The 102,949-nt window shown below is 74.3% G+C and carries 77 protein-coding genes and 1 pseudogene; 32 read left to right on the top strand and 46 right to left on the bottom strand.

From position 1 onward, the window contains the following. From M0638_RS04300 to M0638_RS04255, 10 genes are all read right to left on the bottom strand, one after another. Nucleotides 1-906: CoA-binding protein (locus M0638_RS04300; protein ID WP_248665725.1), on the bottom strand; the 906-nt coding region annotated here is incomplete at its 3' end. A 155-nt stretch (nucleotides 907-1,061) separates the two neighbouring features. Continuing rightward, entirely contained in the window at nucleotides 1,062-2,612 is a 1,551-nt protein-coding gene (locus M0638_RS04295) for a SpoVR family protein (protein ID WP_248665724.1), read from the bottom strand. Further along, complete coding sequence (locus tag M0638_RS04290) at nucleotides 2,609-3,919, bottom strand: YeaH/YhbH family protein (protein ID WP_248665723.1); 1,311 nt, start codon at nucleotides 3,917-3,919, stop codon at nucleotides 2,609-2,611. The genes M0638_RS04295 and M0638_RS04290 overlap by 4 nt, the downstream gene beginning before the upstream one ends. A 34-nt stretch (nucleotides 3,920-3,953) precedes the next feature. Continuing rightward, on the bottom strand, nucleotides 3,954-5,894 hold the full coding sequence (locus tag M0638_RS04285; RefSeq protein ID WP_248665722.1) for a PrkA family serine protein kinase: 1,941 nt from the start codon (nucleotides 5,892-5,894) through the stop codon (nucleotides 3,954-3,956). A gap of 680 nt (nucleotides 5,895-6,574) precedes the next feature. Continuing rightward, nucleotides 6,575-6,748 carry a hypothetical protein gene (locus tag M0638_RS04280; protein ID WP_248665721.1) on the bottom strand — a complete coding sequence of 58 codons (174 nt, stop codon included), beginning with the start codon at nucleotides 6,746-6,748 and terminating at the stop codon, nucleotides 6,575-6,577. 365 nt (nucleotides 6,749-7,113) lie between these two features. Beyond that, nucleotides 7,114-7,629: a gluconokinase gene (locus M0638_RS04275; protein ID WP_248665720.1), complete on the bottom strand. Its 516-nt coding sequence runs from the start codon at nucleotides 7,627-7,629 to the stop codon at nucleotides 7,114-7,116. Between the two features lie 320 nt (nucleotides 7,630-7,949). Continuing rightward, nucleotides 7,950-8,636, bottom strand: coding sequence for a ribose-5-phosphate isomerase RpiA (gene rpiA, locus M0638_RS04270; RefSeq protein WP_248665719.1), 687 nt, complete (start codon nucleotides 8,634-8,636; stop codon nucleotides 7,950-7,952). 58 nt (nucleotides 8,637-8,694) lie between these two features. Further along, a complete protein-coding gene (gene pgl / locus M0638_RS04265; protein WP_248665718.1) occupies nucleotides 8,695-9,405 on the bottom strand; it encodes a 6-phosphogluconolactonase in 711 nt (236 codons plus the stop codon). A 62-nt stretch (nucleotides 9,406-9,467) separates the two neighbouring features. Beyond that, nucleotides 9,468-10,448, bottom strand: coding sequence for a phosphogluconate dehydrogenase (NAD(+)-dependent, decarboxylating) (gnd, locus tag M0638_RS04260; protein WP_248665717.1), 981 nt, complete (start codon nucleotides 10,446-10,448; stop codon nucleotides 9,468-9,470). A 100-nt stretch (nucleotides 10,449-10,548) separates the two neighbouring features. Continuing rightward, nucleotides 10,549-13,029 carry a glucan 1,4-alpha-glucosidase gene (locus tag M0638_RS04255; protein ID WP_248665716.1) on the bottom strand — a complete coding sequence of 827 codons (2,481 nt, stop codon included), beginning with the start codon at nucleotides 13,027-13,029 and terminating at the stop codon, nucleotides 10,549-10,551. A gap of 628 nt (nucleotides 13,030-13,657) precedes the next feature. Between M0638_RS04255 and M0638_RS04250 the strand changes: the two genes are divergently transcribed. The 9 genes from M0638_RS04250 (at nucleotide 13,658) to M0638_RS04210 (ending at nucleotide 27,460) form a co-directional block, all read left to right on the top strand. Further along, complete coding sequence (locus M0638_RS04250) at nucleotides 13,658-15,076, top strand: efflux transporter outer membrane subunit (protein WP_248665715.1); 1,419 nt, start codon at nucleotides 13,658-13,660, stop codon at nucleotides 15,074-15,076. A 5-nt stretch (nucleotides 15,077-15,081) separates the two neighbouring features. After that, a complete protein-coding gene (locus tag M0638_RS04245; RefSeq protein ID WP_248665714.1) occupies nucleotides 15,082-17,088 on the top strand; it encodes an efflux RND transporter periplasmic adaptor subunit in 2,007 nt (668 codons plus the stop codon). Further along, a complete protein-coding gene (locus tag M0638_RS04240; protein ID WP_248665713.1) occupies nucleotides 17,085-20,231 on the top strand; it encodes an efflux RND transporter permease subunit in 3,147 nt (1,048 codons plus the stop codon). Before M0638_RS04245 ends, M0638_RS04240 begins: the two co-directional genes overlap by 4 nt. Nucleotides 20,232-20,237: 6 nt before the next feature. Continuing rightward, complete coding sequence (locus M0638_RS04235) at nucleotides 20,238-23,339, top strand: efflux RND transporter permease subunit (RefSeq protein WP_248665712.1); 3,102 nt, start codon at nucleotides 20,238-20,240, stop codon at nucleotides 23,337-23,339. Between the two features lie 357 nt (nucleotides 23,340-23,696). Then, on the top strand, nucleotides 23,697-24,416 hold the full coding sequence (locus M0638_RS04230) for a MotA/TolQ/ExbB proton channel family protein (protein WP_248665711.1): 720 nt from the start codon (nucleotides 23,697-23,699) through the stop codon (nucleotides 24,414-24,416). Nucleotides 24,417-24,422: 6 nt separating this feature from the next. After that, the gene (tolR, locus tag M0638_RS04225) at nucleotides 24,423-24,884 is read left to right on the top strand and encodes a protein TolR (RefSeq protein ID WP_248665710.1); all 462 of its coding nucleotides are present in this window, start codon (nucleotides 24,423-24,425) and stop codon (nucleotides 24,882-24,884) included. Between the two features lie 7 nt (nucleotides 24,885-24,891). Beyond that, a complete protein-coding gene (locus M0638_RS04220; protein WP_248665709.1) occupies nucleotides 24,892-25,773 on the top strand; it encodes a TonB family protein in 882 nt (293 codons plus the stop codon). Nucleotides 25,774-25,992: 219 nt separating this feature from the next. Continuing rightward, complete coding sequence (locus tag M0638_RS04215; RefSeq protein WP_248665708.1) at nucleotides 25,993-26,550, top strand: NUDIX domain-containing protein; 558 nt, start codon at nucleotides 25,993-25,995, stop codon at nucleotides 26,548-26,550. 106 nt (nucleotides 26,551-26,656) lie between these two features. Next, nucleotides 26,657-27,460, top strand: a complete 804-nt coding sequence (locus M0638_RS04210) for an RluA family pseudouridine synthase (protein ID WP_248665707.1) — start codon at nucleotides 26,657-26,659, stop codon at nucleotides 27,458-27,460. Nucleotides 27,461-27,546: 86 nt separating this feature from the next. Here M0638_RS04210 and pbpC read toward each other — a convergent pair whose 3' ends face one another. Beyond that, nucleotides 27,547-29,679 carry a penicillin-binding protein 1C gene (gene pbpC, locus M0638_RS04205; RefSeq protein WP_248665706.1) on the bottom strand — a complete coding sequence of 711 codons (2,133 nt, stop codon included), beginning with the start codon at nucleotides 29,677-29,679 and terminating at the stop codon, nucleotides 27,547-27,549. A gap of 528 nt (nucleotides 29,680-30,207) precedes the next feature. Next, nucleotides 30,208-35,409 carry an alpha-2-macroglobulin gene (locus M0638_RS04200; RefSeq protein WP_248665705.1) on the bottom strand — a complete coding sequence of 1,734 codons (5,202 nt, stop codon included), beginning with the start codon at nucleotides 35,407-35,409 and terminating at the stop codon, nucleotides 30,208-30,210. A 433-nt stretch (nucleotides 35,410-35,842) separates the two neighbouring features. On the opposite strand from M0638_RS04200, the gene M0638_RS04195 reads away from it, so the two are divergent. Next, on the top strand, nucleotides 35,843-37,105 hold the full coding sequence (locus M0638_RS04195; RefSeq protein WP_248665704.1) for an efflux RND transporter periplasmic adaptor subunit: 1,263 nt from the start codon (nucleotides 35,843-35,845) through the stop codon (nucleotides 37,103-37,105). A gap of 205 nt (nucleotides 37,106-37,310) precedes the next feature. Further along, a complete protein-coding gene (locus M0638_RS04190; RefSeq protein WP_248665703.1) occupies nucleotides 37,311-40,397 on the top strand; it encodes an efflux RND transporter permease subunit in 3,087 nt (1,028 codons plus the stop codon). Between the two features lie 230 nt (nucleotides 40,398-40,627). Here M0638_RS04190 and M0638_RS04185 read toward each other — a convergent pair whose 3' ends face one another. Beyond that, nucleotides 40,628-41,680 (bottom strand): NAD(P)H-dependent flavin oxidoreductase, encoded by a 1,053-nt coding sequence (locus M0638_RS04185; protein WP_282571825.1) that lies wholly within the window; start codon nucleotides 41,678-41,680, stop codon nucleotides 40,628-40,630. Between the two features lie 714 nt (nucleotides 41,681-42,394). Between M0638_RS04185 and M0638_RS04180 the strand changes: the two genes are divergently transcribed. From M0638_RS04180 to ssuD, 4 genes are read left to right on the top strand one after another with little or no spacing between them, the layout of a single operon-like run. Further along, on the top strand, nucleotides 42,395-43,345 hold the full coding sequence (locus M0638_RS04180) for an aliphatic sulfonate ABC transporter substrate-binding protein (RefSeq protein ID WP_248665702.1): 951 nt from the start codon (nucleotides 42,395-42,397) through the stop codon (nucleotides 43,343-43,345). A 14-nt stretch (nucleotides 43,346-43,359) separates the two neighbouring features. Continuing rightward, the gene (locus M0638_RS04175; protein WP_248665701.1) at nucleotides 43,360-44,127 is read left to right on the top strand and encodes an ABC transporter permease subunit; all 768 of its coding nucleotides are present in this window, start codon (nucleotides 43,360-43,362) and stop codon (nucleotides 44,125-44,127) included. Next, on the top strand, nucleotides 44,127-44,957 hold the full coding sequence (locus M0638_RS04170) for an ATP-binding cassette domain-containing protein (protein WP_248665700.1): 831 nt from the start codon (nucleotides 44,127-44,129) through the stop codon (nucleotides 44,955-44,957). Before M0638_RS04175 ends, M0638_RS04170 begins: the two co-directional genes overlap by 1 nt. Nucleotides 44,958-44,986: 29 nt before the next feature. Next, entirely contained in the window at nucleotides 44,987-46,183 is a 1,197-nt protein-coding gene (gene ssuD / locus M0638_RS04165; RefSeq protein ID WP_248665699.1) for an FMNH2-dependent alkanesulfonate monooxygenase, read from the top strand. Between the two features lie 224 nt (nucleotides 46,184-46,407). On the opposite strand, the gene M0638_RS04160 is transcribed toward ssuD, so the two are convergent. The 9 genes from M0638_RS04160 to folK all read right to left on the bottom strand — a co-directional run bounded on the left by M0638_RS04160 (nucleotide 46,408) and on the right by folK (nucleotide 54,641). Then, on the bottom strand, nucleotides 46,408-47,310 hold the full coding sequence (locus M0638_RS04160) for a helix-turn-helix domain-containing protein (RefSeq protein ID WP_248665698.1): 903 nt from the start codon (nucleotides 47,308-47,310) through the stop codon (nucleotides 46,408-46,410). Nucleotides 47,311-47,440: 130 nt separating this feature from the next. Further along, on the bottom strand, nucleotides 47,441-47,563 hold the full coding sequence (locus tag M0638_RS28740; protein WP_282571824.1) for a hypothetical protein: 123 nt from the start codon (nucleotides 47,561-47,563) through the stop codon (nucleotides 47,441-47,443). A 183-nt stretch (nucleotides 47,564-47,746) separates the two neighbouring features. Beyond that, the gene (era, locus tag M0638_RS04155) at nucleotides 47,747-48,715 is read right to left on the bottom strand and encodes a GTPase Era (protein ID WP_248665697.1); all 969 of its coding nucleotides are present in this window, start codon (nucleotides 48,713-48,715) and stop codon (nucleotides 47,747-47,749) included. Next, a complete protein-coding gene (gene rnc / locus M0638_RS04150) occupies nucleotides 48,712-49,419 on the bottom strand; it encodes a ribonuclease III (protein ID WP_248665727.1) in 708 nt (235 codons plus the stop codon). The genes era and rnc overlap by 4 nt, the downstream gene beginning before the upstream one ends. A gap of 232 nt (nucleotides 49,420-49,651) precedes the next feature. Beyond that, complete coding sequence (lepB, locus tag M0638_RS04145) at nucleotides 49,652-50,407, bottom strand: signal peptidase I (RefSeq protein WP_248665696.1); 756 nt, start codon at nucleotides 50,405-50,407, stop codon at nucleotides 49,652-49,654. 179 nt (nucleotides 50,408-50,586) lie between these two features. After that, entirely contained in the window at nucleotides 50,587-50,994 is a 408-nt protein-coding gene (acpS, locus tag M0638_RS04140; RefSeq protein ID WP_248665695.1) for a holo-ACP synthase, read from the bottom strand. Nucleotides 50,995-51,036: 42 nt separating this feature from the next. Next, nucleotides 51,037-53,520: a RelA/SpoT family protein gene (locus M0638_RS04135; RefSeq protein WP_248665694.1), complete on the bottom strand. Its 2,484-nt coding sequence runs from the start codon at nucleotides 53,518-53,520 to the stop codon at nucleotides 51,037-51,039. A gap of 23 nt (nucleotides 53,521-53,543) precedes the next feature. Further along, nucleotides 53,544-53,945: a DNA-directed RNA polymerase subunit omega gene (gene rpoZ / locus M0638_RS04130; protein WP_248665693.1), complete on the bottom strand. Its 402-nt coding sequence runs from the start codon at nucleotides 53,943-53,945 to the stop codon at nucleotides 53,544-53,546. A gap of 201 nt (nucleotides 53,946-54,146) precedes the next feature. Next, nucleotides 54,147-54,641, bottom strand: a complete 495-nt coding sequence (gene folK / locus M0638_RS04125; RefSeq protein WP_248665692.1) for a 2-amino-4-hydroxy-6-hydroxymethyldihydropteridine diphosphokinase — start codon at nucleotides 54,639-54,641, stop codon at nucleotides 54,147-54,149. 106 nt (nucleotides 54,642-54,747) lie between these two features. Between folK and M0638_RS04120 the strand changes: the two genes are divergently transcribed. Then, complete coding sequence (locus M0638_RS04120; RefSeq protein WP_248665691.1) at nucleotides 54,748-55,371, top strand: LabA-like NYN domain-containing protein; 624 nt, start codon at nucleotides 54,748-54,750, stop codon at nucleotides 55,369-55,371. Nucleotides 55,372-55,642: 271 nt separating this feature from the next. On the opposite strand, the gene M0638_RS04115 is transcribed toward M0638_RS04120, so the two are convergent. The 5 genes from M0638_RS04115 to dapA form a co-directional block, all read right to left on the bottom strand. Further along, nucleotides 55,643-56,326: a sulfite oxidase-like oxidoreductase gene (locus tag M0638_RS04115; protein ID WP_248665690.1), complete on the bottom strand. Its 684-nt coding sequence runs from the start codon at nucleotides 56,324-56,326 to the stop codon at nucleotides 55,643-55,645. 371 nt (nucleotides 56,327-56,697) lie between these two features. Continuing rightward, nucleotides 56,698-57,402, bottom strand: coding sequence for an SGNH/GDSL hydrolase family protein (locus tag M0638_RS04110; RefSeq protein ID WP_248665689.1), 705 nt, complete (start codon nucleotides 57,400-57,402; stop codon nucleotides 56,698-56,700). Between the two features lie 135 nt (nucleotides 57,403-57,537). Continuing rightward, nucleotides 57,538-58,674 carry an OpgC family protein gene (locus M0638_RS04105; RefSeq protein WP_248665688.1) on the bottom strand — a complete coding sequence of 379 codons (1,137 nt, stop codon included), beginning with the start codon at nucleotides 58,672-58,674 and terminating at the stop codon, nucleotides 57,538-57,540. A 146-nt stretch (nucleotides 58,675-58,820) separates the two neighbouring features. After that, nucleotides 58,821-59,306 (bottom strand): SsrA-binding protein SmpB, encoded by a 486-nt coding sequence (smpB, locus tag M0638_RS04100; RefSeq protein WP_248665687.1) that lies wholly within the window; start codon nucleotides 59,304-59,306, stop codon nucleotides 58,821-58,823. 120 nt (nucleotides 59,307-59,426) lie between these two features. Further along, a complete protein-coding gene (gene dapA, locus M0638_RS04095) occupies nucleotides 59,427-60,305 on the bottom strand; it encodes a 4-hydroxy-tetrahydrodipicolinate synthase (RefSeq protein ID WP_248665686.1) in 879 nt (292 codons plus the stop codon). Between the two features lie 424 nt (nucleotides 60,306-60,729). Here dapA and M0638_RS04090 point away from each other — a divergent pair, with 424 nt between their 5' ends. From M0638_RS04090 to M0638_RS04075, 4 genes are read left to right on the top strand one after another with little or no spacing between them, the layout of a single operon-like run. Then, complete coding sequence (locus M0638_RS04090) at nucleotides 60,730-63,021, top strand: lytic transglycosylase domain-containing protein (RefSeq protein ID WP_248665685.1); 2,292 nt, start codon at nucleotides 60,730-60,732, stop codon at nucleotides 63,019-63,021. Beyond that, on the top strand, nucleotides 63,021-64,010 hold the full coding sequence (locus M0638_RS04085; RefSeq protein WP_248665684.1) for an alpha/beta fold hydrolase: 990 nt from the start codon (nucleotides 63,021-63,023) through the stop codon (nucleotides 64,008-64,010). Before M0638_RS04090 ends, M0638_RS04085 begins: the two co-directional genes overlap by 1 nt. Beyond that, nucleotides 64,007-64,495, top strand: coding sequence for a phosphatidylglycerophosphatase A family protein (locus tag M0638_RS04080; protein WP_248665683.1), 489 nt, complete (start codon nucleotides 64,007-64,009; stop codon nucleotides 64,493-64,495). Before M0638_RS04085 ends, M0638_RS04080 begins: the two co-directional genes overlap by 4 nt. After that, on the top strand, nucleotides 64,495-64,989 hold the full coding sequence (locus M0638_RS04075) for a CinA family protein (RefSeq protein WP_248665682.1): 495 nt from the start codon (nucleotides 64,495-64,497) through the stop codon (nucleotides 64,987-64,989). The genes M0638_RS04080 and M0638_RS04075 overlap by 1 nt, the downstream gene beginning before the upstream one ends. Before the next feature lie 28 nt (nucleotides 64,990-65,017). Here M0638_RS04075 and M0638_RS04070 read toward each other — a convergent pair whose 3' ends face one another. The 17 genes and pseudogenes from M0638_RS04070 to tpiA all read right to left on the bottom strand — a co-directional run bounded on the left by M0638_RS04070 (nucleotide 65,018) and on the right by tpiA (nucleotide 84,546). Then, nucleotides 65,018-66,217 carry a hypothetical protein gene (locus M0638_RS04070; RefSeq protein ID WP_248665681.1) on the bottom strand — a complete coding sequence of 400 codons (1,200 nt, stop codon included), beginning with the start codon at nucleotides 66,215-66,217 and terminating at the stop codon, nucleotides 65,018-65,020. 151 nt (nucleotides 66,218-66,368) lie between these two features. Further along, nucleotides 66,369-67,436 carry a threonine aldolase family protein gene (locus M0638_RS04065; RefSeq protein WP_248665680.1) on the bottom strand — a complete coding sequence of 356 codons (1,068 nt, stop codon included), beginning with the start codon at nucleotides 67,434-67,436 and terminating at the stop codon, nucleotides 66,369-66,371. 150 nt (nucleotides 67,437-67,586) lie between these two features. Then, nucleotides 67,587-68,243, bottom strand: coding sequence for a glutathione S-transferase family protein (locus M0638_RS04060; RefSeq protein WP_248665679.1), 657 nt, complete (start codon nucleotides 68,241-68,243; stop codon nucleotides 67,587-67,589). 82 nt (nucleotides 68,244-68,325) lie between these two features. After that, nucleotides 68,326-68,808, bottom strand: coding sequence for a type II toxin-antitoxin system RatA family toxin (locus tag M0638_RS04055; protein WP_248665678.1), 483 nt, complete (start codon nucleotides 68,806-68,808; stop codon nucleotides 68,326-68,328). Between the two features lie 174 nt (nucleotides 68,809-68,982). Next, nucleotides 68,983-70,044: pseudogene (lipA, locus tag M0638_RS04050) on the bottom strand (lipoyl synthase); the annotation flags it as partial. 210 nt (nucleotides 70,045-70,254) lie between these two features. Beyond that, a complete protein-coding gene (gene lpdA / locus M0638_RS04045; RefSeq protein WP_248665677.1) occupies nucleotides 70,255-71,652 on the bottom strand; it encodes a dihydrolipoyl dehydrogenase in 1,398 nt (465 codons plus the stop codon). A gap of 162 nt (nucleotides 71,653-71,814) precedes the next feature. After that, the gene (locus M0638_RS04040; RefSeq protein WP_248665676.1) at nucleotides 71,815-72,315 is read right to left on the bottom strand and encodes a GNAT family N-acetyltransferase; all 501 of its coding nucleotides are present in this window, start codon (nucleotides 72,313-72,315) and stop codon (nucleotides 71,815-71,817) included. Between the two features lie 25 nt (nucleotides 72,316-72,340). Further along, nucleotides 72,341-73,753 (bottom strand): pyruvate dehydrogenase complex dihydrolipoamide acetyltransferase, encoded by a 1,413-nt coding sequence (locus tag M0638_RS04035; RefSeq protein ID WP_248665675.1) that lies wholly within the window; start codon nucleotides 73,751-73,753, stop codon nucleotides 72,341-72,343. Nucleotides 73,754-73,779: 26 nt separating this feature from the next. Beyond that, a complete protein-coding gene (locus M0638_RS04030; protein ID WP_248665674.1) occupies nucleotides 73,780-75,213 on the bottom strand; it encodes a pyruvate dehydrogenase complex E1 component subunit beta in 1,434 nt (477 codons plus the stop codon). 1 nt (nucleotide 75,214) lies between these two features. Continuing rightward, nucleotides 75,215-76,177 carry a pyruvate dehydrogenase (acetyl-transferring) E1 component subunit alpha gene (gene pdhA / locus M0638_RS04025; protein ID WP_248665673.1) on the bottom strand — a complete coding sequence of 321 codons (963 nt, stop codon included), beginning with the start codon at nucleotides 76,175-76,177 and terminating at the stop codon, nucleotides 75,215-75,217. A 570-nt stretch (nucleotides 76,178-76,747) separates the two neighbouring features. Next, a complete protein-coding gene (locus tag M0638_RS04020; protein ID WP_248665672.1) occupies nucleotides 76,748-77,077 on the bottom strand; it encodes an FtsB family cell division protein in 330 nt (109 codons plus the stop codon). A 412-nt stretch (nucleotides 77,078-77,489) separates the two neighbouring features. Then, nucleotides 77,490-78,767 (bottom strand): phosphopyruvate hydratase, encoded by a 1,278-nt coding sequence (eno, locus tag M0638_RS04015; protein WP_248665671.1) that lies wholly within the window; start codon nucleotides 78,765-78,767, stop codon nucleotides 77,490-77,492. Between the two features lie 261 nt (nucleotides 78,768-79,028). Then, nucleotides 79,029-79,958: a hypothetical protein gene (locus M0638_RS04010; RefSeq protein ID WP_248665670.1), complete on the bottom strand. Its 930-nt coding sequence runs from the start codon at nucleotides 79,956-79,958 to the stop codon at nucleotides 79,029-79,031. Between the two features lie 216 nt (nucleotides 79,959-80,174). Next, a complete protein-coding gene (gene kdsA, locus M0638_RS04005) occupies nucleotides 80,175-81,062 on the bottom strand; it encodes a 3-deoxy-8-phosphooctulonate synthase (protein WP_248665669.1) in 888 nt (295 codons plus the stop codon). After that, entirely contained in the window at nucleotides 81,059-82,690 is a 1,632-nt protein-coding gene (locus tag M0638_RS04000; protein WP_248665668.1) for a CTP synthase, read from the bottom strand. The genes kdsA and M0638_RS04000 overlap by 4 nt, the downstream gene beginning before the upstream one ends. A gap of 397 nt (nucleotides 82,691-83,087) precedes the next feature. Beyond that, complete coding sequence (secG, locus tag M0638_RS03995; RefSeq protein WP_248665667.1) at nucleotides 83,088-83,543, bottom strand: preprotein translocase subunit SecG; 456 nt, start codon at nucleotides 83,541-83,543, stop codon at nucleotides 83,088-83,090. Between the two features lie 238 nt (nucleotides 83,544-83,781). Continuing rightward, the gene (tpiA, locus tag M0638_RS03990; RefSeq protein ID WP_248665666.1) at nucleotides 83,782-84,546 is read right to left on the bottom strand and encodes a triose-phosphate isomerase; all 765 of its coding nucleotides are present in this window, start codon (nucleotides 84,544-84,546) and stop codon (nucleotides 83,782-83,784) included. A gap of 331 nt (nucleotides 84,547-84,877) precedes the next feature. On the opposite strand from tpiA, the gene M0638_RS03985 reads away from it, so the two are divergent. Continuing rightward, the gene (locus M0638_RS03985; protein WP_248665665.1) at nucleotides 84,878-86,797 is read left to right on the top strand and encodes a peptidylprolyl isomerase; all 1,920 of its coding nucleotides are present in this window, start codon (nucleotides 84,878-84,880) and stop codon (nucleotides 86,795-86,797) included. Between the two features lie 20 nt (nucleotides 86,798-86,817). Further along, complete coding sequence (gene trpE, locus M0638_RS03980) at nucleotides 86,818-88,317, top strand: anthranilate synthase component I (RefSeq protein ID WP_248665664.1); 1,500 nt, start codon at nucleotides 86,818-86,820, stop codon at nucleotides 88,315-88,317. A gap of 256 nt (nucleotides 88,318-88,573) precedes the next feature. On the opposite strand, the gene M0638_RS03975 is transcribed toward trpE, so the two are convergent. Further along, complete coding sequence (locus tag M0638_RS03975; protein ID WP_248665663.1) at nucleotides 88,574-90,538, bottom strand: potassium transporter Kup; 1,965 nt, start codon at nucleotides 90,536-90,538, stop codon at nucleotides 88,574-88,576. Between the two features lie 289 nt (nucleotides 90,539-90,827). On the opposite strand from M0638_RS03975, the gene M0638_RS03970 reads away from it, so the two are divergent. The 9 genes from M0638_RS03970 (at nucleotide 90,828) to lexA (ending at nucleotide 98,738) form a co-directional block, all read left to right on the top strand. After that, nucleotides 90,828-92,225: a YeiH family protein gene (locus tag M0638_RS03970; RefSeq protein ID WP_248665662.1), complete on the top strand. Its 1,398-nt coding sequence runs from the start codon at nucleotides 90,828-90,830 to the stop codon at nucleotides 92,223-92,225. Beyond that, the gene (locus tag M0638_RS03965) at nucleotides 92,222-92,572 is read left to right on the top strand and encodes a hypothetical protein (protein ID WP_248665661.1); all 351 of its coding nucleotides are present in this window, start codon (nucleotides 92,222-92,224) and stop codon (nucleotides 92,570-92,572) included. The genes M0638_RS03970 and M0638_RS03965 overlap by 4 nt, the downstream gene beginning before the upstream one ends. 47 nt (nucleotides 92,573-92,619) lie before the next feature. Beyond that, nucleotides 92,620-93,069 carry a hypothetical protein gene (locus M0638_RS03960; RefSeq protein WP_248665660.1) on the top strand — a complete coding sequence of 150 codons (450 nt, stop codon included), beginning with the start codon at nucleotides 92,620-92,622 and terminating at the stop codon, nucleotides 93,067-93,069. Between the two features lie 312 nt (nucleotides 93,070-93,381). Beyond that, nucleotides 93,382-94,056 (top strand): anthranilate synthase component II, encoded by a 675-nt coding sequence (locus M0638_RS03955; protein WP_248665659.1) that lies wholly within the window; start codon nucleotides 93,382-93,384, stop codon nucleotides 94,054-94,056. Next, nucleotides 94,053-95,060, top strand: coding sequence for an anthranilate phosphoribosyltransferase (gene trpD, locus M0638_RS03950; RefSeq protein WP_248665658.1), 1,008 nt, complete (start codon nucleotides 94,053-94,055; stop codon nucleotides 95,058-95,060). The genes M0638_RS03955 and trpD overlap by 4 nt, the downstream gene beginning before the upstream one ends. After that, nucleotides 95,057-95,998, top strand: a complete 942-nt coding sequence (trpC, locus tag M0638_RS03945) for an indole-3-glycerol phosphate synthase TrpC (RefSeq protein WP_248665657.1) — start codon at nucleotides 95,057-95,059, stop codon at nucleotides 95,996-95,998. The genes trpD and trpC overlap by 4 nt, the downstream gene beginning before the upstream one ends. A 4-nt stretch (nucleotides 95,999-96,002) precedes the next feature. Continuing rightward, nucleotides 96,003-96,521 carry a cyclic pyranopterin monophosphate synthase MoaC gene (gene moaC, locus M0638_RS03940; protein WP_345892986.1) on the top strand — a complete coding sequence of 173 codons (519 nt, stop codon included), beginning with the start codon at nucleotides 96,003-96,005 and terminating at the stop codon, nucleotides 96,519-96,521. Continuing rightward, complete coding sequence (locus M0638_RS03935; RefSeq protein WP_248665656.1) at nucleotides 96,521-97,729, top strand: molybdopterin molybdotransferase MoeA; 1,209 nt, start codon at nucleotides 96,521-96,523, stop codon at nucleotides 97,727-97,729. The genes moaC and M0638_RS03935 overlap by 1 nt, the downstream gene beginning before the upstream one ends. Nucleotides 97,730-97,946: 217 nt before the next feature. Next, complete coding sequence (lexA, locus tag M0638_RS03930; RefSeq protein ID WP_248665655.1) at nucleotides 97,947-98,738, top strand: transcriptional repressor LexA; 792 nt, start codon at nucleotides 97,947-97,949, stop codon at nucleotides 98,736-98,738. A 170-nt stretch (nucleotides 98,739-98,908) separates the two neighbouring features. Here the strand turns inward: lexA and M0638_RS03925 are convergent, their stop codons facing one another. Then, entirely contained in the window at nucleotides 98,909-101,101 is a 2,193-nt protein-coding gene (locus tag M0638_RS03925) for a ComEC/Rec2 family competence protein (RefSeq protein ID WP_248665654.1), read from the bottom strand. A gap of 249 nt (nucleotides 101,102-101,350) precedes the next feature. Between M0638_RS03925 and gltX the strand changes: the two genes are divergently transcribed. Continuing rightward, entirely contained in the window at nucleotides 101,351-102,757 is a 1,407-nt protein-coding gene (gene gltX, locus M0638_RS03920) for a glutamate--tRNA ligase (protein WP_248665653.1), read from the top strand. Nucleotides 102,758-102,949: the final 192 nt, after the last annotated feature.

Here is a 102,949-nt window from a genome sequence, read left to right as displayed (position 1 = left end):
GCGCCCCCCCCCCACGCCGAATTCGCGCAGCACCGCATCCGTCACCGCGTCGTCGCCGGCGATCGAGGCGGTGTGCGACTTCGCCGCCTCCCCGCCCACGGCCGACTGCCCGACCTTCATCATCACGATCGGCTTGCGGTTGCGCCGCGCGAGGTCGAGCGCCGCGACGAAGCGCTCGCTCTCGCGGATGCCCTCGGCATAGGCGCAGATCACCTCGACCTCCGGCGCCTGGGCCATCCAGCCGATCACCTCGCCCACCGAGACGTCGGCCTCGTTGCCCGTGGTGGCCAGCACCGGCGTGCCGAGGCCGCGGTCGCGCGCCAGCGCGAAGAGATGCGTGCCGTAGGCGCCGGACTGGCTGGCGATGCCGATGTTGCCCGGCGTCGGGAAGCCGCCCTCCAGCGAGGAGGAGAAGATCGGGTAGTAGCCGATCGCCGCGTTGAAGGCGCCGAGGCTGTTCGGCCCCAGGATGCGCATGCCGTGGCGGCGCGCCACCGCCAGCAGCCGGTCCTGCGCGGCGGCGCCGGCCTCGTCCATCTCGGCGAAGCCGGCGCTGAACACGATGGCGGCGCGGCAGCCGCGCGCGCCGAGCGAGTCGATCGACGGTTCCACCAGCTCGCTCGGCACGGCGATGATGGCGACGTCCGGCGCCTCGGGCAGCTCGGCCGGGCTCGGATAGGCGGTCAGGCCCTGGACGGTCGGGCGCTTCGGGTTGACCGGGAAGATGGTGCCCCGGAAGCCCTGGCCGAGCATGTAGGCGATGGGCCGGCCGCCGATGCGGGTCGGGTCGTCGGAGGCGCCCACCACCGCGACGGAACGGGGCCGCATCAGCGCGTCGAGCGCGGCGAAGCCCTGAGGCTGATCGGAACGGGCGCGCGGTGCGCCGGAGCCGCCTGCGGCGGTCATCGGACTCCTCCCTGTCGGACGGGCCGCCCTTGACGGGTCGGCATGGGCGACAAACTGCGGGAGGCGGCGCCGCCGGGCAAGATGCGCCGGCCGGCCGTTGCGGGATCCGGTGGGGAGGCCGGGCCGGGCCTCCCCCCTCGCTCAACCGGCGGGCGTCAGCCGAAGACGTGCCGCGAGGACGCCACGTGCTCCTTCAGCACCGTCTCGGTCGTGGCGTCCACCTCGCGCAGCACCACGTCGTAGCCCCAGAGATCGGCCAGGTGCTGCACCACCTGCCGCGTGTCGCCCTCGTCCAGCAGCACCTTGTTCAGCACGCGATGGTGCAGGATCAGCCGCCGGTCGCCGCCGAGATCGACATCCACCACCTGGATGTCGGGATCGAGATGCGCCACGTCGTACTGCCGCGACAGCGCCTGGCGGATGCGGCGGTAGCCGCGCTCGTCATGGATGGCGGCGACGCGCAGCTTCGGGTCGTCCGCGTCGTCGGCGACGTGGAACAGGCCGAATTTGCGGATCAGGTGCGGGCTGAGGAATTGCGAGACGAAGCTCTCGTCGCGGTAGTTCGCCCAGACCTCGCGCAGCACGGCGATGCCGCTGCCGGAGCCCGCGATGTCGGGGAACCACTCACGGTCCTCGTCCGTCGGCTGCTCGCAGATGCGCACGATGTCCTGCATCATCGCGAAGCCGAGCGCGTAGGGGTTGAGCCCACCGTAGTACGGGTCGTCGAAGTCGGGCTGACGCACCACGCTGGTGTGCGAGTGCAGGAACTCCATCATCGCGCCGTCGCCGAGCATGCCCTTCTCGTGCAGGCGGTTCATGATGTAGTAGTGCACCCAGGTCGCGCAGCCCTCGTTCATCAGCTTGGTCTGCGACTGCGGGTAGAAGTACTGCGCCACCTGCCGGCCGATCCGCAGGATCTCGCGCTGCCAGGGCGCGAGGCGCGGCGCCACCTTCTCCAGGAAGTAGAGGATGTTCTCCTGCGGCAGCTCCAGCAGCGCGCGGCGCCGCTGCACGTCCGTCAGGTCGGGCGCCTGCTTCTCCTTGCCCGGCACGGTGCGCCACAGGTCGTTGTACATGCGCTCGCCGTGCTCGCGGCGCTCCAGCTCGCGCTTCTGCTCCGAGCGCAGGTCGGGGATCTTGCGGCGCGGGTAGCGGTGCACGCCGTGGCTCATCAGCGCGTGGGTCGCGTCCAGCACCCGCTCCACCGCCACCTGGCCGTAGCGGTCCTCGCACTGCGCCACGTAGCCCTTGGCGAATTCGAGGTAGTCGAGGATGCCCTCGGCGTCCGTCCACTGCTTGAACAGGTAGTTGTTCCTGAAGAAGTGGTTGTGGCCGAACGCCGCGTGCGCGATCACCAGCGCCTGCATGGTCGCCGTGTTCTCCTCCATGATGTAGGAGATGCAGGGCGAGGAGTTGATGACGATCTCGTAGGCGAGGCCGCGCATGCCCTTGCGGTACAGCGTCTCGTGCTGCGCGAAGTGCTTGCCGAAGGACCAGTGCTTGTAGAAGAGCGGCATGCCGGTCGAGGAATAGGCGTCGAGCATCTGCTCGGCGCTGATCACCTCGATCCGGTTCGGATAGACGTTGAGGCCCAGCTCGCCGATGGCGATCTCCTCGATCGCCTCGTAGGCGCGCCGGATCGTGCCGAAATCCCACTCGACGCCCTTGAACAGCAGGGCGTCGCCGTCGAGCGCCGCGATGCTCATGGCGTGGCCTCCTTGGCGGTTCCCTGCGGGCTGCGCTGGAACAGCTCGCGGAACACGGGATAGATCTCGCGCCGGTGGCGCACCTTGCGCATCGCGATGGTGATGCCGTCGGCGCGCACGCGGCTGTAGGTGCGCCACAGATCGGTCTCGCGGTTGATGAAGCCGATCGGCAGGCTGTCGCCGTCGCGCCCCACCTCCAGATAGGCGTAGTACTGGCACACCGGCAGGATGCGGTCGGTCAGCAGCGCCGCGGTGCGGGCGTTGTCGCTCGAGGTGTTGTCGCCGTCGGAGGCCTGGGCGCCATAGATGTTCCACTCGTCCGGGCTGTAGCGGTCCTCGATCACCTTCGCCATCTCCTCCAGCGCGGTGGAGACCACGGTGCCGCCCGTCTCCGGGCTGTGGAAGAAGGTGTCCTCGTCCACCTCCTGCGCCTGGTGCGTATGGCGGATGAAGACGATGTCGACGTGCTTGTAGCGGCGCTTGAGGAACACGAAGAGGAGCACGAAGAAGCGCTTCGCGAGATCCTTCATGTCCTCCGTCATCGAGCCCGAGACGTCCATCAGGCAGAACATCACGGCCTTGGCGACGGGCTTGGGCACCTCGTTGAAGCGGCGGTAGCGCACGTCGAGCGGGTCGATGTAGGGGATCCGCTGGGCGCGCCGGAGCTGCCGCTCCAGCTCGCCGCGCAGCGCCTGGAGCTTCTCCGGATCCTCGCGCGAGCGCTCCAGCGCGGCGATGTCCGCCTCCAGCGCCGTGATCTCCTCCGGGCGCGGCCGGCGCAGCGCCAGCCGACGCGAGAGGCTGTTGCGCATGGTGCGCGCGATGGCGAGGTTGGAGGGCGAGCCGCTGGTGGAGTAGCCGGCGCGCTGCAACGCGTGGCTCTCGCCGTCGGTCAGCTTGCGCTTCTCGAGGTCCGGGAGTTCGAGGTCCTCCAGGAACAGGTCGAGGAATTCCTCCTGGCTCAGCGCGAAGCGGAAGGCGTCCTCGCCGCCGCCATCCTCGGCCCCCTCGTTGCCGCCGCCGCCCCCGGAGGGCGGCCGGTTGATCCGGTCGCCCTCGGAGAACTTCTTGTTGCCGGGCAGGAGGTGGTCCCGCACCCCGCCGGAGCCGCTGCGGCGGAAGGAGGGCTCGCCCACCCCCCCGAGGGGGATGGAGACCTCCCCACCCTGGTCCACCTCGCGGATCCTGCGCTGCGCGGAGGCGTCGCGGACCGCCTGTCGCACAAGGGCCTTGGCTCGTCGCAGGAAGCGCTGACGGTTGCCGAGGCTCTTGCCTCCGGGATTCAGGCGGCGGTCTAGGATGTGCATCGAAGCCTTTCTTGCGGCGCTCCCACGTTGCCCGTCAGCCCGCCTGCTTGACGCGCATGTACCATTCGACGAGGCGGCGCACCTGCCGTTCGGTGTAGCCGCGGTCGATCATCCGCTGCACGAACTCGCCGTGCTTCTTCTCCGACTCGCTGTCCTTCTTCGAGCCGAAGCTGATCACCGGCAGCAGCTCCTGCACCTGGGAGAACATCCGCCGCTCGATCACCTCGCGGATCTTCTCGTAGCTGGTCCAGGACGGGCTGCGGCCGCCCTGGCGGGCGCGGGCGCGCAGCGTGAACTTCACCACCTCGTTGCGGAAGTCCTTCGGGTTGGCGATCCCGGCGGGCTTCTCGATCTTGGTCAGCTCCTGGTTCAGCGCCTCGCGGTCCAGCAACTGACCGGTGTCGGGGTCCTTGAAGTCCTGGTCCTCGATCCAGGCGTCGGCGTAGGCGACGTAGCGGTCGAACAGGTTCTGGCCGTAGTCGTGGTAGGATTCCAGGTAGGCCTTCTGGATCTCGTGGCCGATGAATTCGGCGTAGCGCGGCGCGAGATCGGCCTTGATGAATTCGAGGAAGCGCTTCTCGGTCTCGTCGGGCAACTGCTCGCGCCGGATCGCCTGCTCCAGCACGTACATCAGGTGGACGGGGTCGGCCGCGACCTCGTTGGTGTCGTGGTTGAAGCAGGCGGCCAGCACCTTGAAGGCGAAGCGGGTGGAGGCGCCGTCCATTCCCTCGTCGGCCGGCGCCGCGTCCTTGTATTCCTGCAGCGAGCGCGCCTTCGGATCGGTCTCCTTCAGGCTCTCGCCGTCATAGACGCGCATCTTGGCGAACAGGTTGCTGTTCTCGTGCCGGCGCAGGCGCGAGAGCACGGTGAAGCGCGCCAGCATCTCCAGCGTTCCGGGCGCCAGCGGCGCCTCGGCCAGCTCGGAGGAGCGGACCAGCTTCTCGTAGATCTTCTGCTCCTCCGTCACGCGGAGGCAGTAGGGCACCTTGATGACGTAGATGCGGTCGATGAAGGCTTCGTTGTTCTTGTTGTTGCGGAAGCTCTGCCACTCCGCCTCGTTGGAGTGCGCCATGACGATGCCGTTGTAGGGGATGGCGCCGATGTTCTCGGTGCCGATGTAGTTCCCCTCCTGCGTCGCCGTCAGCAGCGGGTGCAGCATCTTGATCGGCGCCTTGAACATCTCGACGAATTCGAGCATGCCCTGGTTGGCGCGGTTGAGGCCGCCCGAGTAGCTGTACGCGTCCGGGTCGTTCTGCGGGAACATCTCCAGCTTGCGGATGTCGACCTTGCCGACCAGCGAGGAGATGTCCTGGTTGTTCTCGTCGCCCGGCTCGGTCTTGGCGACGCCGATCTGGCGCAGCCGCGACGGGTTCACCTTGATGACGCGGAACTTCGAGATGTCGCCGTTGAACTCGTCGAGCCGCTTGATGCACCACGGGCTCATCAGCCCGGTCAGGCGCCGGCGTGGGATGCCGTACTCCTGCTCCAGCACCGGGCCCATCGTGGCCGGGTCGAACAGGCCGAGCGGGCTCTCGAAGACCGGCGAGACCTCGTCGCCGGCCTTGAGCACGTAGATCGGGTGCACCTCCATCAGCGCCTTCAGCCGCTCGGCGAGCGAGGACTTGCCGCCGCCGACCGGGCCGAGCAGGTAGACGATCTGCTTGCGCTCCTCGAGCCCCTGCGCCGCGTGGCGGAAGAAGCCGACGATGCGCTCGATCGTCTCCTCCATGCCGAAGAACTCGGAGAAGGCCGGATAGACGCGGATCGTCCGGTTGCCGAAGATGCGCCCCATACGCGCATCCTTGGAGGTGTCGATCATCTGCGGCTCGCCGATCGCGGCGAGGATCCGCTCCGGCGCGGAGGCGTACATCATCGGGTCGCGGCGGCACCCCTCGAGGTACTCGCTGAGCGACATCTCGGTCTCGCGGCGCGACTCGTAGGTCCGCGCGAACCGGGAGAAGATATCGTCCGGCATGGCCTCTAGCTCCTCCTCACGCGACCGGAAACCGCCGGGTCGCGGGCGGCGCGCAGGATTGCATGGGCAGTCTGGATCAAATCCGTATCCCCAAGGTTGACGCGCTGGCCGGCGGCGTTGCGGTACGCCCTGCCGGCGACGACTTGGCATGAGGGCGCCGGGCTATGCGGCGCGCGCATGCATGCCTGAAACGGTACGTTCACGGCGCCCTGCTGGCGGGATGCACCCCGCCGCGGCGTCCTCGGCCACGACGCAGCGATACGGCCGGCGCCCCGAAGGTCTTTCTGGTTACGCGCCGTCTTCTTGGACGCTGACGGTCGATCTGCGTTCCGGACCGCCGTGGCGTCGCGTTCAATTGCCGTGTGCGACGTGACCACGAGATGGACCACTGAAGCACTCCAACCGACTGTTGGCTATATTTAGGTTGCCACTTTCCCCTTACGAGAGGAAGGACAATGAAGGTCCGGTTCGGCACAGCGTGGCAGGTCCGCAACACCGGCTGAAACCACCACCGCGCGACGCGATCCGCGCCGCATGGCCGAGGCGCCAGGCCGGACTGCCGCCACGCCGCGCGCGAAGCCCGGATCGGGGCGACGGCGCGCCCGACCCCGCCGCCGCACCGATCCAACACCCCGCGCCCGGCCGGCGGCATGCCGGCGATTCGGCGGCAGGGGCGCCGCCTATTCCGGCATGCAGCGCACCACGCCGGCGTTGAAGCGCGCGGCGGCCGGGGCTGTGCCGGGGGGACAGGGCATCTGCGTGTGGCGGGCCCCCGGCAGCGCCGCGTCCCAGCCCGGCACCTCGCCGGACGCGGCGCCGGCGGCAGGGCCGGCCGCGTACAGCCCGGCGGGCACCCCGATGCCCCCTCCGGCGGGCGCGCAGCGGCCTCGCCCCCGCGCGCCGCGGACGGGCACCGGTCGGCCGCCGAACGGGCACAGGAAGCGCTGTGCCGCCGCCAGCGCCGCCGCCGAGAGGCCGAGCGGCGGCCGCGCCCGGACCCCGCCCGGGGAACCCTGGGCCAGGGCGGCACCGGCCGTGCAGGAAAGCGCGGCGCAGGAAAGCACGGCGCAGCAGAGCGCGGCGCGGAGGAGGCCAGGGCGACGCGGGAGAGCCGGGGCGATCCCGGCCGGCGCCGTCGGCCGCCGCGGCCCGCAGAGGGAGGGCATCAGAGGGAGGGCATCAGGAGAACCGCATCAAGGGGCCGGGGCGCCGCTCCGGCTCAGCGCGCGCGCAGCCCGGTCTCCGCCAGTACCGCCGCCACCTCCGCCTCGACCGGCTGGGCGACGTCGACCACCACCGGATTCTCGTCCTCCCCCGGCTCCTCCAGCGTGTCGAGCTGGCTCTCCAGCAGGGCGGCCGGCATGAAATGGCCCTGCCGGCCACCGATGCGCTCGGCCAGCACGGACATGTCCCCGCGCAGGTAGACGAGCTGCACGAAGTCCCGCGCGCCGACCACCACGTCGCGGTAGCGCCGCTTCAGGGCCGAGCAGGTCACCACCGCCGGCTCCCCCATGGCGTGGCTCGAATCGATCCATTGCGCGATCGCCGCGAGCCAGGGGGCACGGTCCGAATCGTCGAGCGGGATGCCGTGCGCCATCTTGTCCTTGTTGGACTGGGGGTGGAATTCGTCGGCGTCCCGGAACTGCCAGCCCAGCGCCTCGGCCAGCGCCTTGCCCACCGAGGTCTTGCCCGCCCCGGACACGCCCATCACCAGCAACACGCTCGGCCGCTTCATCTCGGTGCCTCCGCCTGCCGCGGATCGCCGCCCGGCGGTCCGGCGATCCGTCACGGCACATTGTCATCCCCGTGGCGCCGCGCGCGCCGGCGGAGACGCCTCTCGGCGTTCCCCCCTCGGCGCTTCACGGGCGGGCGCCCGCCTGCCTTCGCCCGGGCTGCCCGATCTCTCGCATGTCCGGCACGTCCAGGCGACCCCATCCGGGCGCCTCCATCCAGGCGCCCCCATCCGGGCGATCACCTGGGCGATCCACCTGGTCGCCCCCGCTTGGGCCACCCGCCGGGCCGATCCCGCCCGCGCGCCGGCCGGGCGGCATCCGCTCACCCCTGCCGGCGCAGCCAGCGCACGCCCCCGGCGCCGCCGACCGCCACCGCCGCGGCCCGCCCGACGAACAGGCCGTTCTCGATCACGCCGGGGATGCGGTTCAACGCCGTCTCCAGCGCCCCGGCATCGCCGATCGGCCCGAAGCGACAGTCCAGGATCGGGTTGCCGCCGTCGCTGCGGAACGCCACCCCGTCCTCGCCGCGCCGCAGCGCCGGCTCCGCCCCCAGCGCCGCCAGATGCGCCGCCGTCGCCTCGCGACCGAAATCCACCACCTCCACCGGCACCGGCGCCCGGCTGCCCAGCCGCGCCACCAGCTTGCCCTCGTCCACGGCGATCACCAGCCGCGCGCTGGCCGCCGCCACGATCTTCTCCCGCAGCAGCGCGCCGCCCAGCCCCTTCACCAGGTCCAGCGTGCCCGGCTCCACCTCGTCGGCGCCGTCGATGGCCAGGTCCAGCCGCGCATGCCGGTCGAAGCCGGTCAGCGGAATGCCGAGCGTCCGCGCCTGCGCCGCGCTGCGCTCGGAGGTCGGGATGCCGAGGATTCGCAGCCCCCGGCGCACCCGCTCGCCCAGCGCGGCGATGGCCCAGGCGGCGGTGGAGCCGGTCCCCAGCCCCACCACCATGCCGTCCTCGGCCAGCGCCGCCGCCGCCTCGGCCGCCGCGCGCTTCCAGTCCTCCTGCATGGCGCCGCCCGACCTCCGTTCCCGCCGCCCCGTCGCCCCGTCGCCCCTCCGGCGCGCCCTACCCCGCCGCCGCCTCGTCGGCCAGGATCACCAGCCGCCCGCGCGCCCGCACCCGTGCCGCCGGCAGCGCCGGATCGGCGTTGCGGATGCCCGACAGCGCCGCGCGCTTGGCCGCGCCGCTGACCAGGAAGGCCACACCGCGCGCGCTGCCCAGCACCGGCAGGGTCAGCGACACCCGGTCCTGCGGCTTGGCGCCCTGCACCGGCACCGCCCAGGCCATCGCCTCGTCCACCTCCGGCCGGCCGGGAAACAGCGAGGCGGTGTGCCCGTCCTCGCCCAGCCCCAGCAGCACCGCGTCGAACAGCGGCCGGTCCGGCGAGAGGCGCTCCGCGCCGTAGAAGCCGCGCAGGGTCGCCTCGTAGGCCGCGGCCGCCGCCGGCGCGTCCGGCGCCACCGGGATCGGATGCACCTGCGTCGCCGGCACCGGCACCGCGTCGATCAGCGCCCGCTTCGCCATCCCGAAATTGCTGTCCGGATGGTCGTAGGGCACGCAGCGCTCGTCGCCCCAGAAGAGGTGCGCCCGCTCCCAGGGGATCCGGCCGCGCCAGACCGGGCCGGCCAGCAGCCGGAACAGCCGCTCCGGCGTGGAGCCGCCGGAGAGCGCCACGGCGAAGCGCGGCCCGGCCTCCGCCGCGAGGTTGGCGAGCCAGCCCGCCGCCCGCTCCGCCAGCGTATCGGCGTCGTCCAGCACCTCCAGCGCCGCGTGCATCCCCATCTCCTCCGGAATTCGCCTCCCGCGCCGGGCGGCCCCGCCGGCCCCGCGCGCCGCCGTCAGCCCGGCTTCGTCTCCACGTGCCCGCCGAACTGGAACCGCATCGCCGAGAGCAGCTTCTCCCCGAACGGGTGCTCCTGGCGCGAGCGGAAGCGCGCGTAGAGCGCGGCCGAGAGCACGTTGGCCGGCACCGCCTGCTCGATCGCCGCCTGGATCGTCCAGCGCCCCTCGCCCGAATCCGCGACGTTGCCGCCATAGGCGTCCAGCTTCGGGTCCCCCGCCAGCGCGATCGCCGTCAGGTCCAGCAGCCAGGAGGAGACCACGCTGCCGCGCCGCCACACCTCGGCGATGTCGGCCAGGTCGAGGTCGAAGCGTTCCCCCTCCGGCAGCGCCCCGTCACCGCGCGTCCGCATGATCTCGAAGCCCTCGGCGAAGGCCTGCATCATCCCGTACTCGATGCCGTTGTGCACCATCTTCACGAAGTGCCCGGCGCCGACCGGCCCGGCGTGGATGTAGCCCTGCTCGGCACGCGGATCGCGGCCCTCCCGGCCCGGCGTCCTCGTCACCTCGCCCGCACCCGGCGCCAGGGCGGCGAGGATCGGGTCGAGCATCCGCACCGTCTCCTCGTCGCCGCCGATCATCATGCAGTAGCCCCGCTCCAGCCCCCAGACGCCGCCCGAGGTGCCGACATCGACGTAGTGCAGCCCCTTCGCGCGCAGCTCCCGCCCGCGCCGCACGTCGTCCTTCCAGAAGCTGTTGCCGCCGTCGATCACCACCCCGCCCGGCCGCATCGCGCCGGCCAGCTCGGCCACCATCGCCTCGGTGATCTCCCCCGACGGCAGCATCACCCAGACCACCTGCGGCTGCGGCAGCTTCGCGAGCAGCGCCGCCACGTCCGCCGCCGGCTCGGCGCCGTCCGCCGCCAGCGCCTTCACCGCCTCCGCGCTGCGGTCCAGCGCCACGCATTCATGGCCCGCCCGCATCAGCCGGCGCGCGATGTTGCCGCCCATGCGCCCGAGCCCGATGATGCCTATCCGCATGCTTCTCTCCATCCGCCGGCCGTAACGCGGCAGCCGGGCCTGCGTATGCCGATTCGGACGCCGCGGCCAGACGCCGGGCCCCGGGGGAGGCGCCGCGGCGTCACACCACCCGCACCCCGTGATCCACCCCGATCCACCCCTGCCCGTTCAGCAGCAGGAAGGTGAACAGCACCCGCCCGCCCGCCGCCAACGCCTCGGTCGGCAATTCCAGCACGTGCACCCCGAGCACCGGCGGCCCGGTCCGGCTGTCGGTCGCGCTGGCCCAGCCATCCAGGCTCCAGTGCACCAGCGCCGGCTCGGTCAGCTCCAGCCGCAGCCGCCGCCCGGCGGGCATGGTCACGGCGCGGCTGTCGCGCCGCCAGGTCACGGAGCCGGGCCGCACGCCGCGGCGCAGGTAGCGCTCCACCGTCTGCGGCGGCATGTCGAACACCCGCTCCTCCGCCAGCGAGCGCAGCAGCTTCACGTGCTCCGCATGCGCCCAGACCAGCGGCATGGCGGAGCCGGCGGGGCGGCCGGGAAACAATTCGCGCTCCGGCAGCGCCGGGCCGTCCCAGACCTGCTCCGGCAGCAGCCCGCCATCGCTGACGAGCCCCTCCAGCGTGGCCAGCAGCGCCTCCGCCTCCTCCCGCCGCCCGGCCGCCAGCGCGTGATGGGCCCGCTCGCCGGTCAGCAGCGGCCAGAGGCGCCCGACGCCGCTGCCGTCGAAGGGCCGCCCATCCGCGTGCTCGCCGTAGCCGTCGCCGTTGTAGCGGCGCCAGCAGGGGCCGGCCGGCGTCTCGGCGCGCAATTCCCTGTCGATCACCGCCACCGTGTCGCGGATGCGCGGGTCGTCGGCGGCGCGCAGGCCGAAGCGGACCAGCGCCAGCGCATCCGGGCTGACCACGTCGGCGGCCAGCCGGCGGCCATCCCCGCCCTCCTGGTTGCGCAGCACGATCTCGCCCGCCACCGGCGAAAGCGCGTCCAGCTCGTCCGCCGCCCCGATGCGCACGTAGTGGCCCCGCACCCCGGCGCGCCGCGCCGGGGCGGAGCCCTCGACCCAGCACCATTCCTCGATGCGGTCGTTCCAGCCATCGGCGCTGTCGCGCAGCAGCGCGGCCGCGTCCGCCTCGCCCACCGCCTCGGCGAGGTCGGCCGCCGCCAGCAGCGCCGCCACCGCGACCGCCAGGGTGTAGGGCGAATACCCCGCATCCTCCTCCCAGCGGTCCTGCGCGGTCACCGGCCCGTTGCGCAGCATGAATTCGGCCGCCCGGCGCACCATCGGCCAGAAGTGCCGCGCCCCCGCCGCGTCCAGCGCCCCCTCGCGCCGGGCGAGATCGACCAGCAGCACCGGGAAGGCGCTCTCGTCGAGCTGGATGCCGTGCCAGTAGGGCGTGCCGTCCAGCCAGGAATTCTGCGGCCAGTGCCCGTCCGACTCCTGCGCCGCCGCCAGCCAGTCGAGCACCCGCCGCGCATCCGCCGGCGCCCCCGCCGCCAGCAGCGCGCCGGCCGTCTGCACCAGGTCGCGCGGCCAGACGAGGTGGTAGCCGCCCAGGTCGTCGTCGCCCTTGCTCGCCCCCCAGGGGATCGACAGCGAGGCGATGAAGCCGCCCGGGAAGGCCGGCGAGTCGTGCGCCCGCAGCACCGAGGTGCTGATGCGGTAGGTGTTGTGCCGTTCGCTGCCCGGTGCCCGGTCGAGCGAGGCGCGCCAGCGGTCCAGCGGCCGCAGCCCCGCCTGCCAGCCGTGCCAGCCCGCCGCGTAGCCCGCCAGCGCCGCGTCGAACCCGCCCTGCAGGCTGGCCCGGGCGCGGAACGCCGCCTCCGACCAGGTGCGGCCGAAGCCGATGGCGATCACCAGCGGCTCGTCCGTCGCCCCCTCGCCGGCGAGGTCGAGCTGGGCGGTCAGCGCGACGTTGCCGTCCTCGGCGCGGTCGTGGCACCATGCCATGCGGTGGTGGCGCGACACGTCCTGCCAGCCGTCGCTCGCCCCCACGAAGCCGACCGAGCGCGCCCGCCAGGGGCGCGAGGCGGCGAGCGCCAGCGCGGTGCCGGCCCCCTCGGCGAACAGCATCGGCTCGCCCTTGAAGTGGGTCAGCCACGCCGTGTTGCGGGAACCCGCGTTGACGAGGTGCGGCGCCAGCAGCACGTAGACGCCGTAATCCGACCGCTCGCCCGCCAGCGGCGTGAAGCGCACCCGCTGCAGCACCACGTCGCGGCGCGGGTCGGAGACGATCTCCTTGACGATCTCGTAGCGCCCCTCGTGGCAGCGGTTGGTCAGGCGGAAGGCCGGCACGCCGTCGGCCAGCCGCGCCAGCGCGTGCGTCGCGTCTCGCTTCTCCTCGGAGAAGAAGCCGGGGGCGGCCACCAGCAGGCCGCAGTCGCGCGTGCAGGCCTGGTCGACGCGCGGGTGGTAGATCTCGTTCAGGATGCCGTGGCTGAGCGTGAACCAGACCCGGCTCAGCGGCGACAGGGCGACGCCGACCCCGTCCTTGTCGCTGGAGGTCCAGCGCGGCGCGATGCCGGGCGCGCCCGGGGCGACGGTGCTGGATGCCACGGCGTTCGGCGCTGTGGTGTTCGGCGCGGCGGCGCCGGGCGCGTAGGGCAAGCTCGCCTCCCTGGACCCGTTCGGGGGCGCCCCCGCATGGCGCGCCCCCCTTGGCCGGCCCGGAGGGCGGCCATGTCCGGCATGGTCTCCGGCCGGTCCGGAGGATGCGTCAGGGCGACGGCCCGGCGGAAGCCTGCCGCGGCGACGCCCCGATGCCGGACCGCCCGCGGCCGAAGGCCCGGCCACCGCCGCGTCGGATCGACCCCCGCCGGACCGTCCCGCCCCGCCGGCCAGGATGCGGGAGGCGGCGCCCGCCGCGCCGCCACAACGACGCTCGCCCGGCTTTGTTGCGCTTCCTGCCAGACCCGTGCGCACCAGCAACATCACGGAAACATTGCTGTTGCACGAAACCGGCAAAGCGGTTCCCAGGGGATGCAGGCACCACACCCGCCGACCGGTCCCGCCGGGCGGCGACGCGCCCGGGCGCCCACCCCTCGCAGGAAGCATGACGATCCCCGTACCCATCACCCCTCCCGGACCGGCCGCGCCCCACGCCCTGGGCGAATCGGCAGCGGCCGGACCGTCGGCCCGACCACGGGCCCGGCCCTCGGCACGCCGGCCGGCCCGGCCCTCCCGGCCCGCGCCGCTGCTGGCGATCGCCTTCGCGGCCCTCGCCGGCGGTTGCAGCATGCTCGCCGATGCCCCCTCCGCCGGCATTCCCCTGCCCGACCGGCTCACCTACGCCGATGTCGGCCCGGCGCGCTGGCCGACGCGCGACTGGTGGCGCGGCTTCGGCTCGCCCGAGCTGGACGGGCTGATGGAGGCCGCCGCCGGCAACAATTTCGACATCGCCGTCGCCATCGCCCAGGTGCGCCAGGCGGATGCCCAGGCCCGGATCACCGGCGCCGCGCTGCTGCCCACGGTCAACCTCACCGGCAGCGCCACCCGCTCGCAGAGCGCCTCCAGCGGCGGCTCCTCCACCAGCACCACCGGCGCCGGCACCACCACCGGCGTCGGCGGCGTCGGCACCACCACCGGCACGACGACCAGCACGGTCATCAGCGGCGGCGGCGGTGGCAACCGGCAGAGCTCCATCTTCCGCGCCAGCCTCGCCGCCAGCTACGAGATCGACTTCTGGGGCAAGAACACCGCCGCCCTGGCCGCCGCCGAGCGCACCCGCGCCGCCAACCAGTTCAACGTCGGCGCGGTGATGCTGACCACCCAGGCCACGGTGGCCAACACCTACTTCGAGCTGATCGCGGCCCAGGCCCGCCTCGCCATCGCGGAGAGCAACCTGCGCGACGCGACCCGCATCCTGGAGGTGATCCGCCTGCGCGTCTCGGTCGGCACCGCCACGGGGCTCGACCTCGCGCAGCAGGAGACCACCGTGGCGCAGCTGCGCGCCAACGTGCCGCCGCTGCGCCAGACCGTGGAGCAGGACGGCAACACGCTGGCCACGCTGATCGGCCGCACGCCCGAATCGCTCACCGTCCGGGGCGGCGGCTTCGAGCGCATCGTGGTGCCGCCGGTCAATGCCGGCCTGCCCGCCGAGCTGATCGTGCGCCGCCCGGATGTCTGGCAGGCCGAGGCGCAGCTCGCCTCCGCCCAGGCCAGCGTGGCCAACGCCCGGGCGCAGATGCTGCCCTCGGTGCAGCTCACCGCCACGGGCGGCGTGCAGAGCCTGCTGCTGGGCACGCTGCTGCGGCCGGAATCGCAGCTCTTCACCCTGGCCGCCGCCCTGACCCAGCCGCTGATCGACGGCGGCAAGCTGCGCGCCCAGGTGGACCTCGCCCGCGCCCAGGTCGAGCAGTACCTGGCCAGCTACCGCTACGCGATCGTCAACGCCCTCACCGACAGCGAGAACGCGCTGGTCGCGCTGCGCCGGACCACGGAGCAGGAGGAGCTGCAGGCCCAGGCGGTGCGGCAGGCCGAGCGCGCCTTCGCCATCGCCGAGGCGCAGCTGCGCGCCGGCACCATCGACCTCGTGAGCCTGCTGACGGCGCAGCAGTCCTTATATACGGCACGCAACACCCTGGCGCAGGTCCGCCTGCTGCGGCTCCAGGCCGCGGTCGGCCTGTTCCGCGCCCTGGGCGGGGGATGGAGCTGAACCCGATGGACACCAACCCTCCGGTCTCCCCCTCCTCCAGCGGGCGGCCGAACCCGACGCCGGCGGACAGGATCGAGCCCGCATCCCGCGGCACGCCCCCCGCGCACGACCAGGCGGAAGCGCCGGGCGACTCCCGGCCGCGCCGCGGCTTCGGCTGGCTGCTGCTGCTCCTGCTGCTCGCCGGCGCCGCCGGCGGCGGCTGGTGGTGGTGGACGCATCACGCCGCCACGGAGACGGCCGCCTCCGGCCGCCAGCGTGGCCCCGGCGGTGGCCCGGGCGGCGGTCCGGGCGGCCGCTTCGGCGGCCCCCCGCCGCCCGTCACCGTGGCCGAGGCGGTGCGCCGCGACGTGCCGATCACCCTCGACGCGCTGGGCACGGTGCAGGCCTTCAACAGCGTCACCGTGCGCAGCCAGGTAGACGGGCAGCTCCTCGAGATCGCCTTCCGCGAGGGCCAGGACGTGCGCCGCGGCGACGTGCTGGCCCGCATCGACCCGCGCACCTACCAAGCGGCGCTGGACCAGGCGGTGGCGAAGAAGGCCTATGACGAGGCGCAGCTCGCCAATGCCCGGCTCGACCTCGCGCGCTACACCCAGCTCGTGCGCGCCCAGGGCGCCACGCAGCAGCAGGTGGACACGCAGCGCGCCCAGGTCGCGATGTACGAGGCGCAGGTGCGCCAGGACCAGGCGGCGATCGAGTCGGCGCAGACCCAGCTCGACTACACCACCATCCGCGCCCCCTTCGACGGCCGCACCGGCCTGCGCCTCGTCGACATCGGCAACATCGTCCGCTCCGGCGACACCACCGGCATCGTGGTGCTGACGCAGCTCCGCCCGATCAGCGTCACCTTCACCCTGCCGCAGCAGGACCTGCCGCGCGTCGCCGCCGCCATGGCACGGGCCCAGGGCGGCACGCCCGGGGGAACCGCCGGCGGCGCGCCGGGAGTGGCGGCCCCGGTTCCGGCAGCAGGCCAGGGGGCTGGGGGCCAGGGCGCGGCAGGCCAGGGCACGCCGGTCCAGGCCGCGGCCACGCCGGCCGGCGCGGGCAGCGGCCGGGCCGGCGGCCCGCCGGGCGGCGGCCAGGGTGGCGCCGCGCCGGGCAACGGCGCCGTGCCGGTGCACGCCATGGCGCAGGACGGCAGCGGCCCGGTGGCCAGCGGCACGCTGGTGACGGTGGACAACCAGGTCGATGCCACCACCGGCACGATCAAGCTCAAGGCCACCTTCGCCAACGAGGACCTGCGTCTCTGGCCGGGCGCCTTCGTGACCGTGACCATGCAGGTCGCCACGATCCGCAACGCGCTGGTGATCCCGCTCGTCGCGGTGCAGCGCGGCCCCAACGGCCCCTACGCCTTCGTGGTGGGCGCCGACAGCAAGGTGGAGCAGCGGCCGCTGACCCTCGGCGAGCTGACGGCCAGCGACGCGGTGGTGCGCCAGGGCCTGCAGGCCGGCGAGCGCGTCGTCACCTCCGGCGCGCTGCGCCTCGTGCCCGGCGCCACGGTGCGGGTCGGCCAGCCGCAGGGGCCGGGCGGGCAGCAGGGCACGGATGGCGGCGCCGGCTCCCAGGGAGCCGGCCAGGGAGCCGGTCAGGGCGCCGGGCCGCGCCAAGGGGGTGGCCCGGGGAGTGGCGGTCAGGGGAGCACCGGCCAGGGGCGCGGCGACCAGGGCAACTGGCAGGGCCGTGCCCCGCGCGCCGGCCGCGAGGGCGGCGCCCCGGGCGATGCCGCGGGCGATCCGCAGCGACCCCGACGCGAGGGCCGCCCGTCGCGCGACGACGCGCCCGGCGCCGCCGGCCCTGCCGGCGACCCCGCCGCCGGCCCGGCTGCCGACGACGCGGCCGGCGGGCGCCCGCGCGGCAACGGCCCGCGTCCGGAAGGGCAGCCGGGCGGCGGCCGCCCCGTCGGCGGCAGCGTGCCCGCCGCCCCCACGCCGACCACCTCCTCCGCACCCCCTTCCGGCCCGGCGGCGACCGCCACGGCGCCCGGCACCGTCTCCGGCTCCGGAGCGGCGCGTTGAGCATCTCCTCGCCCTTCATCGCCCGGCCGGTCGCGACCTCGCTGCTGGCGGTCGCGATGCTGCTGACCGGGCTGTTCGGCTACCTGCGGCTGCCCGTCTCGGCGCTGCCCGAGGTGGACTTCCCCACCATCCAGGTCACCACCCAGCTCCCCGGCGCCTCCCCCGAGACGGTGGCCGTGCTGGTCACCGCCTCGCTGGAGCGGCAATTCGCGCAGATCCAGGGCCTGACCGAGATGACCTCGACCAGCGGCCCCGGGATCAGCCAGATCACCCTGCAATTCGCCCTCAGCCGCCCGATCGACGTCGCCGCGCAGGACGTGCAGCAGGGCATCAACGCCGCGCGCGGCACGCTGCCCTCCAACCTCCCCTACCCGCCCACCTACGCCAAGGTGAACCCGGCCGACCCGCCGATCATCACCCTGGCGCTGACCTCCGACACGCTGCCGCTCTGGCGCCTCTCGGACGCGGCCGACACGCTGCTGGCGCAGCGCCTGTCGCAGGTGAGCGGCGTCGGCCGCGTCACCGTGCAGGGCCGCATGAAGCCGGCCATCCGCCTGCAGGCGGACCCGCAGCGCCTCGCCGCCTACGGGCTGAGCCTGGAGGACGTGCGCACCGCCGTCGCGGCGGCCAACGTGAACGGGCCGAAGGGCTCGCTGCAGGGGCCGCGCCAGGCCTCCTCGGTGATGGCCAACGACCAGATCTCGACGCCCGCCGCCTTCCTCGACGTGGTGCTCGCCTGGCGCAACAACGCCCCCGTCCGCCTGCGCGACGTCGGCACGGCGGTGGAGGAGCTGGAGAACACCCTCTCCGCCGCCTGGTACAACGGCAGCCCCGCCGTGCTGCTCGACGTGCAGCGCCAGCCGGCCGCCAACATCGTGGACACGGTGGAGGCGGTGCGCGCCCAGCTCGCCACGCTGGAGCGCGCCCTGCCCGCCGGCGCCCGGCTCGCCGTGGTCTCCGACCGCACCGAGACCATCCGCGCCTCGGTGCACGACGTGCAGTTCACCCTGGTGCTGTCGATCCTGCTCGTGGTGCTGGTGATCTACGTCTTCCTGCGCACCGGCCGCGCCACCATCATCCCCGGCGTCGCGCTGCCGCTCTCCATCGTCGGCACCTTCGGCATCATGGCGCTGTTCGGCTTCTCCCTCGACAACCTGTCGCTGATGGCGCTGACCATCGCGACCGGCTTCGTCGTGGACGACGCCATCGTCATGATCGAGAACATCGTGCGCCTGATCGAGGAGGGCGAGCACCCGCTCGCCGCCGCCTTCGAGGGCGCGCGGCAGATCGGCTTCACCATCGTCTCGCTCACCGTCTCCCTGGTCGCGGTGTTCATCCCGCTGCTCTTCATGGAAGGGGTGGTCGGCCGGCTGTTCCGCGAATTCGCGCTGACGCTCACCATCGCCGTGGTCGTCTCGATGGTCGTGTCGCTGACGCTGACGCCGATGATGTGCGCCCTGCTGCTGCGCCCGGAGGCCGAGATGCGCCCCGGCGCCGTCTCCCGCGCCGCCGAGCGCCTGTTCGACCGGATGCGCGACGCCTACGCAGGCTCGCTGCGCGTCGTGCTGCGCTGGCAGGGGCTGACGCTGCTGCTGGCGCTGCTGACCCTCGTCGCCACGGTCTGGCTCTACGCCGCCATGCCGAAGGGCTTCCTGCCCTCCCAGGACACCGGCCTGATCCGCGTCACCACCGAGGCGCCGCCGGACGTCTCCTTCGCCCGCATGTCGGCCCTGCAGCGGGAGGTGGCGGAGATCATCCGCGCCGATCCGGCGGTCGAGGCCGTCACCTCGGTCGTCGGCGCCGGCACCGTCAACAACGCCCAGAACAGCGGCAGCCTGACCGTGGTGCTGCGCCCGCGCGCTTCCCGCGCCGAGACGGTGCAGCAGGTGATCGACCGCCTCCAGCCGAGGCTGGAGACGCTGCCCGGCATCGTCTCCTACCTCCAGGCGGTGCAGGACATCCAGATCGGCACCCGCGCCAGCCGCGCGCAGTACCAGTACACGCTGATCGATTCCGCCGCCGCCGAGCTCTCCGAGTGGGCGCCCCGCCTGCTCGCCCGCTTCGCCGCCCTGCCGGAGCTGCGCAACGTCTCCAGCGACCAGCGCGACGGCGGGCTGCGCGTCACGGTGGACGTCGACCGCGACCAGGCGGCGCGGCTCGGCGTCACCATGCAGTCCGTGGACGACGTGCTGTACGACGCCTTCGGCCAGCGGCAGATCTCCACCATCTACGCGCAGAACAACCAGTACCGCGTGGTGCTGGAGGCGACGCCGGCGCTGCGCGACGACCCGTCCATGGTCGGCCTGCTGCGCGTCCCCGGCGCCGACGGCACCCAGGTGCCGCTCGCCGGCATCGCGCGCATCGGGCGCGGCACCGGCCCGCTGACGGTGACGCGGCAGGACCAGTTCGCCGCCGTCACCTTCGGCTTCGACCTTGCCCCCGGCGTCTCGCTGAGCGAGGCGGTCGCCGCCGTCACGGCGGCCGAGCGCGAGATGGGCCTGCCGGAGACGATGCAGGGCAGCTTCTCGGGCGACGCCGCCGAGTTCTCCCGCTCGCTGGCCGGCGAGCCCTGGCTGATCCTCGCCGCCGTGGTGGTGATCTACATCGTGCTCGGCGTCCTCTACGAGAGCCTGGTCCATCCGGTGACCATCCTCTCCACCCTGCCCTCGGCCGGCATCGGCGCGCTGCTCGCGCTCGGCGCCTTCGGGCTCGACCTCTCGGTGGTCGGGCTGATCGGCATCGTGCTGCTGATGGGCATCGTGAAGAAGAACGCGATCATGATGATCGACTTCGCGCTGGAGGCGCAGCGCGACCGCGACCTGCCGCCCGAGGCCGCGATCTACGAGGCGAGCCTGCTGCGCTTCCGCCCGATCATGATGACCACCCTCGCCGCGCTGCTCGGCGCGCTGCCGCTGGTGCTGGAGACCGGCACCGGCTCGGAGCTGCGCCTGCCGCTCGGCGTCTCGGTGATCGGCGGCCTGCTGCTGAGCCAGGTGATCACCCTCTACACCACCCCGGTCGTCTACCTCTTCATGGAGAAGGTGCGCCTCGGCATCCTGCGCCTGCTGCGCCCGCGCCGCGCGTCGCCGCCCGCCGCCCCGTCCGCCGCTCCCCGGGCCACGCCCGGCGCCCCGGCGGAGTAGGCGCCGATGCGCTCGATCTCCGATCCCTTCATCCGCCGCCCGATCGGCACCGCGCTGCTGGCCCTGGGCCTCGCCCTGGCCGGGCTGGTGGCGCTGATCGACCTGCCGGTGGCGCCGCTGCCGCGCGTGGACTTCCCCACCATCATGGTGCGCGCCTCGCAGCCCGGCGCGGACCCGGCCACCATGGCCTCCTCCGTGGCGGCGCCGCTGGAGCGGCGGCTCGGCGAGATCGCCGGGGTGACGGAGATGACCTCCACCTCCTCCCTCGGCAGCACCAACATCGTCGTGCAGTTCGACCTGTCGCGCAACATCGACAGCGCCGCGCGCGATGTGCAGGCGGCGATCAACGCGGCGCAGGCGGACCTGCCCTCCGGCCTGCCCTCGCCGCCCACCTTCTTCAAGGCCAACCCGGCCGACGCGCCGGTGCTGATCCTGGCCGTCACCTCCGCCACCCTCACCCCGGGCGCGGTCTACGACGCGGTGGACAGCCTCGTCATCCCGCGCATCGCGCAGGTGGAGGGCGTCGCCCAGGTCTCGGCGAGCGGCGCCGAGCAGCCGGCGATCCGCATCGCCGTCGATCCCGCCGCGGCGACCGCCGCCAACGTCTCGCTGGAGGCCATCCGGCAGGCGATCGCCGGCGCCAACGTCACCCAGGCCGTCGGCGCCGTCGAGGGCCGCGACCAGACCGCGCACGTCGTCGTCAACGACCGCATCGACCAGCCCGAGCAGTTCGCCCGCATCGTCATCCGCGCCGACAACGGCTCGATCATCCGGATCTCCAACGTCGCGCACGTCACCCTCGGCACGCGCGACCGCAACCAGGCCGGCTGGTACAACGACCGCCCGGCCGTCAACCTGATGATCTTCAAGCAGCCCGACGCCAACGTGATCGAGGTGGTGAACGGCATCCAGGCGCTGCTGCCGCAGCTCGCCCGCTGGCTGCCGGCCGGGATCGAGGTGTTCACCATCCGCGACCGCTCGGAGACCATCCGCGCCAGCGTCGCGGAGGTGGAGCACACGCTGATGATCACGGTCGCGCTGGTGGTGATGGTGGTGGCGGTGTTCCTGCGCCGCTTCGCCGCCATCGCCGCCGCGGGCATCGCGGTGCCGCTCTCGCTGCTCGGCACGCTGGCCGTGATGTGGCTCGCCGGCTTCTCGCTCAACAACCTCTCGCTGATGGCGCTCACCATCTCGGTCGGCTTCGTGGTGGACGACGCCATCGTGGTGATCGAGAACATGGCGCGCCTGAACGAGCGCGGCATGGGCCCGCTGGAGGCGGCGCTGGTGGGCGCGCGGCAGATCGGCTTCACCGTCCTGTCGATGACGGTCTCGCTGATCGCGGTGTTCATCCCGCTGCTCTTCATGGGCGGCATCGTCGGCCGGCTGTTCCACGAATTCTCGGTCACGCTGGCCTTCGCCGTCGGCCTCTCGGGCGTCGTCTCCCTCACCGTGACGCCGATGATGGCCGCCCACCTCGCCCGGCCGCCCCGCCCGCCCGGCCGCCTCGCGCGCGGCTTCGAGCGGCTGATGGACGGCATGACGGAAGGCTACATGCGCAGCCTCGCCCTGGTCCTGCGCTTCCGCCGCTCGATGCTGTTGTTCACGCTCGGCCTCGTCGGGCTCACGGTCTGGCTCTACGTGATCGTGCCGAAGGGCTTCTTCCCCGAGCAGGACACGGGGCTGATCGCCGGCACCACCGTGGCCGCCAACGACACCTCCTTCCAGACCATGCTGGCGATCCAGCAGCGCGTCTCGGAGATCATCCTGGCCGATCCGGCGGTCGCCAGCGTCGGCGCCTCGGTCGGCAGCGGCGGCGGCTTCAACGCGGGCAGCCAGGGGCGCATCTTCGTCTCGCTCAAGCCCCCGGCCGAGCGCGGCGGCGTCACCTCGGCCCAGGTGATCGACCGGCTGCGCCGGCCGCTCGGCAACCTGCCCGGCGCGCAGACCTTCCTGCGCGCCATGCAGGACCTCAACATCGGCGGCCGGGCCGGCAACGCGCAGTACCAGCTCGTCCTGCTCGATCCCGACCTCGAGGAGCTGCAGGACTGGACCGAGAGGCTGGTGCAGAAGCTGCGCACCGTGCCTGCCCTGGCCGACGTCAACAGCGACCAGCAGCGCGCCGGCCTGGTGGCGAAGGTGGTGATCGACCGCGAGCTGGCCGGCCGCCTCGGCGTCAGCGTCACCGGCCTGGACGCGGCGCTGAACAACGCCTTCGCGCAGCGCCAGGTCTCGACCATCTACCGCACCCGCAACCAGTACCGCGTGATCCTGGAGGTCGATCCCCGCCTGCAGCAGGACCCGGCGCAGCTCGACCGCATCTACGTCCCCGCCAGCACCGGCGGGCAGGTGCCGCTCTCGGCGCTGGTGCGGATCGAGCGCACCTTCGCCCCCCTCACCGTCACCCACCAGGGCCAGTACCCGGCCGCCACCATCACCTTCAACCTGCCCGCCGGCGGCTCGCTCGGCACCGTCGAGCCGCTGATCCGCCAGGCGGCGGCCGAGATCCACGTGCCGCCCTCCGTGCGCATCGAGTTCGCCGGCTCCGCGCGCGCCTTCCAGAACTTCCAGGGCAACATGCCGCTGCTGATCCTGGCGGCCTTCCTCGCCATCTACATCGTGCTCGGCGTGCTCTACGAGAGCCTGATCCACCCGCTGACCATCATCTCCACCCTGCCCACGGCCGGCATCGGCGCGCTGCTGGCGCTGCTCGCCACCGGCACGGAGCTGAGCGTCATCGCGCTGATCGGCGTCATCCTGCTGATGGGCATCGTCAAGAAGAACGCCATCATGCTGGTGGACTTCGCGCTGGAGCACGAGCGCAGCGAGGGCGTCGGCGGCACGGTCGCGATCCTGGAGGCGTGCCGCGAGCGCTTCCGCCCGATCCTGATGACCACCCTCGCCGCCCTGCTCGGCGCCGTGCCGCTGGCCCTGGCCTACGGCGCGGGCGGCGAGCTGCGCCGGCCGCTCGGCATCACCATCATCGGCGGCCTCGCCCTGTCGCAGCTGCTCACGCTCTACACGACGCCGGTCGTCTACCTCGCCTTCGACCGGCTGAGCACGCGGACGCGCCGCCGCCGCGCGGCGCGCGGCGCGCTGCCGGCGGAATAGGGCGGATCGCCGGAGGGCGGACAGGCCCGAAGGCGCGAAGCCGCTCCGGGCAAGGCCCCGCGACGAGCGGCGGCCCCGGGTCGCCCGGATGGCGTTTCGCCACGGCGTTTCGCCACGGGGCCGCCCGCCGCCGGGACGGCGCGGCGCCCGGCGGCGGGCCGGCCCGCGTCACCCGGGCGCGGCGGCACGCCCTGCCCGGGCAGAAGCATGCCGTCGCATCCGCCTCGGCCATCCGGGCCGCGGCTCACGCGGCCGTGCCGCATGAATGCGACGCATTCCAGCCTTCTGCGAAGGATTTGCAGTTGCGGTTGCTGCGCCGCAGCGTTAGGTGCGGACAGGACCGAGTGACATAGAGCGATGAACCCCACCCCTGCCCCCGCCGCGCCCGACCTGTCCCTGGTCAGCCTCTTTCTGCACGCCGACATGGTGGTCAAGGGCGTGATGGTCCTGCTGGTGCTGGCCTCGGTCGCCTGCTGGGCCATCATCATCGAGAAGACGGTGGCGGCCATCCGCCTGCGCCGCCAGGCGCGCATCCTGGCCAGCGTCGCCGCCTCGGGGGACGTCTCGGAACGCAAGGAGCCGGGTCTCGCCGCCGACGTGCTGCGCGCCGGCCTGCGCGACTGGCGCGAGGGGCGCGACCCGGGCGAGGGCCGCAACGAGTTCCGCACCCGCATCGAGCGCGCCATGCGCTCCGTCCTCGCCGCCGAGTACCGCCGCGTCGAGCCCGGCCTGCCGCTGCTCGCCACCACCGGCGCCGTCGCCCCCTTCGTCGGCCTGTTCGGCACGGTCTGGGGCATCATGAACAGCTTCTTCGGCATCGCCGCCAGCGGCGACACCAGCCTCGCCGTGGTCGCCCCCGGCATCGCCGAGGCGCTGTTCGCCACCGCGATCGGCCTGGTCGCCGCCATCCCCTCGGTGATCGCCTACAACCGCCTGTCCATCTCGCTCGGCCGCATCCGCACCGAGAGCATCGCCATGATCGGCGAGATCTCCGGCCGGATGGCCCGCCGCGCCCCGCGCGACGCCGCCCGCTCCGAGGACCGCCGCGACGTCGCCACCGCCGCGGCCGCGGAGTAGCCGGCCATGGCCTTCGGCTCGATGAACATCTCCACCGGCCACGGCGAGGAGGACGAGGGCCTGTCCGCCGGCCCGATCGCCGACATGAACGTGACGCCGCTCGTCGACGTCATGCTCGTGCTGCTGATCGTGTTCATGGTGGCGGCGCCGATGATGACGGTGGGCGTGCCGGTGCAGCTTCCCCGCACCGCCGCCCAGCGCACCACCCAGCCCGAGCCGCCGATCGTCCTCAGCATCAACAGGGACGGCAAGCTGTTCCTGGGCGAGGACGAGGTGGCGGAGGACGCGCTGGTCCAGCGCCTCACCGACCTGCACAAGGAGAAGCCGGACGCGCCGGTGCATGTCCGCGGCGACCGCACCGTGCCCTATGGCGACATCATGAAGCTGATGGGCCGCGTCACCCAGGCCGGCATCTCCCGCGTCTCGCTGGTGGCCGAGGCCGAGGCCCGCGCCGCCCCCACCCCCTGAGATCGCCATGAACCGCTTTGGCAAGGCCGCGGCCTGGGCCGGCTCGGCCGTCCTGCATGTCGGCCTGCTCACCCCCTTCCTGCTGGCCGCCCCGCCCGAGCCCGAGCCGGTGCCGATCGTGGTCGAGCTGCCGGCCGGCCAGGAGGCGGAGCCGCGGGAGGAGCCGCCGCCCGAGAACGCCCAGCCCATGCCCGAGCAGCAGGCCCAGGCCGCGCCGGCCGAGCCGCCGCCGCCGGAACCCCCGCCGCCCGAGCCGCCCCCGCCGGAACCGCCGCCACCGCCCCCCGAGCCGCCGCCGCCGGAGCCTCCCCCGCCCGAGCCGCCGCCGCCCGAGCCCGTGGTGATGCCGCCCGAGCCGACGCCGCCGACGCCACCCGAGGAAGTGGCGGAGATGCCGCTGCCGCCCCCCCCGCCGCCACCGCCGCCGCGTCCGGTCCCGCCGCAGCCCGTGCGCCGGCCGCCGCCGCCGCGCCCGGCGCCGCGCCCGGCCCAGCCGGCCGGACCGGTCGAGGCGCCGGCGATCCCCGCCATGCCGGCGGCCGCCGCGACGCCCGGCCCCACGGCCCCGGCGCCGGGACCGCCGCGCGCGACCGCGGCCTCGCCCAACTACAACGGGCTGATCGTGGCGGCGCTGCACCGGGCGCAGCGCTACCCGCACGTGGCGCGTTCGCGCTACTCGCCGGGGCAGAGCCACACGGCGCTGGTGCAGTTCACCATGCGGCGCGACGGCTCGGTGGTCGCCGTCCGGCTGCTGCGCAGCTCGGGCGACGAGGACATCGACGCCGCCGCCGAGGCGATGGTGCGCAACGCCTCGCTGCCGCCGCTGCCGCCCGAGCTGCCGGACACCTTCACCTTCACGGTGCCCGCGCGCTTCAACCTGACGCGCTGATCCCCGGCCTGGCCGCACCGCTCGGCCGCGCCGGCACGCTCCCCCCGGCCGGACCGCGCGGCGCCCGACCTGCCCGTGCCGGCGGGCGCCCGCCGCCCGGATGGCGCTCCGCCGTCCATGGCAGGCGCCACCGGCCGGCATCCCCTGGCATGGCGTGTCCCTTGGCATGGCGCGGTTGTGCGGCGCACTCTCGGCGCCGCAACCGGCTGGCAGGCAGGCATGACGGACACGGACCAGGGCGCCGACATCACGACCACGGGCTCGCGCATCGTCTACGAGAACCGCTGGATGCGGGTGCGCGAGGATTCGGTCCGCCGTCGCGACGGCAGCGCCGGCATCTACGGCGTGATCGAGAAGACGGATTTCGTGATCGTCGCCGCCATCCAGGATGGCCGCCTGCACCTCGTCGAGCAGTACCGCTACCCGGTGCGCCGGCGCTGCTGGGAGCTGCCGCAGGGCATGTGGGAAACCCGCCCCGGCACCGACCACGTCACCCTGGCCCGCGCCGAGCTGCGCGAGGAGACGGGGCTGGAGGCGGCCGAGCTGGCCTATGCCGGCAGGCTGTTCCTGGCCGCCGGCATGTGCACCCAGTGCAGCCACATCTACCGCGCCACCGGCCTGACGCGCGGCGCCAACGCGCTCGACCCGGAGGAGCAGGACCTCGTCACCCGCGACTTCGCGCTGGAGGAGGTCGAGGCGATGATCCGGGACGGCGTGATCGCCGACACCTCGACCATCGCCGCCCTGGGCCTGCTGCGCATCAAGGGGCTGCTCTGAGCCTCGCGGCGCGGCGGCGGATCCTTGCCCGACCGCCCGCGCCACCTTCGTTCCCGTATCAGAATCACCAAACAGCAAACTGATAGAAAAGGATTTTCGGAACAGGATGCCGGCACGCCAGCCCCGTTCCCCGCCCGGCCGGCTCCGGACCCGCCACCCTTCGCCGGCCTCGCCGCCACGCCCCGCGCGCCTGCCCGCGCAGCCGCCGCCGGGCCTCGCCGCGCGCATCCTGCTGCTCGACGACACGGTGCTGATCCTGGACAAGCCCGCCGGCCTGCCCGTGCACCGGGGCCCCTCCGGCGGGCCGAGCCTGGAGGACTGGCTGCCCGCGCTCGCCCTCGGCAAGCGCCGCCCGCCGCAGCCCGCCCACCGGCTGGACACCGACACCGCCGGCTGCCTCGTCCTCGGCCGCACCAGGCCCGCCCTGGCCGAGCTGGGCGCCCTGTTCGCCGCCGGCCGCGCCCGCAAGACCTACTGGGCCATCGTCTCCGGCGAGCCTCGTGCCGACCGCGGCGAGATCGACCTGCCGCTGCGCAAGGTTTCCACCCGCGCCACCGGCTGGCGCATGGAGGCCCATCCGGACGGCCAGCCCGCCCGCACGACATGGCGGGTGCTCGGGCGGGGCGAGGGCCTCGCCTGGCTCGAACTGCGTCCCCACACCGGCCGGACGCACCAGCTCCGCGTCCACTGCGCCGCCCTGGGCTGTCCCATCCTGGGCGATGCGCGCTACGGCGGCGTCTCGGCAACGCAGCCCATGCACCTGATGTCGCAGGCCATTGCCCTGCCGCTGAACCCGCCCCGCCATGCCGTCGCGCCGGTGCCGGAGGCCTTCCGCCCCGCCTTCCTCGCCTGCGGCTGGAAGCCCGGGGGCAGCCATGGCCCCGGCATCGGAGCCGTTTCGCCGCCCTGATCCATTCTCTCGACAACAAGCCACAACCAACTGGAATCGCCCGGCCGAAAGCATAACCCCCGCACCGGAGCCGCCGATCCGCCGTCTCACGGCCTCCCCGATGGCGTCGTGACCAGCCGCGCCGTCGGCAACCCGTCGGACGCCGCCGGCGCGTCGCGCGGCCGCACCCGCACCTCCGCATGCGCCGAGACCCCGTCCGCATCCAGCACCGTCACGCGGTACCGCCCCGGCCCCGACGGCAGCCAGCCAGCCTCCCGCTTCGCCCGCTCCGCCGGCAACGCGATCCCGTCCACCAGGAAATTCAGCGGCCGGCGCCCGCCCGAGGCACGCAGCGTCACCGTCCCGCCCTCCGCCAGCACCGCGCCCGGCGGTGGGAACAGCAGACGCAGCCGGTCCGGCGCCTCGGCCCCCGGCACGGCGGAGGCGACCCGCGGCGCGGCCGCCTCCAGCGGTGCCGCCGGCAGCAGCGCGAACAGCCGCGCCAGCAGCGGCAGCGCCAGGTCGCGCCCCGTCGCGCCCGGGATCGGCGTCCCGTCCGGCCGCCCGATCCACACCCCGGCCACGTGCCGTCCGTCGAAACCGAGCGCCCAGGCATCGCGCCCACCCCAGCTCGTCCCGGTCTTCCAGGCGATGCCCGCCGGCCCGCCGCCCGGGAAGCGCTGCACCAGCACCCCCGCCAGCATCGCCGCCGCCCCCGGCTCCAGCACCGCCCGCGCCGTCCCGGCGGCATCGCCCCGCGCCGTTCCGGTATCGTCGCCCCGCGCCGTTCCGGTATCGTCGCCCCGCGCCGTTCCGGCGACGCTGCCCCGTGCCGCGTCGCCATCCCCCGCCACCGCCCGCAGCGGCAGGCCGCGCCCGCCATCGCCCAGCGCCGCGTACACGCCCGCCAACTCCCGCAGCGTCGTCCCCGCCCCGCCCAGCGCCAGCGGCAGCGACGGATCGGCCCCGGCCGGCAGGCGCGGCGGCGCCCCGGCGCGCTTCAGCGCCTCGGCGAAGCGGATCGGTCCCAGCCGGTCCAGCAGCGCCACCGCCGGCAGGTTCAGCGACAGGCGCAGCGCCTCGGCCGCCGTCACCCGCCCGACGAAGCCGTGGTCGAAATTCTCCGGCGCGTAGGTGCCGAAGCGCAGCGGCAGGTCGCTGACCACGGTGTTCGGCGCGACGATCCCCGCCTCGAAGGCCAGCCCGTACAGCAGCGGCTTCAGCGCCGAGCCCGGCGAGCGCACCGCCCGGCTCAGGTCGAGCGACCCGGCACGCGACTCGTCGCCCCAGCTTCCGCCCACCAGCGCGCGGACCTCGCGCGAGCGCAGCTCGGCCACGATCAGCGCCACGGTGACCCGCTCGGGCAGCTCCCGCAGCGCCCCGGCCGCCACCGCCTCCGCCGCGCGCTGCAACGGGGCGTCCAGCGTGGTGACGGCCCGCCCCGCCGCGCCGCCGGCCACCTGCCGCGCGAGATGCGGCGCGAGGCGCGGCATGGGCTGCCGGACGGACGGCACCGCCGAGGCGAAGGCGGCTTCGTTGTCCCACTCGGTCACGTCCCCGGCCAGGAAGGCGCGCCGGCGCAGCGTGTCGTCCCGCGCCGCGCGCGCCGCCTCGGGGTGCCGGTCGGGCCGCAGCCGGTTCGGGTGGCGCGGGATCGCCACCAGCAGCGCCGACTCCCCCGGATCGAGCCGCGCCGCCGGTCGCCCGAACCAGGCCAGCGCCCCGGCCCGCACGCCCTCGACGTTGCCGCCCTGGCTCGCCAGGGTCAGCCAGATGCCCAGGATCTCGCGCTTGTCGAACCGCGCCTCCAGTTGCAGCGCGCGCAGCGCCTCGATCGCCTTGGCGCGCAGGTTGCGCGGCCGCGGCTCCAGCAGGCGCACCGCCTGCATGGTCAGGGTCGAGCCGCCCGACACCACCCGCCCGGCGCGCACCCATTGCGCGGCCGCCCGCGCCAGCGCCAGCGGATCGACGCCGGGATGCGCGTAGAAGCGCCGGTCCTCCGCCGCCACCAGCATGGCGACGAGATGCGGCGGCACGTCCTCGACACCCGTCCGCAGCCGCCAGACGCCGCCGGGCGCGGGCAGCACGGAAAGCACCCGGCCCTCGCGGTCCAGCACCTCGGTGCCCGTGGCCCGCAGGCGCGAGAGATCGGGCGGGAAGAGCCGGTCGAGCGCCAGCAGCCCGGCGGCCAGCAGGACGGCCACGGCGACGCAGCGGGCAAGGACGAGGCGGCGGAACACGCGCGTTGGGCCTTTCCTGATGCCGGGGCCTTTTCGGGGCTCCGCCCCGGACCCCGGCAGGGAAGGCGCCGCCTTCCCTGCACCCATCCGCCAAAGGGCGAAGCCCCTTTGGAAACCCCGTTTGCTTTCGGCCCCGTACGGTTCAACCGGCGAGGTCGAAAGACGAGGAGAGGTGCAGGAGGGCCTCGCCCTCTTGCCGGATGGGGTCTGGGGAAGGCGGCGCCTTCCCCAGGCGGATGGGGGCCGGGGACGGCGGCGCCGTCCCCAGGCGGATGGGGGCCGGGGACGGCGGCGCCGTCCCCAGGCGGATGGGGGCCGGGGACGGCGGCGCCGTCCCCAGGCGGATGGGGGCCGGGGACGGCGGCGCCGTCCCCACGGGCCCGATGGGGTCCGGGGGCGGCGGCGCCTTCCCCAGGGGCCGGATGGGGTCCGGGGAAGGCGGCGCCTTCCCCAGAGGCCGGATGGGGTCCGGGGAAGGCGGCGCCTTCCCCAGGCGGATGGGGTCCGGGGAAGGCGCAGCCTGCCCCGCTACTCCGCCGGCCGCACCGTGATCTGCCCCGAATTCTGCCTTGCGAACACCACCGGCCGGTACATGTCGGCCAGATCCGCCCCCGGCAACTCGAACCGCCCCGGCGTCACCGCCCGCAGCCTGACCGCCACGCGGAAGGCCGGCTCCTCCGGCGTCAGGTCGATCGCCGCCGCGTAGCGGTCGTCCAGCGCCGGCTGCGCCGCGGGCTCGGAGAGCGTGCCGAGCCAGGGCATCCCCGTCACCTCGCCCGGGCCGAGGCGCGAGACGATCTCCCACCCCGCCGGCAGCCCCTGCTGCACCAGCGCCTGGTGCGTCTCGCCCGTCTCGGCGCGGCCTTCCAGCAACAGGATGAAGGAGGTGTTCTGCCGCAGCTCCTCCAGCTTCAGCGGCTGGCCGTTGAGGTCGAGGAAGCGCCGCGTCAGCCGCATCCCCGCCCGCGCCGCCGGCGCCGGCTGCACCGGCACCCCGGTCACCGAGGTGCTGTGCCAGAGCGGCGTGTCGCCCAGGTTGCGCAGCGTCGCCGGGCCGCTCAGCGAGACGCTGATCACCGGCCGCTCCGGCAGGGTGGCGCCGTCGATCGCGGCGCGCGCCGGCAGCCCGTCGCGGCCGAGCATGGCGGCCGTCGCGACCGCCCAGGCCTGCTCCTGTGTGCTGGTGTTGTTGGCCGTCATCTCCTGGCCCGGCAGCCGGCCCAGCAGCGCGGAACGCCGGTCGGGCAGCACGCCCGACTCCTGCAGCAGCAGCGCCACGGCGAGGCTGTCGCGCGTCGCGCTGCCGTAGTCGAAGGCCCAGGGGCGGCGCGCCGGCGCGTCGATCGCGGCGGCGAAGACCTGCTCGGCGCGCCGCGTGTCGCCGGCGCGGGCGAAGGCGGCGCCGAGCTGGGCACGGGCCAGCGGCGTCGGGATGTGCTCCAGATCCTCCAGCAGCCGACGCGCGGCGCCGAGCCGCGGCCGGCCGGCGAGCGACATGACGTGCAGCCGGTAGGCCTGCACGGCGCGGTCCTCCGGCTTGTCGGTCTCCGCCTCCTCCACCGCCTCCTCGATCGCGCGCAGCGCCTGATTCAGCGGCATCTCCGGCACGATGGCGCCGCCCGCCTTCGCGCGCAGCAGCGCCTCGACGGCATAGACCGTCACCCAGGGCGACTCCTCGCCCTGCGCCGACCACAGGCCGAAGGTGCCGTCGTAGCGCTGCCGGTCGAGCACGAAGTTCACCGCGCGGTTCAGCCGGTCCAGCCGGTCCTGCCCGCCGATCCCCTCCTCCGGCAGCAGGGCGAGCGCCAGCACCCGGCTCGCCGCCTGCTCGACGCAGAAGAACGGGTACTGCTCGATCGCCCGCAGCAGCGCCGCCGCGTCGTAGCGCACCGCGCCGCCGAGCACGGCCGAGGCGCGCCAGGTGTTGGGCAGGAAGCGCTCGGTCGGCGGCACCAGCCGCGTCTCGCGCCCGCCCTGAAGCTCGGCCGAGGCCACCTCCGTCACCGCCGGGCGCGAGGAGCGGATGGTGATCCGCCACTCCCGCTCCGCCTGGAAGCCGCCCGGCCCGGTCACGGCGAGCCGCACCGTGCCCTCGCCGGCCGCGACGGCGCGCAGCCGCGTGTTCGGCAGGGCGCGGGCGTTGGGCGCGAGGTTGGCCGAGAGCCGCCCCGCCCCCGCCAGCTCCAGGCCGCCGCCCACCGAGACCAGCGCCACCACCTCGCCCTGCGGTAGGTCGATGTTGTGCAGCAGCACGTTGAGCCGTGCCTCGTCGCCGGGCACCAGGAAGCGCGGCAGCAGCGCCTCGGCCACCACCGGGTCGCGCACGGTGAGCGGCCGCGATCCGGCGCCGACGCGGTCGCCGGCCCAGGCCACCGCCATCAGCCGCAGCTCGCCGTTGAAATCCGGGATGTCGAGCGTGACCGTGGCGCGCCCGTCCGGCCCCACCGCGACCGGCCCGGAGAACAGCGCCACGGTGCGCTGCGGGATCTCGATGCCGAGGTCGCCGCCCATGTCGTCGCCGCCCTGGCGCAGCCGCGTCGCCTCGCCCTCGGCGGGCGGGATCATGCGGCCGTAGTCGTCGCGCAGGTCGAGGCCGAGCCGGCGGCGGCCGAGATAGTGGTCCACCGGATCGGGCGTGGCGAAATTGGTCAGGCGCAATATGCCCTCGTCCACCGCGGCGAGGGTCAGCATCGCCCCGGCCGGCAATGTTCCTCCCCCTGGACCGCCGCCCGGGACGGCGAGCCGCACGGGGATGGTAATACGCTGGCGCGGCGCCACGCGCTGCTCGCCCTCGATGGCGACGTCGAGCCGGCGCGAGGCCGGGTCGAGCCCCACCCAGACGAGACCCAGCGCCCGTCCCGGCCGTCCCGCCGACTTGTCGGCGGCCCCGCCGCCGGGCCGGAACACCGTGACCGCGACATAGGCGCCCGGCCCCCAGGCGCCGTCCACCGGCACCTCGATCTCCGAGCCGCCCTCGGCCACGTCGATCTCGCGCAGCGAGACCAGCCGGTCGGTCAGCACCGCCACCGAGGCGCGGCCGGCGAAGGGCGCCTGGATGTGGACCCGCGCGCGGTCGCCCGGCGCGTAGCCCTGCCGGTCGGTGCTGACCTCGACGCGGTCCGGCGCGTCGGAGGCTTCCGCCGCGGCACCCCAGCCGCTGTAGAAGCGCAGCGAGGTCAGGGCGAGCCCGTTCGGGTCCGTCACCTCCAGCCGGTAGCGGCCGAAGGGCAGGCGCCGCGCGAAGCGGGCCGGCCGGCCGGGCGCGGGGCGCAGATCGGCCGCGTCCACCGGCTCGTCGCGGTACACCGTCTCGTAGCGGGCCAGCGAGTCGCGCACCACGATGCGCCAGGAGGAACGCTCGCGCACCAGACGCAGCTTCAGCGGCGCCGCCACCGCGCGGCCCTCGTTGCTGACGGCGGCGATCTCGAAGGCGGCCTCGTTCCCCTGGTCCACCGCATCGCCCTGGAAGCCGGGCCGCACCGCGATCAGGTTGCCCGGCGCGCGCACCGGAAGCTGGATCGAGGCCCGGCTCGGCCGCCCGTCCGGCTGGTCCACGTCCAGGCGCAGATCGGCGCGCAGCGGGTGCGTCGTGTCCGGCGCCCGGTCCAGCCGCACCGGCACGGTGCCGTTGCCCTGCGCGTCGGTCGCCGGCATCGGGATGGTGACGAGGTCGGGCGCGAAGCGCTCATCGACCTGCCCGAAGGACCAGCCGCGCCAGTCCGCGAAGGGCTCCGGGTCGATCGAGAGCCGCAGCTCCGCCGTCCCGGTCAGCCCCGCCCCCGGCGCGCCGTAGAGGAAGCGCGCATTCGCCGGCAGGTTCAGCGTGGTCCCCGGCACGATCGGCCCCGGCGCCGGGCCGAGCGTCACGGCGAGCCGCTCCGGCACGAAGGCATCGACGCGGAAGGTGGTGCTGGCGACGGCCGGCAGGTTCGGGTCGATCAGCGCCTCGACCGTCCACTGCCCGGCCGGCGCGGTGGCGGAAAGCGTCACCGGCCACACCACCGCCGCGCCCGGCACGCGCGGCGGCACCGTCTCGGCGAAGACCTGCCCGTTCGGCCGCCTCACCCGCAGCCGCACCGGCAGGTCGCCCGAGGAGCCGGCCAGCGGCGCGCCGCCGCCGTCGCGCAGCAGCCCGGCCACGTTCACCGTCTCGCCGGGCCGGTAGATGCCGCGGTCGAGCCACAGGAACACGTCGGCCGGCCCCGGATGCGGCAGGCCGGTGGCGCCGCGGTCGGAGAGGTCGAAGGCCGCCTCGTCGAGGTCGAGCTGCGCGAGATCGGCCCGCGCCCCCTCGCCGTACTCGGCATGGACGGAGACCGGCGCCCCCGGCCCGGTGCCGCGCAGCAGCGGCGCGCCGAAGCGCGCGAGGCCGTTCGCGTCGGTCGTCGCCTCGCCCAGGATCTCGTTGTTGCGGGCGAGCAGAGTCACCCGCACGCCCTGCCGCGCCCGCGCGTCGCCGAGGCCGCGCGCCTGCACGGCGAGCCCGTCCGCGCCGCGCCACGCCACCAGCCCGAGATCGGTCGAGATCAGCGGCAGCACCGCGACCAGCGGGTCGTCGTTGCCCCGCGTGCCGTCGCCGGGCCGGGCGACCAGGATGGTGAGGCCGGGCCCGGCGTCGCGCACCGCATCGGGCAGCGGCAGGGCGGTGCGCCGGGTGGCGTTGGCCTCGAAGCCGGGGATGTCGGCGCGGCCCTCCCAGATCACCCGCCCGGAATCCGAGGCGACGTCGTCCGCCTGGTAGCTCTCCAGCGTCTGGCCGAGCCGCCACTGGTTGCGCAGCGGCACCAGGCTGCGCTCGGTGACGCGGACCAGTTGCAGCCTCAGCGTCGAGACGTTCACCGTGGCGACGGAGACGCGCGGCTCCTGCCCGCGCGGCAGGATGAAGGTCCGGTTGTCGAAGGCGATGCGCGGCGTGCGGTTGCCGATGCTGACGGAGAGCGGGATGTCGCGCGCGATGCGCAGGCCGTCCTCGCCCGGCATGCCGGCGCGCAGCGTCACCTGCGTGGTGCGCCCGTAGGGCAGGCCGACGAGGCAGAGCGCGTCGCCCTCGCGGTTCACCGCGAGCCCCGGCACGGGCGGCTCGGTGCGCACCCAGTCGGCCGGCTGCCAGTCCTGGCGCCGGGCCGGCGGGGTGAGGAAGCCGATGCAGGCGCGCGCCGGCTCGGCGTCGGAATCGGTGCGGACGTTGCGCACCAGCATGCCGGCGTTGCGCCGCGCCTCGGCGAGCGCGGCCTGGAAGCGGGCATTGTCGGGGTCGCGCTCCACCAGCGCGCTCCAGGTCTCGACGAGCTGCACCGGCCGGTCGAGCAATTGCAGCGCCTGCGCCATCAGTTGCAGCGAGGGAATTTCCGGCGGCCCGGCGGCGGCCGCCTCGAACGCCTTCCAGGCCGCCTGCAGGGCGCGGTTCGCCTCCGGCGGCTGGCGCCGGAGCTGCGCGCGGGCCAGCGCGAGCCACAGCTCCGGCGTCACCGGCCCGGCGGCCAGCCGGTCCTCCAGCGCCCCGGCCAGGGCGGTCCAGTTGCCGGCACGCTCGGCCGTCGCGGCGCGCTGCTCCATCTGCGCGCGCTGCTGCGACGTGGCGCCGCCCGCCGGGTTGCGGCGGCGGATCTCGGACCAGTAGGCGTTGGAATCCGCGGAGAGGCCCGGCAGGTCGAAGGCGGCGGCCGGCCCCGGCGGCAGCGTCGCCGCGAACAGGGCGAGCAGCAGCAGGACCCAGAGCGGTCGCTTCATCCTCTTCATCTCCCCCGGGCGGCCGCACATGACCGCGCCACAGCGTGCTGGCGCGCCATGTTGCCACGATGTCGGAGCGTTGCGCAGCGCCCGTGCCCCGTTTCCCGGTCCGCAACCGGACTCACGCCCGCGTGACACGGTTCGCCCGGGTCGGCCTGCCGGCGGGCCGGGCCGGGCCGCACCGGGACGCCAAAATTCATGCTTCGTTGTTGCAAAACGACACATGATGGCGTGTTGTCCCGGCCTGGGAGGCAAGGCAGCATGAGGCGCCACCCGCCGCCCACCCACCGCCACGACCTTCGCCAGCCGCCGACCGCCCCGCCCTCCCCGGCCGACGGGCAGCGGCGGCGGAACGGCGATGCCGGCGTCCGGGAATGCGAGGGACTGCCCACGGGTTTACCCAAGGGTCTGCCATGGGAGTGCCAAGGAGGCCATGACGACACGCCGACTGGCGGTTCTGCTCGGCGGCATGGGTGTCGCGGCACTCGCCGTCACCCTGCCGGCCTTCCTGACCGGCCGCGCCGGCATCGGCCCCGCCATGGCCCAGTCGGGCGCTCCTCCGGCCGGGGCGTCTCCGGCGACGTCCTCGGCGGCGTCCTCGGGGGCTGCCTCGGGAGCGCAGCCCGGCCAGCCGCCGCGCCCGGCGCCCATCGGCGTGCCCGTCACCACCGCGCCGGTTGAGGTCGGCCGCGTGCCGGTCGAGATCATCGCCAACGGCAACGTCGTCTCCGAGGCGATCGTCACCATCCGCACCCGCGTCGACGGCCAGATCGAGCGCATGCACGTGGTCGAGGGGCAGACGGTCAAGCGCGGCCAGCCGCTCTTCACCATCGACTCCCGGCTGAACCAGGCGCTGCTGGCGCAGCAGGAGGCGCAGCTCCAGCGCGACCGCGCCCTGCTCACCCGCGCCCAGGCCGACGCGGTGCGCTACCAGTCCCTGCGCGGCGAGGGCTACGCGGCGCAGCAGCGGCTGGAGCAGGCCGTGGCCGACGCCGCCTCCGCCGCCGCCATCATCAAGGCCGACGAGGCGCTGATCCAGCAGACGCGCCTCAGCATCGAGTTCGCCACCATCGTCGCCGAGGCCGATGGCCGCCTCGGCAGCCTGCCGGTGCGGCCCGGCAACTACGTCCGCGCCGCCGACAACACCTCGCTCGGCACCATCACCCAGATGGACCCGATCCTGGTGCAGTTCGCCGTGCCCGAGCGCTGGCTGCCCGAGGTGCAGGCGGCGATGCGCGCCGGCACCCCCACCGTCCGCGCCCAGGCCGACGGCGACACCGACCCGCCGGCGGAAGGCCGGCTGATCTTCGTGGACAGCGCCGTGGATGCCGGCACCGGCACGGTTGTCATGAAGGCGCGCTTCGGCAACGCCGATGGCCGCCTCTGGCCGGGCCGCTACGTGCAGGTCTCGATGGTGCCGCGCTACGAGGAGAACGCCATCACCGTTCCCTCCGCCGCGCTGCAGGTCGGGCAGGCCGGGCGCTTCGTCTACGTGCTGGGGCCGGACGGCATCGCCCGCCGGCGTGGCGTGGAGCTGGGCCGCACCGTGGGCGACCACGCCGTGGTGCGCGGCCAGCTCGCCGCCGGCGAGAAGGTCATCGTGGAGGGCGCGCAGCGTCTCTCGGACGGCATGGCCGCCAGCGAGCGGCGGCCGCAGCGCCTTTCCAGCGCCGCCGGCGCGGTCGGGGCCAACTGAGCCGCAGCCCCGCCGAGCCGAACCGGAAGCCGACGGTGCCGGCCGATGGGGACACGCCCGACGATACGGCGGCCGGGACGCCTTTTCCGACCGGCCCGCGATCACCACGCTTCAGTGCAGCCGCCCCCCGGAAATCCGCCTCCGGGGGTCCGCGCCGCCGGGCAGGCCCGGGCCGGCACGAGGGACCGGCGCGAGGGATGAGACGATGAACCTCTCCGAGCTCTGCATCCGCCGCCCGGTGATGACGAGCCTGCTCTCCGCCGCGGCGGTGCTGGCCGGCATCGTCGCCTATTTCAGCCTGCCGGTGGCGGCGGTGCCGCGCGTGGATTTCCCGGTCATCACCGTCTACGCCAACCTGCCCGGCGCCAGCCCGGAGACCATGGCGACCTCGGTGGCGCTGCCGCTGGAGCGCGAATTCTCCACCATCGCCGGCATCGACCAGATCTCCTCCACCTCCGGCCAGGACACGACGCAGATCACCCTGCAATTCGTGCTGAACCGCAACATCGACGCGGCGGCGCAGGACGTGCAGGCGGCGATCACCCGTGCCCAGCGCAAGCTGCCGGTGGAGATGCTGGTCCCGCCCTACTACCGCAAGGTGAACCCGGCCGACGCCCCCGTCATCCTGCTCACCCTCTCGGGCGGCGACGTGCCGCTCTACCAGCTCAACGACATCGCCAGCACCGTGGTCGGCCCCGCCCTCTCGCGCGTGCCCGGCGTCGCGCAGGTGCAGACCTGGGGCGAGCAGCTCTACGCCGTCCGCGTCCGCCTCGACCCGGACCGCATCGCGGCCATGGGGATGAGCTTCGAGCAGGTGCAGAACGCCATCGCCGCGGCGAACTCGTCCACGCCGGTCGGCGTGCTGAGCGGCCAGCGCCAGCAGCTCACGCTGCGCGCCAACGACCAGCCGCCCAATGCCGCCGCCTTCGGCAACCTCGTCATCGCCGGCCGCCCCGAGGCGCCGGTGCGCCTGAGCGAGGTGGCGCAGACCGCCGACGGCGTGCAGAACGAGCGTCTCGCCGCCTGGCGCGGCACCGACCGCGCCCTGGTGCTCGCCGTGCTGCGCCAGCCCGACGCCAACACGGTGGAGGTGGTGGACGGCGTGCGCGAGGCCATCCCGGCGCTGCGCGCCGCCCTGCCGCCCGGCACCGAGATCGGCACGCTGCTCGACCGCTCCACCTCCATCCGCGCCGCCGTGCACGACGTGCAGGAGAGCCTGCTGATCGCCATCGGCCTCGTGGTGCTGGTGATCTTCCTGTTCCTGCGCCGCGTCTCGGCCACCATCATCCCGACCGTGGCGGTGCCGATCTCGCTCTGCGTCACCTTCGGGCTGATGTACGCGCTGGGCTACGGCATCGACAACGTGACGCTGCTCGGCCTCACCCTGGCCGTCGGCCTCGTGGTGGACGACGCCATCGTGGTGCTGGAGGCGATCGTCCGCCACATGGAGGAAGGGGTGCCGCCGCTCCAGGCCGCCATCCGCGGCTCGCGCGAGATCGGCTTCACCGTCCTCTCCATCACCCTGTCGCTGATCGCGGTGTTCCTGCCGATCCTGCTGATGGGCGGCGTGGTGGGGCGCGTCTTCAACGCCTTCGCGGCCACGGTCAGCCTCTCCGTGCTCGCCTCCTGCGCCGTCTCCCTCACCCTGACACCGCTGATGGCCAGCCGCCTGCCCGCCCACCCGAAGCCCTCGCGGCTCGACCGGGTGCTGGAGCGCGGCTTCCAGGGCATCGAGGGCGGCTACCGCTTCCTGCTCGACCTCGCGCTGCGCTTCCGCGCCGTGGTCTGGCTCGCCTTCCTCGCCTCCCTCGCCCTCGCCGCCTGGCTGGTGATCGCGATCCCGAAGGGCTTCTTCCCGATCGAGGATACCGGCCTGCTCTCGATCAACACCGAGGGCCCGCGCGGCGCCTCCTTCGCCGCCATGACCGAGATGCAGGGCGAGGCGGCGGCGATCATCGCCCGCTCCCCCTATGTCGAGGCCGTCACCCACAACCTCGGCGCCGGCGGCGGCAGCTTCTCGATCAACCAGGGCCGCATGTTCGTGCAGCTCAGGCCGCGCGACGAGCGCCCGGGCGTGGTGCCGGTGATCCAGCAGCTCCGCCGCGACGTCGCCCGCATCCCCGGCCTGCGCGTCTTCATCAACCCGATCCAGAACTTCAACTTCAGCGGCCGCCAGTCGCGCACCCTCTACCTCTACACGATGCAGAGCCTGCGCCCGGACGAGATGTACGACTGGGCCGAGCGCATGGCCGAGCACCTGCGCCACATCCCCGGCCTGCAGGACGTCAACACCGACACCCAGCTCGACAGCCCCGTGGTGCAGGTGGTGGTGAACCGCGACCGCGCCTCCGCCCTCGGCGTCAGCGTCGACCAGGTGCGCCAGGCCATGTTCTCGGCCTTCGGCGCGCGGCAGATCTCCACCATCTACGGCCAGGCCAACGCCTACCCGGTGATCCTGGAGGCGCTGCCCGAGGACCAGCGCGACGAGAACGGGCTGCGCAAGCTCTACCTGCGCTCCAACACCGGCCGCCTCGTGCCGCTCTCGGCCGTGGCGACGCTGGAGCGGCGCTCCGGCCCCCTCACCGTCGGCCATTCCGGCCAGCTCGCCGCGGTGATGATCGGCTTCAACACCGCCCCCGGCGTCTCGCTCGGCGAGGCGGTGAACGCCATCCGCGCCGCCGAGCGGGAGCTCGGCCTGCCGCCCACCGTCAGCACCGGCTTCACCGGCTCGGCCCAGGTGTTCCAGCAGGCGCTCGCCGGCCAGGGCACGCTGCTGATCGCGGCGATCCTGATCGTCTACGTCGTGCTCGGCGTGCTCTACGAGAGCCTGATCCACCCGCTCACCATCCTCTCCGGCCTGCCCGCCGCCGGGCTGGGCGCGCTGGCGACGCTCTGGCTGTTCGGGATGGACCTCTCGGTGATCGCCGTGATCGGCGTGCTGCTGCTGGTGGGGCTGGTCAAGAAGAACGCCATCATGATCGTGGACGTGGCGCTGCAACGGCAGCGCCAGGGCATCCCGGCCTTCGACGCGGTGCGCGAAGCCTGCCTCGTGCGCTTCCGCCCGATCCTGATGACCACCCTCGCCGCCGCTGCCGGCGCGGTGCCGATCGCCGCCGGCTGGGGCGCCGCCGCCGAGCTGCGCCAGCCGCTCGGCCTCGCCGTGGTCGGCGGCCTCGCCGTCTCGCAGCTGCTGACGCTGTTCGTGACGCCGGTGCTCTACCTTGCCTTCGACGGGCTGGCGCACCGCTTCACGCGCAAGCGGCGGATGGAGGCGGCGGTACCGGCGGAATAGGGCGGACTCACGGCAGGCGCCGGCACCGGGGAAGGCGCTGCCTTCCCCGAACCCCATCCGGCAGGAGGGCGAGGCCCTCCTGCACCTCTCTTCGTTTTACGGCCTCGCCCGTTGAACCTGCAGGGCTCGGAACCGAACGGGGGGTTTCGCCCCCGGCGGGGATCATGAGGGGCGGCGCCCCTTGCGGAGTCGGACGCACCGCGTCGGACGGGTGGAGGCCCGGTCCTGGCTCAGGCCAGGATCCCCGAAGCCTCCTCCCACATCCGCTGCACCACCTCCCCCGCCGGTTCCGCCCGCGCCAGGCTTGCCGCCTGCCCCGCCCACATCTGCATGTGCCCGGCATCGCCCGCCTTCGCCGCCGCCTCGCGCAGCGGACCGGTGGCGGCGCGCTGCAACGGGTAGGGCAGCGCCGCATCGCCCACCGCCTCGGTCCACTCGCTGCGGATCGCCCGCGCCAGCCGACCCGAGAAGGCCCGCGTCTGCACCGTGTCCTCCGGCAGCGCCCGGCCGATCGCCTCGGCCCAGACCGGGTTGGTCCCCGCCTCCGGCGTCCGCAGCAGCGCCGTGCCGATCTGCGCCGCCGAGGCACCCAGCGCCAGCGCCGCCGCCAGCCCGCGCCCGTCCGCGATGCCGCCCGAGGCCACCACCGGCACGGAGACCGCGTCGGCGATCAGCGGCACCAGGGCGAAGGTCGTGCCCCCCTGCCCCGCCGCCTTGCCGGCGTCGAACGCCCCGCGATGGCCGCCCGCCTCGACACCGGCGACGCCCAGCGCATCCGCCCCGGCCGCCGCCGCCTGCCGCGCCTCGGCCAGCGAGGTGACGGCGGCGATCCACAGGATGCCGCGCGCCTTCAGCTCGGCCACGAAGGCGGCCGGCCAGACCCCCATGATGCTGGAGACCACCGGCGGCCCGGCGGCGAGGATCGCGGCGCATTGCGCGTCGAAATCCGGCACGAAGGGGCCTTCCAGCGCGCCCGGCGCGGCCCCGTGCGCTTCCAGCAGCGCCGCCATGCGCGCCTCGGCCGCCGCGTCGCGCGCCGGCGCGGGGTCCGGGATCCAGGTGTTGATCTGGAAGGCGCCGTTGGAGCGGCCGCGGAATTCCGCGACCCAGGCCGCGATCGCCGCCGGCCCCATCTGCAACGCGCCGAGCCCGCCGAGGCCCCCCGCATCCGCCACCGCCGCCGCCAGCGCGGGCGGCGAGGCCCCGGCCATCGGCCCCATCACGACGGGCAATCGCAGGCCGAAGCGTTCGCAGAAGGCCAGGGCACGGGCGCGCGGTGTCATGCGGCGCAGGCTGGCAGAGCCCGGAGCGGCACGGAAGGGGCCTGTCGGGACGTGCCGGTCGGGACATGCCTACCGGGACACGCTTACCGGGACACGCCTACCGGGACGCGCCTACCGGGACGCGCCTACCGGGACGCGCCTACCGGGACGCGCCGGTCGGGACACGCCGGCCATCGGCGCATGGCCGGCCCGGCATTCCACGTGCCGGAAGGAGGGATAGAGCGGATCGCCGACTGGCGGACACGCCCGGCGACGTGAAGCCGCGCCGGGAACAATGAGCGACAGCGAGCCGCAGTCCCAACCGGACTGCGGCTCGCTGTAGGCCACCGCCTGACGCGGCACTCCCGGCGCGACATTGCCAGCTCATCGCGACAGTTTTATCAAAAATCCATCGTTGTTTTTCTCTATTCATCATCCTTAATCGTGTCTATGACACCATGCACGCCGGGCGCGGGTGGCGATCCCGCCTGCCCTGGCGCCAGATGGACGAGGCTTTCGGCAATGACAGCATCTTGGCGGCGGCCGGCAACGGCCCGCCCGCGGACCGGGCGCCCGGTGCGGCGAATGCCCGGCCGATGTCTCCCCGCCTGAGCCGGACCGCTTCGCCCCTAGCCGGGCCGGCGGCACCGGCAACCGCCCCGCAGCCCGCATAAAGCACGAATCCAGATCGGCAATACCGCGCCGGACCGGCACGCAGCCGCAGGAATTCCCGCCATGACCACCCGCCGCACCCTCCTCGCCGCGCTCGGCGCCGGCCTCGCCCTCCCCGCCATTCGTCCCACCCGGGCCGACGGCGCGCGCGAGCTGCGCGTCGGCTTCCAGAAGACCAGCGTGCTGCTCGTCGCCAAGGTGCGCGGCGCGCTGGAGGAGCGATTCCGCGCCCAGGGCATCGCCGTGCGCTGGAACGAGTTCTCCTTCGGCCCGCCGCTGCTGGAGGCGCTGAACGTCGGCAGCATCGACTTCGGCTACACCGGCGACGCCCCGCCGATCTTCGCCCAGGCCGCCCGCGCTAACCTGCTCTATGTCGGCGCCATCCCCTCGCGCGGCGACAACCAGGCGATCCTGGTGCCCGAGGGCTCCACGGTGCAGTCCGTGGCGGAGCTGAAGGGGAAGCGCCTCGCCTATGCGCGCGGCTCCTCGGCGCACAGCATGGCGGTCGCCGCCGTGCAGCAGGCCGGGCTGCAATGGCGCGACATCGTGCCCGCCGAGCTGGCCCCGGCCGATGCGGCCGCCGCCTTCCAGCGCGGCAGCGTCGATGCCTGGAGCATCTGGGACCCGTACTACGCCATCGCCGAGGCCGGCCGCGGCGTGCGCGTGCTGCGCTCGGGCAAGGAGATCGAGCGGCAGAACTCTTTCTTCCTCGGCAACCGGACCTTCACCGAGAAGAATCCCCGCCTGATCGCCGAGACGCTGGACGAGCTGGCCAAGGTCGCCGACTGGGCGGGCGCCAACCGCGAGGAGGTCTCGCGCCTCCAGGCCGAGGGCACCGGCATCCCGGTCGAGGCGGTGCGCCGCGCCATCGCCCGCACCGAATTCGGCATCGGCCCGGTGACGGACGCGGTGGTGACGCAGCAGCAGAAGGTCGCCGACCGCTTCCGCGAGCTGAACCTGATCCCGCGCAGCGTCACGGTGCGCGACGCCGTCTGGCAGCGGCCGGCGATCTGAGTCGGGGCAGGACGATGACCCGCACGCAGAGGGGGCTGCTCCCCTGGCTGGTGCCGGCGCTGCTGCTGCTGGCCTGGCAGGCCGGCGCGCAGGCCGGGCTGATCCCCGACAACGTGCTCCCCGCCCCCACCGCCGTGCTGGCGGCGGGCTGGGAGAAGCTGCGCTCCGGCGAGCTGCTGGAGAACATCCGCGTCAGCACCGGGCGCGCGCTGCTGGGCTTCCTGATCGGCGGCGGCCTCGGCCTCGCCCTCGGCCTGCTCTCGGGCCTCTCGAAGCTGGGCGAGACGCTGCTCGATTCCACGGTGCAGATGGTGCGCAACATCCCGCACCTCGCGCTGATCCCGCTGGTGATCCTGTGGTTCGGCATCGACGACACGGCGCGCGTCTTCCTGGTGGCGCTCGGCGTGTTCTTCCCGATCTACGTCAACACCATGCACGGCGTGCGCTCGGTCGATCCGCAATTGCTGGAGATGGGCCGCGCCTACGGCATGTCGCGCACCGCGCTGTTCCGCCGCGTCGTGCTGCCGGGCGCCCTCGCCTCGATCCTGGTCGGGCTGCGCTACGCGCTCGGCATCATGTGGCTGACGCTGATCGTGGCCGAGACCATCTCGGCCTCCTCTGGCATCGGCTACATGGCGATGCAGGCGCGCGAGTTCATGCTGGTCGACGTCGTGGTGTTCTCGATCCTGATCTACGCGCTGCTGGGCAAGCTCGCCGACAGCGCCGCGCGCTGGCTGGAGCGCCGCAGCCTCGCCTGGAACCCGGCCTACAGGAGCGCCTGATGGACCAGATCACGCCCAACGGCCCGCTCGCCCTCGGCCGCAACACCGAGGCGCTGCTGACGCAATCGCGCGGCTTCCAGCCCGCCGCCGCTCCGCGCGGCGTCGCGATCACGCTGCGCGGCGTCGGCCGCCGCTTCGGCGCCAACACCGTGCTGCACGAGCTCGACCTCGACGTGCCGGCCGGTCAGTTCCTCGCCATCGTCGGGCGCAGCGGCTGCGGCAAGTCCACGCTGCTGCGCCTGCTCGCCGGGCTCGACCGGCCGGATTCCGGCAGCATCGACTTCCGCGGCCCCGACGGCGCCGCGGTGCCCGTCTCCGCCGGCAGGCTGATGTTCCAGGAGCCGCGCCTGCTGCCCTGGGCCAGCATCGCCGCCAATGTCGAGGTCGGGCTCTCGCACGAACGCCGCGCCGACCGCCGACGCGCCCTGGCGCTCGCCGCGCTGGAGGAGGTCGGCCTCGCCGGGCGCGGCGACGAGTGGCCCGCCGTGCTCTCCGGCGGCCAGAAGCAGCGCACCGCCCTCGCCCGCGCGCTGATCGCCCGCCCGCCGCTGCTGCTGCTCGACGAGCCGCTCGGCGCGCTGGACGCGCTGACCCGCATCGAGATGCAGTCGCTGGTCGAGCAGGTCTGGCGCGGCGCCGGCGTCACCGCCGTGCTGGTCACGCACGACGTGTCGGAGGCCGCGATGCTCGCCGACCGCATCATCCTGCTCGAAGCCGGCCGCGTCGCGCTCGACCTCGCGGTGGACCGCCCGCGCCCGCGCCATCACGGCGACCCGGCACTCGCCGCCGTCGAGGGCCGCGTCCTCGACCACCTGTTCGGCCGCCACTGAATCACGAAGTCCTCGGAGGAATCCGAACCATGCTCGACAACGTCTCGCTCGCCCCGCCGCCCCCCGCCGAGGCCGCCGACATCCTGTGGTTCCTGCCCACGCATGGCGATGGCCGCTACCTCGCCACGCAGCAGGGCGCGCGCCACGTCACGCTGAACTACCTGACGCAGATCGCCCGCGCCGCCGACGATCTCGGCTACTACGGCGTGCTGCTGCCCACCGGGAAGTCCTGCGAGGACAGCTGGGTGATCGCCTCGGCCATGGTGCCGCAGACGCGCGACCTGCGCTTCCTCGTCGCCGTCCGCCCCGGCCTTTCCGAGCCCTCCATGACCGCGCGCATGGCCGCGACCCTGGACCGGCTTTCCGAGGGCCGGCTGCTCATCAACGTCGTCGCCGGCGGCGACCCGCAGGAGCTGCGCGGCGACGGCGTGTTCCTCGACCACGGCGCGCGCTACGAGGCGACCGACGAGTACCTCACCGTCTGGCGCGCCCTGCTGCGCGGCGAGACGGTGAACTTCCAGGGCAGGCACCTCTCCATCGAGAACGGCAGGCTGCTCTTCCCGCCCGTGCAGCAGCCGCACCCGCCGCTCTACTTCGGCGGCTCCTCGGGCGCCGGCCAGGCCGTCGCGGCCGAGCACGCCGAGGTCTACCTCACCTGGGGCGAGCCGCCCGCCGACGTCGCCGAGAAGCTGGCCCAGGCCCGCGCCGCCGCCGCCGCGCGCGGCCGCACCATGAGCTTCGGCATCCGCCTGCACGTCATCGTCCGCGAGACCGCCGAGGCCGCCTGGCGCGCCGCCGACGAGCTCATCCAGTACGTGGACGACGAGGCGATCGCCACGGCGCAGAAGGCCTTCGCGCGCTACGATTCCGTCGGCCAGCGCCGCATGGCCGAACTGCACGGCGGCAACCGCGACAAGCTGGAGATCAGCCCCAACCTCTGGGCCGGTGTCGGCCTGGTGCGCGGCGGCGCCGGCACCGCGCTGGTCGGCAACCCGCAGCAGGTGGCGGACCGGATGAAGGAATACATGGCGCTCGGCATCGACCGCTTCATCCTCTCCGGCTACCCGCACCTGGAGGAATGCTACCGCTTCGCCGAGCTGGTCTTCCCGCTGCTGCCGCTGAAGGCCACCACCGGCCGGAACCTCGGCGCGGCGCGCAACAACGGGCCGTTCGGCGAGGTGATCGCCAACGTCGCGGCGCCGTCGCGGCGCGCGGCGGCGGGGTGATGGCAGCGTTTCACTGAATTCCGACCGCCTGGGGAAGGCGCTGCCTTCCCCAGCCCCCATCCGCCAGGAGGGCGAAGCCCTCCTGGACCTCTATTCGTTTTTCGGCCTCGTCGGTTGAACCGTCGGGGCCGAAAACAAAACGGGGGGTCCGGGGGGCTTCGCCCCCGGCGGGAGGATGCAAGGAGGGCAGAGCCCTCCTTGCCGGGGTCCGGGGCAGCGCCCCGCTACCGCCGCCGCCGCAGGTTCCCCACCGTCTGCGGCGAGACGCCCACCCGCCTTGCAATCTCCCGGTCCGCTAGCGCCGCCGTCTCCGGATCGTCCAGCAGCCGCAGCACCGCCTCGCGCCGCGCCGTCGCCGTCCGCGCCGGGCCGGACTCGCCCGCCAGCGCCTCCAGATCCGCCAGCACCGCCCGCGCCACCTCCGGCCGGTGCGTCCCGTCCTCCACCAGCGCCCGCTGCCGCGCGATCGCATCCGCCAACGAGGCGGCGCGCAGCCCGGTCCACAGCATCTCGCCCACGATGTCGCGCCGCAGCTCGCAGGCCAGCGACAGCGCCGTGTCGCCCTCGCTGCGGTACAGCGCCGCCAGCTCGCGGTCGCGCTCGGCCCAGGCATCGTGCTCGGCCCTGGCCTCGGCGATGGTCCGCGGCAACGGCAGCGCCGCCTTGACGGCCGCCACCACGCGCGGCGGCGCCGGGCCGTCGAGGCGGTAGGTCCAGCCGTCCAGGCTGTCGGTCTGGAAGGTGCCGTTGTGATAGGTCTTGGCGACGCGCCGCTTGAACGGCGCGGCGGCGGCCTCCACCGCCGCTTCGGCCGGGGTCGGCGCCAGCGCCGACTCCTCGTCGCCGTACCGGGCGATGACGGCGGCGCGGTACGCCTCCGCCTGCCGGCGGCGCGCCTCGTCGGGGTCGGGCGGCCCGGCCGGCCGGGCCTGCGGGCGCGGTTCCGGCGTCCCGGCCGCGAAGGCCGTCCGTTCGCCCGCGCCGAGCAGAACAGGGATGTCGCGCAGCGTGTGCCCATGCTGGGCCAGCAGGGCCCGCGCCCGTTCCAGCGCGGCCATGGCCTCGCCGGGATGCGGGCTTTCGGTCAGCGCCCAGATCTTGCGCAGCCGGCCGAGGTCGAGCGCCATGCCATCCGCCCATCCAATCTGGACGGATCTAGCATGGCGGATCCTTGTAGTCCAATATGGACAGGCTTCCGGGCAGCCAATGCCGGGGCCCCTTCGCGCCGTCCAATCCGGACGGCAGCGCCGGGAAGGCTCAGACGGTGAGTGGACCTTCCTGCATGTCGCGCAGCACGTCGCCGCCACGCTCGGTCCGACGGGCGAGGGCGTTCACGGCCAGCAGCAGGGCAAGGGTGCCGAGATGGAAGGTGACGAGCATGGGAGGACTCCGATCCCTGTTCCTCCCCGAACTCCCGGCAATTTCGGATGCTGCGCCGCACAACGCAAGGTCGATCCACCCGCCGAACCATTCTCCGTCATCGTCTCAGCCATGCGAAGGGCTGGGCCATGAAGGGTTGGGCCATGCGAAAGACTGGGGCCATGCGAAGGGCCGGGTGGTCGGTCAGCCCAGATCCTCCAGCCCGATCGCCCGGATGCGCGCCCGCTCCTCGTCCCAGCCCGGGCGGTCCTTCACGTTGAGGAACAGGTGCACGCGCCGCTCCAGCAGCTTCTCCAGCTCGCCGCGCGCCCGCCGGCCGATCTCCTTGATCCGCGAGCCGTTGTCGCCGATCAGGATCGCCTTCTGCGTCGGCCGCGCGACGTAGATCGTGGCGTCGATCCGCACGCTGCCATCCTTGCGCTCCGTCCACTGCTCGGTCTCCACCGAGGCGTGGTGCGGCACCTCCTCGTGCGTCTGGCGCAGGATCTGCTCGCGCACGATCTCGGCCGCCAGCATGCGGTTGGGCAGGTCGGAAAGCTCGTCCTCGGGGAACAGCCAGGGGCCGGGCGGCACCATCGCGGCCAGCGCCGCCTTCAGCCGGTCGAGCCCCCGGCCCTTCTCGGCCGAGATCATGAAGGTCTCGCGGAAGTCGCGCATCCCGTTCAGCTCGGCCGAGAGCGGCAGCAGGCGCGGCGGGTCGATCAGGTCGGTCTTGTTGAGCGCCAGCAGGCAGGGCTGCCTGACCTGGGCGAGCTTCTCGACGATGCCGCGCACGGCGTCCGTCAGCCCGGCCCGCGCGTCCACGATCAGCAGCACCACGTCGGCATCCACCGCCCCGCCCCAGGCCGCGCCCACCATGGCGCGGTCCAGGCGGCGGCGCGGCTGGAAGATGCCGGGCGTGTCCACCAGCACGAGCTGCGCCTCGCCCTCCATCACCACGGCGCGGATGCGCATGCGCGTGGTCTGCGGCTTGGGCGAGACGATCGTCACCTTGGTGCCGGCGAGCTGGTTCACCAGCGTCGACTTGCCCGCGTTCGGCGCGCCCACCACGGCGATCAGCCCGCAGCGCGTCGCGGCGCGGCCCTCGGCGGCGGCCGCTTCCCGGCCCTCGCCCCCGTCTTCCTCGCGCTCCTCCGCCCCGGGTCCGCTCATGCCGCACCGCCCGGCGGCTGCCCCGCCGACGGTCCCGCCGGCGGCCCGGCCGTCAGCCAGGCCTCCGCCGCGGCCTGCTCGGCCGCCCGCTTCGAATCCCCCACGCCCTCGGCCTCCCTTCCCGCCGCCGTCACCGCCACCACGAAGACCGGCTGGTGCGAGGGTCCGGTCATCCGCACCAGCCGATAGGCCGGCAGGCCGAGGCCACGCCCGAGCAGCCATTCCTGCAGCCGGCTCTTGGCCGACATGGGCGGCGCCGTGTCGGCCTCGATCAGCCGCCCCCATTCCCGCCGCACCAACGCCCGCGCCGCCGGCAGCCCGCCATCGAGGTAGAGCGCGCCGAGCAGCGCCTCCACCGCGTCGGCCAGCACGTTGGCCCGCTCGCGCAGCCCCGCCCGCCCCTCGGAGGGCGGCACCACCAGCACCGCGCCGAGCCCGATCGATTCCGCCACCCGGCACAGCGCCTCGCGCGCCACCAGCACGCCGAGCCGCTTGCCGAGGTCGCCCTCGCGCTCGGCCGGGAAGCGTTCCGTCAGCCATTCGGCGATCAGCAGCGCCAGCACCCGGTCGCCCAGGAATTCCAGCCGCTCGTTGGAATCGAGCTGCCCGCGCTTGGGGTCGGCCGCCGAGCGGTGGGTCAGCGCCCGGGCCAGCAATTCCGGATCGGCGAAACGGTGGCCGAGCCGCTCGGCGAACTCGCCCATCGCCACGGCGGCGCGCGCCGCGACGCCGTTCGTGGCCCCGGCCACGCCCCCGGTCACGCCACGCGCTCCCGCGCCGTGGCCCGCCGGGCACGGGCCCGCGCGGCCATCCGCATCCCGCTCCGGCCGCCGGCCGGAGCGGATCGCCGGCGGGTGGATACGCCCGAAGGCATGCAGCGGCTCCGAAAACAGCGCGCCGGAGCGGGCCGCAGTCCCGGTCGGACTGCGGTCCGCCCTAGCGGACGCCCGAGAACAGGCGGTTCCAGCGTATCGCGAAGGGCCATGCCCAGACTTCCCACCAGGCGGCGGACCCGTCCACCGAGAAGAAGATGAATTCGGCCCGCCCGACGAGGTTCTCCAACGGAACGAAGCCGACATGGTTCATCGCCCGGCTGTCCAGGCTGTTGTCGCGGTTGTCGCCCATGGCGAAGACGTGTCCCTCGGGCACGCGGAATTCCTGCGTGTTGTCGAAGGGGCCGTCGTCGGAGGCCTCCAGGATGCTGTGCGAGCGCCCCTGCGCCATGCCCGACGAGGGCGGCAGCGTCTCGCGGTACTCGCGCACCGTCATGCGCGGCCCGTCGCCCTCGACGACGAAGGGACCGACCAGCGCCCGCTGCACGGCGGCGCCGTTGACGTAGAGGATGCCGCCCCGCATCTGGATGCGGTCGCCGGGCAGGCCGACGATGCGCTTGATGTAGTCGGTGCTGTTGTCCGAGGGCAGCTTGAACACGGCCACGTCCCCCCGGTCCGGCAGCCGGCCGAAGATCCGTCCCGAGAACAGGTTGGGGCTGAAGGGCAGCGAGTGGCGGGAATAGCCGTAGGAGAATTTCGAGACGAACAGGTAGTCGCCCACCAGCAGGGTCGGGATCATGCTGCCGGAGGGGATGTTGAACGGCTCGAAGGCCACGGTGCGGATGCCGACGGCGATCAGCGCGGCATAGAGAATGGTCTTGCCGCTCTCCACCCAGCCGCCGGAACCTTTCTTTGCCATACGGGAACTCGCTACGGGCATGGTGCGGCGCTTCTCAGGGACGGGAGCCGGGCATGCCCGGCTCCGGACGACAGTCATCGGGCGACGGCACCCGGCGCCGCCGGTCCGGCGTCACGGGCACCGTTGCGGGTGCGGCAGGAGGCCGGGCGGCGGATATGGCCTACGCGCCCGCCCCCCTGTCAAGGAAGGCGGACGGCGGAGATGATGACCAGCGCCTGGGCGTAGGGATATTCGTCGGTCATGGTCAGCGCGACGCTGGCGCCGTGCCCGGCCGGGGTGATGGCGGCGAGGCGCGCGGCGGCGCCCCCGGTCAGCCGCAGCGTCGGCTGCCCGGTGGAGAGGTTGACCACGCCGAGGTCGCGCCAGAACACCCCGTCGCTGAACCCCGTGCCGAGCGCCTTGGACGCCGCCTCCTTGGCGGCGAAGCGCTTGGCGTAGGTGGCGGCGCGCAGCTTCTCGGTGCGCCGCTCCGCCTTGGCCCGCTCCAGGGGCGTGAAGATGCGCTCGATGAAGCGCTCGCCGTGCCGCTCGATGGTGCGCTCGATGCGCCGTATGTCGACGATGTCCGAGCCCAGGCCGATGATCAACGCCGCCGCTCCGCTGCTGGGTGTCCGGGCCGGGCCGCGGCGTCAGCCATGCGCCCGCTCGACCTGCGTCACGCCCTGGCAGGCGCGCAGCCCGGCGATGATGTTGGAGAGGTGGCGCACATCGGTCACCTCCACGTCCACCTGCACCTCGCAGTAGTCGGTGGCGCGGTGCAGGATGCGGATGTTGCTGATCGTGCCGTCCTGCTTGCTCACCGCGTTGGCGAGGGTCGCGAGGACGTTCGGATCGTTCGCCGCCACCACCGAGATCCGCCCGACATGCCCGGTGCCGAGCGCCGCCGAGGGCCTGGCGCCCGCCTCCTCCTCCCAGTCCACGTCGAGGAAGCGCTCGGGCGTCGCGGCGAAGCTCGCCAGGGTCCGGCAGTCGGCGGCATGCACCACCACGCCCTTGCCGGTGCTGACGATGCCGACGATGCGCTCGCCCGGCAGCGGGTGGCAGCAGCCGGCATAGTGCACCGGCATGCCGGCGACGACGCCGGTGATCGGCGCGCCGCGCGCCTTGCCGGCGCTGCGCTGCGCCGGCTCCACCCGCTCCGTCTCGAAGCGCCCGCCGGCGAGCCCGCTCGCCACCCGCCCGCGCGAGCGCGCCATGGGCAGCGTGTCGATCGAGCGCGGCGGCGTGCGCAGCTCGGGATAGACCGCGTGCACCACGTCCTTGCCGGCGATGGTGCCGGCACCGACCGCGACGCAGAGCGTCTCGAAGTCCGGCTGCTTCAGCGCCTTCAGCGCCGGCTCCACCAGCTTCTCGGAGAAGTCGAGCCCCTCCTGGCGGAACGCCTTGGCCAGCGCCGCGCGGCCGCTCTCCTGCTGCTCCTGCCGCAGGCGGGCGTGCACGAAGCGGCGGATGCGCGCCCGCGCCTTGCCGGTGACGACGAAGCGTTCCCATTGCGGGTTCGGCGTGCCGCCGCGCGCGGTGATGATCTCGACCTGGTCGCCGTTCTCCAGCGCGTGCCGGAGCGGCATGATGCGGCCGTTGATCTTGGCGCCGACGCAGGTGTCGCCGACCTGGGAATGCACCTGGTAGGCGAAGTCCACCGGCGTCGCGCCGCGCGGCAGGGCGATCAGGTCGCCCTTCGGCGTGAAGCAGAACACCTGGTCGCGGTGCAGCTCGAGCTTGGTGTGCTCCAGGAATTCCTGCGGCTCGGCGGCGGAATCGAGGATCTCCAGCAGGTCGCGCACCCAGGGGTAGCGGCGGCGGTCGCGCCTGGAGGAGACGACGCCCTCGGGGCCCTGCTTGTAGATCCAGTGCGCCGCCACGCCGAACTCGGCCACCTCGTGCATCTCGACGGTGCGTATCTGCACCTCGATCTTGGCGTGCCGGCGCGCGGGCACGGTCACGCCCGTGTGCAGGCTCTGGTAGCCGTTGGTCTTGGGCGTCGAGATGTAGTCCTTGAAGCGCCCCGGCACCACGCGGTAGGCGGAGTGGATCGCGCCCAGCGCCGCGTAGCAGTCGCCCTTGTCCGGCACCAGCACGCGGAAGGCCATGATGTCCGAGAGCTGCTCGAACGCCACGTTCTTCTGGTGCATCTTCAGCCAGATCGAGTAGGGCGACTTCTCCCGCCCGCTCACCTCGATCACCGGCACGCCCTGCTCGGCCAGCACGCGCTGGATGTCGGCGCCGATCTCGTCGATCAGGTCCGCCCCCTGGCCGCGCAGGTAGCCGAGCCGCGCGCTGATGGTCTGCCACGCCTCGGGCTGCAATTCGCGGAAGGCGAGCGTCTCCAGCTCGGTCTTGACCGCGTCCATGCCGATGCGCTCGGCCAGGGGCGCGTAGATGTCCATCGTCTCGCGCGCGATGCGCTGCCGGCGCTCCGGCTTGCCGATGTAGTGCAGCGTGCGCATGTTGTGCAGCCGGTCGGCGAGCTTGACGAGCAGGACGCGGATGTCCTCGCTCATCGCCAGCACCAGCTTGCGGAAGTTCTCGGCCTGCTTGGTGCGCTCCGACTGCACCTCCAGACGGGTCAGCTTGGTGACGCCGTCCACGAGGCGCGCCACCTCGCGCCCGAAGCCCTTCTCGATGTCGGCGAGCCTGAGGCCGGTGTCCTCCACCGTGTCGTGCAGCAGCGCGGTGACGATGGTGCCCGCGTCCAGCCGGTAGCCGGCCAGCAGCTCGGCCACGGCGAGCGGGTGGGTGATGTAGGGGTCGCCGTTGTCCCGGCTCTGCGCGCCGTGCGCCTCGTCGGCGAGCGCCGCCGCGCGCTCGATCGCCTCGGTGTCGGCCTTGGGGTCGTAGGTCGCGACCTTCGCGGCCAGGGCCCGCGCCAGCTCGGCCACGGGCACCCGGCGCGGGACGGGGGCGGCCCCGGCGGCGGGCTGGCCGCCCGCGGCGGCCGCGTCACCCGCCCGCCGCGACAGGGCCGGGTCCGCCATGTCCCGGGCGGGCATGTCCTGGGCGGGCATGCCCCGACCGACCGACCGCCCGGCCGTGCCCTTGCGGTCGGCCGCCGCGACGCCCTCGGGCGCGCGTGGCGACGGTGCGTCCTCCGCTCCGGCCGCGCGCGCGCTCATGCCACCCCCTCGGGCCGCCTCCCTCAGCGGCGCGAGCCGCCGCCCAGCTCGGCGGCGATCGCCGCCTCCAGGTCCTCGGGCGACATGTCCTCGAGGCCGGCGCCCTCGATGGCCGGCTCCTCGCTGACATCCATCACGCCGAAGATGTTCTCGTCGGTGGCGATCAGGTCCAGCACCTCCTCCTCGGCCGGCTCCGGCTCCGGGGCGCGCTGCAGCGACTTGATGATGTCGGCCTCCAGCGCCGACAGCTCGACCTTCGACTCGGCGATCTCGCGCAGCGCGACCACCGGATTCTTGTCGTTGTCGCGGTCGAGGGTGATCTCCTCGCCGCGGCTGATGTTGCGCGCGCGCTGGGCCGCGTAGAGGACGAGATCGAAGCGGTTGGGTACCTTGAGGATGCAGTCCTCGACTGTCACGCGCGCCATGACGGATCCGATATGCCTGGTGTTGCGATCGCGGCAGCGGCCAGGTGACTGGCAGCCGCCGCCTCTGCCGGTTCGCTGTGCAAACCCTCAGATAGCCACCGTGGTCGGATTTCGCAAGCGCGGCATGGCCGTCCTCTCTTCCATCCCTGCTCCCGCCCCCGCCCTGCGCCGGCCATGGCCGCGCCACGCCCCGGCGCCCCGTCACGCCAGCCGGCGGATGACCTGGGGCGGCAGGGCGGCGATCAGCGCGGAGACGGATTCGCCGGTGCGCGGGTGCCGCCAGCCGGGCGCGACCTCGGCCAGCGGCAGCAACACGAAGGCGCGAAGCGCGGCGCGCGGATGCGGAAGGATCGGATCCGGGGCATCGCGCACCAGCCCGTCGAGGTCTATAAGGTCGAGGTCCAGCGTGCGCGGCGCGTTGCGATAGGGGCGCGTGCGGCCCGCCGCGGCCTCGATCGCCTGCAGCGACGCGAGCAGCGGCTCCGCGCCCGCCCGGCCTTCCAGGCGGGCGACGGCGTTGACGTAGGGCGGCGACCCCGGCTGCGGCGGCACCGGGTCGCTGGCATACCAGCCGGACACCGCCGCCAGGCGCAGGCCAGGCAGGGCACCCAGTGCCTCGACGGCGCGCCGACCGATCACCAGCGGCGGCGTCCCCGAGGCGTCCGGCAGGTTGCCGCCGATCCCGACAAGGATCATCGGCGCCGCTCACGACTCCGTAACCGCGGCATGGCCCAATCACCCGGGCCGGCCGCACACGCTTCCCCGGCGGCAGCCCCGCCCCGCATCCTCGAAAGCATCGACCTTGGAACCTTTCCCCAGCGAGCGGATCGCACTCTTCATCGACGGCGCCAACCTCTACGCGGCGTCGCGCACCCTCGGCTTCGACGTGGACTACAAGAACCTTCTCGCCTTCTTCGGCCAGCACGGCTACCTCGTGCGCGCCTACTACTACACGGCGATCCTGGAAACCGAGGAGTACTCCCCGCTCCGCCCGCTGGTCGACTGGCTCGGCTACAACGGCTACGCCGTCGTCACCAAGCCGGCCAAGGAGTTCACCGACGCGGCCGGCCGGCGCCGCATCAAGGGCAACCTCGACGTCGAGCTCGCGGTCGACATGCTCGACCTCGCCCCGCGGATCGATCACGCCGTGCTGTTCTCGGGCGACGGCGACTTCCGCCGGCTGGTCGAGGCGGTGCAGCGCCAGGGCGTGCGCGTCACGGTGGTCTCGAGCGTGCGCACGCAGCCCGCGATGATCGCCGACGAGTTGCGCCGACAGGCCGACAGCTTCGTCGAGCTGCAGGACCTCGTGCCCGAGATCAGCCGCCGGCAGACCGAGCCGCGCCCGCGCCCCGCCGTCGCCACCCTGCGCGCCGGCCGCGCCACCCCGGCCGATCCGTTCCGCGACGAGGTCGACCTCGCGGACTGATGCCGGCCGGCACAAGCCGGGACTCGTGCCGGCAAGCATCGCGCGCGGGGTTGGCGGTCGGCCGCGCGCCGAACCGAAGGATCATTCGGGTCCGCGGCCGTGCCGCTCCGCGCGGGAGCCCGTCCGAGCGGCCGGCGACGGCGGGATGGCGAGGGCCGTTCCGTAACGGCCGGAACGGCCGCCTCCGGAATGGCCGCCAGCCGGGCCCGGCCTTCGCCTCGGCGCCCTTCCCGGGCCGCCCCGGGCAGCATCCGCCCGACCCGGAGGCGCTCTACCCGTAGCGCTCCTCGCGCCACGGGTCGCCATGGTCGTGATAGCCCCGCAGCTCCCAGAAGCCGGGGCGGTCGAACGTCACCAGCTCGATCCGCCGCAGCCACTTGGCGCTCTTCCAGAGGTAGAGGCGCGGGATCAGGCCGCGCAGCGGCCCGCCGTGCTGGCGCGTCAGCGGCCGGCCCTCCCAGGCATGCGCCAGCATCGCATCCGGCTGGTCGAAATCCTCCAGCGGCACGTTGGTGGTGTAGCCGTCATGGCTGTGGAAGACGACGAAGCGCGCGTCCGGCTTCGGCCGTACCCGCGACAGCAGTTCCCGCGCCGCCACGCCCTGCCAGTGGTTGTCGTAGCGCGACCACTGCGTGACGCAGTGGATGTCGCTGACCGACTCCACCTGCGGCAGCGCCATGTAGCCTTCCCAGTCGAGCGAGAGCGGCGCCTCGACCAGCCCATCCACGTCCAGCCGGAACTTCGCCGGCGGCACGTCAGGCTGGACGCCGAGGTCCAGCACCGGCCAGTCGCGCACCAGCGTCTGGCCCGGCGGCAGCCGCGGCCGGTCGGGATCGGCGTTGGAGCCGGGCGTCGCGCCGGTGAGCAGCCGCCCCTCGCGGGCCCACTCCTCCTTGCGGGCGATCAGCTTGGCGCGCCCCTGCCCGAGCGTCGCCGCGTCCTCGTTCTCGGTCATGCCAGTCTCCGCCGGGCCGTCCGGGCGGCATGGTGCGCGGGAGGTCGCCGGATGCAAGCGCCAGAGCGGATCGCCGGCGGGCGGCGACGCCCGGAAGCGTGATTCCGCCCGGAGAACAACGAGATGGAAGGGAACGCAGTCCCGACCGGACCGCGTTTCCGCTCCGGAGCCGTGCCGGCCTGACCGTATCAGGCCGGCACGGCTCCGGCCTTTTGGTTTTTCGCATCTTCCAAGTCGCCGGGTGAGTACGCCCGGCTTGGGAATGCTCTAGAGCCGATCCAGCCTGACTGGATCAGGCCGGAACGGCTCTAGCCTTTCGATTTTTCGCATTTTCCGAGCCGCTGAGCGAGGACGCTCAGCTTGAAAATGCTCTAATCCTGCCGCGCCACCGCCACGGCCGCGCCGAGCCCGGCGTTGCGCAGCACCTGCGCGGCCACCGCCTCGGCCAGGCGCGCATAGCCGGCATCGGTCATGTGGAAGCCGTCCGGCCCGATCATCTGCGCCGGGGTCAGCACGCCGGCGGCCGCCCAGCCGCGCATCAGCGCCGCGCGGCGGATCACCGGCACGCCCAGCTCCGCGGCCACGCCGCGCAGCGCCTCCCGGTAGGCGGCCGCGTCGCGCACGCCCTCCAGGCGCGGGCACCACTGCTGGTCCATCACCATCACGTCGATGCCGGCCGCCCGCATCGCCAGGATGCCCTGCCGGGTCAGCGCCGCGAAGCGCTCGGGCGGGACGCCGGTGATGGGGTCGTTGCTGCCGGTCTGCCAGATCACCAGGTCGGGCCGCTCGGCCAGCACGTCGCGCTCCAGCCGGCGCGCCATCGCCTCGGCGTCGTCGCCGCCCCGGCCGCGGTTCAGCACCTCCACCGCCTCCCCCGCCGCCCCGCGCTCCCGCACCCAGGCCGAAAGATCCTGCGCGAGCCGAGACGGATAGGTCCGGTCCGGCGCGGACGCCCCGGAACCCTCGGTCGAGGACGAGCCGAACGCCACCACGCGCAGCGGCGCGCCCTGGCGCAGCCGGGCGGCGACGCGCGGCAGCGCCACCGCCTGCGTCACGGAAGCGGGTGCCTCGCCCACCGCGCCCGTGCCGCCCGCGGCCAGGGCATCAGGCCGGGGCGTGGCCGCGAGGAGGAGCAGGGCAGCGGCGGCGCACCGCGCCGGCGAACACGCTCGGGATTGCATCCAGGCCATGTAGCACGGATTGCCGGCCCTTCATATTGTCTTGAGGTGCGCCGCCGCCCCGGCCGGCCGCCGCGCCGGCACGCGCGAATCGCGCCACAGCGCCAGCCCCACCATCGCCAGCAGGCCGAGCCCGTTCACCAGAAGCTGCATCCCGGTCCCGGTGCCGACGGTGCGGAAGGCCAGCCGCCCGAGCAGCGACAGCAGCGTGCCCGCCGCGAACACCGCCAGGGAGTGGCGGCCGCAGACCAGCACCGGCCGCAGCAGCGGATGCGCCGCCGCGGCGCGCAGCCGCACCGAGGTCAGCGCCAGGTAGCTCATCGCCAGCACGCTCAGCAGCCGCAGCGGCGGCACCCAGGTCTTGGCCGCGCCCGCGAGGTCGGGGTCGGGCAGCGGCCGCCAGGAGGACAGGCCCCAGGCCTGCCACGGCGCCATCGTCACCAGCCCCAGCGCCAGGAAGGCCCAGGCGAGCCAGGCCAGCGGCCGCGGGCGCGGCAGCGCCCCGCCATGGCGCGCCATCCGGTCGGCCAGCAGCATCCCGGCGACGAAGACGAGCTGCCAGGTGAGCGGGTTGAGGAACCAGATCTCCGGCGCGTCCGGATCGACGACGTTGGGCAGGTTGATCTGCCAGCGCCCCGCCGCCCACCAGAGCAGCAGCGAGGCCGCGAGCAGCCCCGCCCGGCTGTGCCGCAGCCCGAGATAGAGCACCGGGAAGGCGGCGAGCAGCACGATGTAGAGCGGCAGGATGTCGAGCGAGGCCGGCAGCGCCCGCAGCATCAGCCCGCGCGCCACCCCCGCCGGATCGAGCAGCGGCCCGATCGAGAGCGGCTCCAGCCCGTAATGGTCGGCCCAGACCATGACGATCAGCATGGTCCAGAGCAGCAGCCCGGCCTGGAAGGCGTAGAGCTGCAGGCAGCGCAGCGCCACCCGCCGCAGCCCGCCCGCGATGCCGTCCCGCGCGAAGCTGCGCCCGTAGGCGAGCATGGCGGAGTAGCCGGCGAGCAGCACGAACAGCTCGGCCGCGTCCGAGAAGGCGAAATTCCGCAGCGTGAAGTCGCCCAGCCGGTTGCCCGGCACGTGGTCCACGAAGATGCACAGCAGGGCGAAGCCGCGCACCAGGTCCACGCGCCCGTCGCGCTGCGGCGACGCCGGGATTCCGTTCCGATCCATGGGCACGTCCCCCCCGCGCCGCAACCGGCGGCAGCGGGCAGAGCGAGACAGAGCGCCGGGGGTTGCGCAAGTTAAGTCCCGGAGAGGGCGCCGCCACCAGCGCCGGATGGCGGGCGGCGAACGGCGGGGCGGCCAGCGGCGTGCCGCTACCCCTTGTCCCGCATCAGCCGCGCCTTGTCGCGCTGCCAGTCGCGCGCGGCGATGGCGGCGCGCTTGTCGTGCTTCTGCTTGCCCTCGGCCAGCCCGAGCAGGACCTTGGCGCGGCCCTTCTCGTTGAAGTGGATGTCGAGCGGCACCAGCGTCGCGCCCTCGCGCGTCACGGCGCCGGTCAGGGTGGCGATCTGCCGGTCGTGCAGCAGCAGCTTGCGCGGCCGGCGCGGCTCGAAGCGGGCCATGTAGCTGCCCGCCTGCCATTCGGGGATGTAGGCGTTGAACAGCCACATCTCGCCGTCGCGCTCGCCCGCCCAGGCCTCGGTCAGCGTGGCGCGGCCGGCGCGCAGGCTCTTGACCTCCGGCCCCATCAGCACGAGCCCGGCCTCCACCGTCTCGTTGATGAAGTAGTCGTGCCGCGCCTTGCGGTTCTGCGAGGCGATCCCGTGCGAGATCAGCCCCTTCTTGCGTGGTTCAGCCATGTCGTCCCGGTCTCGTCCAGCCCGCGCGGGCCCCGGCCGGCACGGGCCGGACTCCCGGTCCCGCCCCGGCCCGCCGGGCGGCGCGCGGCATCCGTTCAGCCTGGGCCGCGCGGCCCAGGCTCAGTTCAGCAGCCCCAACCCGACCATCGCCTCGCGCACCCGCGCCCGGTTCCCCTCCGAGACCGGCGCCAGCGGCAGCCGGCAATGGTCGCTGGTCCGGCCGAGCAGCGAGGCGGCGTACTTCACCGGCCCCGGCGAGGTCTCGCAGAACATCGCGTCGTGCAGCGGCAGCAGCCGGTCCTGCAGACGGATCGCCTCGGCCACGCGCCCGTCGGCCCAGGCGGCATGCATCTCGGCGCAGAGTCGCGGCGCCACGTTGGCGGTGACGCTGATGCAGCCATGCCCGCCGGCGGCGAGATAGGCCAGCGCCGTGTGGTCCTCGCCCGAGAGCTGGCAGAAACCCTCGCCGCAGGCGGCGCGCGTGTGCAGCGGCCGGGCGAGGTTCGCCGTCGCGTCCTTCACGCCGACGATGTTCGGGTGCCGCGCCAGCCGCGCCATCGTCTCCACCGACATGTCGATCACGCTGCGCGGCGGGATGTTGTAGATGACGATCGGGATGTCGACGCTGTCGGCGATGGTCCGGTAGTGGAGGTAGAGCCCCTCCTGGGTCGGCTTGTTGTAGTAGGGCGTCACCACCAGCACCGCGTCGGCGCCGCTCTCCTTGGCGTGGCGCGCCAGCCGCACCGCCTCGGCGGTCGAGTTCGAGCCCGCGCCCGCGATCACCGGCACGCGCCCCGCCGCCGCCTCGATGCAGAGCGCCACCACCCGGTCGTGCTCGGCATGGCTCAGGGTCGGGGATTCGCCCGTGGTGCCGACCGGCACCAGCCCCTGCGTGCCCTCGGCGATCTGCCACTCCACCAGCTCGCCGAACGCCTTCTCGTCGACCGCGCCATCGGCCGTCATCGGCGTGATGAGTGCGACCAGCGAACCCTTGAACATGGAAGGCGTCTCCCCGAGGCAGGACCGGCGGCGGCCCGATGGCGGGCGCGGCGGCAGGCAAGGCCGCGCAGGCTAGTGCAGATCGCCCCCGACCGGAACCGCCGAGCGTCCCGCCCCGGCGCGCGAAAGCGGGAGGCTGACCGGCGCGGCGCTCGGGTCGCGCCCGGGCCGTCCCGGCCATTCCCGGCCGCGTCGTCCGATGCCGCCCGGCGACGGGCCTGGCATCGCTCCCCCCTCGCGGGCAGGAATGCCCGCCCGCCGGGCCGCCCCTCGAACCGGCCATGCGCCGCCCCACATCCCTCGTGCCGAGCGCCGCGCGCCCCGGCCGTGGCTTGCGCCGGGGGCCGCCCCTCCGGTAACCGGACGGGGACGGCCGGCGCGGTAGCCCCGCGGCGACGGGGACCGGTCCACCGGGGAGCAACGCATGCGCCGCATCGCAGGAGGTCACGGACCACGCCCCGGCCCGGCACGTCGGGCGGCACCGGCCGCGCTCCTGTCGCTTCTCCTCCTGTCCGGCCTCCCCGGCCCCGCCGCCGCCCAGCCCTGGGCCTCGGAGAGCGAGCGCCTCGCCGGCCGCCAGGCCCTCGCCGCCGCCGCCGCCGGCCGCTGGATCGAGGCGGACAGCGTCGCCCTCGCCGCCGACCCGCTGGTGCGCAAGCTCGTCACCTGGCAGCGCCTGCTCGCCCGCGCCGCCACGCCCGTACCGCCGCTGGCGCAGTTCAACGCCTTCGCCGCCGCCAACCCCGACTGGCCGCTGGCCGACGCCCTCGCCCTGCGCGCCGAGGCGGCCGCCATGGCCGATCCCGACGATTCCGCCGTGCTGCACTGGTACGCGACGCACGCGCCGCGCACCCTGGACGGCGCCCAGCGCTACGCCGACGCGCTGCGCCGCGCCGGCCGCGACGAATCCGTCGTGGCCCCCGTGCTCCGCGCCGCCTGGACGGATGCCGCCGCGGACGCCGCGTCCGAGGCCAATTTCGCCGCCCGCAACGCCGCCCTCCTCACCCCCGAGGACGAGTGGCAACGCTTCGATCGCCTCGCCTTCGGCCGCGACGCCGCCGCCGCCACCCGGCAGGCCGCCCGGCTCGACCCGGCGCGCCGCCCCGTCGCCGAGCTGCGCCTCGCCCTCGCCGCCGGTCGCGCGGACCCCGCGCCGGTCGTCGCCCGGCTGCCGGCCTCGCCCGATCCCGGCCTGCTCTACGAGCTGGCCCGCGCCCTGCGCCGCGCCGAGCAGGACCAGGCCGCCGCCGCCCTCTGGCACCGGGCCGGCCCCGCCCCGGCCGGCGAGCGCGGCCGCCTCTTCTGGGCGGAGCGGCAGGTCCTCGCCCGCAAGCTGCTGCGCAAGGGGGAGCCCGGCCTCGCCTGCGCGGTCGCCGCCGGCCACGGCATCGCCGAGCCGGGCGCGGACCGCCAGGAGGCCGAGTTCCTGGCCGGCTTCATCGCGCTGCGCCGCCTCAACGACCCGGCCCGCGCCCTCCGCCACTTCGCCGCCATCGCCGAGGGCAGCCAGTCCGCCATCACCCGCGCCCGCGCCGCCTACTGGCGCGGCCGCGCCGCCGCCGCGATGCTCGACTCCGAAGGCGCCCGGGCCGCCTGGAGCGAGGCCGCCGGCTACCCCCTCACCTACTACGGACAGCTCGCCTCGCTGGCGCTGCGCGAGACGCCCGCGCAGCTCGCCGCCCGGATCCGCGCCGTCGTCGCCCCCGAACCCACCGCCGCCCAGGCCGAGCGGTTCGAGGAGGGAGAGCTGGCCCGCGCCGTCCGCACCCTCGCCGATCTCGGCGCCGCCGCCCGCGCCCGGCCCTTCCTCCTGCGCCTGGAGGCGCTGGCCGCCACCCCGGCCGAGAAGCGCCTGCCCGCGCGGCTCGCCCTCGCGACCGGCCGGCCCGACCATGCGGTCTGGGTGTCGCGCCGCGCCGCGATCGCCGGGCTGGTGCTGCCCGAGGAAGGCTGGCCCGCCCCCTTCCCGCTGCCGGTCGCCTCGCCCGAGCCGGCGCTGATCCTCGGCATCACCCGCCAGGAGAGCAATTTCGACCCCGAGGCCGTCTCCTCCTCCAACGCGCGCGGCCTGATGCAGCTTCTCCCCACCACCGCGCAGGAGGTCGCGCGCCAGCTCGGCCTGCCGCACCGCACGGCGATGCTGACCGCCGACCCCGCGCACAACATGCGCCTCGGCGCCGCCTATCTCGACCAGATGCTCGCCCGCTTCGCCGGCGCCCTGCCGCTCGCCGTCGCCGCCTACAATGCCGGCCCGCGCCGGGTGGACGAATGGCTGCTCACCTACGGCGACCCGCGCGGCAGCGGCCTCATGGTGGCCTCGGCCGACCCCGTCCCGTCCCCGGGCGTCCCTCCCGGGCCCGCAGCGGTCCCGGCCGGAGCGGCATCGGGAGCGGCGTCGGGCGCGGCGTCGGGGACGACACCGGGCGCCACTCCCGGGGCGACGCCGGGGACGGCACCGGTCGCGTCGCCGATGGCCGCCCCGGCCGGGACCGACGCCATGCCCGCCCCGCCCGCCGCCGACGTCACCGTCGACATGATCGACTGGATCGAGCAGATCCCCTTCGGCGAGACGCGCAACTACGTCCAGCGCGTGGTGGAGAACGTCGTGGTCTACCGCACGCGCGACCCCGGCCCGGCCGCCCCGGACTCCCCACAGACCTCCCCGACTCCTCCCCCGGCCCATCCCCTCGCCCGCTACCTGCCGGCCGGCCGCTGATGCCCCCCCCCGCCGACGCGGCGCCTGTTCCGCGACCCGTCCCGACCCCGCGCACCCCGCCGGCCGCGCCCCCCGCCCCTCTTGCCAGCCCCCCCGCCAGCTCTCTGGCCGGCTCTCCCCGTAGCCGCCCCCCGGCGCCGCGCGCCGTCTCCTTCGCCGCCCGGGACGGGCTGCGCCTGGCCGCGCTGGACTGGGAGGGCCCGCCCGCGGGAACCCGCACGCCGATCCTCTGCCTGCCCGGCCTCTGCCGCACCGCGCACGACTACGAGCCCCTCGCCGCGCGGCATGCCGGCCGGCGCCGGGTCGTCGCGCTCGACTATGCCGGCCACGGCGATTCCGCCCGTGCCGACAGCCTCGCCCGCTACAGCCCCGAGCAGGCGCTGCGCGACGTGCTGGACGCGACGGCGGCGCTCGGCCTCGCGCGGGTCGCGCTGGTCGGCACCAGCTTCGGCGGCATCCTCGCCATGGTGCTCGCCGCCTTCCGGCCGCGCCTGCTCGCCGCCGTGGCGCTGAACGACATCGGGCCGCGCATCGAGCCGCAGGGGCGCGATTCCGTGCGGGACTTCGTCGGCCACGACCCGGCCGCGATCAGCCTGGAGGCGGCGGCCGAATTCCTGCGCGAGCGCCTGCCGCCCCTCGGCATCGCCGACGCCGCCGGCTGGCGCCGCATGGCCGGGCTCACCTACGCCCTCGGGCCGGACGGGCGCTGGCACCCGCGCTGGGACACGCGCATCGCCGAGGTCACCGGCGACGGCGCCGCCGCGCTGGAGCCGGTGCTCTGGGGCTGCTTCGGCGCCCTCGCCCACCTGCCCCTGCTGCTGGTGCACGGCGAGGCGAGCCGCCTGCTCTCCGCCGACACGGTGGCGCGGATGCGACGGATGCGGCCCGACATGACCCTGGTCCAGCTCCCCGGCATCGGCCACGCGCCGCTGCTGTCGGAGCCGGAATCGATCCGCGCCCTGGATGCCTTCCTGGACGACGTGGCGTGACGCCGCTCCGCCTCGCGGCGTCGCTCGGCGGCATCGGCATGGCCCGCCGCGCGCCGGGCACCTGGGGTTCCCTCGCGGTGCTGCCGCTCGGCCTGCTCGCCGTGGAGTGGCGGCTGCTGCTCGCCGGCCTGTTCGCGGCGGTCGGCTGGTGGGTGGTCCGCGCCCTGCTCCGGCGCAGCCACCTCGCCGACGCGGACCCGGCCTGGGTGGTGATCGACGAGGCGGCCGGCCAGATGCTCGCCCTCGCCGCCCTGCCCGCCCACCCGACGGGCTTCGGCATCGCGCTGGCCTTCCTGCTGTTCCGGCTGTTCGACATCGCCAAGCCCGGCCCGGTGGGCTGGGCGGACCGGCTGCACGGCGCCACCGGCGTGATCCTGGACGACCTCGTCGCCGGCGCCATCGCCGGGGCCCTGCTGCTGGGCTACGGCCTGCTCCTGCCGCCGCAGGACCCGCCGGCCTTCTTCCATCTCGGAGTGCTGCGCTGATGCTGCCCGACACGACGCTGGAACAGGCCCGCGCGCTGCTCGAACTGCTGCGCGAACGCGGCATGACCATCGCCACCGCCGAGAGCTGCACGGGCGGCCTGATCGCCGCCGCGCTCACCGCCATCCCCGGCTCCTCGGACAGCGTGGTGGGCGGCTTCGTGACCTACTCGAACCAGGCCAAGGTCTCGATGCTCGGCGTCCCGCCCGGCGTGCTGGCCGGGGTCGGCGCGGTGAGCGAGGCGGTGGCGCGGCGCATGGCGGAATCCGCCGCCGGGCGCGGCGGCGCCGATATCGGGGTGAGCTGCACCGGCATCGCCGGGCCGGGTGGCGCCACGGAGACCAAGCCGGTCGGTCTCGTCTTCATCGGCGCGGCGCGGCGCGGCGGCACCGCCTTGGTGGAGCGCCACGTCTTGCCCGGCGACCGCGCGGCGGTGCGCGCCGCCACGGTGGCGGCGGCGCTATCGCTGGTCGAGGCGATGCTGCGGGAGGGCTGAGGCCGGGCGCGGGAACGCGGGGCCCGCCTCATCCCCACCAGCGCCGCACCGCCGAACGCAGCGCCCAGGCCGCCTCCCAGGCGGCCGGCGGCACCCCCGGCCGCAGCACCACGCCGAACTCGCGGCACACCTCGTCCAGCAGCGCCGCCACCGCCGCCTCGCCCGTCTCCTCCCCCGTCTCCTTCCCCGTCTCCTTCCCCTGGGCGGCAATCTCGTTGACCGGCCGCTCCGGCGCCTCCGCCACCCGCTCCGTCCAGGGCGCCCCCTGCCACGCCATCCGCGCGAAGCGGGCATTGCTCCCGGCGTAGCGTTCCGACAGGCGCCGCCGCGCCGCCGGCGTGACGCCCTGGAACGGCACCGCGTCCAGCCCCGCCTCCCGCGCCCGGCGCGCGACGAAGCGCGTGGCCTCGCGCGCCGCGTCGCCCAGCGCCACCCGCCCCCCGCCGGCCGCCAGCCGGCGCGACACCGCCACCGCCACCGGCCCCGGGCTGCGGTTCTTGCGACGGTGCAGCTCCGCCGGCGTGAGCAGCGGCAGCACCCGGTCGCCCAGGCCGACCGCCTCCAGCATGCGCGCCACGGCCGGCGTGTCGGCACCCGGGTCGCGCAGCCCGACCGCGTGCACCCGGCCGGCGGCGGCGGCGTGCCAGGGCTCCAGCAACGCGGCGTAGTCCAGCACCCGCGCCCCCTCGCGCGCGGCGAGCCAGGCCGCGAAGCCGCGCCGCTCGCGCAGGAATTGCGTCGCATGGGTGTAGAGCGAGTTCAGCTGCTCGGCCTGCGGCTTGACCGTGACCAGCACCTCCATGGCGCAGCCCGCCTCCGCCAGCACGTCGCGCAGCAGCGCCGGCACGCCGCGCCGGGGCGGGATCTCGGCCAGCTTCTCGTAGGAGAGCAGCAGCGTGTCGGCCCGGCTGGCGCGCAGGGCGGCGCGCAGCAGGTCCAGCAGCTCCGTCCGCTCGCGCGCCGGCCGCCGCCCGTCCAGCGCCTCGCCGAGATGCTGGTGGCTGAGATGCGGCGCCGCGGCGGAGCGCGGCGTGAGGTCGGGATAGAGGATCCCCGCTTCCGTCAGCCCGGACCGGTGCGCCGCCAGCGCGCCCTGCAGGCTGGTGGTGGCGGTACGCGACATGCCGACATGGATGATGGCGCGGCGCATCCCGGACAGGCCCTCGTTCGCCCGGCCGCCATGCCGCCACACCGGCCCGGCCGCCTGAAGTAAAATAATGTAATCCATCGCGACGCGTGCCGCGCGGCCGGCGACGCCGGCACACCGGGCCGGCCCCCACGGGCCGGCCCCCACGGCCCGCCAACGGGTCGGGTCCGCCCGCGCGGCGGCCGCGGCCCGACCCCCGCCTTGCGGTGATGTCCGGGGCCGCCCTGGCTCCTCAGCCCCGGCCCAGCACCTCGCGCGCCGCGCCCAGCGCCTCCTCCACCTCGGCGCGCGACACGTCGAGATGCAGGCAGGCGCGCAGCCGCCCGCCCAGGCCGCTCACCAGGATGCCGCGCAGGCGCAGCGCCGACTGGAGGTCGGCGGCGCTCATCCCCGCCCCGGCCGGGTCGAAGAACACCAGGTTGGTGTCCGGCCGCTCCACCGCGACGCCCGGGATCGCCGCCAGCCCCTCGGCCAGCAGGCGGGCATTGGCGTGGTCCTCGGCCAGCCGCTCGACGTGATGGTCCAGCGCGTACAGGCACGCCGCCGCGATCACCCCCGCCTGCCGCATCGCCCCGCCCAGCCGCTGCTTCCAGCGCCAGGCCGCGTCGATGAATTCCGCCGAGCCCGCCAGCACCGCGCCCACCGGCGCGCCCAGCCCCTTGGTGAAGTCCAGCCACACGCTGTCGTAGCGCGCCGCCATGGTGGCCGCGTCGATGCCCGAGGCGACCGTCGCGTTCAGCAGCCGCGCGCCGTCCATGTGCGTCGCCATGCCCGCCTCGTGCGCGACGTCGGCCACCGCGTTGAGCTGGTCGAGCGGCCAGATCGTGCCGCCGCCGATGTTGGCGGTCTGCTCCACCTCCAGCAGGGTCTGCGGCGGCGAGTGGCGCCGCTTCACGCGCAGCGCGGCACGCACCGCCTCCGCGTCGAACAGCCCGCGCGGGCCGCGCAGCGGCGTGATCTGCACCCCCGCCAGCGCGCCGTGCGCGCCGCCCTCGCTGGTCAGGATGTGGCAGGTCTCGTGGCCGAGGATCTCGTCGCCCGGCCGGCAATGCGTCAGCACGGCGGCGACGTTGCACATGGTGCCGGAGGGCAGGAACAGCGCCGCCTCCTTGCCCAGCAGCGCCGCCATCCGGTCCTGGAGCCGGTTCACCGTCGGGTCGTCGCCGTTCTGCTCGTCGCCGACCTCGGCCATCGCCATGGCCTCGCGCATGCCCCGCGTCGGGCGCGTCTGGGTGTCGGAATAGAGGTTGATGCGCACGGGCGGCGCGCCGGGCGGCGGCGGGTTCGGGGCATGGACCATGCGGCGAAGCCTTTCGGTGCGGGGCGCCCGCCGCCCGGATGGCGGCCGCACGGCGCGCATGCGCGAGGCGGGGAGGCCACGCCGCACGCGCCTCCCGCAATGCCCCCGCGGCCGCGCCCGCGCAACCCCGGGCTGGCGGGCGCGCCCGGCTCAGCCCTCCAGCCCCCGCCCGCCGAAATGCTTCGCCCAGACCGGCGCGATGGCCGGCCGCGCCGCCACCCGCCGCACCAGCGCCGAGACGCGCGGATGCTCCACCGGATTGGTCGCCTGCCCCCGCGTCCATTGCGACAGCACGGCGACGTAGATGTCCGCCACCGAGAATCGCGTGCCCAGCACGAACGGATCGGGCGCCGCGTTGTCCTCCACCACGCGCCACACCGCGCGGCCCATCTCCAGCGCCCGCGCGCGGATCGAGGGCGCATGCGCGGGGTCGTCGCTGAAGCGTTCCGGATAGTCGTAGCGGGTCACGCACGGGTAGAACTCGCCGGCCAGCAGCGCCATCCAGCGCAGCGCCTTCGCCCGACCCGGATCGCCCGAGGGACCGTCCGGCGGCGGCAGCAGCCCGGCCTCCGGATGCCGGTCGCAAAGCGTCAGCAGCACGGCGAGCGACTCCGTCACCACCGTGCCGTCGGGCAGGACCAGCGTCGGCACCCGCCCCATCGGGTTCAGCGCGCGGTATTCCGCCGCGAGTTGCGCCTCGCCGGCGAGCGGCACGTCGCGCAGTTCGACCGGCGCGCCGATCTCGGCCAGCGCCATTTCCGCCGTCGCGGAGCCGGAGCCGATGTCGCCGTAGAGGACGTATCCCATGGCCGCATCCTGCCGGCTCCGGCGCGCCGTCGGCCAACGCAAGGCCGTGATGCGCCGGCCCGGCCCCGCCGACGCGGGCCGCTCAGCCGCTGGTGGCGGGCGACCCGGCCGGCGCCGCCGCGGCGGCGCCGTTGTTGCGCCCGTAGAGCTGCATCGCCCGCCGCTCGAAGGCGCGCACCATCAGCCGCACCGCCTCGTTGAACACCACGCCGATCGCCGCCTGCAGCAGGCGCGAGCGGAACTCGAAGTCGACGAAGAACTGCACCTCCGTGCCGCCCTCGCGCGGCAGGAAGCGCCAGTGGTTGTTCAGGTAGCGGAAGGGCCCGTTCTCGTACTGCACGTGGACGTGGTGCGGCCGGTCCAGCGCCACCCGGCTGCGGAAGGTCTCGCGGAAGATCTTGAAGCCGATGGTCAGGTCGGCGAGCAGCTCCGTCTCGGTGCGGCTGACGATGCGGGCGCCGACGCACCAGGGCAGGAATTCCGGGTAGCGGCGCACATCCGCCACCAGGTCGAAGAGCTGCTCCGGCGAGTAGCGCAGGAAGCGGGTTTCGGCATGGGTCGGCATGGTTCAGGGCGAACGCGTCGTCGCGGCGTCGGGTTGCGGCGCGGCGGCGGGCGGCACCGGCCCGGCCCCCGCTGCCCCGGCCCCTGATGCCCCACTCTCCGCTGCCCCGGTCTCCACCGCTTTGGCCGCCCCCCCGGCCTCCGGCCCGTCGGCCCTTCCGGCCGCCCTGCGCGCCAGCGCCGCCTCGCGCGCCGCCCGCAGCGCCGCGAAGTCCCGGTCGGCATGGTAGGAGGAACGGGTCAGCGGCGTCGCGGAAACGAGAAGAAAACCCTTGGCCCGCGCCATGCCGGCATGGTCGGCGAACTCGTCCGGCGTCACGAAGCGGTCCACCGCCGCGTGCTTCACGGTGGGCTGGAGGTACTGCCCGAGGGTGAGGAAATCCACCTCCGCCGAGCGCAGGTCGTCCATCACCTGCATCACCTCCATCCGCTCCTCGCCCAGCCCGAGCATCATGCCGGACTTGGTGAAGATCGAGGGATCGAGCTGCTTCACCCGGTCGAGCAGCCGCAGCGAGTGGTAGTAGCGCGCCCCCGGCCGGATGGTCGGATAGAGGCGCGGCACCGTCTCCAGGTTGTGGTTGAACACGTCCGGCCGCGCCGCCACCACCACCTCCAGCGCGCCGTCCTTGCGCAGGAAGTCGGGCGTCAGCACCTCGATCGTCGTCTCCGGCGCCGCCCGGCGCAGCGCCGCGATGGTGTGCGCGAAATGCGCGGCGCCGCCGTCGCGCAGGTCGTCGCGATCGACCGAGGTGACCACCACGTGCCGCAGCGCCAGCTTGGCCACCGCGTCCGCCACCCGGTTCGGCTCGTCCGCGTCCAGCGGCCTCGGCATCCCGGTCGCGACGTTGCAGAAGGAGCAGGCGCGCGTGCAGGTCTCGCCCATGATCATCATGGTGGCGTGGCGCTGCGACCAGCACTCGCCGATGTTCGGGCAGGCCGCCTCCTCGCACACCGTGACGAGGCGGTTGTCGCGCATCAGGTTGCGCGTCTCGTGGTAGATCGGGTGGGTCGGCGCCTTGACGCGGATCCAGTCCGGCTTGCGCTTGATCGGGTTGTCGGGCCGGCGCGCCTTCTCCGGGTGGCGCAGCGCGGCCGCCCCCTCCGCGGCGCGCGGCGCCGCCGCCGGCCCGCCGCCAGCCGCCGCGACGCCTTCGCCGCCGCCGGCAGCCGCGCCGTCGGCCTTGGGTGCGGCGGCCGCGCCGCCGACGCGATGATCCACCAGGATGCGAGTAGCCATTCCGGCCCGGTCCCGTTTGCCGGACCGGCGCCCCGCCGCGCCGCATCGCGCGGAACCGGGACGCCGGCCCTGATTGCAGCCGTCTATGCCACCCCGCGCCCGGCGCCGCCAGCGGGGCACCCCCGCCGGCCCATCGGACCCGGCCCATCGAACAGGGCCCATCGGACAGGGCACGCCCCCCGAAGGGGGGGTGGGGGTGGGTACAGGTCCCTAGATGTGGATCACCCGGCCATAGGCATCAAGCACCGCCTCGTGCATCGCCTCGGAGATGGTGGGGTGCGGGAAGACGGTGTGCATCAGCTCCGCCTCGGTGCTCTCCAGGGTGCGGGCGATGGTGTAGCCCTGGATCATCTCCGTCACCTCGGCGCCGACCATGTGCGCGCCGAGCAGCTCGCCGGTCTTCGCGTCGAACACCGTCTTCACCAGCCCCTCCGGCTCGCCCATGGCGATGGCCTTGCCGTTGCCGATGAAGGGGAAGCGCCCGACCTTCACCTCGTGGCCCAGCTCCTTCGCCTTCGCCTCGGTCAGCCCCACCGAGGCGACCTGCGGCCGGCAGTAGGTGCAGCCCGGGATGTTGGTCACGTCCATCGGGTGCACGTGCAGCCCGGCGATCGCCTCGACGCAGAGCACGCCCTCGTGGCTCGCCTTGTGCGCCAGCCAGGGCGGCCCGGCCAGGTCGCCGATCGCGTACACGCCGGGCTCGCCGGTGCGGCAGTACTCGTCGATCACCACATGGGTGCGGTCGACCTTCACCGCCGTCCCCTCCAGGCCGATATCCTCGACGTTGCCGACGATGCCGACCGCCGAGATCAGCCGCTCGGCGGTGATGTCCTGCACCTTGCCGCCGGCCTCGACCGTCACCGTCACGCTGTCGGCACCCTTCCTGGTGCCCTGGATGCGGGCCGAGGTGACGATCTTCATCCCCTGCTTCTCCAGCGCCTTGCGCGCGAAGGCGGAGATCTCGGCATCCTCCACCGGCAGGATGCGGTCCATCACCTCGATCACGGTCACCGCGGCGCCCATGTTGAGGTAGAAGCTCGCGAACTCGATGCCGATGGCGCCCGACCCCACCACGATCAGCGATTTCGGCATGGCGGGCGGCACCATCGCCTCGCGGTAGGTCCAGATCAGCCTGCCGTCCGGCTCCATCCCCGGCAGCACCCGCGCCCGCGCGCCGGTCGCCAGGATGATGTGCTTCGCGGCGAGGTCCGCCACCGGCTTGCCGTCCTTGGTGACGGCGACCTTCCCCTTCCCGGCCAGCTTCCCCTGCCCGTCGAACACCGTGACCTTGTTCTTCTTCAGCAGGTGCTTGACGCCGTTGGAGAGCTGGTTCGCCACGGCGCGGGAGCGCTTGACCACCTTCTGCGCGTCGAAGCGGATGTTGTCGGCGGCGAAGCCGTAGGCGTCCAGCGTGTGCAGCAGGTGGTTGATCTCGGAGGAACGCAGCAGCGCCTTGGTCGGGATGCAGCCCCAGTTGAGGCAGATGCCGCCGAGGTTCTCGCGCTCCACCACGGCGGTCCTCATGCCGAGCTGCGACGCGCGGATCGCCGCGACGTAGCCGCCCGGCCCGCCGCCGAGGATGATGAGGTCGAAGGATTGCTCGGCCATGCCCGGCCCTCCGTCAAAGGTTGCGCGGTCAACAGGGACGGGGGACGCCGGGCGCGCGGCGGTGCGCCGCGCGGCAGCCGGGCCGCCCGTCTCCTTGCACATCGGCACGCATCGGCCCGGCCGCACGCGGCGGCGCGGGCGATCCTCCGGCCGGCGGGGCCGCTAGCCCCCGGCCAGCTTCTCCAGCGCCGCGCCGGTCAGCGTCATCTCCTGCCACTCGGCATTCGGCGCGCCGCCGCAGGCGCGGTAGAAGCGCAGCCCCGGCTCGTTCCAGCGCAGCACGCGCCAGCCGAGCCCGGTGCCGCCCTCCGCCTTCACCCGGCGCGCCAGCTCCGCGAACAGCGCCCGCCCGACGCCGAGCCGCCGCTGGTCCGGCAGCACGAACAGGTCCTCCAGCCAGAAGCCGTGCCGGCCGGAGAAGGTGCTGAAGGTCTCGTGCCAGATCGCCATGCCGATCGGGACCGGACCGGCATCGTCCCGCCGCTCGGCGATGATCGCCCGCAGCAGGTTGCGCTCCAGCGCCGCGGCGAGCGCCTTCTCGTCCGAGACGCAGCGATGCGCCAGCCGCTCGAACACGGCCAGCTCGCGCACCAGCGCCAGCAGGACCGGCGCGTCGGCCGGCGCCGCGTCGCGCAGGGTGAAGGTGGCGGCCCCTTCCGTCACGGCTCGGCCCTCATGGCTTGATCCCCTACAGCATCAGGCTGAGCGGATCCTCGACGATCACCTTGAACGCGGCCAGCCATTCCGCCGCCAGCGCCCCGTCGATCACGCGGTGGTCAACCGAGAGCGTGCAGGTCATCACCGTCGCGATCGCCAGCGCCCCGTCCCTGACCACCGGCCGCTGCTCGCCCGCGCCGACCGCCAGGATGCCGGCCTGCGGCGGGTTGATGATCGCGGCGAAGTCCCGCACCCCGTACATGCCCATGTTGGAGATGGAGAAGCCGCCGCCCTGGAACTCCTCGGGCTTGAGCTTGCCGGCCTTGGCGCGGGCGCCGAGGTCCTTCATCTCGTTGCTGATCGCGGCCAGGCCCTTCTGGTCGGCGCGTCGCACGATCGGGGTGATGAGCCCGTCCGGGATCGAGACGGCGACCGAGATGTCCACGTCCTGGTACTGCAGGATCGCCTCGTCGCTCCAGGAGGCGTTGACCTTCGGGATCCGCCGCAGCGTCACCGCCGCCGCCTTGATGATGAGGTCGTTCACCGAGAGCTTGAAGGCGCCCGGTCCCTCCTTCGGCGCTCGGGCGTTCAGGTCGGCGCGCAGCTTCAGCAGCGCGTCGAGCTGGATGTCCATCGCGACGTAGAAATGCGGGATGGTGGACTTCGCCTCGGCCAGCCGGCGCGCGATCACCTTGCGCATCGAGCTGTTCGGGATCGGCGTGTGCGGCGCCGTGATGACCGGCGCGAGCGCCTTCGGGGCGGGCGCCGGGGCCGGGGCCGGCGCGGCGGCCGGCTTCGGGGCCTCGGCCGCGGGCTGCGCCGCCGGCGCCGGGCCGCGCGACAGCGCCGCCTCGATGTCCGACTTCACGATCCGCCCGTTCGGGCCGCTGCCCGCGACGCCGCCGAGGTCGAGGCCGGCCTGCTGCGCCATGCGTCGCGCCAGCGGCGAGGCGAAGACCCGTTCGCCCCCCTTGTCGTGGCCGTTCGCCGCCGGTGCCGGGGCGGCGGCGGGCTGGGAAGCCGGCTTCGGCGCCTGGACCGGCTGCGACGCCGCCCCCGCCACCTTGCCGCCGGACGCCGCCACCCCGGCCTCGGCCGCGGCGGCCGAGGCGGACTGGCCGGGCTCGGGCGCCTCGGAGCCGCCCGGCGCCGGCGCCTTGGCGGCGGCGGGGCCGGAGGGTGCGCCGGACGGCACGGCCTCGCCCGCCTCCACCAGCACGGCGATCGGCGCGTTGACCTTCACGCCCTCGGTGCCGTCCGGCACCAGGATCTTGCCGAGCACGCCCTCGTCGACCGCCTCGACCTCCATGGTCGCCTTGTCGGTCTCGATCTCGGCGATCACGTCGCCGGACCGGACGGTGTCGCCTTCCTTCTTGAGCCAGCGGGCGAGCGTCCCCTCCGTCATGGTGGGGCTCAGCGCCGGCATCAGGATGTTGGTCGCCATCTGCGCGTTTCCCTTTCCCGCCCGGCCTACTTGTAGGTCACGGTCTTCACCGCCTCGACCACGTGGTCGAGGGTCGGCAGGGCCAGCTTCTCCAGGTTGGCGGCGTAGGGCATCGGCACGTCGGCGCCGTGCACGCGCACCGGCGGCGCGTCGAGATGGTCGAAGGCGGTCTCCATGATCTGCATCGCGACCTCGGCGCCGATGCCGGCGAAGGGCCAGCCCTCCTCGACCGTGACGAGGCGGTTGGTCTTCTGCACCGAGCGGGCGATGGTCTCGGTGTCCATCGGGCGGATGGTGCGCAGGTTCACCACCTCGGCCTCGATGCCCTCCTTGGCCAGCGCCTCGGCCGCCTGCATCGCGAGGCCCACCATGATCGAGAAGGCGACGATGGTGACGTCCCTGCCCTCGCGCTCCACCTTGGCCTTGCCGATCGGCAGCACGAAGTCCTCGTCGGTCGGGCACTCGAAGGTCTGCCCGTAGAGGATCTCGTTCTCCAGCACGATCACCGGGTTGGGGTCGCGGATCGCGGCGCGCAGCAGCCCCTTCGCGTCCGCCGCCGACCACGGCGCCACCACCTTCAGGCCCGGCAGGTGGCCGTACCAGCTCGCATAGCACTGGCTGTGCTGGGCGGCCACGCGCGCCGCGGCGCCGTTCGGCCCGCGGAAGACGATCGGGCAGCCCATCTGGCCGCCGCTCATGTAGAGCGTCTTGGCCGCCGAGTTGACGATCTGGTCGATCGCCTGCATGGCGAAGTTGAAGGTCATGAACTCGACGATCGGCTTGAGTCCGGTCAGCGCGGCACCCACCGCCATGCCGGTGAAGCCGTGCTCGGTGATCGGCGTGTCGATCACCCGGCGCGGCCCGAACTCGTCGAGCAACCCCTGGCTGATCTTGTAGGCGCCCTGGTACTGGGCGACCTCCTCGCCCATCAGGAACACGTCCTTGTCGGCGCGCATCTCGGCCGCCATGGCGTCGCGCAGCGCCTCGCGCACCGTGATCGGGCGGGTCGGGCCCCAGTCCTTCTCGGGCTCCTGCGCCGGCGCCTTCGGCTGCGCCGCGGCCTCGGGCCGCCCGGCGGCGCCCTTCTCGGCCACCTTCGCGTGGTCCTCGGCCTCCTTGGCGACCTGCCCGGTCCGGCCGGGCTGCCCGGCGGCGGGCGGCGCGGGATGCGTCGGCGCGGCGCCGTCGCTGCCCGGCGCGGTGGGCTGCGAGACCTCGCCGCCGCCGTCGAGCTCGGCGATCGGGCTGTTGACGGAGACGCCCTCGGTGCCCTCGGGCACCAGGATCCTCGTCAGCCTGCCCTCGTCGACCGCCTCGACCTCCATGGTCGCCTTGTCGGTCTCGATCTCGGCGATCACGTCGCCGGACTTCACCTCGTCGCCTTCATTCTTCAGCCAGCGCGAGAGCTTGCCCTCCGTCATGGTGGGGCTGAGTGCCGGCATCAGGATCTGCACGCCCATCTCAGCGGGTCTCCACCAGCACGTCGGTCCAGAGTTCCTTGGGGTCGGGCTCGGGCGAGGTCTGGGCGAATTCCGCCGCCTCGGCCACGATCGCCTTCACCTCGTCGTCGATCTTCTTGAGGTCCGCCTCGGCGACGCCCTGCGCCAGCAGCGCCTTGCGGGCGGTCTCGATGCAGTCGTGCGTCTCGCGCATCTTCTGCACCTCCTCGCGCGTGCGGTACTTCGCGGGGTCGGACATGGAGTGGCCGCGGTAGCGGTAGGTCTTCATCTCCAGCAGGTACGGGCCGTTGCCCTCGCGGCAATGCGCCACGGCGACCTCGCCCGCCGCCTTCACGGCGGTGACGTCCATGCCGTCCACCTGCATCCCCGGGATGCCCCAGGGCGAGCCGTTCTTCGACAGGTCGTGCGAGGCCGAGGCGCGCTCCACGCTCGTGCCCATGCCGTACTTGTTGTTCTCGATGATGTAGACCACCGGCAGCTTCATCAGCGCGGCGAGGTTGAAGCTCTCGTAGACCTGCCCCTGGTTCGAGGCGCCCTCGCCGAAGTAGGTGAGCGAGACGCCCCGGTTCTCGCGGTACCAGTTGGCGAAGGCGAGGCCGGTGCCGAGGCTGACCTGGGCGCCGACGATGCCGTGCCCGCCGTAGAACCCCTTCTCGCGGCTGAACATGTGCATCGAGCCGCCCTTGCCGCGCGAGTACCCGCCCTCGCGCCCGGTCAGCTCGGCCATCACGCCGCGCGCCTCCATGCCGGTGGCCAGCATGTGCCCGTGGTCGCGGTAGGAGGTGATCACCTGGTCGCCCGGCTGCAGGCAGGCCTGCATGCCCACCACCACCGCCTCCTGGCCGATGTAGAGGTGGCAGAAGCCGCCGATCAGTCCCATGCCGTAGAGCTGGCCGGCCTTCTCCTCGAAGCGGCGGATCAGGAGCATGTCCCGGTAGGCCTGCTGCAGCTGGTCTCGCGTCATGGCTGGTTCCTTGCCCGGATTGCCGGTGGGGCTGCCCGAGGGACTGCCGGAGCGGGATCGGCGCTTCGGGGTGGTGTCGGCCGCCTGCGCCATCCGGGCATCTCCATGCGCTGTCCCGAGGGCGCACTTACGCACCTGCCGTGCGTTGCGCAAGCGGGTGGAGGCGCCAAACCCTTATGTTGCAACGCAATAGACGAAATAACCACATTCGGGTTATCCGCCCTGGCACCGAAACGTCGCCCGACTCGGGCCCGTCTTCGGAACCTCCGCGAATCGTTCCTTTACCAGCACGAAAAGCGGCGCGATGCGCCCGCGCGGAGGCTGCATGCCACCGTCAGGAAAGCCTGGAGCGGATCGCCGGAGGGCGGCTACGCCCGGAGGCGTGAATCCACGCCGGGAACAACGGGCTACAGCGAACCGCAGTCCCAACCGGACTGCGGTTCGCTGTAGCCCGTCCCCGACCCATGGCAGGTGCCCGGCGGCCCGCGACTCCGGCGCCTGCCCCGTCGCCCGTGTCGCCCCGCGCGCGCGGGTCGCAGGGCGCGGGCGGCCCGACCCGCCGCCGGCCGCTCAGTAGAGGCGCCGGCCCGCCTCGTAGGGGATCACGATGTCGTCGTGGCCCACTAGGTTCAGCCGCGCCCGCGCCCGCTCGTCGAGCTGGTCGCGGTCCAGCCGGTTGGCGCGCAGACCGTTCACCCGCCGCTCCAGCGCGTCGCGCTCCGCCTCGGCCTGGGCAAGCTCCACCCTGGCCTGGCGGATCTCCTCCATCCGGCGCTCGTAGGCGATCAGCCCGCGGTCGCCATGGACGACATGCCAGCCGAAATAGAAGGACAGTCCGACGAAGACCATCGGCAGCGCGGCCTCGCGCACACGCCGCTTCAATTCGCGTCCCAGCGACATCGAGCCACTCCCCCGGCAGTTCGGCGCGGCCGTGCTCCCCCCGGAAACGGCATCGCGGCGGCAGGCTGCGGCAGCGGCGGGGCGGCAGGCAAGGCGGGATCGGGCCCGCCCGCGATTGCGCGCCGCGCTGTTGCCGCGCCGCGTCACCCGCGCGTCGCCAGCTACGGCGAACCGCGGTCCGGTCGGGGCTGCGCTTCGCCGTAGCTCGTCGTTCTCGGCGCGGATTCACGCCGCCGGGCGTGTCCGCCCGCCGGCGATCCGCTCTGGGCCGGGCGGACGCGCCCACCCCGGCGCGGGCGGCCCGAGGACTGCCCGGCCTGCCGCCTGCGCGCGCGGGCCGCCGGCGCAGCCCCGCCACGAGCGTGGCGCCGATCGTCACCACTGCCGCCCGCGCGGGCGGCAGGCGCTCCGCTCAGCGGCGCAGGATGCCCCGCCCGGCGTAGCGCGCGGCCGGGCCCAGGCCCTGCTCGATGCGGATCAGCTGGTTGTACTTGGCCAGACGGTCCGAGCGGCTGAGCGAGCCGGTCTTGATCTGCCCGCAATTGGTCGCCACGGCGAGGTCGGCGATGGTCGCGTCCTCGGTCTCGCCCGAGCGGTGGCTCATCACCGCCGTGTAGCCGGCGCGGTGCGCCGTCTCCACCGCCTCCAGCGTCTCGGTCAGCGTGCCGATCTGGTTCACCTTCACCAGGATCGAGTTGCCCACGCCCGCCTTGATGCCCTGGCGCAGCCGCTCCGGGTTGGTCACGAACAGGTCGTCGCCCACGAGCTGCACGGTCCTGCCCAGCTTGTCCGTCAGCAGCTTCCACCCGTCCCAGTCGTCCTCGGCGCAGCCATCCTCGATCGAGATGATCGGCCACTTGGCGCAGAGCGCCGCGAGGTAGTCCACCATGCCGCCGGCATCGAGCGTCTTGCCCTCGCCCTCCATCGCGTACTTGCCGTCGTGGAAGAACTCGGTGGAGGCGCAGTCGAGCGCGAACATCACCTCCTCGCCCGGCTTGTAGCCGGCCTTCTCGCAGGCCTTGGCGATGAAGGAGAGCGCCTCGTCGGCCGACTTCAGGTTCGGGGCGAAGCCGCCCTCGTCGCCGACGTTGGTGTTGTGCCCGGCATCGTGCAGCGCCTTCTTCAGCGCCGCGAACACCTCGGCGCCGACCCGCACCGCGTCGGCCTCGGTGCCGGCATCCACCGGCATGATCATGAATTCCTGGATGTCGATCGGGTTGTCCGCGTGCTTGCCGCCGTTGATGATGTTCATCATCGGCACCGGCAGGGTGCGCGCGAACACGCCGCCGACGTAGCGGTAGAGCGGCAGCCCCAGCTCCGCCGCCGCCGCCTTGGCGGTGGCGAGCGAGACGGCCAGGATCGCGTTGGCGCCGAGCCGCGCCTTGTTCGGCGTGCCGTCCAGCTCGATCATCGCCTCGTCGAGCTTGACCTGCTCGAAGGCGTCGAGGCCGGAGAGGGCGTCGAAGATCTCGCCCTCCACGTTGGCGATCGCCTTCTGCACGCCCTTGCCGCCGTAGCGGGACTTGTCGCCGTCGCGCAGCTCGACCGCCTCGTGCGCGCCCGTCGAGGCCCCGGAGGGCACCGCCGCCCGCCCCTCGGCCCCGCTCTCCAGCACCACGTCCACCTCGACGGTGGGGTTGCCGCGGGAATCGAGGACCTCGCGCGCGGTGATGTCGGCGATGACGCTCATGAAGTGTCTCCGGTTTGGCTCTGGCCGCGAATACGGCCCCGGAGGCACCGAGGGCAACCCCGTTCTGCCGGTTGTGGCAACGACGGGCCGGGCAACCCTCAATCGTGGCCCGCGCGGCCCGGCCGCCGGCCGCCTTCCCTCCGGGGGCACGCCCCCGGGAACGCGCCCCGGGCGCGCCCCGGCCCGGGGACCGCTTCCCGAGGACCGCGCCCCTCGCAGGCCGCCCCGGGCGGCCCCTTTCTCCCCCGGGGCCCCGGCGCCCTACTCCTCCTCGGGCCGCTCCAGGCGCGGCTGCACCTGCCAGAGCCGCTCCACCGCCTGCTGCAGCGCCGCCGTGTTCGCCGCCACCTGCCCGGCATCGCCGCGCGCCAGCCCGTCATCGGCCTGCGCGATCCGGTCGAGCACCGCCGCCACCTCGCGCAGCGCCCCCTGCTCGGGGTCCTCGCTGCGCGCCTGCGCCACCATCTCGTAGGCGCGGTAGCGGTCCATGCGGCTGGCGCGCGGGTCGTTGCGGATCGACTCCAGCAGCGCCGTCCGGTCCGCCGCCACCTGGTCGCGCCGCGCCCGGATCGTGCCGCGCAGCCCCTGCCCCGTCTGCTCGCCGACCACCGCCTTGAGCAGCGCCACCACCGCCTGGATCTGCCCGTCCCGCTCCGCCGCCAGCGCCCGCGGGCCGACATTGCCGGCGGGCGCCGCCGCGACGGCCGGGATGGCGGCCAGCCCGGCGCCGCGCACCGGCTCCGGGATGGCGCGGCCGCTGGCGGTCTCGTAGGCCGCCAGGGCGGCGGCGGCGCGGGCGCCCAGCGCGGCGGCGTCCACCGGCACCGGCTCGGCGCCCGGCTCGCGGCCGAGCGCCGCGAGGTTCTGGGTATAGGCGGCCAGCGCCTCGAAGCTCACCTCGAAGAGCTGCCGCGTCGCCTCGGCCGCGCCGCCGCGCGGGGCGGCCGAGGCCGGGCCGGCGCCACGCCGCCGCGACGCCGGCCCGGCGCTGAAGGCGATGGCCTCGGCCTCGTGGTCGGCGCGGCGCTCGAACCCGGCCAGCCGCCCGAGCGTGGCGTCGATCGCCGACTCCGCCTCCTGCATGGCCTCGGCGTAGCGGGCGACGTCGCTCTCCGCCGCCCGCCCGCCCGGCATGGCGCAGCCGGCGAGCAGCAGGGTGGAAAGGGCCATGGCGGGGCCGATCAGGCGCAAGGGCGTCTCTCCCGGTTGGACCCCGTGGAAACATCGGCGGGGCGGCTTCCTGCGCGGCACGGTAATGCACGCGCAGGGTGGGTCAATTTACCTGTCCGCAACGCGTGGGCGGCGCCGGCGCTGCCGGCCGGCGGGGATCGCCCGCCGGGCCACCGCCGGCGTCGCCGCGACCGGCGCCGGCCGCGCCCGGGGTGGGGCGGCGCGGCGCCCCGGCGCTCACCCGCCCGGCGATTCCCCGGGCAGGCCCTTGGCCAGCGCGTCGAACGCCTTCAGCCGCGCGATCAGCGCCGGCATCTCCCGCAGCGGGATCATGTTCGGCCCGTCGGAGGGCGCGTGGTCCGGATCCTGGTGCGTCTCGACGAACACCGCCGCGACGCCGACCGCCACGGCGGCGCGCGCCAGCACGGGGGCGAATTCACGCTGCCCGCCGCTGCTCGTCCCCTGCCCGCCCGGCTGCTGCACCGAATGCGTCGCGTCGAACACCACCGGGTAGCCGGTCGCGGCCATGATCGGCAGCGCCCGCATGTCGGAGACCAGCGTGTTGTAGCCGAAGCTCGCGCCGCGCTCGCAGAGCAGCACGCCCTCGTTGCCGGTCGAGGCGATCTTGGCCGCCACGTTGCGCATGTCCCAGGGCGCCAGGAACTGCCCCTTCTTCACGTTCACCGGCCGGCCGGTCGCCCCGGCCGCCAGCAGCAGGTCGGTCTGCCGGCACAGGAAGGCCGGGATCTGCAGGCAGTCCACCGCCTCGGCCGCCGGCGCGCACTGCTCGGCCGCGTGCACGTCGGTCAGCACCGGCAGCCCGGTCGCCTCGCGCACCTCGGCCAGGATCGCCAGCCCCTCGGCCATCCCGATGCCGCGCGCCGCCGTGGCGCTGGTTCGGTTGGCCTTGTCGAAGGAGGACTTGTAGATCACCGGCACCCCGGCCGCCGCCGCCATCTCGCGCAGCGCCTGCGCCGTCTCCAGCGCGTGGGCGCGGCTCTCGATCTGGCAGGGGCCGGAGATGAAGGCCAGCGGCAGGTGGTTGCCCACCGCCACCAAGGCGGCCCCCCGCCCGATGCGGACCTCGCGCCGCGGCACGGCGGGCGGCGCCGACGCGCCGCTCATACCAGCCGCGCCTTGCCCACGGCCGCGCCGATGAAGCCCGAGAAGAGCGGGTGCGGCGCGAAGGGCTTGGACTTCAGCTCCGGGTGGAACTGCACGCCGATGAACCAGGGATGGTCGGGATACTCGACGATCTCCGGCAGCACCCCGTCCGGCGAGAGGCCGGAGAAGCGCAGCCCCGCCTGCTCCAGCCGGTCGCGGTAGCCGATGTTCACCTCGTAGCGGTGCCGGTGCCGCTCCTGGATCTGCGCGGCGCCGCCATAGACCTTGCGCACCAGGCTGTCCTCGGCGAGCGCCGCCGGATAGGCGCCGAGCCGCATCGTGCCGCCGAGGTCGCCGCCCTCGGCCCGCCGCTCGAGCTGGTTGCCGCGCGCCCACTCGGTCAGCAGCCCGACCACCGGCTCCTCGGTCGGCCCGAACTCCGTCGAGGAGGCGCGCTCCAGCCCGACCAGGTTCCGCGCCGCCTCGATCACCGCCATCTGCATGCCGAAGCAGATCCCGAGGAAGGGCACCTTGCGCTCGCGCGCGAAGCGCACCGCCGCGATCTTGCCCGCCGAGCCGCGCTCGCCGAAGCCGCCCGGCACCAGGATGCCGTTGACGCCCTCCAGGCGCTGCACGCTGTCCGGGCTCTCGAAGATCTGGCTGTCCACCCAGTCGAGCCTCACCCGGACGTTGTGGGCGATGCCGCCATGGGTCAGCGCCTCGGCCAGCGACTTGTAGGCGTCGAGCAGCCCCGTGTACTTGCCGACCACGGCGATCGTCACCTCGCCCTCGGGCTGGTCCACCGAATGGACGATGCGCCGCCAGCGCTTCATGTCCGGCTCGCCGTACACCGACATGCCGAAGTGGCGCAGCACCTCCCGGTCGAGCCCCTCCTCGTGGTAGGAGAGCGGCACGGCGTAGATGTTGGAGACGTCGAGCGCCGGGATCACGCTCTCGGGCCTGACGTTGCAGAACAGCGCGATCTTGCGCCGCTCGTTCTCCGGGATCGGCCGGTCGCAGCGGCAGAGCAGGATGTCGGGCTGGATGCCGAGGCCCAGCAGCTCCTTCACGCTGTGCTGCGTCGGCTTGGTCTTCAGCTCGCCGGCGGAGGGGATGTAGGGCACCAGCGTCAGGTGCATGAAGCAGGCGCGCTGCGGCCCCACCTCGTTGGCGAACTGCCGGATGGCCTCCAGGAAGGGCAGGCTCTCGATGTCGCCCACCGTGCCGCCGATCTCGACCAGCACGAAGTCGAGCCCGTCCGTCTCGGCCGCGATCGCGTCCTTGATGGCGTCGGTGATGTGCGGGATCACCTGCACCGTGCCGCCGAGGTAGTCGCCGCGCCGCTCCTTGGCGATCACCTCGGAATAGATGCGGCCCGTCGTCCAGTTGTCGGCGCGCGTCGCGTGCACGCCGGTGAACCGCTCGTAGTGGCCGAGGTCGAGGTCGGTCTCGGCGCCGTCGTCGGTGACGTAGACCTCGCCGTGCTGGTACGGCGACATCGTGCCGGGATCGACGTTGAGGTAGGGATCGAGCTTGCGCAGGCGGACCTTGTAGCCGCGCGCCTGCAGCAGCGCCCCGAGGGCGGCGGAGGCGAGACCCTTGCCGAGGGAGGAGACCACGCCGCCGGTGATGAATACGAACCGCGTCATGGGCGTCCCTTGTATCGTTCGCGGAGACGGGCGGGAACCCTGATCGGCCGCGCATCAGCCCCGCGCGCCGGCCACCGCACGGCATCTTGCGCACGGCGCGCCGAATCCCCGCCCCCGTCCCGCAGGCAGGCGACCGGCAGGCAGGCAATCGGCAGACAGGCGACCGGCAGACAGGCGACCGGCAGGCAGTCGAGAGTGAGGCAGGCGATCGACGGGCAGGCGGCCGGCAGGCGGGCGACCGGTGGGCGGGTAATCGGCGGGCATGAAAAAGGCCGGGCAGGCAACGCCTTCCCGGCCCGTCCATGGGTCCGGCCAGCCCTCACCTCGGCCCGCCTCCGCGCGGGCCGGCAAGGATCGCCGGCCGACGCGCGGAAGCCGCAGCTTCCACGGCCCGGTATCAGTTGGTCGGCACGGAAGGCGCGGCGGGCGCGGCCGGAGCCGCCGGCGCGGCGGGCGCCGCCGGCGCCGTGCCTGGCGCGGCCCCGCCCGGCGCGTCGCCGGGCGCCCCCGCGCCCGACGCTCCACCAGGCGCCCCGGCGCCCGGCGCGGCGGGCGCCGTGCCGGCAGGCGCGGGCGCAGCGGGCGCGGCCGGCGGCGGGTTGTCGAAGATCGAGCGGCCCTGGTTCGGCGTGCGGTGCATCAGCGCCAGGGTCAGCGACAGCACCATGAAGATGGTCGCGAGGATCGCGGTCGTTCGCGTCAGCAGGTTGGCGGTGCCGCGGCCGGACATGAACGCGCCCATGCCCTGCGAGCTGCCGATGCCGAGGCCGCCGCCCTCGCTGCGCTGGAGCAGGACGACGCCGATCAGGGCCAGGGTGACGAAGAGGTGGATGACGAGCAGGACGGTGGACATGTCGGTTCCTTGGGCGCGCGCTGTCTAGCGGCGTTGCCCGTCCGCCTCAAGTGCGGCCGCTCGCCGCCTCCGCGCCGCGCGAGCGGCGGCCATCGCCCAGGAGCGTAACCCGGCGGCGTGAACCCGACGGCGCGACCTGTGGGCGCGCCGCCCCGCTCCGCCGCCCCGCTCCGCCGCCCGGCCGGCCCCGCCCGTCTCACTCCGCCCGTCTCACTCCGCCCGTCTCACTCCGGCCCTCTCACCCCGCCGCGCGGGCGATCGCCAGGAAGTCCGCCGCCACCAGGCTGGCGCCGCCCACCAGCGCCCCGTCCACGTCCGGCAGCGCCAGGATCGCCGCCGCGTTGCCCGGCTTCACCGAGCCGCCGTAGAGCAGCCGCGTGGTCCCTCCCCCCTGGGGGCCGCCCGCCGGGAAGTCCCGCACGAGCTGCGCCCGCATCGCGCCGTGGATCGCGGCGATGTCCGCCTCGGTCGGCGTCCGCCCGGTGCCGATCGCCCAGACCGGCTCGTAGGCCACCACGCCGCCCGCCGCCGCGAAGCCTTCCGGCAGCGCCTCGGCGAGCTGCGCCGAGACCACCGCCTCGGCCTCGCCCGCCAGGCGCTGCGACTCGCTCTCGCCGACGCAGAGGATCGGCGTGAGCCCCGCCGCGATCGCCGCCTCCACCTTCGCCCGCAGCCCCGCCCCGCCCTCGCCATAGGCCTGGCGGCGCTCGGAGTGGCCGAGGATCACGTAGGTGGCCCCCGCGTCGCGCAGCATCGGCGCCGCGACGTCGCCCGTGTGCGCCCCCCTGGCCGCCGCGTGGCAGTCCTGCCCGCCCACCGCCACCGCGGTGCCGGCCAGCGCCTCGGCCACGGCGGCGACCAGGGTGAAGGGCGGGCAGACCAGCAGCTCGGCCGCCAGCCCCGCCGCTCCCCCGGCCACCTCGCGCGCCAGCGGCAGCGCGTCGGCGCGCAGCCCGTGCATCTTCCAGTTGCCGGCGATGAGCGGTCGAACCCCGGGGGTCATGGCAATCTCCTTGGCTGTCCGCCGGTTATCCGCCCCGGCAGGCTTTGGCAATCGCCGGCGGCCGGCACGCCCCCAGGGACTTCCGACAGGACTTAAGGCGGCGGCCGGCGTTGTCCGACCACAACGGGGACGAAGGGCCGCGCCCTGCCCGACCAGCCGCGGGCCGCCTCCCCTGGGCCGCTTCCCCTGGGCCGCCTCCCCCGGTCTGCCTCCCCGGTCTGCCTCCCGCCCCGCCTTCCCCGGGCCGCCGCCGGGGCGCCGCGCCGCCCCGCGCCCCCGCTCCCGCCGCGTCCCACTTCCGTTGCGCCCGCCACGCGGCTAAGCACCGCGCATGCTCTCGCTCTTCCGCCGCCTCGCGAAATCCTGGATCGCCACCGCCCTGTTCGCGGTCCTGATCGCCTCCTTCGCCCTCTGGGGGATCGGGTCGGACATGGTGCGCTCGCTGTTCCAGGGCGACGACGCGCTGGCGCGGGTCGGCGGCGAGCCGATCCCGCTGGAGGAGGCGCAGGCCGCGACGCGGCGCGAGATGCGGCGCATCGCCGCCCAGCTCGGCCCCCGCTTCCAGGACGACCCGGCGGTGCGCCGCGCCATCGCCACCCAGGCGCTGGAGCAGCTCATCGCCCAGCGCTCGCTGCTGGCGGAGGCGAGGCGGCTCGGCATCGTGGTGCCGGAATCGGCGGTGCGCGACGCGGTCTTCGCCATGCCCGGCCTGCAGGGCTCGGACGGCCGCTTCAGCCGCGCCATCCTGGAGGCGGCGCTGCGGCAGTACGACCTGACCGAGGCGCAGTTCATCACCCTCGTGCGCGCCGACATCGCCCGCCAGCAGCTCCTCGGCGGCGTCCGCTCCGGCGGCATCGGGCCCGACGCGCTGACCCACCCGCTGCTCGCCTGGGCGCGCGAGCGGCGCTCCGCCGACGTGGTGGAGCTGGCCCTGCTCGACGCGCCCGAGCCCCCCCCTCCCGACGAGGCGGCGCTGCGCCGCTTCCACGAGAACAACCCCGAGCGCTTCTCCGCCCCGGAGTACCGCCAGGCCGTGGTCGCGGCGCTGACGCCCGACTCCGTCGCCGCCGAGGTGCAGGTCCCCGACGCCGACATCGCCGCCGCCTACGAGCGCCGGCGCGGCGAGTTCGAGTCCGGCGAGCGCCGCCAGATCGACCAGGCGCTGGTGGACAGCGAGGAGAAGGCGCGCGCCATCGCCGCCGCCTGGCGCGGCGGCGCCGACTTCGCGGCGATCGAGCGGCAGGCCGCGGAAGCCGGCGGCACCGCCCTGCACCTCGGCGCGCTGGACCGCGACGGCCTGCCCGTCCCCGCCCTCGCCGACGCCGCCTTCGCCGCCCCCGAGGGCGGCGTCACCGACCCGGTGCAGAGCCCCTTCGGCTGGCACGTCCTGCGCGTCGCGAAGATCGAGCCCCCCGCCTCCCGCCCGCTCGAGGCGGTGCGCGACGAGATCCGCCGCGACCTGCAGGCCGAGCGCGCCATCGACCTCTCCTACCGCCGCGCCAACGAGATCGAGGACGCGCTGGCCGGCGGCGCCACGCTGGAGGAGGTGGCCCGGCGCTTCGGCCTCGCCACCGCCACCGTCACCACCGACGCCACCGGCCGCGACGCCGCCGGCGCGGCCGTCACCCTGCCGGTGCCGCAGCCGCAGCGCGAGGCGACGCTGCGCGCCATCTTCGCGGCCGGCCAGGGCGCCGCCCCGCAATTCACCGAGACGCCGGACGGCTTCGTCGGCGTGGAGGTCAGGCAGGTCACCCCGGCGGCGCTGCGGCCCTTCGCCGAGATCGAGGACCAGGTGCGCCGCGCCTGGCTCGCCGATGCCCGCCGCCGGTCGCAGGAGGAGCGCGCCGCCGCGCTGCTCGGCGCGGTGCGCGGCGGCAGGCCGCTGCCCGAGGCGGCGCGCGAGGCCGGGCTGCGCGCCGACCGGCTCGGCCCGTTCGGCCGCCAGCCGGACCCGCAGGCCCCGGCCAGCCAGCCGCAGCCGCCGCCCGAGCTGCTGGCGCCGCTCTTCGAGGCCAAGGTGGGCGACCCCACCATGGTCGAGACCCGCGCCGGCTTCGCGGTGGCGCAGCTCGCCACGATCGAGCGCTTCGACCCCGCCTCGGACCCCCTCGCCCTCGGCCGGCTGCGCGGCGAGGTGGAGCAGGCCATGGCCGACGACCTGGAGACGCAGTACGCCGCGGCGCTGCGGCGGCGGGCCGAGGTGCGGGTGAACCAGCGCCTGCTGGACAGCCTCGCCGGCCCCGCGAACTGAGAGACAGGACGAGCAACGCGATGGAAACGCCCGGCTTCGCCGAGTTCCGCGCCGGCTTCGAGGCCGGGCGCGGCCAGATCCTCTTCCGCGAGCGCGTCGCCGACCTGGAGACGCCGGTCGGCGCCTTCCTGCGGCTCGGCGGCGGGGTCAACTCCTTCCTGCTGGAAAGCATCGAGGGCGGCCAGTCGCGCGGCCGCTACTCCGCGATCGGCCTCGCCCCCGACCTGATCTGGCGCTGCCGCGACGGCGTGGCCGAGCTGAACCGCCACGCGCTCACCGCCCCGCACGCCTTCGAGCCGGAGCCGGGCAACGCGCTCGACAGCCTGCGCCGCGCCATCGCCGCGATCCAGATGCCGCTGCCCCCCGGCCTGCCGCCGATCGCGGCCGGGCTGTTCGGCTACCTCGGCTACGACATGGCCCGCCTCGTCGAGCGACTGCCGCAGGACAAGCCGGACGTGCTCGGCATCCCCGACGCGGTGCTGGTCCGCCCCACCCTGGTCGCCGTGTTCGACCACGTGCGCGACGCGCTGACCCTCTGCGCCCCCGTCTGGCCGGAACCCGGCGCCGATCCGCGCCTCGCCTGGGAGGCGGCGCAGGCACGGCTCGACGAGGCCGAGGCGGCGCTCGACCGCCCCCTGCCCCGCCCCGCGCCCCCCGTGCGCCTGCCGCCGCAGCCCGCCCCGGCCGCCAACGTCACGCGCGAGGAATTCCTCGCCTGGGTGGAGCGCGCCAAGGAGTACATCCGCGCCGGCGACGTGTTCCAGGTGGTGCCGAGCCAGCGCTTCTCGGCCCCCTTCGCCCTGCCGCCGCTCGCCCTCTACCGCGCGCTGCGCCGGCTGAACCCGGCCCCCTTCCTGTTCTTCTTCGACTTCGGCGGCTTCGCGGCGGTGGGCGCCAGCCCCGAGATCCTGGTGCGCCTGCGCGACCGCACCGTCACCGTCCGGCCGCTGGCCGGCACCCGCCGCCGCGGCGCCACCCCGGCCGAGGACCTGGCGCTGGAGCGGGAGCTGCTCGCCGACCCCAAGGAGCGCGCCGAGCACCTGATGCTGATCGACCTCGGCCGCAACGATGTCGGCCGCGTCGCCGAGATCGGCACGGTGCGCGTCCCGGCGCAGTTCCAGATCGAGCGCTACTCGCAGGTCATGCACATCAGCTCCGAGGTCGAGGGCCGGCTGCGCCCCGGCCTCACCGCCGTGGACGCGCTGGCCGCCGGCTTCCCCGCCGGCACCCTCTCCGGCGCGCCCAAGGTGCGGGCGATGGAGATCATCGAGGAGCTGGAGCCCTCGCGGCGCGGCCTCTACGCCGGCGGCGTCGGCTACTTCGGCTGCGACGGCGGCATGGACACCTGCATCGCGCTGCGCACCGCGCTGGTGAAGGACGGCACCATGTACGTGCAGGCCGGCGCCGGCATCGTCGCCGATTCCGACCCCGAGGCCGAGCACGAGGAGTGCCAGGCCAAGGCCCGCGCCCTGTTCCGCGCCGCCGAGGAGGCCGTCCGCTTCGCCGCCGGCCGGCGCTGAGCCTGCCGCCATCCGATCCGGGATCGCCGACGCCGCCCGGCCTCGGCGCCTGTTCGAACCGGCCCGCGCGGGTCCTGGCCTGCGCGGGCCGGCCTCACAGCCTGTTCGAGAAGCCTGCGGGTCGGCCTGGCGGGTCTTTTCCGCGCCGGGCGCGTCAGGGACTTGGCACGCTGCCCCGCCTCGCGCCGGCGTCCCTTCCTGCCCGGCACGAAAAATCCCTCGCCAGCCCTCCGCCGCAGGCCTCTCGAACAGGCTGTCAGATCTCCACCTCCAGCCCCACCTCCACCACCTGCGCCACCGGCAGGCAGAAATACGCCGCCGAGCGGTTGGCGTTGAGGTGCATGGCGGCGAACAGGTTCTCGCGCCAGACCATCATCCCCGGGATGCGGTCGGTCGGCATCACCGTCTCCCGCCGCAGGTAGTAGGTCACGTCGGCCGGATCGACCCGCTCCAGCGGCGGCCGCCCGAGCGCGGGCGCCAGGGCGCAGGGCACGTCCGGGCTCTCCATGAAGCCGAAGCGCAGCACCACCCGGAACACGCCGTTCGACAGCGTCTCCACCTTCAGCCGCTTCTCCGCCGGCACGCGCGGCGCCTCGGTGGTGACGACGCAGACCAGCAGCACGCATTCGTGCAGCACCCGGTTGTGCTTCAGGTGATGGGTCAGCGAGATCGGCACCCCGGCGAGGCCCGAGGTCAGGAAGGCCGCCGTGCCGGGGATGCGGTAGGGCGGCCGCTCCGCCAGCATCCTCAGGAATTCCGCCTCGGGCTGGCGCAGCCGGGCGCGCGCCGCCTCCAGCAGCATCGCCCCCTTGCGCCAGGTCAGCATGGTGAAGGCGACGACGAAGGCGATCAGCAGCGGGAACCAGCCCCCCTCGAACAGCTTCACCGCGTTCGCCGCGAAGAAGATCAGGTCGAGGCACAGGAAGGCCCCGTTCACCGCCACCACCAGCCACGGGCTGTAGCCCCATTTCAGCGCGATCAGCGCGGCCAGGATGGTGGTGATCGCCATCAGCGCCGAGACGGCGATGCCGTAGGCCCCGGCCAGCGCGTCCGAGGTCTCGAACACCAGAACGGCGCCGAGCGTCGCCAGCGCCAGCAGCCAGTTCACCAGCGGCACGTAGATCTGCCCGCGCTCGTGGCTCGCCGTCTGCACGATGCGCATGCGCGGCAGGAAGCCGAGCTGGATCGCCTGCTGAGTCAGCGAGAAGGCGCCCGAGATGATCGCCTGGCTGGCGATGATGGTCGCCGCCGTCGCGAAGGCCACCAGCGGGTAGTGCAGCCAGTCCGGCGCCAGGTGGAAGAACGGGTGCTCGATCGCCTCCGGCTCGCTCAGCAGCAGCGCGCCCTGGCCGAAGTAGTTCAGCACCAGCCCCGGCAGCGCCACGCAGAACCAGCCGAGCCGGATCGCGCGGCGGCCGAAATGCCCCATGTCGGCATACATCGCCTCGCCGCCCGTCACCGCCAGGAAGGCCGCCCCCAGCACCGCGAAGCCGATCCCCGGCCCGGCATGCAGCAGGTAGTCCACCGCATGGTACGGGTTCAGCGCCGCCAGCACCGAGGGCACGCGCGCGATCTCGGCCAGCCCCAGCACCCCGATCAGCGCGAACCAGACCAGCATGATCGGCCCGAACACCGCGCCGATCACCGCCGTCCCCTGCCGCTGCACCAGGAACAGGCCGAGCAGGATCGCCAGCGTGATCGGCACCACCGCCGGGGCGAGTTGCGGCGCGTCTAGCTTCAGCCCCTCGATGGCGCTGAGCACCGAGATGGCGGGCGTGATCACCCCGTCGCCGTAGAGCAGCGCCGCCCCCACCAGCCCGAGCACCAGCAGCATCCCGCGCCAGGTGCCGGGCTTCGCGTCGCGCGCCCCGAGCAGCGCCAGCATGGCGACGATGCCGCCCTCGCCGCGGTTGTCGGCCCGCATGATGAGCACCGCGTACTTCAGCGACACGACGATGATCACCGACCAGAAGATCACCGACAGCACGCCGAGGATCGCGTCGTGCGACAATGCCCCGCCGCCGCCGGACGCCGCCCGGGCCGCCTCGCGCAGCGCGTAGAGCGGGCTGGTGCCGATGTCGCCGTAGACGATGCCGAGCGCCGCCAGCGCCACCGCCGCGACCGGCCGTGCCGCGCCGGCATGCGCGCCGGGATCGTCGTGGGGCCCGTCCTGCGGGCCTCCCGGGGGGCTGCCTTGTGGGGCTTGGGCGGAATCCAGCATGCGCACCTCGCTGCCGCCCCGGCGCAACGATCCTGCACCGATTCGGCTCCGTCGCGATAGCGAGAGCCGGATCGCGACCGCGTGCGGCGGCACGCCCGGCCAACCGCCCGGGCCACCAGCCCCGGCGCCCCGCCGACGCCCGCCGCATGCCGGCCATGCCGCGGAAGCGGGACGGAACCGATGCGGATCGTGATTATAGGAAATGAACGACAACGGACGGGCATTATCCCGATGCCGTCCGCCTCGGCTGTGCTTCCGAAGGTTTCCCCGTCATGAGCGTGCCCATACCATGAGCGCGACCGATTCCGCCCTCGACCGCCCCGCCCCGGCCGCCGCCGGCTGGCAGGAGCTGTGGCGCAAGGAGGACTGGTGGGCCGTCTGGATCGGCCTCGGCCTCGTGCTCGCCGCCTACGCCCTGTTCCGCGACGGCTCCTCCCTCCCCGCCTGGATCGCCGTCGCCCCGCCGCGCTGGAGCAGCCCGGACCAGCTCGCCGCCCACCTCGCCGCCGCGGCGCCGCGCTACCTCGCGCAGTACGCGCTGTTCCTCGTCGTCCTCACCGCCGGCGCCGCGACGCTCGGCCACCGGGCGCGGGACTTCGCCCTCTCCTTCACCCTGCTCTACCTCGCCGCGGTCGCCATCTTCGCCGCCGGCGCCTGGTCCGAGGCGCAGCGCTACAACATCGAGCCGCCGCTGCTGGCGCTGCTGCTCGGCCTCGTGGTCGCCAACACCACCGGCCTGCCGCGCCGCCTGGAGGCCGGCTTCCGCACCGAATTCTACATCAAGACCGGCATCGTCCTGCTCGGCGCCACCCTGCCCTTCACGCTGATCCTCTGGGCCGGGCCGATCGCCATCCTGCAGGCCTCGATCGTCTCGGTCGCCACCTTCCTCACCATCTTCCTGGTCGGCCGCCGCCTCGGCCTCGACCGGCGCCTCTGCGCGACGCTCGGCGCCGGCGGCGCGGTGTGCGGCGTCTCGGCCGCCATCGCCATCGCCGGCGCGGTGCGCGCGCGCAAGGAGCACCCGCCCATCGCCATCACCCTGGTGGTGCTCTGGGCCATCGTGATGATCTTCGCCCTGCCGCTCGCCGCGCGCTGGCTGCAGCTCCCGGCCGGCGTCGCCGGCGCCTGGATCGGCACCTCGGAATTCGCCGACGCGGCCGGCTTCGCGGCGGCGCAGGCCTATGCCGGGCTGGTCGGGCCGGCCACCGGCATCGCCGGCGACGCCGACCAGGCGGTCTGGTCCTACACGCTGGTCAAGGTGGTCGGCCGCGACGTCTGGATCGGCATCTGGGCCTTCGTGCTCTCGCTGATCGCCGTCACCCGCTGGGAGGCGGCCGAGACCGGCGGCCGCGCCGATCTGGGGCAGGTCTGGTGGCGCTTCCCGAAATTCGTGGTGGGCTTCCTGGTCGCCTCGGTGCTCGTCACCCTGGCCGTGCGCGGCCTCTCCATGGCCGAGTACGACCGGATCGTGAAGCCCGCCCTGGTGGCGCCGCTCTCCACCCTGCGCGCCTGGGCCTTCACCTTCTCCTTCCTCTCGATCGGCCTGACCACCCGCTTCCGCGACCTCGCCCCGGCCGGCGGGAAGCCCTTCCTGGCCTTCACCGCCGGCGTCGCGGTGAACCTCGTCATCGGCTTCGTGCTCTCGGTGATCGTCTTCGCGTCGCACTGGGAGTCGCTGGCGCGATGAGCGCCGCCGGCCCGTCCGGCGCGGCGGCGGAGGGGCGCCCCGGCGCCTCCGCCCTGCGGCGCGCCCTCGCCGCGATCGCCTTCCGGCGCGCCGGCGGCGCGGCCGCCCCCGCCTACTCCCCGGGGCGCCGCTGCGCCGCCTGCCGCCACTTCGAGGCCGGCGCCGCCGCGGTCGAGGCCGCCTTCCCGGGCCTCGCCGCGATGAGTTCCGGCTGGGCCTCGGTGCGCGAGGCGGACGGGCTCTGCGCCCGGCGCGGCCTCTACCTCTCGGCGCGCGACGGTTGCAGCGACCACGCGCCACCCGGCGGGACGCCGTCCCGCGCCACGGAACCATCTCGCGAAGCGTAACGGAACGGCGCTGGAATGTTTCCCGCCGGGCAGAACGGGAAACGTCCATGTCTTCCGGAACACGCAGGCCCGCCTTCCTTCCGGCCCTCCTGGCCCTCGCCGGCCTCGCCGCCTGCGCACAGGCCCCCGGCGCAGGCCCGGCCGAGGCAACCGCACCGGAGCCGGCCGCGCCCGTTGCCGCCGCCCCGTCGGGCAGCTTCGACGGCGCCTGGCACGGCACCTTCACCCTGCTCGGCGCACAGTGCCGCGGCCGCCAGTCCGGCGATTTCCGCATCCGGATCGCCGGCGGCCGCTTCGCCATGCCCTTCGGCCCGACGCGCGCGAACGGCACCGTGGCCGCCGACGGCACCGTCGCCGGCACGCTCGAGAACAATGCCGGCGTCATGACCGGCCGCATCGCGAACGGCCGGCTCGACGCCCGGATCCAGGCGCACGGCTTCACCGGCAACCGGGGCGGCGGGATGTGCACCTGGAGCTACGAGGGCACGCGGGCCTGATTCCGGCCCGCAGGAGTCCCGGCTCGCGCGGGCCGGCACCGCCCGGGGATCGGTGCCCGCCGCCGGCACGGCCCCGCATGCCGCGTCGCGGTATGCAACGATGCGGCGGCAAGCCCGCCGCCGCCGCGCCTTTCGCATGGGACATGACGGCGTCATGCGATGCGCCCCCGGCACGGAGGCGCTAGGATGCCCGGCCGGCCTGTCGGGCGGGCCCCCTTGCCGGCTCGCCGCCGGCATGTTTGACCCAACTCCGGCACCTTCCCGGGCATCTCCCGGACAGGTCGCCGGGCACCGAGCCGAGGATCCGGCCGCATGATACTCCTGATCGACAACTACGACAGCTTCACGTTCAATCTCTATCACTTCCTGGGCGACCTTGGCGCCGAGGTCGAAGTCCGGCGCAACGACTCCCTGACCGCCGGGGAGGCGCTGGCGCTGAACCCGGCGGCCATCGTCCTCTCCCCCGGCCCCTGCACGCCGAACGAGGCCGGCATCTGCCTCGACCTGATCCGCGCCGCCGCCGGCCGGGTGCCCCTGCTCGGCGTCTGCCTCGGCCACCAGGCGATCGGCCAGGCCTTCGGCGGCCAGGTGGTGCGCGCGCCGGAGCCGGTCCACGGCAAGGTCTGGGAGATCCGCCACCGCGGCAGCGACATCTTCGGCGGCCTGCCCGACCCGTTCCACGCCACCCGCTACCACTCGCTGGTCGTCGCCCGCGACTCGCTGCCCGACTGCCTGGAAGCGACCGCCTGGACCGACGACGCGGCCGGGAGCGGCGACGGGAACGGCCTGATCATGGGCCTCGCCCACCGCACCCTCCCGGTCTGGGGCGTGCAGTTCCACCCCGAGAGCATCGCCTCCGAGGGCGGCCACGACATCCTGCGCAACTTCCTCGCCCTGGCCGGCCTGCCCGCCAACAGGCCCGCCAACCCGCCCACCAGCCCTCCCGCCGGCCCGGCCACCGCGAAGACGCTGGAAAAGGCGGCGTGATCCCGCTCAGGCCGGTGCTGGCGCGCCTCGCCGCCGGCGAGACGCTGAGCGAGGCCGAGGCCGAGGCCGCCTTCGGCATCATCATGGCCGGCGAGGCCACCCCGGCGCAGATCGCCGGCCTCGTCATGGCGATGCGCGTGCGCGGCGAGACGGTGGCGGAGATGACCGGCGCCGTCCGCGCCATGCGCGCCCGCATGGCCGCGATCGAGGCGCCGGCGGAGGCGATCGACATCGTCGGCACCGGCGGCGACAACGCCGGCACGCTCAACATCTCCACCGCCACCGCCTTCGTGGTGGCCGGCTGCGGCGTGCCGGTCGCCAAGCACGGCAACCGCAACCTCTCCTCCCGCTCCGGCGCGGCGGACGCCATCCAGGCGCTGGGCATCGACATCGACCTGCCGCTGGAGCGCCTGCCCGAGGTGCTGCGCGAGGCCGGGATGGTGTTCCTGATGGCGCCGCGCCACCACGCCGCGCTGCGCCACGCCGCCGGCCCGCGCGTCGAGCTCGGCACGCGCACCATCTTCAACCTGCTCGGCCCGCTCGCCAGCCCGGCCAATGTCCGCCGCCAGCTCACCGGCGTCTTCGCCCCCGAATGGGTCCGCCCCGTCGCCGAGACGCTCGGCCGCCTCGGCAGCGAGCGCGCCTGGGTGGTGCACGGCCAGGGCTTCGACGAGCTGACCCTCGCCGGCCCCTCCCAGGTCGCCGAATGGCACCGCGGCGCGCTGCGCGAGTTCACCGTGACGCCGGAGGAGGCCGGGCTGCGCCGCGCCCCCCCCGAGGCGGTGCGCGGCGGCGAGCCGGCGGCGAACGCGGCGGCCCTCGTCGCGTTGCTTGAGGGACATCCGGGCGCATACCGTGACGTGGTCGTGCTGAACGCCGCCGCCGCCCTCGTCGTCGCGGGTGCCGCCCGCGACCTGCGCGACGGGGCCGAACAGGCCGCGCGCTCCATCGATTCCGGCGCCGCCCTGGCGGTGCTCGGCCGGCTCAGGGAGCTGTCCTCGTGAACGACACCCTCACCATGAACACCCTTGGGAACACCCCCGGCCACCCCGCCGGCCCCGCCTCCGACACCCCGCCCGACGAAGCCCCCGGCGCCGCGCCGGCCTCCTTCCCGGCCTCTTCCCCGGCCCTGCACATCCCGCAGGACCTGCCGGACACGCTCCAGCGCATCCTCGCCGACAAGTACGAGGAGGTGCGCGAGCGCAGCGCCGCCACCCCGCTCGCCGAGATCGAGCGCCGCGCCCGCGGCGCCGGCCCGACGCGCGACTTCACCGGCGCGCTCTGCCACGCCCTGGCCGAGGACCGCATCGGCCTGATCGCCGAGATGAAGCAGTCCTCGCCCTCGGGCGGCAGGATACGCGATCCCTACGAGCCGGCCGGCCTCGCCCGCGCCTACGAGACGGCCGGCGCCGCCTGCCTCTCGGTGCTCACCGACTCCCGCTGGTTCGGCGGCGCGCCCGAGCACCTGAAGGAGGCGCGCGCCGCCTGCGCCCTGCCCGTGCTGCGCAAGGACTTCTGCGTCCACCCCTGGCAGGTCTTCGAATCCCGCGCCATGGGCGCCGACTGCGTCCTGCTCATCATGGCGGCGCTGACCGACGCGATGGCGCAGGAGCTGGAGGAGGTCGCCCGCTCGCTCGACATGGCGGTGCTGGCCGAGGCGCACGACGAGCGCGAGCTGCAGCGCGCCTTCGGCCTCCAGACCCGGCTGATCGGCATCAACAACCGCGACCTGCGCACGCTGCGCACCGACCTCGCCACCGCCGAGGCGCTGGTGCCGCACGTGCCGGCCGACCGCATCCCGGTGGCCGAGAGCGGCGTCCGCACGCCCGACGACGTGCGCCGCATGTCCGCCGCCGGCGCCCGCTGCCTGCTGGTGGGCGAGCACCTGCTGCGCCAGACCGACGTGACCAGCGCCGCCCGCGCGCTGGTGGAGGCCGGCTGAGCGCGTGCCCGCCCCGGACGATTCAGGGGAGCAGGCCGGCGGGGAGCAGGCCGGCCGCCTCACCCACTTCGACGCCGAGGGCCGCGCCGCCATGGTGGACGTCTCCGCCAAGGCCGAGACGCGGCGCAGCGCCACGGCCCGCGGCGCGGTGGTGATGGCGCCCGCCACGCTCGACCGCATCCGCGAGGGCGCGGTCGGCAAGGGCGACGTGCTCGGCGTCGCGCGCCTCGCCGGCATCATGGCGGCCAAGCGCACCGGCGAGCTGATCCCGCTCTGCCACCCGCTGGCCCTCAGCGCCGTCACCGTCGAGCTGGAGCCGGGCCCGCCCGACCGCCTGCTGCTCTCGGCCACCGCCACCCTGGTCGGCCGCACCGGCGTCGAGATGGAGGCGCTGACGGCGGTCACCGTCGCCGCCCTCACCGTCTACGACATGTGCAAGGCGATCGACCGCGGCATGCGGATCGAGGCGGTGCGGCTGACCCACAAGTCCGGCGGCAAGTCGGGCCCCTACGAGGCTTCCTGATGATCCCGGTCGAGGAGGCGCGGGAACGCATCCTGCGCGCGCTGTCGCCAACCGCCGAGGAGGTGGTGCCGCTCCCCGCCGCCTGGGGCCGCGTCCTGGCCCGGCCGGTGGTCGCCCGGCTGAGGCAGCCGCCGCAGGACGTCTCGGCGATGGACGGCTACGCCGTGCGCGCCGCCGACGCCGTGGCCGGGGCGAGGCTGCGCGTGGTCGGCACGGCGCCGGCCGGCCATCCCTTCGCCGGCCGGATCGGCCCCGGCGAGGCGGTGCGCCTGTTCACCGGCGCCTTCGTGCCCGCCGGCGCCGACGCCGTCGTGATCCAGGAGGACACGACCGCCGAGGGCGAGGACAGCGTGCTGATCCGCGAGCCGGCCCGCCCCGGCCGCCACGTCCGCCGCGCCGGGCTCGACTTCGCCACCGGCGAGACGCTGCTGGAGCCGGGCCGCCGGCTCACCGCGCGCGACGTCGGGCTGGCCGCCGCCGCCAACCACCCCTGGCTCACCGTGCACCGCCAGCCGCGCATCGGCATCCTGGCCACCGGCGACGAGATCTTCCTGCCCGGCGAGCCGCTGCCGACCGGCGGCATCGTCTCCTCCAACAGCCACGCCCTGTCGGCCGTGGTCCGCGCCGCCGGCGGCGACCCGCTGCTGCTGCCGATCGCCCCCGACGACACGCACGCCATCGCCGCCGCCGCCATGGCGGCGCGCCACTGCGACCTGCTGCTCACCACCGGCGGTGCCAGCGTCGGCGACCACGACCTGATCCAGGCGGCCCTCGGCCCGCACGGCTTCGCGCTCGACTTCTGGAAGATCGCCATGCGGCCGGGCAAGCCGCTGATCTGGGGCCGGCTCGGCGACACGCCGGTGCTCGGCCTGCCCGGCAACCCGGTCTCCACCATGGTCTGCGCCGTGCTGTTCCTGCTGCCGGCGCTGGCCCGACTCGCCGGCCTGCCCGCCGGGCCGCCGCCGCTCGACATCGCCCTGGCCGGCACCGACCTCGCCGCCAACGACCGGCGCCTCGACCACCTGCGGGCGCGGACCGGGCGGGATGCGTCGGGCCGCCTGGTGGCGACGCCCTTCCCGACCCAGGACAGCTCCATGATGGCCACCCTCGCCCGTGCCGAGGCGCTGATCGTCCGCCCCGCCCACGCCCCGGCGGTGCCGGCCGGCGCGCCGATCGAGGTGATCCTGCTGGAGCGTCTCGGCATCTGATACCGGCCCGCCATGCGGACGGGCGCATGACGAATCCTTGACGTCCCATGGGAACCTTCGTAGAACACGAGACTGGGTTGCCCATTTGTTCCGGGCCACGCCGACGGACCCGACGCACCGCGCGGCGGAACGCCGCCGGCCGGTGCCGGAACGGGCCTCGCGCTGGAACGGTCCATCGCGCCGGCCCCCGGATGGCGCATGAGGGGCGGAGACACTGATGCTGACGCGCAAGCAGCACGAGCTGCTGATGTTCATCGACCGGCACCTGCGCGACACCGGGTTCTCGCCCTCCTTCGAGGAAATGAAGGAGGCACTGAGCCTGAAGTCGAAGTCCGGGATCCACCGCCTGATCATGGCGCTGGAGGAGCGCGGCTTCCTGCGCCGGCGCGCGCACCGCGCCCGGGCGCTGGAGGTGATCCGGCTGCCGGAGATGCTGCCGCGCCGTGCCGGCCCGGGGGGCGGTGCCGTGGCCGGCGCCGCGTCGCCCCTGCTCCCCCAGGCCGCGCCGCCGGCCGCCGAGGCCGTGCCGCCCGCCCTTCCCGGCGCACCGAACTTCTCGCCCAACGTCATCCGCGGCAATTTCGCGCCGCAGCTCGCCGGGGTGCAGCGTTCGGCCAACGCGGCGGCGGCGGTCCACCTGCCGCTCTACGGCCGCATCGCCGCCGGCCAGCCGATCGAGGCGCTGCGCGATTCCGGCAACTCGGTCGAGGTCCCGGCCGCGATGCTCGGCCAGGGCGACCACTACGCGCTGGAGGTCGCCGGCGACTCCATGGAGGGCGTCGGCATCCTCGACGGCGACACGGTCATCATCCGGCGCGGCGACACCGCCGACAACGGCGCCATCGTGGTGGCGCTGGTGGACGAGAACGAGGTGACGCTGAAGCGCCTGCGCCGCAAGGGCAACTCGATCGCCCTCGAAGCGGCCAACCCGCGCTACGAGACCCGCATCTTCGGCCCCGACCGGGTCAAGGTGCAGGGCCGGCTGATCGGGCTGGTCCGCAAGTACTGATCCGCCCGCCGGTCCGCAGGGATGCGGACCGGCATGGCCTCGCTTCCCGTTTCGGCACGGCCGCCCTTCGTCCCCCGGGCGGCGCCCCGCGCGTGAACCTGGGTGCGATCCTGGATGCGATCCTGGGCGCGATCCCGCCCCTCGCTGGCCGGGCCCCGTGCGGGGCGGGTTCACTCCGTCTCCGCCATCGGCTCGCCGGAGGCGCGCGGGCGCGGCACCGGCGGCACCCAGGGCCGCTGCCCCCGGAAGGCGCGGTCGGACAGCACGCGCGGCCCGTCCGCCGCCAGCCACACCGCCTGCGCCCCCTCGCGCCAGACGGTGAAGCGGTCGATCACCACGCTTCCCCCCGGCCCCGCCCGGCAATGCCCGCGCAGCGGCTCGGGCGAGAGCAGCAGCGGCGCCCGGCCGCACGCCTCGCCGGCCGGCGCCCCGCGCAGCAGTAGCGCCACCACCGCCCCGTCCCGGCGCAGCGTGCAGAGGTTCGGCACGCAGGCGAGCCGCCCGCCATCCACGGCGCTGTCGCGCGGCATCGGGCTCGCCGCCGCCTCGGTCCAGCCGCGCAGCCAGGTCTCGCGCACCAGCGCCGAGGCGCCGGGCTGGCGCTGCACGAACACGCCCTCCCCGGTCCGCACCGCGATCAGACGCGCATCGCCGCTCACCAGGATGTCGGGCGGCCGCGCCGTCACCATCATCGCCAGCCCCGCCGCGACGCCGGCCAGCCCCCACCAGCGCCAGCCCGTCCGCCACAGGCACAGCCACAGCGCGCCCAGGGCCAGCAGCGCCAGCCCGCCCGCCGGCAGCGGCGGCGCCATGGTCGCCGCCCCCGGCCAGGACGCCACCCAGCGCGCCACCAGCAGCACGCCCTCGACGCCCCGGCCCATCGCCCAGAGCGGCCAGCCCTCCAGCCCGAGCGGCATCAGCGCCGCGGCCAGCATCCCGGCCGGCATCACCAGCACCGAGGTCAGCGGCACCGCCACGGCGTTCGCCGCCACGCCGTACCATTGCAGCCGGCCGAAATGGTGCAGCCCGAAGGGCGTGGTGGCGATGGTCGCCAGCACCGAGGTCGCGACCAGCCCCGCCACCGCCACCAGCCCCCGCCGCCACCAGCCGCCCTCGCCGCGCAGCCGGGCCATGGCCGGCCGCAGCGCCTCCAGCCCGACGATCAGCGCCAGCACCGCCGCGAAGCTCATCTGGAAGGACGGGCCGAGGATCTGCGCCGGCTGCAGCAGCATCACCGCCGCCGCCGCCACCGCCAGCGAGCGCAGCCCCAGCGCCCGCCGCCCCGAGAGGATGGCCAGCGTCGCCAGCGCGGCCGTCGCGAAGGAGCGCTGCATCGGCACCTGCGCGCCGGTCAGCAGCAGGTAGAACGCCCCCGCCGCCAGCGCCGCCACCCCCGCCGCCGCCTTGCCCGGCACGCGCAGCGAGAGCCAGGGCCAGAGAGAGAGCGGCAGCCGCGCCGTGGCGAAGGCCACGCCCATCACGATGGCGATGTGCAGCCCGGAGACCGAAAGCAGGTGCGCCAGCCCGGAATCCCGCATCGCCGCCAGGTCGGCGGCCGGGATCGCGCTCACCCCGCCCGTCAGCAGCGCCGCCGAGACCGCCCCCGCCGCCCCCGGCAGCGCCCTGCCCACCCGCGCCTCGATGGCGCCGCGCAGCCCGGCCAGCAGCGGCGGCCCCTGATCGCCCGGTTCCACCGCCGCCGGCCCGATGGCGAAGCCGCTGGCGCCGGGGCCGGCGAAGTAGGCGGCGCGCTGGAAGTCCCAGGCGCCGGGCTGCGCCGGCGGCGAGGGCGGCCGCACCAGGGCACGCACCCGCACGAGGTCGCCCGGCTCCGGCCGCGCCGGATCGCCCGCGCGCAGCCGCAGCCGCACCGGCCGCGCCGCCGGCGCTGCTTCCGGCCCGAAGCGAACGGGAAACAGCGTCACCCGCCGCCCCTCCGGCAGCAGGTCCACCGACTGCACCGTGCCCATCACCACCGCCGCGCCGCGCGGCGGCTCCAGCGGCGGCGGCTGGCGTGCCGTGTGCCAGGAGGCCACCGCGATGCCCAGCGCGGCCGCCGCCGGCAGCCCGATCGCCCAGCCGAGATGCGGATGCCGCCGCCCCGCCAGCCAGGCCAGCGCCAGCAGCGCCGGCGCCGCCCACCGCCACCCGGCGGACGGCTCGAAGCGCAGCGCGAAGTAGAGGAGGATGCCGCCGCCGAGCGCCACCGGCAGCCAGAGCGGCAGCCGGCCGCGCTCGGCCAGCAGCCTTGCCTCCAGCGCGCCGAGCGCCCGCTGGAGACGGCCGCGCGCGGCCGCGTCCCCCTTGCCCGGAAGCGCGCCGGGCTCCAGCCAATTCTCCTCCTGGTTGGTGTCGCGCGGCATGAACCTCAACCTTTCCGCGCACTCTACACGGGGTCGGCGGCATGGTAGAAGCGGCAGCCTCACCATTGCCCGGGTCACGCCCCGGGCCTGGAACGGCCCCCGTGCCTCGCGCCGCATCAGGCGGCGCGATCCGCCACGCCCCGGGTCCGCGCCAGCGTTCGTCGCCCGCGCGACCGGCCCTCACCGCCGGTCGCGCCCTGGAAGCCGCCGCCCGCGTCGAGAAGGCGGGCCGCGGCCGGTACGAGGAAGATGTCGGTCCGCACGCGCTTCGCCCCGTCCCCCACCGGCCTGCTGCACATCGGCGGCGCCCGGACGGCGCTGTTCAACTACCTGTTCAGCCGGCACCACGGCGGCGAATTCCTCCTGCGCATCGAGGACACCGACCGCGCCCGCTCCACCGAGGAGGCGACCCGGGTCATCCTCGACGGCCTCGCCTGGCTCGGCCTCGACGCCGACCAGCCGCCGGTCTTCCAGAGCACGCGCGAGGCGCGCCATGTCGAGGTGGCCGAGGAGTTGCTGGCCAAGGGCCTCGCCTACCGCGACTACTGCACGGCCGAGGAGCTGGCGGCGATGCGCGAGCAGGCCGCGAAGGAAGGCCGCCCGCCGCGCTACGACGGCCGCTGGCGCGACCGCGACCCGTCCGAGGCCCCGGCCGGCGTGAAGCCCTCCATCCGCATCAAGGCCCCGCGTGACGGCGAGACGGTGGTGCACGACCTCGTGCAGGGCGAGGTGCGGGTGAGGAATTCCGAGCTGGACGACATGATCATCCTGCGCTCGGACGGCACGCCCACCTACCTGCACGCCGTGGTGGTGGACGACCACGACATGGGCATCACCCACGTCATCCGCGGCGACGACCACCTGACCAACACCTTCCGCCAGATCATGGTCTACGAGGCGATGGGCTGGGAGCGGCCGGCCTTCGCGCACATCCCGCTGATCCACGGCGCGGACGGCGCCAAGCTCTCCAAGCGCCACGGCGCCGTCTCGGTGCTGGAGTTCCGCGAGCAGGGCTTCCTGCCCGAGGCGCTGTGCAACTACCTGCTGCGCCTCGGCTGGGGCCATGGCGACGAGGAGGTGGTCCCGCGCGAGCGCGCCATCCAGCTCTTCGACCTCAAGGATGTCGGCCGCGCCGCCAGCCGCATGGACTACGCCAAGCTGACCCACCTCAACGGCATCTATCTCCGCCAGGCGGACAACGACCGCCTGCTGGCCGAGGTGATGGAGCGCCTCGCGAAGCGCGGCCTGCTGTTCGGCACCGACACCGCCGAGCGCGTGAAGCTGCTGATGCCCGCGCTGAAGGAGCGCGCCAGGACGCTGGAGGAGCTGGCCGGCTCGGCCGCCTTCGCCGTGACCGACGGCGCCCCGCCGCTGGAGGCCAAGGCGCAGGCGCTGCTGACGCCCGAGGCCAAGGCGATGCTGCGCGACCTCGTGGACTTCCTCGGCAACGCGCCCTGGGAGCAGTCGGACCTCGACCACTGGCTGCGCGACTACGCCGAGGTGAAGGGGCTGAAGCTCGGCGCCGTGGCGCAGCCGCTGCGCGCGGCGCTGACCGGCAGCACCCAGAGCCCGCCGATCGACGCGGTGCTCTACGCGCTCGGCCGCAGCGAGGTGACGCTGCGCCTGCTGGCGGCGGTGGGCGAGACGCTGGACTGACGCACCGGGGCGCTGCCCCGGCCCCCGGCAGGGAAGGCGTTGCCTTCCCTGCACCCATCCACCAGGAGGGCGAGGCCCTCCTGGACCTCTCTTCGTTCTTCGGCTTCACAGGTTGCACCGCGCGGACTCGACTTCCGAACGGGGAGTCCGGGGGGCTTCGCCCCCGGCGGGGATCGCCAAGGGAGATTGGGG

It is taken from the genome of Roseomonas acroporae (assembly GCF_023223525.1).
Lineage (GTDB): Bacteria > Pseudomonadota > Alphaproteobacteria > Acetobacterales > Acetobacteraceae > Roseomonas_E > Roseomonas_E acroporae.
Note: the sequence above shows the minus strand (reverse complement) of the source record. Positions and strands in the feature narration are given on the sequence as shown.

What these genes read in the sequence shown, in the direction of transcription:
- M0638_RS04185 (WP_282571825.1), bottom strand. Translation starts at nt 41,680, where the DNA reads ATGACACCGCGCGCCCGTGCCCTGGCCTTCTGCGAACGCTTCGGCCTG.
- kdsA (WP_248665669.1), bottom strand. Translation starts at nt 81,062, where the DNA reads ATGAGCGGCGCGTCGGCGCCGCCCGCCGTGCCGCGGCGCGAGGTCCGC.
- M0638_RS04245 (WP_248665714.1), top strand. Translation starts at nt 15,082, where the DNA reads ATGGACACCAACCCTCCGGTCTCCCCCTCCTCCAGCGGGCGGCCGAAC.
- rpoZ (WP_248665693.1), bottom strand. Translation starts at nt 53,945, where the DNA reads ATGGCGCGCGTGACAGTCGAGGACTGCATCCTCAAGGTACCCAACCGC.
- smpB (WP_248665687.1), bottom strand. Translation starts at nt 59,306, where the DNA reads ATGGCTGAACCACGCAAGAAGGGGCTGATCTCGCACGGGATCGCCTCG.
- M0638_RS03955 (WP_248665659.1), top strand. Translation starts at nt 93,382, where the DNA reads ATGATACTCCTGATCGACAACTACGACAGCTTCACGTTCAATCTCTAT.
- folK (WP_248665692.1), bottom strand. Translation starts at nt 54,641, where the DNA reads ATGATCCTTGTCGGGATCGGCGGCAACCTGCCGGACGCCTCGGGGACG.
- M0638_RS03975 (WP_248665663.1), bottom strand. Translation starts at nt 90,538, where the DNA reads ATGCTGGATTCCGCCCAAGCCCCACAAGGCAGCCCCCCGGGAGGCCCG.
- M0638_RS03985 (WP_248665665.1), top strand. Translation starts at nt 84,878, where the DNA reads ATGCTCTCGCTCTTCCGCCGCCTCGCGAAATCCTGGATCGCCACCGCC.
- M0638_RS04075 (WP_248665682.1), top strand. Translation starts at nt 64,495, where the DNA reads ATGCTGCCCGACACGACGCTGGAACAGGCCCGCGCGCTGCTCGAACTG.
- M0638_RS04235 (WP_248665712.1), top strand. Translation starts at nt 20,238, where the DNA reads ATGCGCTCGATCTCCGATCCCTTCATCCGCCGCCCGATCGGCACCGCG.
- M0638_RS03960 (WP_248665660.1), top strand. Translation starts at nt 92,620, where the DNA reads ATGTCTTCCGGAACACGCAGGCCCGCCTTCCTTCCGGCCCTCCTGGCC.
- M0638_RS04175 (WP_248665701.1), top strand. Translation starts at nt 43,360, where the DNA reads ATGACCCGCACGCAGAGGGGGCTGCTCCCCTGGCTGGTGCCGGCGCTG.
- M0638_RS03970 (WP_248665662.1), top strand. Translation starts at nt 90,828, where the DNA reads ATGAGCGCGACCGATTCCGCCCTCGACCGCCCCGCCCCGGCCGCCGCC.
- M0638_RS04210 (WP_248665707.1), top strand. Translation starts at nt 26,657, where the DNA reads ATGCCGGCACGCCAGCCCCGTTCCCCGCCCGGCCGGCTCCGGACCCGC.
- M0638_RS04200 (WP_248665705.1), bottom strand. Translation starts at nt 35,409, where the DNA reads ATGAAGCGACCGCTCTGGGTCCTGCTGCTGCTCGCCCTGTTCGCGGCG.
- M0638_RS04180 (WP_248665702.1), top strand. Translation starts at nt 42,395, where the DNA reads ATGACCACCCGCCGCACCCTCCTCGCCGCGCTCGGCGCCGGCCTCGCC.
- M0638_RS04055 (WP_248665678.1), bottom strand. Translation starts at nt 68,808, where the DNA reads ATGCCGACCCATGCCGAAACCCGCTTCCTGCGCTACTCGCCGGAGCAG.
- ssuD (WP_248665699.1), top strand. Translation starts at nt 44,987, where the DNA reads ATGCTCGACAACGTCTCGCTCGCCCCGCCGCCCCCCGCCGAGGCCGCC.
- M0638_RS04275 (WP_248665720.1), bottom strand. Translation starts at nt 7,629, where the DNA reads ATGAAGCGGCCGAGCGTGTTGCTGGTGATGGGCGTGTCCGGGGCGGGC.
- M0638_RS04085 (WP_248665684.1), top strand. Translation starts at nt 63,021, where the DNA reads ATGCCCCCCCCCGCCGACGCGGCGCCTGTTCCGCGACCCGTCCCGACC.
- M0638_RS04065 (WP_248665680.1), bottom strand. Translation starts at nt 67,436, where the DNA reads ATGGTCCATGCCCCGAACCCGCCGCCGCCCGGCGCGCCGCCCGTGCGC.
- M0638_RS04230 (WP_248665711.1), top strand. Translation starts at nt 23,697, where the DNA reads ATGAACCCCACCCCTGCCCCCGCCGCGCCCGACCTGTCCCTGGTCAGC.
- M0638_RS04170 (WP_248665700.1), top strand. Translation starts at nt 44,127, where the DNA reads ATGGACCAGATCACGCCCAACGGCCCGCTCGCCCTCGGCCGCAACACC.
- M0638_RS04290 (WP_248665723.1), bottom strand. Translation starts at nt 3,919, where the DNA reads ATGCACATCCTAGACCGCCGCCTGAATCCCGGAGGCAAGAGCCTCGGC.
- M0638_RS04090 (WP_248665685.1), top strand. Translation starts at nt 60,730, where the DNA reads ATGCGCCGCATCGCAGGAGGTCACGGACCACGCCCCGGCCCGGCACGT.
- gnd (WP_248665717.1), bottom strand. Translation starts at nt 10,448, where the DNA reads ATGCGGATAGGCATCATCGGGCTCGGGCGCATGGGCGGCAACATCGCG.
- M0638_RS28740 (WP_282571824.1), bottom strand. Translation starts at nt 47,563, where the DNA reads ATGCTCGTCACCTTCCATCTCGGCACCCTTGCCCTGCTGCTGGCCGTG.
- M0638_RS04160 (WP_248665698.1), bottom strand. Translation starts at nt 47,310, where the DNA reads ATGGCGCTCGACCTCGGCCGGCTGCGCAAGATCTGGGCGCTGACCGAA.
- M0638_RS04000 (WP_248665668.1), bottom strand. Translation starts at nt 82,690, where the DNA reads ATGACGCGGTTCGTATTCATCACCGGCGGCGTGGTCTCCTCCCTCGGC.
- M0638_RS04195 (WP_248665704.1), top strand. Translation starts at nt 35,843, where the DNA reads ATGACGACACGCCGACTGGCGGTTCTGCTCGGCGGCATGGGTGTCGCG.
- M0638_RS04115 (WP_248665690.1), bottom strand. Translation starts at nt 56,326, where the DNA reads ATGACCGAGAACGAGGACGCGGCGACGCTCGGGCAGGGGCGCGCCAAG.
- lpdA (WP_248665677.1), bottom strand. Translation starts at nt 71,652, where the DNA reads ATGGCCGAGCAATCCTTCGACCTCATCATCCTCGGCGGCGGGCCGGGC.
- M0638_RS04020 (WP_248665672.1), bottom strand. Translation starts at nt 77,077, where the DNA reads ATGTCGCTGGGACGCGAATTGAAGCGGCGTGTGCGCGAGGCCGCGCTG.
- tpiA (WP_248665666.1), bottom strand. Translation starts at nt 84,546, where the DNA reads ATGACCCCCGGGGTTCGACCGCTCATCGCCGGCAACTGGAAGATGCAC.
- M0638_RS04070 (WP_248665681.1), bottom strand. Translation starts at nt 66,217, where the DNA reads ATGGATTACATTATTTTACTTCAGGCGGCCGGGCCGGTGTGGCGGCAT.
- M0638_RS04215 (WP_248665708.1), top strand. Translation starts at nt 25,993, where the DNA reads ATGACGGACACGGACCAGGGCGCCGACATCACGACCACGGGCTCGCGC.
- M0638_RS04060 (WP_248665679.1), bottom strand. Translation starts at nt 68,243, where the DNA reads ATGGGATACGTCCTCTACGGCGACATCGGCTCCGGCTCCGCGACGGCG.
- M0638_RS03965 (WP_248665661.1), top strand. Translation starts at nt 92,222, where the DNA reads ATGAGCGCCGCCGGCCCGTCCGGCGCGGCGGCGGAGGGGCGCCCCGGC.
- pgl (WP_248665718.1), bottom strand. Translation starts at nt 9,405, where the DNA reads ATGCACGCGGCGCTGGAGGTGCTGGACGACGCCGATACGCTGGCGGAG.
- M0638_RS03935 (WP_248665656.1), top strand. Translation starts at nt 96,521, where the DNA reads ATGATCCCGGTCGAGGAGGCGCGGGAACGCATCCTGCGCGCGCTGTCG.
- gltX (WP_248665653.1), top strand. Translation starts at nt 101,351, where the DNA reads ATGTCGGTCCGCACGCGCTTCGCCCCGTCCCCCACCGGCCTGCTGCAC.
- dapA (WP_248665686.1), bottom strand. Translation starts at nt 60,305, where the DNA reads ATGTTCAAGGGTTCGCTGGTCGCACTCATCACGCCGATGACGGCCGAT.
- pdhA (WP_248665673.1), bottom strand. Translation starts at nt 76,177, where the DNA reads ATGACGCGAGACCAGCTGCAGCAGGCCTACCGGGACATGCTCCTGATC.
- M0638_RS04295 (WP_248665724.1), bottom strand. Translation starts at nt 2,612, where the DNA reads ATGAGCATCGCGGCGCTCGACGGCGACGCCCTGCTGTTCAAGGGCGTC.
- rpiA (WP_248665719.1), bottom strand. Translation starts at nt 8,636, where the DNA reads ATGCAGGAGGACTGGAAGCGCGCGGCGGCCGAGGCGGCGGCGGCGCTG.
- M0638_RS04285 (WP_248665722.1), bottom strand. Translation starts at nt 5,894, where the DNA reads ATGCCGGACGATATCTTCTCCCGGTTCGCGCGGACCTACGAGTCGCGC.
- M0638_RS04190 (WP_248665703.1), top strand. Translation starts at nt 37,311, where the DNA reads ATGAACCTCTCCGAGCTCTGCATCCGCCGCCCGGTGATGACGAGCCTG.
- M0638_RS03925 (WP_248665654.1), bottom strand. Translation starts at nt 101,101, where the DNA reads ATGCCGCGCGACACCAACCAGGAGGAGAATTGGCTGGAGCCCGGCGCG.
- secG (WP_248665667.1), bottom strand. Translation starts at nt 83,543, where the DNA reads ATGTCCACCGTCCTGCTCGTCATCCACCTCTTCGTCACCCTGGCCCTG.
- tolR (WP_248665710.1), top strand. Translation starts at nt 24,423, where the DNA reads ATGGCCTTCGGCTCGATGAACATCTCCACCGGCCACGGCGAGGAGGAC.
- M0638_RS04135 (WP_248665694.1), bottom strand. Translation starts at nt 53,520, where the DNA reads ATGAGCGCGCGCGCGGCCGGAGCGGAGGACGCACCGTCGCCACGCGCG.
- M0638_RS04250 (WP_248665715.1), top strand. Translation starts at nt 13,658, where the DNA reads ATGCTCGCCGATGCCCCCTCCGCCGGCATTCCCCTGCCCGACCGGCTC.
- M0638_RS04030 (WP_248665674.1), bottom strand. Translation starts at nt 75,213, where the DNA reads ATGGGCGTGCAGATCCTGATGCCGGCACTCAGCCCCACCATGACGGAG.
- trpE (WP_248665664.1), top strand. Translation starts at nt 86,818, where the DNA reads ATGGAAACGCCCGGCTTCGCCGAGTTCCGCGCCGGCTTCGAGGCCGGG.
- M0638_RS04035 (WP_248665675.1), bottom strand. Translation starts at nt 73,753, where the DNA reads ATGGCGACCAACATCCTGATGCCGGCGCTGAGCCCCACCATGACGGAG.
- eno (WP_248665671.1), bottom strand. Translation starts at nt 78,767, where the DNA reads ATGAGCGTCATCGCCGACATCACCGCGCGCGAGGTCCTCGATTCCCGC.
- era (WP_248665697.1), bottom strand. Translation starts at nt 48,715, where the DNA reads ATGAGCGGACCCGGGGCGGAGGAGCGCGAGGAAGACGGGGGCGAGGGC.
- M0638_RS04220 (WP_248665709.1), top strand. Translation starts at nt 24,892, where the DNA reads ATGAACCGCTTTGGCAAGGCCGCGGCCTGGGCCGGCTCGGCCGTCCTG.
- rnc (WP_248665727.1), bottom strand. Translation starts at nt 49,419, where the DNA reads ATGGGCGAGTTCGCCGAGCGGCTCGGCCACCGTTTCGCCGATCCGGAA.
- lepB (WP_248665696.1), bottom strand. Translation starts at nt 50,407, where the DNA reads ATGGCAAAGAAAGGTTCCGGCGGCTGGGTGGAGAGCGGCAAGACCATT.
- M0638_RS04105 (WP_248665688.1), bottom strand. Translation starts at nt 58,674, where the DNA reads ATGGATCGGAACGGAATCCCGGCGTCGCCGCAGCGCGACGGGCGCGTG.
- lexA (WP_248665655.1), top strand. Translation starts at nt 97,947, where the DNA reads ATGCTGACGCGCAAGCAGCACGAGCTGCTGATGTTCATCGACCGGCAC.